The following is a 106,204-nucleotide window of genomic DNA, read 5'->3' as shown; positions in this document are numbered from 1 at the left end:
GAAAAAACCCGGCTTCGGCCTCTACGCTTTCGCGGCTCTGCTCGAGCTGGGCCTTATCTACCCGAACGCCATCATGCGCTACTCCGGCTTTAACGTCTATTATCTGCCTCAGTTCGTCGGCTTCTCCTTCGTGGTCGCTCTGGCGATCCTACTGGGCCCGTACCTGTCGAAGAGGCCGGGCCTCGCCGCCACCCTGCTGGTTCTCGGATCGGCATCACTCTTCGTGAAGCCGGCCGGCCTCATAGGCCTTCCTCTGGCGCTCGCCTCGACAGTGGCGCTCCTTGAAAGCGCGAAGGGCAGCAGGGGCGGCGTCATCGGGGCCGTCTACCTCTTCCTTATGGCCACTCTAGCCCTCGGAGCCTACGTCGGGAGGGACATAGGTCTGGCGTTTATGGAGGACAGGCTTGAAGCCCTAATTCTGGCGGCGTCGGTAGTCTACGCTCTGAGCGCCTATAAAGGGAACGTTGAGGTCGAGCTTCCAAGTGTAAAGGAGATCGCAGGCTCCCTGGCCGGTCTTGTAATAGTGGCCGCCATAGTGCTGGCGCTCTTCAACGCGGGCCCGAGCTACGAGCCGGCAAAGAAGGAAGTTCTAATCTGGACCTACAACGTCCACCAGGGATTCGGGCCGTACGATGGAACCTTCAACGGCTACGAGCTTGTAAACCTCATCAGGGAGCAGAAACCGGACGTCTGGGCCGCCCAGGAGGTCGTTGGTGGGATGATAGGGAACGGCTACCAGGACGTGCCGCTGATGATGTCAGCATACCTCGGCTACGCCTACGAGTATAATCCCGCCGTTGAGGGAACCTATGGCATAGCGGTCTTCTCCCACTGGCACATGAAGACAGAAGGTGAGCTCAACCTTAAGAGCATCGGCCAGGCTAGGCCCGCCCAGAAAGTCTCAATAGAGGAGCTCGGAATTACTCTCGTCAACGTCCACATGGGGCTGAGCGAGGAAGAGCGCGCGATGCAGGCGGAAGAGCTGCTCAGCTTTGCCGAAGCCTCACCGGCCGCCCAGATCATAGCGGGCGACACCAACGCCGAGCCGGACGAGAGGGCCATAGAGATACTCACGCGCGACTACCGCGATGCCTTCGAGGAGAGGCCGCCATACACATTCAACTGGGGAGATGTAGATATCGAGAACATAGACTACATCCTCCTCAAAAAGGACTGGCCCGCGGAAGTGAAGGACTACGGATGCCTCTGTGATGTTGAAGTGTCGGATCACAGGCCAGTGTGGGCGCTGGTGGAGATTCCGTGAGCTTTTTAGCCTTTCTTCTTAATTTTCCACCATGAAGTGGTCAACGAGGACAAGGGTCAGCAAACTGATGGCCTACATTCTGAGGCACTCTCCGGAGGAGTTCGGGCTAAAACCGGACGTGGAGGGCTTCGTTCCCCTAGGAGAGCTTTTAAAGGCATTAAACACGGTCTATCCAGACGTTGACGAAGAGTTCGTGCGCAATATCGTTGCGAACGACCCGAAGGGCCGCTACGAAATCAAGGGAGATAGAATCCGCGCCCGCTACGGGCACAGCTTTCCGGTAAGTCTGAACCACGAGGAAGACACTGAAAGCCGCTTTCTCTACCATGGAACTCCAAGAAGAAACCTACCGTCCATTCTCAGAGAGGGCCTGAAGCCGATGAAACGGCAGTTCGTCCACCTCAGCACGAGCAAAAGCGAGGCCCTCGAAACAGGTAGGAGACATGGAAGGGACGTGGTTCTGCTCATTACAGATGCCGACTGCCTGAGGAGAAATGGGCTGAGGATTTTCAAAGCAGGGAAGAACGTGAGGATAGTAAAGGGGGTTCCCCCGGACTGCATCATTCTTGAAGTTTGAGCGCCAGCAGGAAGGCAAGCCCCAGCGGAACCAGCGTGCTGAGAAAGTTCAGAGTAAAGCTTATCCCCGCTAGATAACCTCCGATTAACGGCCCCACTACCCAGCCAAGGCTCATCATGGCGTTTAGCAGGCCCATTCCCTGGGCCCTCTCGCTAACCTTAACGTTCTGGGCGACGTAGGCTGATGTCGAGTTTATCGTCAGAATCCACTTCACACCGGAGAGGAAAGCCACTCCAAAGACGAGCCAGACGTTTTTAACGAAAGCATAGAGCAGGAAGGCCAGGCCGTAGCCCGCTATGGCCAGCAGGTAGAACCTCTTGGCACCGTACCTGTCTATCAGCCTTCCAAGGAAGTAGCCGGTTAAGGCCGCGGCAAGGCTTTCAACCCCAAAAATAACCCCAACGCTCCACTCGCCGAAGGTCTCCTTGAAGTAAACCGATGAGACGCTGTAGAACTGCCCGCTCGCTATCATGACGAGAAAAACCGTAACGTAGAACAGGCCAAGGTGGCCGCGCATGAGTTCTTTAAAGGCCGAGCCCTTAACGGTCGCGCGCCAGCTTTCCCTGCCCTCCTGGACGAGTATCATGCCAAGGATGGAACGTTTTCCACTCGGTCTCTCTCTTATCAAAAGAACCAAACCCGCGGAGAGAAAGAGCAGAAAGCCAGCGATGACGAAAACGCTTTTTATGCCGAGGTACTCGACGACGAATGACCCCAGAAAGTTGCCCACCATGTAACCGGCGTTCTCTATCGAGTTGAAGAGGCCGAATATCGAGCCAGCCCTCGTTGAAAGCTCCGAAATGAGGGCCGAGTGAGCGGGCGTCATTGCCGAGCCGAAAACGCCCTGGAGGGTCCTCAGAATTAAAACACCGGTTGCAGAGTTGACGAAGGCTATTGCAGTGTAGAAAACTCCAATCGAGGCCGCCCCAAAGGCTATGAAGGCCTTTCTGTTGCCGGTTGAGTCGGAAAGCCAGCCGAAGGGGTACTGAAAAACAGTGGAAGTTAGGTTGAAGGCGACACTGAGAAGGCCAACCATGAACATGCTCGCGCCGAGGAGGCTCATGTAGACGCTCAGATAGGGAAATGCCATGCCGAAGGCGACGTTTGCGATAAACATCGCTATGGCCAGAATCAAAATGTTTCTCCGCTTAACCCTGAGCTTTTTGAGTTTTAGAGTCCTCTCACGCTTTCCCTGGATGACGACCCTTTCACGCTTCGGCATCAGCCGAAAGAACGATGGGGGCTTTATAAAATTTCCGTCGAAAGGATAAGAAAAGAGTTGGAGTCAGCCCATCTGGAGGGCCTGGCCGCGCAGCTCGCCACGCTCGAAGCGGTACGGGTCGTACCACTCAACCGGGAGGTCTGTCTTGCCCTTCGTTATCAAGTCGGCAACCATCTCCGCTACCGCTGGAGCCATCATGAAACCGTGGCCACTGAAGCCAGCCGCTATGTAGTAGTCGCTCAACTCCTCGATTTTGCCTATGGCCGGGTTGCTGTCGGGTGTTTTGGCATAGTAACCGGCCCACGTCCTCAGGATGAGGAGCTCCCTCAGAGCGGGGATTATCTTGGTGAAGTAGTAGCTCACCTGGCGCATGAACTCGTACGTGGGGTTTAAATCGTAGGTCGGCCCCTCCTCGTAGCCAACGCCGCCAACTACGCCGCCATGGGCGGTCTGCGTGAGGTAGGCGTGGCCGTAGCGGAAGGAGATGACCATCGGCTTAACCGCGCCCTTCTTTATCGGTTGTGTAATGACGGCCTGGTGCTTGTAGGGCTCTATCGGGATTTTTGTCCTTATACCCGCCATCGCGTTGACGAGCTTGGCCCAGGCGTTGGTGGCGTTGATGACGATGCCGGTCTTTATCGTTCCCCTGCTCGTTTTCAGGCCCTTTATCTCGCCGTTCTCAACAATGAAGTCCTTCACTTCCGTGTATTCCACGAGCTTCGCCCCGAACTCTTCAGCGTGGAGGGCGAATTTGGCTGTGGAATGGAAGGGGTCAGCCTTTCCATCTGTGGGGTTCCACGAGGCAGCGACAACCTCGCTTATATCCAGGAGGGGCACTATCTCCTTTGCCTCCTCCGGCGTTATGAGCCTCGTGGGAACACCGAACTTGTTCTGTATCGCGATGTTCTTCTTGAACTCTTCCACTTCCTCATCGTCGTAGAGAAGGAAGAGATAACCTGTCTGCTCGAAGGGGAAGCCGTACTCTTCACTATAGCGCTTCCAGAGTTCAACGGAGCGCTTCATAACCTGGACGTTGGCCTCGTCGTTGAACTGCTGTCTTATGCCCGTCCCGCAGCGGAAGGTTGAACCTGAGCCTATAAAGCGCTTCTCTATAACTGTAACCTCTTCCCCGCGCTTAGCTAACTCGTGGGCTATCGTGACTCCGACTATTCCGCCGCCTATGACCGTTATCTCACTCTTTTCTGGGAGAGTTTTCGTCGGCATCTTCACTCCCCCCTCGCGACGACCTTCATCTTGACGTTCTTTATGGGCGGTCTCGCGACCGGGATATCGAGTTTGTCCATGGGCGTTCCAGTCCTCTGGGAGGCGAGCAGAGCCCCGTTGAAGAGGCAGAAGCGTCCCTGGCAGAATCCCATAGCGAGGTGCGTGAGCCTCTTTATGATCTGCAGATCGGTTATGCCGCTTTTTACAACGTCGTCTACCTTCTTGAGGTTAACGTCGCAGCCGCATATCTGCACGTCCTCAAGGTTCATATCCCCCAGGCTGAGGGTGAACCTCGGCATGCTCTCGGGTTCGTACTCCTCAAGCTTCTCCCTGTAAACCGCTGGGCTGGCATCGTAGCCGAACTCCCTGAGGATGTAGGCACCAACGAGCCTGCCCTCAAGGTAGTTGGCGTAGTGGGGCTTTATGCTCACGGCGCTTCCGGCGACGTAGATTCCGTCCCTTATGCGGTTTTGTCCATCGGTGACGGGCACGTAGTAGCCGTACCTGAACTTCAGCTTCGCTCCGGCCTGGGTCACGGGGTTTATGTCCGGAATGCGGTAGTCGCTGACTATGACGGCATCGACCTCGTATACGTTCCCGTTCATGTCTATGAGCCTCTCGACCCTTTCCCCACCCTCGGCGCGCTTGGGATTGGGAACGACCACGTACTCTATGCCCCACTTCTCAAGCTCCGGGATTATCCTCTCTGGTTTTCTACCTACGACCGCCACCCGCTTACCGGGGGCGACGCCCCACTTGTTGATAACCTCGAGGGCAAAGTCCAGCCTGAAGACACCCGGGAACTCGTTGTTCTCGAAGAGGACTATGTTCTCAACGGCACCGGTGGCGAGGACAACCCGCTTGGCCATTATTTCAATCAGCTGGTCACCCTTGACAACTGGAACTAGGAAGTACTCGCCCTCATCAAAGATCCCGAGTGCGGTGGTGCCGGTGAAGACCCTGACGTTTTCGTTGAACTCTGAGGTTAGCTTTTTCACGACCTTCCTCGGCTCCTCATCAAAGCCACCCTGGGGGACGCTCTCAATGAACATGAGGCCCCCGAGCCAGCCTTTTTCCTCTATTAACGCCACGGTGAGGTGCTCCTGCACTTCGAGAGCGGCGCCGATACCTGCTATCCCCCCACCTATGACCGCAACGTCCACCACTTCCCTGAGCGGCTCCTTGCCCCCGTCTACCTCAACGGCCTCCTGGAACTCGCCGTAGTTCTGTCTCTCAACCCTCATGCCGTCCCTAACTTTGAGCTTCCTTCCGTTGACGTTCTTCACCCCGTTTACCGTCACCGGGAGCGGCCCGAAGGTGAATGCTCCCCTCTTTCTCCCCTGAAGGCTCGTTGTGAGCCAGTAAATGCCGTTGGCTAGCATAGCAACAGGAAGTTTTTCACCCTCGTAGGCCTTGTAGGGCTTCCCCTCAAAATAAATCGTGATTTTCTTAGAAGGGTCCTTCTCGGTCAGGTCGAGCGGTCTCATGCTCCCACCTCGAAAATTTTACAATCGGCGCTCTTCCTTATACACCGATGTTTATAAATGTTAAGCTGGCCAAGAATGGTTTTTGGACCTTCGGTTCAGTATCTCGACGACTCAAAACACTAGACAGAAGACGGCCGGGGAAACCAAAAATAAGAAGGGGCAAAAATCAGGCGAGCCCCTTGGCTATGATGAACTCGGCGACGTTCTCGACCTGGCTCTTGGCCCTGGTCTCGGTGATGCTCTTCCTGCCGGTCTCGATGGGCACCTTCCTGAATAATTCCTCGTGGAGCTTGACCACATCTTCCGGCGGCTTGGTGAGGAGGCTGACGATTATGATGATGAAGAGCGTTATGAAGAAGTTGATGAAGAACACCGGGACGTCCTGGAACCAGCCGCCTATGGTGCCCCATATGCCCGGAGCGTCCTTGGTGAATGCCCAGCCGTATATCTTGGCCTCGAAGATGACCTCGCTGACCAGACCGTAGGCCATTCCTACGATTCCACCCTCCTTGGTAACGCGCTTCCACCAGAGGCTCAGTGTGAGTATTGGACCGAAACCGACGGCCAAACCTCCCCACGCGGTTGCGACCATCTGATAGATAACCTTCGGCCCGCTGATGGCGAACCAGAGGCCGACAAGGGCAACGCCAAAGACGACCAGCCTTGATATGTTGACCATCTGCTTCTTGCCGACCTCTTTGCCCAGAACCTTGTGGTAGAAGTCCCTGGCTATGGCCGAAGAAGCCACGAGGAGCTGGGAATCGGCGGTGCTCATGACGGCCGAGATGATACCGGCTATGACGAAACCGGCTATCCAGCTCGGCATGAGCTCAACCGCCATTGCCGGGATAACCCTCTCGGGGTCGCTGACATTGAGCATCCCTGCTTGGTAGAGCGCAAAGCCGAGGAATCCAGCGAAGAAGGCGCCCCACAGAACGATGGTTGTCCAGATACCGCTGATGAAGATACCCGGCCTTCTGAGCTTTCTCGGGTCCTCAACGCTCATGTAACGGGTTACTATGTGCGGCTGTCCGAGGTAGCCGACTACCCACGAAGCATATCCTATTGCGAAGATTATCGCCGCCCAGCCGGTAGCCCCTCCGAAGGGGTGGAGCTTGGTGGGGTCGGCGGAGGCTATTATGTCCGTGGCTTTATCTAGCCCGCCGATCTTCGCGAGGGCGAGGAATGGCACTATTATGAGGGTCAGCAGCATGAAGAGGGCCTGAACGACGTCCGTCCAGACGACGGCAAAGAACCCACCGGTGATAACGTATGCCGTGAGGATGATGACGGTTACGAGTATTCCCGTGTTGACGCTTACGCCAAAGCCCTCCGCAAAGGTCTTTCCTCCCGCTGTAAATTGTGCCGCGACGTAGGCGGTCATGAAGATGATGATTATCAGGGCACTAAGGATTCTTATCAGCTTGGTGTTGTCCTTAAGACGAGCCTCAAGGTAGTCTGGGACGGTGATGGCCCTGAATTTACCTGCATATATTCTAAGCCTTGGACCTATGAGGACGTAATCAGCCAGTGTACCAAATAGACAGCCTATTCCAGCCCAGAACGCCCCTAAACCGGCTTTAAAGGCGCTTCCGGGATAGCCGAGCATCAGCCAGCCGGAGAAGTCGCTCGCCTTGTCCGAGAGGGTAGCGGCTAAGACGTGAACCTTTCTACCCCCAACGAAATACTGGTCCTCGGTCTTGGTGTACTTATTGGCCCACCAGCCGATATAAGCCAGGAGGGCGAGATACACCAGAAAACCAAAGAGCACTCCCGCGTTCATAGCTTACCCTCCTTCTTCAGCTCTTCAACCAGGTCTTCGTCGTATGCGAGAATCTCCTCGTCAACGTAGTACTCCTTCCCCGTTATTCTGTCCCAGTAGCCATAGAGAACCATCGTCAAAAAACCCAAAATCGTTGGAACCAACAGAGTTGCCCAAGCTGCACCGCTAAGCCCCATATTGAAACCCCCTGTATATATATGCTAGCCAATGGTCAGCACTGTATATTGTTGCCAAAAAGTTATAAACATATCGTTTTAAACTAAGAGTGAAAAACCCTAATTGAAGTTAGGAAACCCAATTAAAGCAATTTGTAACGGTGTTTGATATGATCAAGGTTAAAGTAATGCGCCCAATATTCCATCCCTACACAGAGGAGAGGGATTTCGTGCTCTACCCATATCACATCTTTCACCTAAGGTTATTTTACAGGCGCCTTGGAATGAAGGACAAGGTTATGGACTACTTTGCCTATGTTGACCTCTACCGCCTCGGTGCCGAGAGAGGTGACGATTTCATACCCCTTGAAGAGTGGAACGTTGATGAGCGGAAACTCATGGAGCCCCTTGTGGACTACGAGGAGGCAGAGAAGAAGGCCTTTGAGAGCGCAATAACATGGGGTAACTCCCGCGTCGTCTCCTGGTGGCTCCCCAGGATAGAGGTCGTGAGAGAGGAGATGGCCTACAAGGTCTTCTGGATATACGAAAGGAACGGGGAGAAGCTGATCATGGACAGCCTTGACGGGAAGGAGTATTCCCTGAGCGCAATGGTCGGAAAGAACGGGAGAAGCTGTAAGGGGCCGTTCTGCCGCTAGCGCGCATGGATCTCCACTATATCACCGTCTTCCAGCACGTGGTCGGCTCCAACGCGCTGGCCCGGGAACTTGACGCTCTTGCCCCAGACGCGAGCGTAGCGGAAATTCTTGGCGAAGTCCTTGTGGATTCTCTCGGCTAAATCCATAACCGTCGAGCCCTTCTTCAGCGGCACCGGCGGATAAGCCGGCTCTTCGCCGGGGCTCTTCGTGAAAACTCTGATTATTCCAGCCAGCTCGTAGAGCTCGTCCTTCAGCTTGTCGAGCTGTATCTTCCGCTTAGCGGAGACGGGGATTATCTTAAAGCGGTCACCGTAGGCTTTCAACAAGCGCTCGTAGTTCTCCTTGCTGCCGGGGGCATCCCCCTTGTTGGCTATGATTATCGCCCTGCGCCAGACGAGGCTTTCATCGAGAGCGTCGGCTATCTCCTCCAGCGTTACAGGCTCCTTAACGGTTATCTCTGCCGAGTGAATCCTCTCCTCTCGGAGCATCTTCATGACTTCCTGGATATCGCCTTTGATGTTCTCCTGGCCGTTGATGACTATTCCGCCCATCGCGGTCTTCTTTATCTCAACCCTCGGCTTCCTCTTGTTGACCTTTATTCCCGCCCTCTCAAACTCCTTGAGGAGAATTTCCATCTGCTTAACCGGATCCCTGGAGAGGTCAACGACGATCGCTATTGCATCGGCGTTTCTTATGACGCTCAGGAGCTGGGGCCCCATGCCCTTCCCAAGGGCGGCGCCCTCAACCAGCCCAGGAACCTCGACGAGCTGGATCTGAACGTCCTTGTGGTGCATCATGCCTGGAATGGGCTCCACCGTCGTGAAAGCGTAGTCGGCCACGTCGGCATCGACGTTTGTGAGTGCCTTCATGAGGGAGCTCTTCCCCACGTTTGGAAGCCCCGCGAGAACTATCTGCGCCGCACCTTCCTTCCTCACAGCGAGCGACGGCCCGCCACCGCCCTTCTTCATCTGGCGCTGCTTATCAAGCTCCTTCCTGAGCTCCGCCAGCTTCCTTTTTATTTGAAGTCTAAGCTTTTCGGTGCCCTTGTGCTTCGGAACGGTGGCGTACATCTTCTCAAGGGCGCGAATTTTCTCGGGAATAGTTTTCGCGTTCCTGTACTCCTCCTCCGCCGCTAGGTACTCTGCCGTTACGTTCGTTGGCATCGCTGACCCTCCCCTCCCAAAAGTCCTGAATTAGAAGATGGGCGGCGTTTTATAAAAGTATGGTTCTCCAAATCGGCAAAATTTATATAATCCTTCGAAAATTTTTTACAGGCGGTGAAGATCATGCGAACGGGTTTGGACGAGGTGGATAGGAAAATCCTTGTGATACTCCAGAAGAACAGCAGAACGCCCCTCCGCGAGATCTCCAAGGAAGTGGGACTGGCCGAATCGACGGTCTACGAGAGGATAAAGAAGCTCAGGGAGAAGGGAATAATAAAGAAGTTCACCGTGATGCTCGACCCCGAATCACTTGGCTTCAAGATACTGGCGTTCATTCTGATAAAGTCCAAGGCGGGCATGTACTCCCACGTCGCCACCGAGCTCAAGAAGTACCCCCAGATAGTTGAAATCTACGAGACCACCGGCGACTACGACATGCTGGTCAAGATAAGAACCAGCGGCAGTGACGAGCTCAACGAGTTCCTCGACAGAATCGGGGAGATCCAGGGCGTTGAAGCCACCCACACGATGGTGGTTCTCAAGGCACACAAGGAGGTAACGGAGCTCCCCCTCTGACCATTTCTGCCCAGAAAGGGTTATAAGTAACTTTTTTCTATTTTCCTCTGAACGTTATGGGGGTGTTCGACATGAAGGTGCTGTTTCTGAGTGCTGACGGTTTTGAGGATCTGGAGCTGATCTACCCTCTCCACAGGATAAAGGAAGAAGGCCACGAGGTCTACGTGGTGAGCTTCCAGAGGGGCAAGATAACGGGCAAGCACGGCTACTCCGTCAACGTTGACCTTGCGTTTGACGAGGTTGACCCGGACGAGTTCGACGCGCTCGTCCTTCCCGGTGGAAGGGCGCCTGAGATAGTGAGGCTCAACGAGAAGGCTGTCTCAATAGTTAAGAAGATGTTCGAGGACGGAAAGCCCGTCGCCAGCATCTGCCACGGGCCGCAGATACTCATCTCAGCCGGTGTGCTGAAGGGCAGAAAGGGAACCAGCGTTATAACTATCCGCGACGATGTGAAGAACGCCGGCGCGGAGTGGGTCGACGCTGAGGTAGTCGTCGACGGCAACTGGGTCAGCTCGAGGCACCCCGGCGATTTATACGCCTGGATGAGGGAGTTCGTGAAGCTCCTTCGCTGAAGCCCTTCACATTTCTTTTCCTTTCATGTGAGTCCCTTCTACAGCTCCCCGTCACTCCAAGCCCGTCCAGTGCCAGTGCGATGACTAGCTTTGGGCGTAAACTTTATACGGTGAAGCAGGTATAAGGAACGGGTGAAAACATGCTCAGGCGTGGTGGGGTTCTACCGATTATAGCTGGTGTCGTCCTAGCTGTTATCCTCATAGGTGCCGTAGCGGCCGCGGTGATAGTCCACAAGTATCAAACCCACAGGAAAGAGGCCGGCCCGCTGAAGGAGCTAGGGGCCTTTGATGCCGGTGGGGTTGTCATCAGGGATACCGTTGGGGACGTCCGGATCGTCCGAGCAAACGTGAGTGGAGTAGTCCTGAAGAGCAACCTCCCGGTAAAGGCCAACTACTCCGGAGGCCTCCTGACCGTGTACTGTCCGACAGAGCGGAAGAGGGGCCTCCTCCGGTTCGGCGAACACAACGCCTGCAGTGACTACCGCGATGGTAAGGTGGTCATTGAGGTCGGGAGGAAGCTGGCGGACATCTGGGTTAAAGATACTGTCGGCGACGTCGAGGTGGACGTCAACGCAACGAGATTGGTCCTTAAGGATGTGGTGGGGGACGTCCGTGCCAGCGCCCCCGCGGAGTACCTCGTGGAGGACATCGTGGGCGACGTCTCGATAGACGCGGAGGGGGACGTGGAGGTCAGCGACGTGGTGGGCGACGTTTACATCTCCATCCCGGCAAACTTCTCGGTCCAGCTCAGCGTTAAAGATGTCGTGGGGGACGTTGAGAACACCCACTCCGGGGAGGGAATGCCGGTGCTCGTGAGGGTCTCGGACGTCGTTGGAGACGTCAGAATCGGGCAATGATTTTTAAGCCCTTTCTCTTTTCTCCATGCAGGTGAGAAAAATGGCGAAGAAGCTGGTGAGGTCGAAAAGGGAAAGGGTTTTCCTCGGCGTGCTCGGTGGTTTGGCGGAGCACCTTGAGGTGGATCCAACCCTCGTGAGGCTGATATTCATTGTGCTCCTTGTGTTCAACCCGGTGGCGATGACGCTGCTCTACTTCCTTGCGGCCCTGATAATCCCTGAGGAGGGGAGCGAAGGGACAGAGGAACCGCTCTCAGACCGGATCGATGCTGTGGTCAGCGAGACGAGCGACAGGTTGGATGAGATTTTCTCTGGAAACGAGAACACAAAGGCGATAGCACTCGTCCTCGTACTCCTCGGGGCCCTTCTCCTGGCCGGGCCATTCATGCCCCTCTTCATGCCCGCGGTGAACTTCAGAACCCTCGCCGCCCTCGTATTCCTGATCGTGGGTATAATCCTGCTCATGAGGGGGGATTGAGATGAGATGGTTTGGTGTGCTTCTTGTCTTCATAGGGCTCCTCGTTCTGCTGAAGCAGTTCGAGCCGGCGTTTCTCGAGCCCCTGAAGTCCTACGCGCCCTACATCAAGGACGCCTTCTGGGGAGTGACGCTCATAGCGTTCGGCTTCTACATAATGCTCAGGAAAACCGCGAGGCGGGTCGTTCTGGCCATCTACCTGATTTACCTGCTGCTCTACCTGGTGGTGTGAATGGAAAGGTTTAAGATAGTCCGCGCCTTTGTACTCGGCCCCCTGCTTGAGGCGGCTATTCCAAAACCCGGAAACGTGAACCGCTACCGCGACTTCGACGACCTTACCCTCTACAACTTCCTCTTCGCGGATACTGCCGTCATTGGAGTCTACTACGAGGCTATTAAAACGGCTGAGCTCCTTCGGAAGGGAATTCTGGGCTTCAACGAGGCGGGCATAGGGGAACTGATAAAGCGTGCCGTCCAGGCCTCTCGCGAGGCTCAGGATGCGAACCCGAACTTCGGCGTCATAACACTCTCGGTTCCGCTCATCATGGGAATGGTTCTGGGCAGGAACATGCTCGACGCTAGGGAGAAGGCGAGGCTCTTGCTCGAGGAATCGACCGTGAGGGACAGCATGGAGTTCTACAGGGCGATAAGGATAGCGAACCCCAAGGGAATTCCCAGCGGCGTCAAGTACGACGTCTATTCCGACGATTCCTTCAGGGAGCTTTTCCAGGACGGGATCAACCTCGCCAGGCTCGCCGAGATGAGCTGTGAACGGGAGCTTATCTTCTGCGAGTGGCTGAACGGCTACGAGCTGAGCTACGGGACCTTTGGCAGGCTCTACGAGCTGATAAAAGAACTTCCGCTTGAGGACGCCGTTGTCAGGGCATTCCTCGAGCTTCTCGCGGAGAGAGAGGATACCCTAATAGCGAGAAAGGCCGGAAGGGAAGAGGCGGAGCGTGTCAGGGAGAAGGCCCGAGAAGCCCTCGAAGGCCGGCTCTCTCTCGATGAGTTCGACGCCTTCATGCGGGAGAAGGGGGATCTTAGAAACCCTGGGAGCCTGGCCGACGTGATGGCGGTGTCACTAAGTCTGCTCGTTCTGCGGGGATTGAGGATGGAAATCCGAAATGGAAAGGTTTGGGGGGTTATAGGACGACTTTAAACCTCTTGGCCCCTCCGGGCCCCATGCCGAGGGTTTTACTGTCTATGACGACCGCGTCCTTTCCGAGCTCTTCCACGACCCTTACCTTCAGGCCCGAGAGCTCGAAGACCTCTTCCTCACCGCCAAACTCCTCATTGGCCTGCTCTCTTACGAAATCGTAGGCCTCCTTTCCTAGAAGGATCACGTCTGGCTCGTATCCGTCGAGCTTCAGCTCGTTTGCCTTCTCCTCTGCGGTGCTTAGAACCCGTATCAGATCGCCGCGCATCTCCAACACCACCGACACCTAGGGCCGCTGGACTAAAAAATGTGCCGGTTGAAGAACTCCAAGGGGAAAAGGGAGAACGGACGAAAATCCGGGGTGGTTGGACTCTAAAGCCCAAACGCCCCCTTTATGCCGTTGATTATCATCTGCACGGCCATCGAGGTGAGTATCAGACCCATCATCCTCGTCATCACCTTGATGCCGACCCTCCCGAGCTTCTTCTGTATCCTGTTCGAGGAGCAGAGGACTAGCCAGACGGTCAGCCCTATCGCCACGATGCTCGCTATGACGGTGGCCTTCTCGGAGAGGTGGTGGCTTTTGGCCATGTAGAGCATTACCGTTGTTATCGCGCCGGGACCTGAGATGAGCGGTATTGCCAGAGGTATTATAGCTACCTCCTCCAGCGTGACCACTTCCTCGCTGAACTCCTCAGTTTCCTCCGTGCTTATCTTGACCGTCGAAAGCTTTCCTGAGAGCATCTCCATGGCCATCTTGAAGAGCAGTATGCCGCCGGCTATCGCAAAGGCGTCGGTGCTTGAGCCGAAGAACTTGAATATCCACTCACCGATGAGGGCGAAGACGACGAGTGTTACCACGACGGCTATGGCGGTCTTCGTCGCTATCTCGCGCCTTTCACGCCAGCTGAGGTCATGGGTGACGCTCAGGAAAACAGGCACGGCTCCAACCGGGTTCGTTATCGCGAACAGACCACCATAAAGGATAATGAAATACTTCAGATACTCAATCACGGGGCCCACCATATCGGCCAGATAACAAAGAGTTAAAAAGCTAATCCTCCCTCACTATCTCAAAGGAATAGGTCAGCTTTGCCCCACTGAGCTTTATGTGGGCGCTTGCGGAGCAGTACTTGTCCTGGCTCAGCTCTATCGCCCTCTTCGCCTTTTCCTCGCTTACATTGCCATGTATCTTATAGTGCAGGTGAACCTTGCTGTAAATCCTCGGGTGCTCCTCGCGCCTCTCACCGCTTATCTCGACCTCCAAGCCTTTAATCGGCTCGCGCATCTTCTGGAGTATCATGACCACGTCGTAGGCTGTACATCCAGCGACGCTTAAAAGCAGGAGCTTCATCGGACTTATGCCGCCCTCACCGAGGATGACGGAGCATTTGTCACCCTCGATGTGCCCTACGAACTGATAATCCTTAAACCACTCGACCTTTCCCTTCACCGGCTCGGACATTCTCACCACCGTTACCAGTCCGGGAAGGGATTTAAAGGGATTTCCCAAACCTCTGGTGATGTACGTAAGACCCTTCGACCCCTGGAAGGCGAAGCTCTGCACCTGCCCCTTCAAGTACACGCTGAACGTCTACACAGGCTGTGACCACGCCTGCGTCTACTGCTACATAACGAGCTACATCCCGAACGCCTTTCGGGTAAGAACCAAGGAGAACCTTCTGTCAAAGCTGGAGAGGGAGCTGAGGAAGTTCGACAAACGCCACATCATAGCGCTCTCCTACTCCTCCGACCCGTATCCGACCATCGAGCGCGAGCTGGGGGTAACGCGGAAGGTGCTGGAGCTCTTCAAGAGATACGGCGTCCGCTGTCTGCTCCTCACGAAGTCGGATATCTTCGAGCGCGACATCGATATACTGAGCGAGCTGAAGTGCGCCGTCGGGATAACCGTGACGACAGTGGACGAGAGGAAGGCGAGGATGCTGGAGCCTAACGCGCCATCTCCAAGGGCCAGAATCCGGGCGCTTAAGAAGGCGAAGGAAGCGGGGATTCCCGTTTACGCGCGCATAGACCCGATAATCCCTTTCTACACGTGGGAGGACTTCGATGAGACGCTCGACGCCCTAAGCTTTGTGAGTCACATAACGGTTTCCACCCTCAAGCTCAGGGCGGACTCGAAGAAGAGGATGTTTGCCAAGTTCCCGGAGCTTAGGGGGAAGCTGTGGCCGCTCTACGAGAAGGGGGAGAGAATAGGAGGATACCACTACCTCCCGCAAGAGCTCCGCTTCGAAATCCTCCGGGAAGCGGAGAGAAAAATCTTGAAGAGGGGAATCACGTTTGGGTCGTGTCGTGAAGGCTATCGGTCGTTTCCAAGCTGTGATGGCTCTCATCTGGTTCCGCGGTAGGCCCTTCCTCTTCGGGTTCTCTGGGCTCCACCAGCTCCTCTCTGAGCTTGACCTCTATCTTCCTCCTCTCAAGCTCGAACTTCCTGGCCCGGTACTCTGACGCCGCCTCAACGAAGGCCTTGTAGAGCCTCCCCATCTCCGGGAGGTACTCCGGCTGCCACTGGACGCCGATTATGAATGTTTCAGTCTCCTCCGCGCTTTCTATTGCCTCGATGAGCCCATCAACGGAGTAAGCGGCCGGCTTCAGCCCCTCACCGACTCTCTTAACCGCCTGGTGGTGGAAGCTGTTGACATTCACGTAGACCTCGTTGGTGCCCTCTATGTCCAGCCCGTCCTTGAGAATCCCGTAGAGCTTGGAGCTCATCTTTATCCTGACTCCGTGGACACGCTGGCTCGGGCCTATGAGCTTAAGCTCCCAGTCGTGCTTTATGGCCTTGGGAATCTCGCTGATATCCTGGTAGAGCGTCCCTCCGAGGGCCACGTTTATGACCTGCATGCCTCTGCCGATTCCGAAGATGGGGATACCCCTCTCGACGGCCGCCCTAACGAGCTTTATCTCGAACTCGTCGCGGTGGGTGTCGACGAACTTTATCGCGCTCGATGGGTCCTCCCCGTAGAAGTAGGGGTGAACATCGGGCCCTTCGATGAGGAGTATGCCGTCAACGTGCTCCAGAACTTCCTCAGGCGAGGCATCTGTGTTGAATACCGCGGGGATTCCACCAGCCTCGGCTATCTTCTCAATGTGAGTGCGGTCGAGAAAGAGCTCGTTTTTTGAGTGGTTCATCTGGCCTATTATACCTATCAGAGGCTTCATACACACCACCTTGAAAAAAGTTCATGAAAACGCTGTAAAAAGCTTTTTGATGGCGGGGGTCTACATAAAAGAAAGAAGGGTTCAGCCCTTGAGGGCCTTTATCTCCTCGTCAATGACCTCTGCAAGCCTCTTAATGCCCTCGTGGATCTTCTCCTCTGGCACGTAGGTGAAGTTGAGCCTCATGGTGTTCTTGACATCGCGGTGGACGAAGAAGGCCTCACCCGGCACGTAGGCAACTCCCTTTGAGACCGCCTTCTCCATCATGAGTTTGGTGTCTATGCCCTCTGGAAGGGTGACCCAGATGAACATTCCTCCATCGGGCTTCGTCCACTCAACTCCTTCGGGCATGTACTCCTCGAGGGCCTCCAGCATGGCATCCCTGCGCGGCTTGTAGAACTCAATTATCTTCGGTATGTGTTCATCGAGGTAGCCCTCCTCAACGTACTTCCAGGCTATAACCTGAGCGAGGGTGTTGGCGCAGAGGTCGATGCTCTGCTTGGCTATCTCCATCTTCCTTATGAAGTGTGGGTGTGCGGCGACCCAGCCGAGGCGGAAGCCGGGGGCGAGTATCTTCGAGAATGTTCCGAGGTAGATGACGCGTCCCTCGTCGTCGAAGTGCTTTATCGGCGGCACCGGCTCACCGGAGTAGCGGAGCTCGCTGTAGGGGCTGTCCTCAACTATGAGGAAGTCGTACTCCCTGGCAAGCTCGACGAGTCTCTTCCTCCTCTCAACGCTCATGGTGACGCCCATTGGGTTCTGGAAGGTCGAGACGGTGTAGACGAACTTGACGCGCTTGCCCTGCCTTTTCAGCTCCTCAAGCTTTTCCTCGAGGAGGTCAATCCTCATCCCATCATGATCCATTGGTATGCTGATGAACTCGGGGCCGTAGTACTTGAAGGCGTTTATCGCTGCGAGGTAGGTCGGGCCCTCCATGACTACCAGGTCACCCGGGTTGATGAACGTCCTTCCGATGAGGTCGAGGGCCTGCTGGCTTCCGGCGACCATCATTATCTCGACCTTGCTGGTCGGGATGCCGTAGCGCTTCTCCATCCAGTCGGCGAGGGTGAGGCGGAGTGGAGTGAAGCCCTTGGTGGTTCCGTACTGGAGGGCCTTGTCTGCGTGGTGCGTGAGGACCTCCTGGGCTATCTTCTTGATCTTCTCCACGGGGAATGTCTCGGGAGCAGGAAGACCCCCTGCGAGGGAGATAACATCGGAGGTCTCGACGAGCTTGAGAAGCTCCCTAACCTCTGAAGCCTTCATCGCCAGGGCTTTTTCTGAGAAGTAACTCTCAAAATCCAGTGAGCCTGAACCGAGCTTTTGCATGAGTTTTTCCTCCACTTTCTTTCCCCCCATTTGGGTGTACACTTCGGGACACGTAACCAACTATATACATGGTAAGGTTAGCGGCGATTGGTTATAAATCTTTCTGCAATGGTCGTTGGGCCCCTTTACAATTGTAAAGGTTACCACCGGCGTCTTTTTCTGAACATAAACGAACCTAAACTTCCATTAGTGAACACAAAAAGCTCTATAAACCCTCCCTCCATAACCAGAGTTTACCCGACAGAGGTGATGAACATGGCCGTGGTAAAGGAAGTGCTTGAGATAGCCCAGGAGATTAAGGACATGAGGATACGCGGTGCCGGAAAAATAGCCCGCTCCGCAGCCTACGCACTCCAGCTGCAGGCCGAGAAGAGCACCGCGAAGGACGTCGATGAGTTCTGGAACGAGATGAAGCAGGCGGCAAAGATTCTCTACGAGACGAGGCCAACGGCGGTTTCCCTTCCGAACGCGCTCCGTTACGTCATGCACCGCGGGAAAGTGGCCTACTCAAGCGGTGCTGACCTTGAAGAGCTCCGCTACGTTATCATAACTGCCGCCAAGGAGTTCATCCACAACTCGGAGAAAGCGGTCGAGAGAATAGGTGAGATAGGCGCCAAGAGGATAGAGGATGGCGACGTCATAATGACCCACTGCCACAGCAAAGCGGCCCTGAGCGTTATGAAGAAGGCCTGGGATCAGGGCAAGGACATAAAGGTCATCGTGACCGAGACGAGGCCGAAGTGGCAGGGCAAGATAACCGCCAAGGAGCTTGCCGACTACGGAATCCCCGTCATCTACGTCGTTGACAGCGCGGCGAGGCACTACATGAAGATGACCGACAAAGTCGTGATGGGAGCGGACAGCATCACCGTCAACGGGGCCGTGATAAACAAGATCGGAACGGCTTTGATAGCCCTAACCGCCAAGGAGCACCGCGTCTGGACGATGATTGCGGCGGAGACCTACAAGTTCCACCCAGACACCATGCTCGGCCAGCTGGTTGAGATAGAGATGCGCGACCCGACGGAAGTTATCCCAGAGGAGGAGCTTAAAACATGGCCCAAGAACATCGAGGTCTGGAACCCTGCCTTCGACGTTACTCCGCCTGAATACGTCGACGTCATCATAACCGAGCGCGGAATAATCCCGCCAAGCGCGGCGATAGACATACTCAAGGAGGAGTTCGGCTGGGCGCTCAAGTACAGCGAGCCCTGGGAGGACTGAGGCTCTTCTTCCCTTTATTTCCCGTCTTGTCGATGGTGAAAAGTGAAAGGCTTTTAGCCTTCGACATCTCCCGTGCTGAAGGCTTCCGTGTAGGCTTTCACGGGACTTCCTTTTCCTCAGCGAGTATCATGAGAACATGATGCAAAACGAATACACGCAAGGGTTTAAAACGCCTAACCCTTTTATACTTCGGAAACAAAAACTGAGAGGGTGATGATGATGAAAGCTTACATCGCTGAAAACGTCAGGGGTGTCTACGCCTTTGACGAGGACGGTAACCTCATCGCGACCAGATCTTTCGCTGGAAAGCCCGAGATAAGCCTAGACAGGCTTCTAAAGGGTGAGCCGGTTGACGAGCTTACGGAACTGATGGACGAACTGGGCGAGAGAGGGTACACAGAGTTCGTTGTTGAGGATACCGAACTCGCGAGGAACCTCAAGGAGCTCGGCTACAGCGCGACGGCGGAGTTCCCGAACGTGGCTGGAGAAAAGCTCCGCTCGAACCCGGAGGAGTTCCTTGGAGAGAAGTGGTTCGACGAGTACTTCAGCGTCGGAGTGGCTTTAACGAGGCTCCGCATACAGGAGCAGAGTGGTGCAAGGGACAAGATGATAATCCAGGCCATCGAGGCCCTCGACGACATTGACAAGGTCACGAACCTCCTCGTCTCCCGCCTGAGGGAGTGGTACGGTCTCCACTTCCCTGAACTGGACGAGATTCTGCCAAAGCACGAGCAGTACGTCGCCTTCGTGAGCACTGTAGGAGCGAAGGAGAACGCCACGGAGGGGAGGCTCAAGTCGCTCGGCCTCCCAGAGGGCAAGATCGAGAAAATTCTGAAGGCCGCCGAGAAGTCGATGGGCGCACCGCTCGGCAAGTTCGACGAGGACATAATCAAAAAGCTCGCGAGCGAGATAAACGACCTCTACAAACTGAGGAAGCAGATAGAGGACTACCTTGAAACTGCAATGGACGAGGTAGCCCCGAACCTTAAAGCTTTGGTTGGAGCGAAGCTGGCCGCGAGGCTCATGAGCCTTGCCGGCGGGCTTAGAGAGCTGGCCATGATGCCCGCCTCGACAATACAGGTTCTTGGAGCGGAGAAGGCCCTCTTCAGGCACCTCAGGAGCGGGGCCAAGCCACCCAAGCACGGCGTCATCTTCCAGTATCCGGCAATAAACCGCTCGCCCTGGTGGCAGAGGGGTAAGATAGCGAGGGCTTTAGCTGGAAAGCTCGCCATTGCCGCGAGGGTGGACTACTTCTCCGGTGAATACATAGCCGAGGAGCTGAAGCAGGAGCTAGAGCAGCGCATCCAGGAAATAAAGCAGAAGTACCCGAACCCGCCGAAGAGGAAGGCCAAGCCCGAGAAGAAAAAGAAGGAGAAATTCAAGGGCAAGGGCGGAAAGCACGAAAAGGGCAGGAAGTTCGAGAAGAAGGAGAAGGCCAAGGGTAAGAAGGAAAAAGGCGGGAAGGACAAGAAGCCCAAGAAAAAGAAGTCTAAGAACAAGAGGTGATTGAGATGAGGGTTAAGAAGCACAAGTTCCCGGGCGTTTACGTCTTCATCGATGAGGACGGGAGCGAGAAGATAGCCACGAAGAACCTCGTCCCCGGTCAAAAGGTCTACGGGGAGAGGCTGATCAAGGCGGAGGGCGAGGAATACAGGATATGGAACCCGAGCAGGTCGAAGCTCGGCGCGGCGATACTCAACGGCCTCAAGAACTTCCCGATAAGGCCGGGCTCAACGGTGCTCTACCTCGGCGTTGCGAGCGGAACTACCGCTTCACACGTCAGTGACATCGTCGGCTGGGAGGGCAAGGTCTTCGGCGTCGAGTTCTCGCCGAGGGTTCTGAGGGAACTGGTCCCAATCGTCGAGGAGAGGAGGAACATCGTGCCGATACTCGGCGATGCAACCAAGCCAGAGGGCTACCGCGCGCTCGTTCCAAAGGTGGATGTAATCTTCGAGGACGTGGCCCAGCCGACCCAGGCGAAAATCCTCATAGACAACGCCAGGGTTTACCTAAAGAGCGGCGGCTACGGAATGATTTCAGTCAAGAGCAGGAGCATTGACGTGACGAAAGAGCCCGAGCAGGTCTTCAATGAAGTTGAGAAGGAGCTCTCCGAGTACTTCGAGGTCATTGAGAGGCTTTCGCTTGAGCCCTACGAGAAGGACCACGCGCTCTTCGTCGTTAGGAAGCCTTGAGCTTCCGTTTTTATCTCCCTTAAAAGAATAAATGGATTTAGGATCCATCAGTCCCTCTCTGGTAGGTGTGGGATTATCCAGCTCAGGAAGCTGTCGAGGCTCCTCGTCTGGATGTAGAGCGTCCCCGTCCCATAAAACTCGGCGACGAGGCCTTCCCCGCTGAAGAGGGTGCTCTTCAAACCACCAACGCGCCTCACGTTGAAATCAAGTCCCTCGGTGAAGGCAACCATGTGGCCGGTATCGATGACGAAGCGCTCGTTGCGGAGCTCTTTCTTGTATATCGCCCCGAAGCTCGACAGGAAGACCGTCCCCTTTCCGCTCATCTTGAGGAGGAACAGTCCCTCCCTTCCGAAGAAGGTCCTGGCGCCGCCCCACTTGGTGTCTATGTCTATTCCCTCAGTGCTTGCCAGAAAGGCACCGCTCTGGGCGTAAAGCGTTCCGTCCAGTTCAAAGGCCTCTATGTCCCCTGGATATGAGGGTGCAAACCCTACTGTTCCAGGTCCGCCTTCTGCCCTGAACGTGTTGATGAAGAAGCTCTCCCCACCGAGCATGGAGCGCTTCAGGGCACCGAAAACGCCGCCCTTTGCCTTTGTTTCCATCCTTATGTTCGGGCTCATGTGTACCATGGCCCCCGCCTCGGCCTGGACGGCTTCCCCGGAATCGAGCTCTATCTCCACTAGAGAAAAGCTTGGTCTGTGCTCTATGCTGTATCTCATCAAAATTCACCTCATAGTATCTCACACTTCCATGTTAAATACCTGTTTATAGTCGATCGTCGAAAAGCTCTTTTACTTTCACCGAAAGACTTTTATAACTGCCCCCTGAACCTTAGGCGAGGTTATGTTCAACTTTTGCAGGTGATGCCCCATGGGAAAACTCCTGAAGCCAAATCGCGAGGTTGGTATTATCGGCTACGGCGCCTACGTGCCGATGTATAGAATCAAAGCGGAAGAGATAGGAAGGGTTTGGGGAGTTTCGAGCTTCCCCATCCAGGAGAAGTCCGTTCCCGGTCTTGACGAAGACACCATAACCATAGGAATTGAAGCGGCGAGAAACGCCCTCAAGAGAGCTAAAATTGACCCCAAACTTATTAGGGCTGTTTGGTTAGGAACTGAGAGCAAGCCCTACGCGGTCAAGCCGAGCGGAACCGTCATAGCGGCGGCGATTGGGGCAACTCCAGATTTAAATGCAGCCGACTTTGAGTTCGCCTGTAAAGCCGGAACCGAAGCAATACAAGCGGCCATTGGCTTCGTCGGTTCTGAGATGGCCGACTATGCGATGGCGATCGGAGCGGACACCTCCCAGGGGAGACCTGGGGACCACCTTGAGTTTACCGCCGCGGCTGGTGGTGCCGCTTACATCCTCGCCCCCAAGAGTTCCGAGACGGTTGCGTACTTCGAGGCGAGCTATTCCTACGTAACCGACACGCCGGACTTCTGGAGGAGGCAGCACGAGCACTACCCGAGACACGGCAACCGTTTCACCGGCGAGCCGGCCTACTTCCACCAGATAATAAACGCCGCCAAGACCCTTATGGAGGAGCTTGACTACTCCCCGAGCGATTTCGACTACGCCGTCTTCCACCAGCCCAACGTCAAGTTCCCGCTTACCGCCGCCAAGATACTCGGCATCCCAAAGGAGAAGGTTCTCCCTGGACTGCTCAGCGGGATAATAGGAAACACCTACAGCGGGGCAACTCTCGTCGGTGTTTCGGCAGTTCTCGACATAGCCAAGCCCGGCGACAGGATTCTGTGGGTTTCCTTCGGTTCGGGAGCTGGAAGCGACGCCTTCAGCCTCGTTGTGCAGGACGCCATCGAGGAGAAGCGTGACCTCGCCCCGAAGACCATGGACTACGTGAACAGGAAGAAGTACATTGACTACGCACTCTATGCCAAGCACAGGGGCAAGTACATAATGTGAGGTGGTTGAGATGGAGAAACCCGTCATTATTGGAGTTGGTATGGTTCCGGTTGGCGAGCACTGGAGGGTGTCATTGAGGGACATGGCCGTTGAGGCCCTGCTTAATGCAATGGAAGATGCTGGAATAGACAAGGTGGATTCCCTCTACGTCGGAAACATGGCCTCCGGTTCCTTCATCGAGCAGGAGAACCTTGGAGCGTTAATAGCTGACTGGGCTGGCTTAGGGAACATTCCGGCAGTTAAGGTTGAGGCGGCCTGTGGTAGCGGCGGTGCGGCAGTCCAGGAGGGAGCGAAGGCCGTCATGTCGGGCCTTGAGGACGTTGTGGCAGTTGTCGGTGTCGAGAAGATGACCGACGCATGGCCGAGCGACGCGACACGTTTCCTCGGCTACGCCGCCGATGCCGAATGGGAGCTCTTCCATGGGGCGAGCTTCGTCGCCCTTAACGCGCTCATCATGAGGCTCTATATGAAGACCTACGGCTACACCGAGGAGGACCTGGCACATTTCGCGGTCAACGCCCACAGAAACGGTGCCAAGAACCCATACGCGATGTTCAAGAAGGAGATAAAGCTTGAGACGGTTCTCAACAGCCCCTACGTCGCCGACCCGATAAAGCTCTTCGATGCGGCACCGATGTGTGACGGAGCCGCGGCCGTTATAATAACCTCGAAGGAGAAAGCAAAGGAGCTCGGCGTTCCGAAGGAGGGGATGGTTGAACTGGCAGGCTTCTGGAGGGCCATAGACACCATCAACCTCGCCAACAGGGAGGACTTCCTCACGCTCAAGGCAGCAAAGGTTGCCGCTGAAAAGGCCTACAAGATGGCCGGCGTTACTGCTAAGGATATCGACTTCTTCGAGGTTCACGACGCCTTCACCGTGATGGCCGCTTTAAGCCTCGAAGCCCTCGGCGTTGCCGAGAAGGGCAAGGGTGCGATGCTAGCGAAAGAGGGCCAGATAGCCATAGACGGCGACTACCCGATACAGACGATGGGCGGACTGAAAGCGAGGGGACACCCCGTCGGAGCCACCGGTGTTTACCAGACGGTCGAAGCGGTTCTCCAGCTCCGCGGCGAGGCGCCAGAGGGAATACAGGTGCCAGACGCCGAGGTCGGCCTGACCCAGAACATAGGTGGTACCGGCTCGAACATAACGGTTAACATCCTTAGGAGGGTCTGAAATGGGGAAGCCGATGCAGGTTGCCCGGCACTGGAGGCACTTTGAGGAGAAATACGCCCTCATAGGTGGCAAGTGCGAGAACGGTCATCTGATGTTCCCGTACAGAGAGATCTGCCCAGTCTGCGGCAGCAGGAACGTGGAGAAGCACAAGTTCAGCGGGAAGGGCAAGGTCGTGAGCTGGACTATAGTGAGAAACCCTCCGAGCGGCTTCGAGTACTACAAGCCCTACCCGCTGGCTCTCGTTCAGCTCGAGGAGGGGCCGGTCGTTCTGGCCCAGCTCACTGACGTCGAACCGGAAGAGATAGACTTCGGCATGGAGGTCGAGATGGTCACGAGGAAGGTCAGGGAGTTCGACGAGGATGGAATAATCCTCTACGCCTACAAGTTCAGGCCGGTTCTCAAGCCGCAAAAAGAGTGAAGGCCTCAGGCCTTCTCTATTCTCATCTTATCTCCGTTTTCAAACTCAAGCTCGAGCTTTCCGCGCTTCATTCTGAACTTCACGCCGTCGACGACGGTCTCTATCTTCCCTTCTTTTGCTTCAACGCCAAGCATCTCCGCTATCTCATCGACACTCTTCAGAGAACCGCTAATGGTGGTCTCAAGCCTCTCATTCTCGCTTTCGATGACTACTCTGAGCTTGCCTTTGCCCTCGCGTATGAAGCTCTCCTCCTTCAATTCCTTCACCTTCTCCGGCTGAGGTGGCTTTATGCACGGCATTCTTCCACCCCTTTAATCTCTTCCAGATCCCTTATCATCCTTTCGTACGTCTTTTACCATCCGCACCCATATCCCGCTCTGGCCCACCTTTCTGAAGCCGTAGCCCTCGTAGAACCTCATCGCCCCCTCGTTCTTCTCACCGACCCAGAGTTCTATCCTGTTATTGTATTTACTCAGGTAATCAAGGCACTTCTCCATGAGTTTGTGACCTATCCCGTGCCCCTGGAACTTCTTGTCCACCACGAACTCGTGAATGGCTCCAACCGTTCTGCCCTCGTACTTGCTGTACCAGTCGTTGTCGCAGACTATGAAGCCCGCTATCTCGTCGCCGACCTTCGCCACGAAGAAGCCGTCCTTGGCCTTTCCCCAGCACCACCTAAGATAGCGCTTCGCGTAGCTCTCGCCCTCGCCGCCGTACTCGCGCATTCCCTCGTAGCCGCGCATGTAAATCTCTATCAGCCGCTCGAGGATCTCCTGATTGAACTCCTTGAGCTTTTCCACTTTTACCTCCGTCATCGATATAAGCTCATCGTGGGGTTTAAAAAGCCTGACTCCGAGCCTTAAGTGGAGCAAGAAGGTGATAGGAATGGGGAAGGCCAAGCCTAAATATTGCGAGATATGCGGCGCACCGATAAGGGGACCCGGTCACAGGATAAGGCTCGAGGGTGCCGAGGTTCTCGTCTGCGACCGCTGTTACGAGAAGTACGGAGGCAAAAAGCCCGGCACGTTCAGCATAATGCCAACGGGGAGGCAGCCGGCCAGGAGGACTTACTCGCAGCCATCACGGCCGAAGCCTGCTCCGAAGCCTAGAACCGAGAGGCCACTCGTCACCGAGGAAATAGTGGAGGACTACGCTGAGAGGGTTTATCAGGCCATACAGCGCTCGAAGAAGAGCTACCAGGAGCTGGCCCAGGAGATAGGGCTTTCCATGAATGACCTCCGCGCCATAGCCCACGGCCACCGCGAGCCGACCATCAAGGAGGCTAAGAAGCTTGAGAGGTACTTCAAGATAAAGCTCATTGAGAGCGGTGGGGAGGAGCTCTTGGAAAAGAAGACCATCCCAAGGGACTACGAGCCAACCTTGGGGGACATCGCCAACATAAGGATCAAGAAGCGGAAGAAGTGAGTTAAAACTCCTCTAACTCCCACTCCCCGTCTGTCTTTTTCTCCCGTTTCCGCTTGAGCTCCTCCGCCTTCGTCCTCTTTGGCGGGTGGAAGCCCTTAAGCTTCTCGAACGTCTTCCAGAGGCGCATCAGCTCTTCCCAGACTTCAGTATCGGGAGGAATTACAAGAACGTGGGCCGGCGGATGTATGTCCATCAGCCTTCCTATCGCCTTGGCGGGCGGGAGGTCTATCTGGGCAACGACGTGTGCCCTGAACTTCCTCCTGGGCTTCTCACCGCTTATCTGCTCAAAGGCCCAGTCCGAAAGGGCCGGTGGAATTATCCGTGGGTCACCGCGGATCTTCATGCCGCCGTAGCGGACGAGGTCTGCCAGGGCAATGCTGGCCTTCTGAAAGCTGTCGGTTCTCACCAAAACGATCGTGTTTCTCATGGTCTCACCACCTCCACTTTAACGGTTGGGCTTATTAAGGTTTGCAGATTTTAGTTACCGAAATTTTTAAAAACTTAATGTTTTTAAAATGGGGCGGTTGGTTTATTAAGGGAGAAAACCAATACGGGAGGAGGTGTAGGTATGTACCTGAAGAAGAGGCACATCGAGATACTCAGGGAAATGAAGAAGACCGAGAGCCAGGCCGAGATTGAGACCAAACTGCCGGAGGAGTTCCAGATAAGGGCTATAGAGCTCTACATCCTCGGCTTTGCCGAGCTTGAAGGAGGAAAGATCAAGCTAACGGAGGCGGGAAGAAAGCTCCTCGAGATAAGCGACTCGCTCAACCTCGCGGAACTGCCGGACGTTATAGCGGACACCGAGATTATGAAGATGCTCGAGCTCCTTGAGGAAACGGGGAAAATCTCTGAAAGCTGGCTTGAAAAGCTCAAGGAGAGGAAGCTGGCCGATGAGAACGGCCTCACCGAGTTTGGAAAGGCACTTCTCCAGATCTATCGCGAGACTCATCCAGTTGTTTACCTGACCCCGGAGATAGCGTCGTTCCTGAGGGGAATGCCCAAGCTCGGAACGCTCGACGAGCTGGTGACCTTCAAGAACTCAAGGCTCTACGGCGACAACATCGTCAACGCTCTCCAGGCCATGCGTTTGCTCTTGATATCACCGCCGACGGAGAAGGGAAGGGCTTTCACCACCACTCCAGCGGCGAAGCTTGCACTGAGGGCCCTGAACATGATTCCGGTCTTTGCAAGGGCCATAGTCCTGAGGAAGGAGGACTTCGAGGCCCTTAAAGCGGGCAAGACCAACGCCGAGCTTGAGAGCATGGGACTCAGCGACGAGAGGGGAGCCACTGAGTTTGGAAAGGCCATGATGGAAACCTACGAGGCGATGGGAAGGGTTGAAGAGAAGGTTCTCCCGATTTATCTGCTCGAAGACGAGCTGAATGTCCTCAAGGCGATTCAGGAGATCGAGAAGAAGTACGAGACGAACCCTGATATACTCCCGACCGAGAAGGAAATCGCCAAGAGAGTTGATGTTGAAGACCTTGGAGCGGTGCTCCACCTCCTCGAGAGCAAGGAGCTAATCGAGAGAAGGCTCGTCAAGAACAAGGACACCTACTGGCTCACCGAGTGGGGTAAGGAAGCGATAACTTTCGGAACGGTCAGTCCAGACGCCATGAAGGCCGTAACCTACGCGGAGAGCGGTGACGTGCCCATAGCCGAGTGGGTAATAAAGGCCCAGGAAGAGGGAGTCGTCAAGGCGGGCATTACCGACAAGGGACGCTTCTACCTCAAGCTCAGCAGAGAGATAAGGAGGAAGCCCTACCTCACGCGCTACGATGCCGCGATACTCGCGAAACTGCCGAAAAAGAAATACATACACAGGAACGAACTTATTGAGCTCGTCCAGAACTACGTAGGCGGCGACGAGAAGGAGATAGTGAGGGCAATCGGTGAAGCGGAGGCGAAGGGCTTCGTCGTTGAGCTCCAGAACGAAATGGTTAAGCTAACCGAGCTCGGAGAAAAGGTCAAGACGGCACTTGAGAACGCGAAGCTCCAGGAGATCGTAAAGGTCAAGTTCAGCGTCACGCCGACGCTCTACAACGTGCTCAAGGTCATCTACGACAACCTCGAGACATTCAACAGGATCTGGAAGGAGAAGGGAGAGGCAAGAGGCTACAAGATGGAAGAGGTCGACGTCATCAGGAAGCACCTCAGCCTGAGCGACGACGAGATAAAGAAGGCCTTAACGATGCTCCGCGAGCTTGGCTTCCTTGGAAGCAAGAGCCTGACCGAGGCCGGAAAGACTTTGGTGGAGGCGTATATGGCTATCTGACGCTACCGTTCTTTCTTTTTGTTGTCCAAATTGTTTATAAGACACAAAGACAAAAATAAGGAAGGTGAAAACCATGGACCCCCTTAGCGGATTTTTTGGTTCTCTGCTGTGGTGGCTGTTCTTCCTCTACCTGCTGATGTGGCCCCAGCTTCAGTTCAGGGCACTCCAGGCGGCAAGGGCGAGGATCATGGCCCAGCTCGCCAGAAAGAGGAACTCGACGGTAATAGCCATGATACACAGGCAGGAGAGCGTAGGACTCTTCGGCATACCCGTTTACAAGTTCATAAGCATCGAGGACAGCGAGGAGATCCTCAGGGCAATAAGAACGGCACCGAAGGACAAGCCGATCGATCTGATAGTCCACACACCGGGTGGACTCGTTCTTGCTGCAACCCAGATTGCCAAGGCCCTGAAGGAACACCCCGCAGAGACCCGCGTCATAGTTCCCCACTACGCGATGAGCGGAGGAACCCTGATTGCTTTAGCCGCAGACAAGATAATTATGGATCCCAACGCAGTCCTCGGCCCGGTTGACCCACAGCTCGGCCAGTACCCCGCTCCGAGCATACTCAGGGCGGTTGAAAAGAAGGGCCCGGAGAAGGTCGACGACCAGACGCTTATCCTGGCAGACGTCGCGGAAAAGGCGATAAAGCAGGTTAGAGACTTCGTTTACAACCTCCTTAAGGACAAATACGGCGAGGAGAAGGCCAAGGAACTGGCCCAGATACTCACCGAGGGCAGGTGGACCCACGACTATCCAATAACTGTTGACCACGCCAGGGAACTGGGCCTCCACGTTGAGACAGATGTCCCGGAGGAAGTTTACGCACTCATGGAGCTCTACAAGCAGCCGGTCAAACAGAGGGGCACCGTGGAGTTCATGCCTTACCCCGTAAGGCAGGAGAGCAAAAAATGATTCCAGTTCTTTTTTTATTTCACTGCATGCATGTACCTGTTAAGACACTGTGACCTAAACCTTTAAAAAGCAACAGCCCCCATTTATAAAGGGTTTTTAAACCCACCATTTGGAGGTGTAAACCTTGGTGGACATGAGCAATGTAAAGCTCAGGATTGAAAATATAGTCGCTTCTGTTGATTTGTTCGCCCAGCTCAACCTTGAGAAGGTCATTGAAATCTGCCCGAACTCTAAGTACAACCCGGAAGAGTTTCCAGGCATCATATGCCGCTTCGAGGAGCCGAAGGTTGCTCTTCTGATATTCAGCTCCGGAAAGCTGGTCGTCACCGGAGCCAAGAGCGTCGAGGACATCGAGAGGGCCGTCAACAAGCTCATCCAGATGCTCAAGAAGATAGGCGCCAAGTTCGCCCGCGCCCCGCAGATAGACATCCAGAACATGGTCTTCAGCGGAGACATAGGCATGGAGTTCAACCTCGACGCGGTTGCCCTAAGCCTGCCCAACTGTGAGTACGAGCCGGAGCAGTTCCCAGGCGTCATCTACCGCGTCAAGGAGCCGAGGGCCGTGATACTGCTCTTCTCCTCCGGAAAGATAGTCTGCTCGGGTGCAAAAAGCGAGCACGACGCGTGGGAAGCCGTCAGAAAGCTCCTCCGCGAGCTGGAGAAGTACGGCCTCATTGAGGAAGAGGACGAATGGTGAAGGCCTCTGGCCTTTTAGATTCTATATTCTCCCGTTTTCCTGGATGCAGACCCAAAGACCACACCCCTGGCGATCACCTTTGGAGTCAAAGGGATTTAGAGAGAGGTGAAAGCTGCAACTTGCCAGGGATAAGTTAATTTGCGAGGGTAGGTATAAAATAAGGGAGTTAACTGAAGCTCGCGAAGCCTATTTCATAGAGTTGCCTGAGCATGCGGAGAACTTTCCTGGCAGTGTGCTTGAAGCGGAAGTTTGTTTTCTGGTTTTCCCAGTCTCCCAGTATTTCGACGATATCCGCACTTCTAAGCTCGTTAACTTTAAGGCCTGAGTCCTTCGCGAGGCAGAGCTTTAATGCCTCCTTGAGGGGCTTTTCAAGCTTCTTCCTGTTGCCGTGGAACTTGGGCAGGACTTTCATCAGGAGAGCAAGGTCAAAGATCTCATCATCGTTCTCGAATTCAACAATGCCGGCCTCCTCACTTTCCTTTGTGCTCTTGAAGAAGAGGGCAATCTCGTCAACGACACGGTAGCCGAAGTGCATGTCGTAGGGTTCGAGGGCTTTGTTGAGGGTTATTAGAATCTCCCGGTAGTCCAAATGCTTGCCCTTGAATTCCCTTACAGCTTCGTTTAGCTCGTCCTTTGAGCGGGAGAGGAACTTTCCGTTAGGTCCTTTTAAGTCTTTAAGGATCGTGCGTCTAAGGCTTTCTATGGCCTCCAGGGTGGGTTCATCGGTTTCTGGAGGATAGCCTTCAAGATCAACGTCATGGAACTCCACGACAAAAGCCCTGTCAAGGACTTTCGGGCTGAAGGCGTAAGTGGTTTCGTCCATGTTGACCGTCCCAATGATGTAGAGGTTCGGCGGAAGATAGATTTCTTTGGGAATCCCTTCTTCCTCAACCTTGTCCACACCATGAAGCTTAAGCGGTTCTCTCGTGAATCCATCTTCGTCCCTGCCGCTTTCAAGGACGCTCAGGAAGTCGGCAAAGTAGTACTCGACGTGGGCCAAGTTCATCTCATCGAGGAGAACGAAATAGGGCTTTGCATCCCCCCGGTTTTGCTCGTAGTCCCTCTTGGCTTCCAATATGAACTCAAGAAGTTTTGTTTTGTGGTACTTTCCATTCAGCGGATTGTAATAGCCAAGTAGAGCTTTGGAATCGCGCCAGTCCGGGCGGACAGATAGGAAGAGGAAGTTTTTCCCGGAATCATCCAGCAGTTCCGCGAGTTCCTGGGCGATCTTTGTCTTTCCAGTCCCCGTGAGGCCAGAGAGGATAACGAAGCCCTTGGTCTTGAGAGCGGTGTAGAACTGGGCGATTAGGTATGAGGGGTAGAGATAGCCTTTTGAGGTAAAATACTCATCCAACTTAATGACCATTGTATCAACACCTTCCTGGGCTATCCCCAGCTTCTCCAGGACTTTGGGGGATATATCGATCAGATACACTCCCTGAAGTTCCCATGGATCTGGCAAACCTTCGACTTTGGTGTATCCAACAGGCCTATCTAGTTTCTTAAAGCCGCTAAGTTCAACAACATAAAACTTCCCATTTTGGGACTTTTTGAACCAACTTTCTGCAAATTCCCTGTACTTTTCATTCCAAATCCCCGTTTTTTCAAAGAGGTTCATAACTTCCTCTTTTGTTAGCTCTTTAAGGGGCTCTGCTACGACTGAATATCCGATAATCTTGCCATGAACATCATGGAGAATTATATCACCCACCTTTAAGAGACCCATTTTCCCGTAGCGACCATTCCAATATTTTTCATCTGCAGGGGACCAGAGAAAACGGCCAACATGGTTCTCCGTGTAGATTTTGCCAGGGGTTTTTGTTATTTCCATGTAGACATGGGTTTTCCCATTACTGCTGTTGTCTTTTCTATTCTTGAGCCACCAGCCAAAGTGATCTACAATAACAAAGTTAATATCCTGATAAGCGCATTCTTCCTTGAATAACCTTTTTAATTCTCTAAGCCGGGAGAGAACTTCTGAATATTTAGTTGGCTTTCCCCATCCTAGTTCCTGGAAGTACCAGTCAACAGTATTGTTCCACGGGACAAAGTGATTTGGATAATAAAAAGCTATGGCCTCAGATACAAGCCCTTTTCCTACTCCTTTTATTTGGCTCCATCTCTCAAAGCGTTCATCAATGTCTTCTAAAATTTTTTCTGGATTTGTTTCAATAATCTCCTTAAGGAACTTTTCCCAGATGTTCTTCAAATCAGATGAAGTTTTGATGTGGAACCTAAGTGCATTTCTACCAGAATGCAGATAACGGAGGGCATCTTTCAGAAGCTCATAATTGCCTGTATTCTTAATTTCATTGAGGGTTGTCCTGAACTCTTGGATATTCTTGTCAGCCCATTCCTCCGCCTTGTTGAGTTCGGTATGACAATACTCCCTAATTAATTCTCTAAGCTCAGCTTTCTCAATCATTTTTTCACCTCCGGAACAAGCCTCAAATAACCAACGCCGTTCAGTTCCCCGGTCAAAACTTCCTCCAGAGCAAATCCTCCGACCTTGCCCCGGTTCATGTCAAAAAACACACTCCTCTCTCCAGGATAAACCACGACCGCAAACCTACATCCCAAAGCGTCCCGGTAAGTGTGCATCTTGTAAACGTCCTCCAGCTTTGCCCATGTCTCGTAATTCCCCGTTTTTTCTGCGGTTTCAGTTTCCTCATCGAATTCTTCTATCTTCTTTGGCTTATCCACCACGTCGAGCTTGAACTTCGCGTCGAAGACCCCGATGAGCTCCGTGCTTTTCTTTGAGGGGTTTCCGTTAAAGAGCGAAAAATCCGGTCTGAGCGAAACGGAATAGCTCCACCTAGTAGGGGAGAGCGGCTTGTTGTAGTAAAGCCTCCAGCCGTTGTCGAATTCAGCGTAAACGTCTCCCCTCTCGGAAAGCTCACCTGAAGGAAGTATGCGGACTTTGAGCTCTTTCTTTCCAAGAATCTCTCCAAGTTCTTCTACAAGCCCGAAGAAGGCCCAGTACTCGTAGAGCTTGGCGATGTCCTTGTTGTCTGTTGCCCTCTGCAACTCCTCGAAGAACGGCACACGGGCTGTGAATTCCCTGTAAAGCTCCAGAAGGTCGCGGTAGCCGTCACCTTTCAAAAGCGTCTGGGAAGTGTAATGGAAGAGCGTCATCCCACCAACGTCGTCCCAGACTCCATCACTTCCTATAAACTCAAGCTCTCCGCGGAGTTCTTTAATCGGCCCCAGATTTGCCTTCTTTTCACCGAGGGTTTCTATAACCCTCTCGCTCCACTCAATGAGCAGGTTGAGAAAATACTTGGCAAAGCGGTTCTCTAGAGTGTCGAAGCTTTCGTACTTCATATACCCCAAGACCTTGGTTGGGGCATATCCGTTCAGGTAGTCCGCTATCAGAACGCCCTCTCCCGCAGGAGCCAGATATTCTGGGTGCTGAACGATTGAGAGAAGGGCTTCTGGAGTTATCTCATCCACCTCGTCGGGCCTCAGCAATTCTTCTTCAACCACGAGCTTCCTTTTCATTCTGCGGAGTACAGTCTCAAAGGCCTCGATGATTCTTTCACCGTTCGAGCGGAGGAAGCGGTAGGCGAAGAGCTCGTTAATTGGCTCGTCGCTCTCTAGGGTCGAGAATCCAGTAGGAGACTCTAAGTGGAAGGGGATTGCACTTGAATATTGAAGAATTTCACCGGTTAATGTCTCCACAAAGGCGTTCTGGAGGCGTGAGAGTCTTTCAATCCAGTGTCCACTAAAAGAGGAGAAAAGCTCTGGGTACATCCTTGAAACTTTGAGTGAAAGAACCTCAACGGGAACTTTTGTTGTTTTGCCGCTTTCAAACAGAAGAACCAGCTCAGAAAGGCCAACGAAATTTCCGAAGGATACAACAAAGAGCCCGTTTTTGAGTCTTCTCGCGGGTTTGCCGTTGATTAAAACCGTTTTGAGACTGTTATTCGTGCCTTCGACATAATAGTCCGTCCATTCAATTAGATAGAGCTTATCTTTTCCTTTAAATGCTCGACAGCCCGCTTTAGCGGAGAATATTCTCCAACCATCGAGCGGCGTTCCATCAATACACTCCATGGCTGCACCAAAAAGTCATTCTTCTTGGATTCTAATAAGCATTTTGGAAAGAACAAAAGATGCAAAAGGACGAAGGAACAATCAAAGCCCCAGAATCTTCTTGGCGGCCTCGATTCCGAGGTCGAAGGCCTTCATGTTCATGTCGACGGCCTTCGGCGGGACGCTGAGCCTTATGACTTCCCTCACGTGCTCCGCATCGAGCGGGAACTCCGGGACCTGCGTGAGGGCACCGATGAGGACGGTATTGGTCGTGACCACATGGCCGGCCTTCATGGCAAGCTCCTCGGCGTTGAAGCCTATCCACTTGCCCTTGAAGTCCTCCTCGACGATCCTCTTTATCTCCTCCAGCTCGGGGTAGCGGGCCTTGCCCATCGAGACCTGGACCGGAACTATGGGTTTGGTGTTAACAACGACCATCCCGCCCTCCTTGAGGTAGTTGATGTATCTCAAAGCCTCGACAGGCTCGAAGGCGAGGATGACGTCGCCCTTGCCCTCGGGGACCATCGAGCCGTAGACTTCCTCGCCGAAGCGGACGTATGAGACCACACTTCCAAAGCGCTGGCTCATTCCGTGAACCTCACCCATCCTCACCTTGTGGCCGGCGTGAAGCGCGGCCCATCCGAGTATGTTAGCGGCAGTCAGGACACCCTGACCGCCGACACCGGTGATGACTATGTTGTACTCCTTCATTCCTCTCCCTCCTCTACGGGCTTGAAGGCACCGAACGGACAGATCTGCGCACATCCACCGCAGCCCCAGCACATGGTGGGCTCTACCCTCGCCTGCTTCTTCTCCTCGTCCCAGAAGATGGCCGGACAGCCGTAGGCGTTCACACAGAGCCTGCATCCGGTACATGCCTCTTCGTCAACGTAGTATATCGGCCACTTCTCGCCTCTCTTTCTCATCTGGCCTATCCTGTAGAGGGCACAGACCTGCCTTGAGACGACGACGCTTACTCCTTCAACCTCGAGGGCCTTCTTTATGGTCTCGTAGGTTGCCTTTATGTCGTAGGGGTCAACCACCGCTACGAAGTCGGCACCCATCGCTTTGGCGACGTCCTCTATCGGAATCCTCTTACCCATGCCGTGCGGCGTCTGGCCGGTGCTCGGGTTGGGCTGGTCACCGGTCATAGCGGTAACGAGGTTGTCGAGAACGACTACGAGCACGTTGGAGCGGTTGTATATCGCGTTGGCCAGAGCGGGAAGGCCCGTGTGGTAGAAGGTCGAGTCACCGATTGTGGCGACAACTATCTTCTTCTCCTTCTTCCTCTGCTCCTCGCTCAGGGAGCCGTGCTGGGCTATCTCGAGACCGTGGGCGATGCCTATCGAGCCGCCCATCGCAACGGTGGTGTCAACCGCGTTGAGCGGCGGGAGCAGACCGAGGGTGTAACATCCTATGTCGCTCGGGTAGATGCCCTTTGAGTGCGTGGCCTTCTTTATAGCGAAGAAGCTGTTCCTGTGCGGGCAGGCCGGGCAAAGTGAGGGGGGCCTCGGCGGGACTATCTCGAGGGCCTTCTTGTACTTCTCGTCGAGCTTCTCGTAGTTCAGCGGGGTCTCGAGGCCAAGGAACTTGGCTATCGCCGTTACGGCCCTCCTTGTGGTCATCTCGTAAACCCTCGGCACGAGGTCCTTGCCGTGTATTGGTATCCTCAGCCCCCTGTCGTAGGCCCATGTCTTGACCTGCTCCTCGACGACGGGCTCAAGCTCCTCAACTATGAGAACCTTCTCGAGGCCATCCATGAACTTCTCAAGCAGGCCGTAGGGGACAGGGAACGGGGTTCCGAGCTTAAGAATCTTCACGTTCTCAACGCCGAGCCAGTGGAGGGCCTCCTTGACGTAGGCGTAGCTGAGGCCGGGGGCGATTATACCGACCTTGGCGTTCTCGTCTCCTTCAATCCAGTTGAACGGGCACGCGTTGAGCTCCTCGCGTATCTTCTCAATCTTCTCCAGCACTATCGGGTGGAAGCGCCTTGCGTTTGAGGGGACGTCAACGAACCTGCTCGGGTCCTTGTTGAACTTTCCGAACTTTCTCTTTGCCTGCTTTATCTCCTCAGGAAGCTCGCCGAGGATTACATCGCCCCTCGCGTGGGAGGTCCTTGTGGTCGTCCTGAGAATTACGAAGTGCTTGAACTTCTCGCTGAGCTCGAAGGCATACTTGGTCATTTCCTTGGCCTCGTGCGGGTCGCTCGGCTCGAGGACCGGGACGTTGGCGAACTTGGCATAAACGCGCGTGTCCTGCTCGTTCTGGCTGCTCCACATGCTCGGGTCGTCAGCGACCATTATGACGAAGCCGCCCTCGACGCCCATCCCGACGGAGCTGAGGAAGGTATCGGCGGCGACATTAAGACCAACGTGCTTCATCGCCGTCATTGCCCTGAGGCCGCTCCATGCCGCGGCCAAAGCCGTCTCAAAGGCGACCTTCTCGTTGGTCGAGTACTCCATGTAGACACCGGCCCTCTTGGCGACGACGGCCATCGTGTCCGTAAGTTCGGAGCTCGGGGTTCCCGGGTAGGCGGCGTAGACCGCTATGTTCGCCTCGAGTGCACCCCTGGCTATGGCCTGGTTGCCGAGCAGGAGAACCTTCTCCCCCGGCTTGTCCCATAATACCATGTCAGTAACCTTCGCCATCCAAAATCACCTCACTCCTCCTTCAAAACTCCCCTTGCCTTCGCAAACTCAACCAGAGCGTAAGCTCCAGCGGCGACGTCCTCCGGCCTCTCGTAGCTCGGAATTCCGTTCTTCTCCAGGAGTTCTTTGGCCTTCTCGCTGACGTAACCGGCCATGAAGAGGCCGAGGACGGGCTTGCCGTTGTTGACTTCCTTAACCGCCTTAACAACTCCTTCGGCGTGCTCCGTTGGCGTCATGCCAGCAAAGGTCGGGACGACGCAGATGCTTATGAGCATGTCGACGTTCTCGTCCTGGAGAAGTGCTTTGGCCGTGCGGTAGTAGTCCTCTCCCCTCGCTGACGCTATCATGTCAACAGGGTTCTTAACTGCAGCCATCGGTGGAAGGAACGAGCGGAGTTCCTCAATGGTTTTCTCCTCAAGATCCGCCAGCTTAAGGCCGAGCTTGTCTATCGCATCAGCTGTAAGAACTCCCGGGCCACCGGCGTTGGTCATTATGGCCACGCGCTTGCCCTTTGGCAGGGGCTGTGTGAAGGCCCTCGCCATGCTGAGCATGTCGTCTATCGTCTCGGCAACTATGACGCCGCTCTGCTTGAAGGCAGCTTCGTATATCTTGTATGAACCCGCGAGGGAACCTGTGTGGCTTGAAGCGGCTCTGGCACCGCTCTCGCTCTTCCCTGCCTTGAGGACTATGACGGGCTTCTTCTGGGTAACGCGCTTGGCCACTTCCATGAACTTCCTTCCGTCCTTGAGCCCCTCGATGTAGAGCGCTATGGCCTTGTCCTCCTCCGTGTCCGCCAGGTATTCCATGAACTCGGCGAAGTCGACATCTGCCATGTTTCCGATGCTCACGAACTTCGAGAAGCCGATTCCTTCCTTGACGGTCTTGTAGATGATTCCTGCTCCTAAAGCTCCGCTCTGGCTTATGAAGGCTATATCCCCCTTCTTGGCGTCCATGACGAAGGTGGCGTTCATGTCGTTGTGGGTGTTCATTATGCCGACGCAGTTCGGGCCGACTATTCTCATGCCGTACCTGTGGGCTATCTCTACCAGCTCGCGCTCTTCCCTCTTGCCCTCTTCACCGACCTCGCCGAAGCCCGCCGTGATGAGGATTATTCCCTTGACGCCCTTCTCACCGCAGTCTATTATCGTCTGCTTTACGAAGCGCTTTGGAACGACCACCACGGCGAGGTCAACCTCGTCGGGGATGTCCTTCACGTTCTTGTAGGCCTTAACACCCTGCACCTCTTCGTCCTTGACGTTGACGGGATAGACCTTCCCACCGCTGTATTTCTTGAGGTTCTTGAAGACCTCGTAGCCGAGTTTGAGGGGATCGTTCGATGCGCCGATAACCGCTATTGCCTTCGGCTTGAAGAAGTAGTCAAACGTCATCTGTCACTCACCGCTTTAACCTCAGCGGAAACGTATATAAGCTTTCTCAAAACGGACAGTGAGGCAAATAAGGGCATGAGCGAGGATAAGTAAGACTCCGATGGGCCAAAAATGGCATTAATGGATAAAAATAGAAATCAAGCGGTAGAGGCGGCCTCCTTTGGCTTCAGGGCGTAGGTCGATATCACAGCGACTACTGCCGTGACGATGAAGGTCATGAGCCTCGCTGAGACAATCTCCTCGAGTCCCGAGCTGATCCAGAATATCGTGAACAGCAGACCCGTCACGATGGTCGGCGGAACTGCCCTTCCGTGGAACTTCTTCCAGAACAGCGTCAGGATGACTATGACCGAGAAGGTGTCTCCTATTCCCGCCCATGTGTAGCCTACGATGGTGTAGATGAGGTTCGAGGGGACGACGTAGGCGGTGATAAGCGCTATCACTCCAAGGGCCACGGTGCTGATCCTCGAGAGCCTGAGGCTCCTCTTCGGGTCGAAGTCATCCTTGTAGACGAAAGGCTTGAGCAGGTTCTCCGAGAGTTCGGTGGCCGAGAGGATGAGCAACGAGTCGGCCGTTGAGAGCATGGCCGCTATGGCCCCCGTAATGAACACCGCCGCCAGGAAAGGCGGAAAGAGCTTAAGCATCACGGACGGCATGACCTGCTCCTGATCCGAGAGGCCGCCCGGACCGAAGATGGCTATTCCAATCCAGCCGATGAGGAGCGCGCCGATGTAGGCCAGGATGGTCCAGCCGACACCGACGTTCCTCGCGAGCTTGGCGTTCTTCTCGTCCTTTATTGCCATGAACCTTATGCTGAGCTGCGGCATTCCACCGAGGTAGCCGAAGAACCAGGAGAACTCCGCTATGACGAAGACGAGGGCAGCTCCCCCCGCGAGGCCGCCGAGGATCGATGAGTATTCGGGGCCGGACATCTCAAGGGCGCTGGTAACGGAGTGGGCAAAGACGTCCGGATGGCTGGCTATGTAGGCGAGACCGACTATCGGGGCTATGGTGAGGGTAAGTATCATGACTATCGCCTGGACCGTGTCGGTGTATGCGACGCTCTTGAGGCCTCCAAGGACTGTGTACGGCAGGATTATGAGCGCGGTTATCAACATGCCGACCTTCGGGTCAATGCCGAAGAGGGCGTTGAGGGTCTTTCCGCCACCGAGGAACTGGGCTCCGACGTAGAAGAAAAAGAAGAACACCACTGTGAAGCTTCCGAGGATTCGTATCCACTTACCTGAGTCAGCGTGGCGCTTCGCTATGTAGTCGATGAATGTCGTGGCGTCGTACTTCTCCGCCTCCCTCCTGAGTCTGCCTGCAAAAACGGTCCACGCCACTATAATGCCGGCAACACAGCCTATCGCGACCCAGATGGCGGACAAACCTGCGGCGTAAGCAAATCCTGGAAGGCCGAGAAGGGCCCATGCGGATTCACCTGTGGCACGTTCCGAGAGCGCGGCCACCCATCCCGGGAGCTGTCTGCCGGCTATTGAGAAGTCCTTACCGCTCTTTGCCTTCCGTCCCTGGTACACTCCAAAACCTATTAAAAACGAAAGGTACAGAACCAGAACCGTCAGTATTTGGGTTTGGTTCTCCATGATTGAATCACCATTTATGCTTAATGATGTTCATATTTATAAGTTTTGCCATTTCTGTACTTGAATGTCCTTATTTATGCAGACAATGTGCACCATGTTACAAAATACAGAATTCTATTTTCCGGACTTTGATGTGACCTCCCGGCCCCGTAATCCAAGACCCCTTAGAATGGTATGCCATGAGGTAACAGTACTGCTCACCCCGAAAGATTTAAGTTAGTTCGAGTTAGTATAACCACCGAGGTGATGGCGATGGTGAAGGTGAAGTTTCTGGGCCACGCTGCCTTTCTGATCGAGGGGAGCAAGAAAATCCTGGTAGACCCGTTCCTCACCGGCAACCCGAAGGCCGCGGCGAAGCCTGAAGAGCTTGAGGCGGACCTCATCCTGGTCACCCACGCCCACGGCGACCACATAGGCGACGCCGTTGCGATAGCCCAGAGGACGGGGGCCAAGATAGTCGCGATGTACGACGTGGCCAACTACCTCGTTGAGAACAACAGTGGGATAACCACGATAGGCATGAACTACGGCCCGACAAAGGTCGACGGGGTCAAGATAGTCCAGGTTCCGGCCTGGCACTCGAGCAGCGACGGCAAGTACAGCATAGGCAACGCCTGTGGCTACATCATCGAGATCGACGGCGTTAAGATTTACCACGCCGGTGACACCTTCGTGTTCTCGGACATGGCCCTCTTCAACGAGCTCTACGGGCCGATCGACGTTGCCCTGCTCCCGATAGGCGGACACTTCACGATGGGGCCGAGGGAAGCTGCCAAGGCCGTCGAGCTCCTGAAGCCCCGGAAGGTAATCCCGATGCACTACAATACCTGGCCGCCGATTGCTCAGGATCCCGAGGAGTTCAAGAGGCTTGTTGGGGACAAAGCGGAGGTTGTTATCCTCGAACCGGGGGAGAGCCTGGAGCTTTGAAAAACATTTTTAAGGGGCTTCTCTTACCCCTTTCAAGGTGGTGAAATGGTTAAACGGGCCGTTGCTCTGACGCTCGTAGTGGTTGTGTTATCATCTTTCCTGCTTCCCCTCTCCTCAGCTCAGGAGAAGGTGTGGGAACCCCAGTATGACTTGATAATCGTCAGGGACGACGACCTCATAGATTATATAATCGCCATCCCCTATGCGAAGATGCTGGGGGTTCCGATTCTCCCGGTCAACCCCACTGAGCTTGATCCGAGTACTATCGCCCAGCTCCAGAGCTACGCCCAGTTCGGGTGGAACCACGTTCTCATAATAGGCGATTCCCAAGCGGTGAGCGATAAAGTTCAGGACGAGTTGCTCAACATAGGCTTCGTTGTGGAGAGAATCGGCGGTGCGGTCAGAACCGAGACGGCGGCAAAGCTGGCACTCCATTTTTATCCTAGTGGGCATGACACAGTAGTGCTGGCCAGTTCAAGCGATTATGGCTCTGCCCTGGCCGCGGCCAGGTGGGCGAGTATACGTGACCTTCCTATGCTCCTCACGCAGGAGGATGCCCTTTCAGATTCAACGGTCCACGCCCTGGAGGAACTCCATCCCCACTTGGTTATATTGATGGGGGCTGGTATGTCCAAGGACATCCAGAAGAAGCTCGAGGAGATGGGCTACCAGACTTATTGGTTCAAGGAGAACCTCAAGATAGAGGTGCCCGAGCAGCCAAAGGAGACCAATTGGATGACGGTGATACTGGCTGTGGTGGCCTCACTCGCCGTCGCGGTTCCGGTCTCGTTCTACTACGCAAAGAAAAAGTGGGCGGCCAACAAGGTGCCGATAGAGGTGCTCACGGAGAAGGAGCGCATAGTCGTCAAGGCCATCCTTGAAAAAGGGGGAACCGTCAAGCAGGAAGACCTTCCCGAGCTGACGGGATATTCAAGGCCTACTATAAGCAGGATTATTCAGGAGCTCGAGAAGAAGCAGCTCGTCGAGAGGGAAAAGATTGGGAAGACTTTCATAGTGAAGCTCACGAAGGAGATAATTATCAGAGACTGACCTTCTCCGCCCCTAAAGGGGGCTTTCAGAGGAAAACAGTAACGGTCGGAAAGCCCTACCGTTCATCACTTTTTCAGCCCTGACCGTTCTCCTCATCCCGATAACTGTTGGGAGAAGGGACAAAACAAACGAAAACTTCGCAGAATCACTTCCTGAACAGGTGCCCGTGGGACCTGTTCACGTGTCTTGTGTACTCCTTGGAGTCCCTGAAGAGCATTCCACAGCGCGGGCAGCGGTAGTAGCGGACACCGTCGCGGTCATAGAAGACAACCGCCTTCAGTTCCGCCACTTCCACCACCTCCGGCCTTAGCTGAGAAGAGGGATTTTAAAATTTTACGGAAGGGTAAGGGCGGAAAGGGGAATCATACCCATATTCTGTTGCCCTTCACCTTGAGATAGCCCAGCGTCTGAAGCTCCTTCAAGAGGTCCTCTACAGCCTCCTCGTCGAAGTATATGTTCACCCTCTCGCGCTCGCCCTCGATGACTATCGGCTCCCTTTCCATGAGGACTTCCATCAGCTCGTTCTTGCGCCTGTGCTTCTCGGCCAGCTCGAGTATGACGTCCGCCAGGACGGAGCGGGCTATGCCGTCGAACATCGCCTCAACTAAGCTTTCCTCCGTGGCGTACTCCTCCGCTATCTCAAGGGCGGCCTCAACGAGCTCTCTATCAACTTCCATGACCTCGACGTAGTAGTTCTTCTCGAGGATGTACTCCGTGACCATGCTCGGATTGAAGCGCTCCTCCAGCTCTTCAAGGTATTCTTCGAGCTCCTCTATCGGGAAGCGGAGCTCAACCTTCAGGACGTCGAGGGCGGGCTTTTCCTTCAGAATCAGCTTTCCGTTGTCCTCCTTGACTGCCTCCGATTCCATGAGGGCGGTTACTAGTATCAGCTTTCCAGGGTCGGACTCATCAAAAAGGCCCTCAAGAGTCCTCTCCTCGCCAACATTCCAATCAGCGAGCATCTCCTCGTAGGCGGCCCTGAGCTCCTCAAGGTATTCCTCCAGGGGCTCGATGCCCTCAGCTTTTTCGAGAAGCTCCGCGTAGGTTTCTTCGATGACAATGTAGTGGGATATCTGGGGGGAAACCTCCTCCTTCGTCCTGTTCATTATCCCTGCCCTGCTCAGCTCCCTCGACAGGGCGTTCATATCCTCCTTGCTGAGAACCTCCAGCCTCAAGCACATCACCGATTGAAGAACTGCAGGTGGGGTTATAACGTTACCTTTTTCTCCCGAAGGCCTCGCTCTTCAGAAGGGGAGGTCAGTCCCTCTCTTTCTCCAGTAGGCCGGATAGAAGGACCTTCAGGGGCCTGTTGGTGAGCTTTTCGATGGTATCCCTCACCTCGCTTTCCAGCTCTGGCGTGTAGCTGGCGTAGAGGTAGAGGGCGTAGGCGTTGAGCTTTGGGTCGCCCTCGGCCATCCTCTCAACGCCGCTGGCTAAAACGGGGTTGCTAAGGAGCTCATCGGCGAGAGCCCGCATTTTCTCCATATCGTTCTCCTCCACGGCCTCCCTCAGCGGGCGGTAGAAAAGGTTTAGAACCACCCTGGAGAGCCTCTCCCTCTCCTCTAAGTCCTCCATTGGGGTCGGCGGTGACTCCCTCCGGCTCCAGATGAGGTAAACCGCGGGAGCGACGAGGAGGACGAGGGCTATGATGAAGTAGGGCATGAGCGGGACGTTGAAGTAGTACGGGAGGCGGTTCTTCATGAGGAGGAGAGCCAGCATGCCTATGACTATCCAGACCCCCATGAGGATAAGGTAGTAGACGGTGTAATCCTTCCTCTGGAGGGCCCTGTACTTGACAGGCGCCCCTATCTCTTCTAGGTAGCGCATCCTCTCCTCCGCCATCGAGATCTCAGCCTCGAGGCGCTTAATACGCCTGTCTATCTCTACCAGAACCTCGTCCTTACCCATTCACCTCACCCGTTCGCTTCTTGCGAATATTGGATGACCTCCTCATAAGGCTTTCCAGAGTTTCCGGTGGCAGGAGTCCATCAATGAAGGGGGAGAATAGAAAGAGCAGGGAATGGTTCACTCGCCCTGCTCCTCGAGGAGCTTCCTGACGTAGCGTGGCATCTGGAACAGAGTCTCGTGCCTCTCTGGGTCATAGTAGTGGAGCTTGAGCTCCTTTGCCCTCTCAAGGTCGACCTTCGTGAAGTCGATGTCCCCCTTGACGCCAACGAGGAAGCTCCACGGTGAGGCGTAGCCGATGACCGGGAAGCTGAAGTAGTAAACCCTGTCGAAAACCTTCTTCATTCCCCTGTATGCATCTAGCAGCTCGTTGGTGAAGAGGTAGACGCTCCCGGCCTGGGTGATGTACAGCCCTCTGTCGTTGAGCTTCTCGTAAGCGTCCCTGTAGAATCCCTCTGAAAAGAGGAGCTTCGCCGGGCCAACGGGGTCGGTAGAGTCCACTATTATGGCGTCGAACTTCTCCTCGCTCTCGCGCAGGTACTTCACTCCGTCGCCAATTATGAGCTCGGCCCGTGGTTCCTCATTCTTTATGAGCCTGTCGAGCAGGTCTTTGGCAACGTCGAGGTAGAGGTAGGATGCCTCGACAACGGCGTCGTCTATCTCGACCATCGTTGCCTTCTCAACGGTCTTGTGTCTCAGAACCTCCCTGAGCGTCCCTCCGTCACCGCCGCCGATTACGAGCACCCTCTTCGGATTGGGGTGGGCGAGAAGAACCGGGTGCACGAGAACCTCGTGGTAGCTCTCCTCTCCTATCTCCACGAGCTGGACCGTCCCGTCGAGGACGAGCAGTTTGCCGAATCCCTCTGTCTCGTAGATCTCGAGCCTCTGATAATCGGTCTGGGTCTCGAAGAGCCTCCTCGTGACCTTGAAGCCAACCCCATAACCGCGTGGATACCATTCGATGAAAGCCCTTTCCTGCTCGTTGTATCCCATGAGTCTCACCGGGATTAGGTAGGACATTGGGTTTTAAAGCTTGAGGTTTCTGGGAACCGAAGAAATATGGTGCCTCCTGGGCGGTAGGGAGGAGAAAAGTGGTTCCATTGGGCCGGGAACTCGTGTGAGGAAAATCCTCAAGAACTTCCCCCAGAGGAAAGGCTTTGGGATTCTCTGGATGGTGGTCCGTCAGGCTGGAGACCTCGAGTACGTTGAGGTGTGGGTGATCAAGGGAAAGACACGGTACAACCTGCTTTTCCAGAAGATATCCCCGGAGACTACGTGCTCGTAGAAATGGAAAAGGGTGTGAGGAGTCAGTACGGGAACATGACCACGACGGCGAGGGCTGCCGCAGGCTTGTCTTTCACGGTTATGCTCGCGCTCGCGACCCTGAACTCGGCCAGCTTCCAGCCGCGCTGGGCGAAGCCCTCCTCGACCATCTTCCTGACCATCTCCTCGGCCTCTTCTTTCGTGCAGTAGCCGGAGTACTCATAGATAAGACCGCCCTCGTTGTTCTCGCTTATGCCGACTCCAAGGGCCGCGCTGATGGTCATACCGGGCTCGTCGCTCTCGATGTGGGCGTAAACCGTTGGAAGGAGCATTCCTATCGGAACGTCGTGAACCTCGTTCATCCACTCGATGTGGGCCGGGATTACACTGCTGAGCTTGACGAGGTTGACGTTGCCTATTCCGAGCTTGAGGAGCGCGTTGTCAAAGGCGTTAAGCTTGGTGCCGCCCTCAGCGGTGGCGGCTCCCATAAATGCTCTCTTCGGAGTTGTCCAGCTCATATTAGTTCCCTCCTTCTTTTCTCACTTATTAGGCGATTATATGGTGAAGCAACGGTTCGCTTACTCGCTACTCTGCGGGCGGCTTAAAAACGTTTCGCTACATCTGAACGGGCCGGCTAAAAAGCCCTATATGGGAAAACCCTGCATAAAAACCAAAGATGTTCCCTAAGGAGCCCCGCTGGCCTTTTTTGGACTCCAGTAGTTCACGAGCCTCCCAACCGTGGCCGAGGCGAATATGCCGAGGACGCTCGCGAGGGAGGACATGGCGTACATGTGCTCGCTCAGAACCCCTGAGACGAAGCCGATCTCTCCCATCAGAAGGCCGAGCACGCCGAAGCTCGCTATTCCTGCGCCGCGGACGAGGCTCTTGGATAGGCTGTCCCTCCGTACGGCGAGCGCTGAGAGCAGGAGCCTCACCGTGTAGATAACCACGAAGAACTCAACGACGACGAAGGAAAGCTCCGTCTCAAAGTTCAGACCACGCCAGGCGAAGAATATAGGGGCGAAGATGCCGTAGGTGACACCGCTGATGATAGTGGTTAGCCTGTCGTATTGCTTGGTTCCAAGGAGGTCGCTGTGCATGAGAAGACCGGCGAGGAAGCCGCCTATCGTGAAGTGCATCCCTATCTCCTCACTTATGAAAGCGAGGGACGTGGAGAGTATCATGAACAGTCCAAAGACAGCCTCGTCGCTCCTTAGCCTGCGGAGGAAGCGGATGAGCATCACCTTGTGCCTTATTCCTATAAGGTAGTTGACGTAGAGTATCCCGCCGATGAAGGCGGCGTCTTTGAATATGTCCCACAGGATAGGCGCGTAGTTCCCGGGGCTCTCGTGGAACCTGACCACCATGTAGACGATGAAGAGCCCCATGACCTCGCTTATGACCGCGTAGGAGAGGGCGACGTGGAGAAAATCCTCGCCAAAGAAGCGTTTGAGGCGGAGAACTATCGGGGCGGATGCTATAGAGAGTATCGCCGCCGAAATGACGTTGTCCGAACCAGCGCTCCATCCTGTAAAGGGAAGCGTGGTGGCGAACATGACGGCGTAAGTTATCCCGTACAGCGGCAGTGTCGTCTTCCCGGCGTAGTGGAGCTCCTCCGGTGTGACCTCAAGGCCCGCGGATATCATGAGGAAGAACAGGCCCAGCTCGGCCATGAGCTCCAGCTGATCCCTTGGCATCCCGACGAGAACCGCACTCAGGATCATCCCCGCGGTTATCTCGCCCAGGAAACCAGGGTAGCCCAGCCTCTCGAAAACCTCTGCCAGGAGCCTCGCGAAGGCTATAATCACGAAGACGTACCCGATTATTTCCATGTTGGCCCCTACGGTGCACAGCTTAATAACCGTTGTGCCGGGCAAGGCTTTTATCCTTTGGGAGAGAGGTTTCTCCATGAGGCACTACGAGATAGTCAGGATAAAGGAGAACGGGAAGATCGAGATACCCCGCGACTACGCCTACGACCTGGGCCTCGTGGAGGGGGCTTACTTCCTGGTCGAGATCGACACGGACCTCAAGGAGCTTCACGCCGAGAGAGTGGCCCTGCCCGGGAAGCGGCTCGTTGAGGTTGAGCTTGTCGTTGAGGACAGACCCGGGGTTCTTGCGAGGATAAGCGGGCTCATGGGGAAGCACGGGGCAAACATACTTTTCAGCGAGTCCGAGGAGCTCTCCTCCATCGGCATGGCAGGCATAGTAGCGGTTATAGACGTGAGCGGTATGGAAGGAACCGTAGAGGGCCTAATCGAGGAGCTCAAGGCGCTCCCTGAGGTGAGGGAGGTCACGTTCCGCTCACTGGAGTGACAGGAGAAGCACGACTGCGGCCACGAAGACCGCCACAAGGACGTTTATTTCTTTTCCCACGTCGCCGGAGCTTAACCTGACCCTCTTCTCGAGGAGACCCGTCCTCTTAAGAATTGCAAAGCTGATAACGGCTATAGCTATGTTCAGGGCGTCCTTCAGGTTAATCCCGGTTCCAAGGAGGAGGCCTGCCAGGAAAGCCGCGAGGGCCAGGCCGAAGGAGGACAGCTTCCAAGCGGGCAGTAGTGAGGGGCTCTGCCCTCTCATGAGGTAGTAGTTCAGCTTCGTGAAGGAGATGAGCGTCCCGATGGTTCCGAGGAGGACTGCGAGCTTCCATCCGTCGCTTAAACCTGACGAAACGAGCCCCTTCGCGTAGGCGCCGACGAAGGGAGAGACGCCGCCTATGGCGAGGCTGAGCATGAGAACGGAAACCGCTATCACTGACTCGTTTTTGTATCCGAACTCCCCCAGCTCCCTGCTCTTGGTCGAGATTGAACCCACCGCGAGGAAGAGGCCGCCCTTGAAGATGGAGTGGGCCATCGCATAGTAGGCAGCGCCGACGAAGTTGAGGCTCGCTATTCCAAGGAGCACGTAGCCCATCTGGGAGACGGTGTGGTAAGCTAAGAGCCTCTTGGCGTCCCTCTGGAGGAGGGCCATGCCTATGCCGAAGAACACAGAGGCAACCGCGGTACCCATTAGAACCGTTCGTAGAGTCTCCCCTACCGGGAGGGACGAGAACAGGAGTACCATTCCGTAGGCGGGGGCCTTGACCACCGCTCCGCTCAGCAGGGCACTCACGGGGGTTGGTGCGCGGGAGTGCGCATCCGGGAGCCAGCTGTGCAGGGGAAAGATACCCGCCTTCAGAAGGAGGGAGGCAGTAGCTATGGCGATGGCCGCGCCCAGCTCCCTCGACGGGACTGCCGTCCTTGAGGCAAGCTCAGCGTTCAGGTAGCCGGTTTCCATGTAGATTAACCCCAGTGAGAAGATGAACATGTACGAAGCCAGCAGGGAGAGCATTAGGTACTTGAAGGCCGCCCTCTTGGCGCTGGATTCTTTGGAGAGCGCCACAAGCGCGAAGGCCGAGACGGAGGCTATCTCCATGTAGATGTAGAAGTTGAAAAAGTCCCGGGCTATGAACGCCCCGAGGAGCCCTGTGTGGACGAGGAGGAGCAACGCAAGGACTTTGGGCGTCTTCTTGTCGCGGAAGCTGAAGTACTGGAGGGAGTAGATGGAGACGAAGGTGAAGAGTACGAGCTCGCCGACTATAAACGGGGTATTAACTTCAGTTAACGCCACCTCTATCCCCGCTTCCCTCGGCCAGCCGCCGACGATTTCACTCCCGCCTCCAGATAACCATGCCACAGGGATTGGGAGGATTGCTCCCGCAATGAAGAGTGCCTGCACAGCCCGTTTACCCGCGTGGAGGACATCGAGGAGCACGATGAGGAACGCCGTAAGGAGAGGGGAGGCCACCATCAGGGGGAGCACTCACCATCACCCCTCATTCGGATTATTATGGCGAGGGCCAGCGATGTTATGGCAACGTCGACTACGAGCGTGGTGAGCATGAGTGTCGCCGGAAGGGGGTCTACCGGATCCGTCGGCATTATCGGGACGTCCTTCCCAGGGGAGTAGGCCAGCCCGACGAAGAAGAGCACCAGGCCGAGGGAGACAATGTTTATTGAAAGGACTAACTTTACCGGCTCCCTCTTGGTCATCAGGCCGTAGATTCCGACCAGCATTATGATTATTCCTGCCTGCTCTGGACTAATCACTCTCAACCCACCTCAGCAGGATGTAAAAGACGAAGGTGAAAGCGGCGCCGACTTCGAGGCCAACTATGACGTTGAACGGGAGGATTATCCCACCCTCGGTCGGAAGAAAGTTTGCGTAGAAAGCTCCGAAAGCCACCCCGGTCAGCCCGAGGAGCACCAGCAGCACTCCTGCGGAGCTCTCTATAAGGCTCGCCCAGTTGAAATGGAACTTCCTCCTGACCTTCGCGTATCCGTGGGAGGTGATGAGCAGTATAACCGCTACCGCAAGGATGACTCCCCCCTGGAAGCCGCCGCCGGGGCTCATGTGGCCGTAGAGCATCAGATATGCCGCGTAAGTGACAAGGAACGGGCTGACCATCTTCGTAGTCGTCCTCACGACCGTGCTCATCTTCACTTCTTCTTCCCTCCCAGGAGGATGTAAAAGCCGGTGACTGCCGTGAAGAGAAGGCTTGCCTCACCGAGGCTGTCGTACGCCCTCCAGCCGGCGAGTATGGCCGAGACGAGGTTGGGGACGCCTATCTCCTCCCAATGGGAGACGTAGTAGGTGTAGCTCCCCTCGTAAGGTGGGGAGTAGGTTAGTGAGAGGAGCAGGAAGCCGAGGGCAGCGGTCAGGAGTAGTGCCACCTTCTTCACTCCGCCACCTCCTCTATCGTGAATATGAAGACTCCTATGACAACCGCGCCCACAACTATTGCCGAGAGGGCGACGTCGGGGGCGTTCAGCTCGAAGAGTGCGAGGACGAAGAGCAGGCTCAGCAGGGAGTACTTGACGACGGAGCTGACTAGGTTTTTCTCCTCGACCACCGCCAGTGCAAGGAGGGCCATCGCGACGAATATAACGTCAAGGATTGTCCCAAGCATACATGTCCACCACCACTTTCGGTATCACCCCGTACCTGTAGGCCGCCCTCGCGATGGCGTGGCTCACCATGGGGTTCATCATCGCTATCAGGAAGGCCAGCACGAGGAACTTGGCCCTCACCAATGCGGGGGCGTCCATCGTGAGCACAAGGTAGAGGATTATGCTCATGGCGCCGCCGGTGTCGCACTTCGTGGCAGCGTGGAGCCTCGTGTACACATCGGGGAAGCGGATTATTCCCAGGGCCCCGAAGACCATGACAGCTTCGCCAAAGAGCAGGACCAAAACCTCAGGTCCCACTCCGACCCCTCCTCTCCATGTACTTTGCCAGAATGAGCCCCCCGACGGAGTTCACCATGAGGAGCACTATGGCAAGGTCTATCAGGTAGTACTCTTCCCTCATGACGGAGACGAGGGCTATTATCACGACGACCTTCGTCGTTACCGTGTTGAGGCCCACCACCCTGTCCGGGAGGGTCGGTCCCCTAAGAACGCGGTAGGTTATCAGCACCGCGGTGAAGACAAGGAGGTAGAACGCGCTCACCAGAAGACTTTCTTGAGCCATTCCTCGATGTCCCCCTTTATCTTTTCTCCGGCCTTCTCCCTGTTGAGGGTTTCCACGTCTATCCAGTGGACGTAGAGGTAGGTCTCCCCCAGCTTCTTGTTGACGTCCAGGGTGAGTGTCCCCGGGGTAAGTGTGATGGAGTTCGCCAGTATCGTGATGCCAGTATCGGAATGGAGGTCAGTCTTTATCTTGACTATGCCGGGGTTGATGTCCATGAAGATTACGTTCTTGGCAACCTTGAGGTTGCTCTCGAGCAGGCGGAAGGCCATTATAACGACGTACTGGGGGAGGTAGATGAAGGTGAAGTAGAGGAGCTTTTCAGCTATGTGGCCACTCTTCCTTATATCCTCCGTCAGGAGGTCGCGCATGAATGCCGCTATGATCCCCGTAACCGCCGCACCCACGAGGAGGTTATCCAAGCTCAGACTACCAGAGATAACGACCCAGAAGGCGATGAGCACTGCCCATGTGAGGATAATTCGCTCCCACGCGGGAAGTTTTGAAGCCTCGAACTGCCCATGGGTTACCCTCTCTCTGAGGCGCTCAAGCCTCTCCTTGAGGTAGAAGGGGACACGGCTCATACTGTATTTTAGGGTGAGGGGAGTTATAACGCTTTTGCAATTGACAATAAATCCACAGGATTTACGAAATCCTTTCTGGGTTTGAACAAAAATGTCGAAACTTTGGGGGCCTCAATGGAGAAAGGCGAACGTGACCCCTTCGCTCATGGAAAGGTTTAAATCTCTGCGCTTCCTACGAAAATCGGTGATGTTCATGATTGAAGTCGGCGAATACAAGGTTAAGGAAGGGCTTTACTACACGAAGGACCACGAATGGGCCCAGGTTCTTGAGGACGGGACTGTTCTTGTTGGTATAAGCGACTACGCCCAGAAGGAGCTTGGCGATTTGGCCTACGTCGAGCTTCCGGAAGTGGGCAAAGAGGTCAGCAAGGGCGACGTCCTCTGCGAACTTGAGAGCGTTAAGGCCGTCAGCGAGGTCTACGCCCCTGTCAGCGGAGAGGTCGCCGAAGTCAACGAGGCCCTTGAGGACAGCCCGGAGCTGCTCAACGAGGACCCCTACGAGAACTGGATAGCCAAGCTCAAGCCGAGCAACCTCGACGAGGAGCTCAAGGAGCTCATGGACGCCGAGGCTTACGCGGAGTACCTCGAAAGCCTCTGAGGAAAAGTTAAGTAGTCCTTTTCCTTATTCTTCTTGGTGGTTTCCATGGAGGTTCTGAAGGAGTGGGACGTTAAGGTTAAGCTCGTGAAGACCAAGCGGGGAGCGATCCTCCACATGATAGAGCTCGAGCCGGGGCACTTCTACCTCGAGCAGAACCCTCTGAAGGATTCCAAGTATGGGGTTGCCTACAGGAAGATAAAGGAGAACTTCCCTGAGTTCTACATGTTCTGGGAGATAAAGAACAACCACTACACAGGCAAGCTTTTAGCTGGAGCGTTCCTCGAAAAGAGGGAGATAGACGACTTCATCACCCAGCTCGCCAAGAGCGAGGAGTACAAGAAGTTCGAGAACGTCATGGAGAACATCGAGGAGCTGAAGGAGTGAGCTCGGCTCTTTTCTTTCATCATCCCGATGTCAGATACCCTAGAGCTCTTCATCGCTCGTTCTATCCTTTCCAAAAAAGGGTTAAAAGAGTAGCGGCTCGGCCAGTATGCCCCTCATCACGGTACTGTGCGAAGCGCAGTTTCAGATATCGTGAGGCTCGTCATCGCCGTGACTTTTCGGGTGTGCTACTCCAAAGTTGAGAGGACTTCATTATAAGCACTCTCTATCTCCGAGGCAACAACTTTCCAAGAGTATTTCCTTTCGACGGCCTTTCTCCCGGCTCTCCCGAGATCCCCTGCCAGTTTTTCATCGTCTAAGATGGTCTGAACCGCCTCTTTAAGGGCCACTTCGTCACTGGGCGGAACCAAAAGACCGCTTCCGCTCTCCTTGACGACCTCTGGAATCCCACCAACGTTGGAGGCCACAACTGGAATCCCCGAGGCCATGGCTTCGAGGATGACTATGCCGAAGGCCTCTGCCGTTGTGGAAGGAAGTACAAAGACGTCTGCCATCCCGAACAGCTTGGGAAGGGTATTCCCGGGCACGTATCCTGTAAAGACAACCCTGTCTTCAATTCCTAAGAACTTCGCCTGCGCCTTCAGGAAGGGCAGCATCTCGCCTGAGCCAACCATGACGAGGGTCGCATCTTCAAACTCCCTGGAAAGGTTCTGGAAGGCGTTGAGGAGGACGTGAGGCCCTTTCCTGAACGACATCCTACTGACGTACAAAACAACGCGCCCTTCAATCCCGAGCTCTTCCTTCACGCGCTTCTTTTCCTTTTGACTGAGGGGCCTGAAGACCTCGTCGTCAACGCCGTTTGGGATTACTCTGACAGGAACGCTGGTAAAGTGCTCTATGAAGGCCTTGGCGGCATTGCTGACCGCTATTATCCCGTGGGGAAAGCTCAGGTAATGGCTGAACAGGGGAAAGGTTAAGCCCAGTGCCCTCCAGAGGGACGATTCGTGGGAGAAGGAAATGCTGTGGGTCGTCAATAAAGTAGCCTTCCCTAGGTTCCTTCCGGCCTTCACAGCTTTCAGCGACAGAGGCGTGAAGGCGTGGTGGGCATGAACTACCTCAAAGTCCCTGAGGAACTCCCCAAGCTCAAGGTTGGACTTCAGGCCGTAGGTGATGTTTATGCTGATTATCGGACTTACCGTTCCGGGAATCTTAATGAGTTCAATTCCCAGTTCCTCAAGCTCTTCCTCCTTTCCGGTCTTGAGGTCGTTTGTCACTACGGCAACCTCATGACCCCTCTTCCGAAGGTGAGCCGCGAGGTGGTGCATGTGGCTGGCCACTCCACCCACCTTTGGATAGTACCAATCGCTGACGAGGGCTATCCTCATGAACTTCCCCCCGCCAGAAGGAGCGCTACGACCATTGCCGCATCAAAGGCACGGTGTGCAGTTTTGGGCTTAATACCCAGGCCCCTCCTGGCCACCACCAGGGATGAGACAACGGCCATGGGCGGGGTGAGGGTGTAGAGGACGATTCCAATGGCGATGAGCGAGAAGATGTCCACGAGAGCCTCGCTCTTTCCCTTACCGATTACCACGGGCGTTGTCCTGAGTCCGGCTTTTAGGTCGCTCTCGTAGTCCTCAAGGTGGTTTCTCAGCTCAAGTGCGAACGAGTAGAAGGTTATGGCAGCTGCAAGCCATATTTCAGTCTGCGAAAGGCTCCCATCGACCAGTGCACCGTACAGGAATGGCAGTCCGCCGAAGAAAAGCCCGTGGGAGAGGACATCGACCACAGGCCTCGCCTTCAGCCTCGGCGGGGCGGAGTAGATGGTCGCCAGGGTCGTCATGACAGCGTAAACTGCAAAGGCCTCGCGGTTGAGGGTGAAGGCGAGACCCGTTCCAGCCATTGCGAGGAGAGCCGACAGCCCCAGCCCCTCCCTCAACGTCAGCTCTCCGGACGCCACCGGATTCTTTCGTGCCTTAAGGGGGTTCAGCGAGTCCGTATCGACATCAAAGCAGTTGTTTATCGAGAACGCGTACCACACGAAGAGAACACCCGCTATAAGCGCTGTTATCAATTCCTCCGGCCCAGCCTCTTGGAGATTCATCAGCAGGGCCAGTCCTATTAGAGCAACGTAGGCCCTTCCCTCGAAAGGCCTGAGGTTTTTAATCACAGCTGAAACCGATGCCATCGTTTTCACCATCTTCCCTCTTGAGGAAAATGTTATAAACCTTTTCACTAATCAGTGAATAGGTATGAAAGAAAAATTTCAGAGGGAGAGGTATGGAAGACGTCCTCCGGACCCTCGCGAGGAGCTTGAAATTCTTCGAACTTGGAGAAACGGAAATCAGGATTTACTCCCTCCTTCAGCGGGAGTCACTGACGCCGAGGCAGATTGCGAAGGCCCTCGGCCTGTCGGAGAGAATCGTCAGGGAGAAGCTGAAGCACCTCCTCGAGCTGGGCCTGATTGAGAGAACACTCGTGAACAGGGGGTGGCTGGGTTACGTTTACCACGCCAAGGCTCCTCAAAAGGCCCTTAATGAGCTTTTAAGCCGCATTGAGTCCACGCTAAAGGCGCTGGAGAACGAAGTCCAAACGAATCTGAAAGGATGAGCTTTGGATCTCTGGCAAAACCTTAACTACCACCCCAGTAGTTAACTACTGGGGCAGAAGTTAAAGGGAAAAGAGGTAAAATCAGGCGTTCTGTCCTTCCCTCTTCTTCGTGAGGTACTCGTGGATGGCCTTAGCGGCTTTTCTTCCGTCACCCATCGCGAGGATTACGGTTGCCTCGCCCCTTATTGCGTCTCCGCCCGCGAAGACGCCCGGAATGCTCGTCATGAGATTTTCATCGACGACTATCTTTCCGCGCTCAACCTTGAGGCCTGGGGTGTTGACGATGAGCCTGTTCGGGTGCTTTCCAATGGCTATGATGACGGTATCTGCTTCGAGGGTGACGTATTCGCCCGTTCCGACTATCTTCCTCTTGCCTCTGCTGTCCTTCTCTTCCAGGGCCTTCATCTTTTCGAACTTAACCGCCTTCACCTTGCCGTTCTCGTCGCCGATGAACTCAACCGGGTTGATGAAGTACTCGAACTTGATGCCCTCTTCCTTGGCGTGGTGGACCTCCTCAATCCTCGCGCTGACGTCCTCCGGGCCGCGGCGGTAGGTGATGGTGACGTCGGCACCAAAGCGCCTCGCGCTCCTCGCGGCGTCCATCGCGGTGTTTCCGGCACCGATAACGATGACCTTCTTGCCAACGTAAACCGGAGTGTCGTACTCCGGGAACTTGTAGGCCTTCATGAGGTTAACCCTGGTGAGGAACTCGTTGGCCGTGTAGATGCCGTTGAGGTTTACTCCGGGGGCGTTGACGAGCCTTGGGGTTCCAGCGCCGGAGCCGATGAAGACGGCATCGTACTCTTCGAGGAGTTCCTCAATGGTTACCGTCCTCCCGACGACGTGATCGGTGAGTATTTTAACGCCGAGCTTCTTTAGCTTTTCAATCTCACTCTCAACGATGCTCTTGGGAAGCCTGAACTCAGGAATGCCGTACATCAGGACGCCACCGGCCTCATGAAGAGCCTCGTAGATTGTCACGTCATAGCCGAGCTTGGCCAGCTCGCCGGCCGCTGTAAGTCCGGCCGGACCGGCGCCAATGATAGCGACACTCTGGCCCTTCTTCTCGATCTTCGGAATTATCTCAAAGAGAAGCTCCTCGTCTATGCCCTTCTCGCGGGCGTAGTCGGCAACAAAGCGCTCGAGCTTGCCGATGTTTATCTTGTCTCCCACTTTACCCATGACACAGTTCATCTCACACTGGTCCTCCTGCGGGCAGACGCGGCCGGTGGTGGCCGGAAGCGAGTTGCAGGCCCAGATGACGTTGAGGGCCTCCTTGACGGCCTTGTCAGGGTCATCGCGGTACTCCACGAGCTTGCTTATGAAGCCGGGGATGTTGATGTGGACCGGACAGCCCTTGATACAGGGGGCGTAGTCATAGGGGCACTGGAGGCATCTTTCAGCTTCCTTAACGGCCAGCTCAAAAGTGTAGCCGAGGTTGACCTCGGCAAAGTCCTTAACCCTCTCCTCTGCCGGCCTCTCCGGGGTTGGGACGCGCTCCTTGATGAGCTTTCTTCTAACCGCCATCACTGCTCACCTCCCTGGGCCTGGAGCTGCTTTAGATACGTCTCAAGGGCAAGCCTCTCCATCGGGGCGTAGAAGCCGCTCCTGTGGATCAGCTCGTCCCAGTCAACCTTGTAGGCGTCGAAGCCAGGCCCATCAATGCAGGCGAATTTGACCTCACCGCCTACGGTGACACGGCACGCTCCGCACATTCCGGTGGCATCAACCATGATCGGGTGGAGGTCGGCGTGCATCGGGATCCCGAACTCCTTGACGACGTTGAAGACCGCCTTCTGACCGCCGGCCGGGCCAACGGTTAGTATCATGTCAAAGTGCTCGTTCTCAAGGAGCTCCTTGACCTTGGCAACGGCCCTCTTGACGAGCTCCTGGGCTATCTCGTTCATTCCCCAGCCAGGCTGGAGGTCGAAGCCCTCAACGATATGCCTTGAAACCGCGTTCTCAAACTCCTCCTTGAGGATGACCATCGGGTTGGGAGAAACATGGAGCGTTGTAACCTCGTTTCCGGCCTCCTGCCAGGCCTTGGCTATGGGAAATACCTCAACGATTCCCGTTATCATGCCTATCGCGAGGATTTTGCCAAACTTTTTCATGGGAGCAGGGTTTCCGAGCGGACCCGCGACGTTGAGGAGCTCATCGCCAGGCTTAAGCTCGTTGGCCATCCTCATGGTAGTCTTTCCCCTAACGAAGGTTATGAGGGTTATCCATCCCTCATCCCTGTCCCATGTGACCGGAGTCAGGGGGATCCTCTCACCATTGGGGAAAGCCCTGACTATGACGAACTGGCCCGGCTGGACCTTCTTCGCCACGTGAGGGGCGTGTATCTTGTACCAGACCTCGTTCATGGCGAGCTCCTTCTTGTCAAGTATCTTGTAAGGCATGATGAACACCTCCGTACATGAGCCCAAAGCTGGACATCTAAAGGTTCGCAACATTGGGTGCTTATAAATCTGTTGTTAACCAAAGGTTGGAGATTTAGAAGTATCCTCGGACGGTGAGAGAAAGGATTAAAAAACATTCGTGAGGAGAGTTAACGGGGGAAACACAATGAGGAAGCAAATCTACATTGCCTCGGTTGTCCTGACCGCGATCGCGCTCTTCTGGCCGATCCTCTACGGCAATATCACCATCCTGATGAGAATTCCGGGCGACCCCGTCCTCCAGGCGGTTGCAGGGGTGCTGGTCTTCGGGACTCTGGCGTACTTCACTTACGGAGAAGATGAGGGGGCAGAGGGGGAAGAAGCAGAGGAAGAGTTCACAGCTTCCGGATGAAGGTTATGTATCCCGTGTGGGCCAGCATCGTCGTCTTCGGTCTCATGCACTCCTTCTTGATCTCCTGCTCCCTGACGAGAACCTCGACGACCCTCGGCCTGTAGAAGTACTCCCTGTACTCCTGAAACGCCTGGAAGAAGCGGTGGACCTGGTTGGCGCAGGGCGTGTAGGCCACAAAGTATCCTCCCGGGCGGAGAACCTCGACCGCGTGAGGTAGAACGTTCTCGGGCTGGGGTAAGTCGAGCACGATGTGGTCCGCGCGCTCCTCGTCTATGCCCTCGTAGATGTCCTTGAGCTTTATTGTGACTCTATCAGAGAAGCCGGCTAGTTCGACGTTCTTCCGGGCTATCTCGGCGTGGTCTTCCCTGATTTCGTAACTGATTACCCTTCCGCTCGGCCCCACTATGTTCGCCAGGAAAATTGTGAGCGCGCCGCTGCCAACGCCGGCCTCTATAACCGTGTCTCCTGGCGAAATCCCCGCGTAGGCGATTATTATGCCGGCGTCCTTTGGGTGGATGATCTGCGGCCCGCGCCTCATCTTGGCTATGATGTCGTTGATATCAGGCTTAATGACCCTGAACTCTTCCCCTTTGTGGCTGGTTATAGAGGATCCGTAGGGCTTCCCTATAAGCTCCCCGAGCTTGAGTATGCCCAGGTCTGTGTGGAACTCCCTGTCGGAGACCGTTACGAGGTAGCGCTTGCCCCTCCTGTCTATTAGCAGGACCTTATCTCCCTCCCTGATCAATACTCTCACCTTCCTTCTTCACTTTCAGACCTCTCTCTGAGACGTGGAAGACCATTGAGGATATCCCCTCAAGCATGGCTAGATGCTCCCTTCTCATGACGCCCTCGTTTATAAAGTGAACCCCCACCCAGTCCTCCGTTGGTATTGTGCTGACAGCAGTTATCAACGATCTGATGGCGTCGTCATCTCCAAAGTGGATGTAGTGTCCTAGGCCGAAGGTGACGACATACTCCGGTTTGGAGGGCAGCCTGCTCATCTTGCTTATGATAGTGTGGTAGTTCTTCAGGAATGTAGATGGCTCGTAGGTGGGTGTTATCTCTTCGAAGACTCCACCGTAGCTGGCCGAGCCAGGACCTATCTTAACGACCTTAATATTCCTCATAAGCTCGATGGTGCGTGAGTACTCCCTTCCGGAAACCCTGCGTATGTAGTTCCTGAACAGCAGATCACCCACGCCGAAGAAGTCGGCCACTACAACGCCGTTTCTCTCGAGCAGCGCGGGTATCAGGAAGCCCCAGGAGAACCCTTCAACCGGGTAGGTGGACTCGTATTCTATGAGAACGGAATCTCCCCTGTTGGCCTTACCGAGAAGGTACTTCTTGAGGGTGGATGTGTCCATACGTCTCACCAAAAGGGTTTTTAACGGCAGTTCTTTTAAACCTTGTCAGGTGAGAAGATGAGAAAGTTCGTGGTGTGGCCCAACGAGCTCGACGCCAGGCTCAGCAGACGCTACGGCAGGGCCGTGGGCAAGGAATTCGCCGTGGATTCTCCCGGAGTTCAGGAGATAGCGGACGCGGCCGTGGCCCTCGGGATGAAGGTCATCGAGGTGGACGCGGAGAAGATGAATCCGAGGCTGGCTGGTCTCGACGAGGAGTACAGGCTAAAGGGTATGCTTCGGATAGAGAGCAAGCACCCCAAGGGCAAATCGCTGAAGATGCTCGGCCAGAAGATCAGGGAAATCAGAAAAACTCAGGTTAAATCCAAAGGCAAGAAGCACAAATCCGGGAAGAAAAAGAGGTGATCACTCCTCTTCTTCCATTTCCACGACTATAGCCGTGGTAGTGTCGATGACGCCGTCGATGTTGTGTATGTCGTGGAGTATTCTTCTGGTGAGTTCGCCGAGGTCGTTGGCCTCGATGTGGACTATTGCATCGTAGGGGCCGGTAACGGCGTCAGCCTTGGTAACACCCGGTATCTGCTTTAGAGCCTCTATAACGCTCTCGACTTTTCCAATCTCAACGGTCAACAAAACATACGACCTGACCATTTTTCACCACCGCGGAAAGGCTTTACATCTTTATCTTTCCTCTCAACTCATTTAAGCTTTTCGTAGTTTTTTCAAGTTCTTTGGAGTAGTATACCGGTATTTACTGACTTTAAGTAACCCATAGTGCGGTTAAAATGTCCATACTAGACGCAGGGGGGCATCGAAAGGTTTATTACTTTCGCTGCCCTTATGAAACATGCCCTTAATGTACAGGGGTGAGTATTAATGAAGGCAAAGCCTACAATAGCCCTATTGGTCGTGTTTTTGGTAGTTTTCTCGGTTGTTGCCAGCGGCTGTATCAGTGGCGGAGGCGAAACCACCACAATTTCCCAGAGCCAGACTACCACTGAGAGCCAGACAGGTGGCCAGACCACGACATCCTCGGGTGGAACTGCCACGTCCACCCAAACGACCACCCAGACCCCGGCGGAAGTGAAACCTGGAATACTCGAGATGGACAACGTCTACGTTATCGTCACCGATAAGAGCGTCGTAGTCGTTGGCCCTAAGGGGGCCAGCCCCACCGTTGAGGTACCCACCGACAGGAAGGTCATAAAGATTGAGTACGAGGTTGACGAGGCCAACACCCCAGACGTCCAGACCCTCATGGAACAGGGTCAGGGATTCGGTGCCATTAACCCGGCCTTCTTCCGCGATGAGCATGTCGATGCCCTCATCATAGCCGCCAGGCGTGAAACTGACCCGACCATAAGGACGGAGCTCTTTAAGGCCCTCTATATGCTCGGAAACAAGCTCGTGCCCGAGGTTATCCTCGGCCAGAACAGGCAGCTTCGTGTCTACTGGGACTGGGTCAAGGGACGCTACTACCACCCGACCCTTGCTGAGCGCTACGACCTCCTGAGCGAGGACTCCAGCGCCCCGACCGTCAAGATCGGTATCAAGGACTACACCAACGACCCCGAGACTTACACCATAGCCACGATTGGCTGGCCGGAGAGCTTTGACCCCGCCATGACCTACGAGACCTTCGGATGGGAGATCTGGCACGAGATCGGTGACACCCTCGTCACCTACTGGAAGGAGGACACCGAGACCGTCAGCCCGGACCTCGCCGTTGCCTGGGCCCACAACAAGGATGGCACCGAGTGGTACTTCCTAATCCGCGGCGGCGTTAAGGCCTACGACCCGTGGAACGACAAGACCTACCCGATCGACGCCACCGACGTTGCCTTCACCTTCCTCCGTGTTGAGAGACTCGGTCACAGTGTCAGCTGGATGGTCGACGGCTTCATGGATGTCAACAACTCCGCCGCGCTCACCGAGGACGAGTTTGACCAGTACCTCAAGGAGCACCCGCTCGTCGCCGAGTTCGGCGGCAAGAGCACCGAGGTCAAGAGCCTTGACGAGCTCAAGCAGTTCTTCGGTTACAGCGGGGACACCGCCGGAGTCTTCAAGCTTGTCCTGCCGCAGCCCTACGCTCCTGTTCTCGGAATACTAGCCGACCCGTTCCTCAGCGTCGTCCCGATGGAGTACCTCCTCGGCGACAAGTATGAGGAGGCCCTCGCAGCCAGCGACAACGGCCACAACCCGAGCGCTTGGTGGAACTACCTGAGCGAGGGCAAGAGTGATCCGACCCACCAGCTCATGCACAACAACCCTGTTGGAACAGGTCCGTTCTATGTGGCAGACTACCAGAAGGACGCCTATATCGTCCTCGAGTACAACCCGTACTACTGGAACGCTACGGCAACTCCGGGCCACAAGAGGGTCGTCTACATCATCAACAGCGACGCCATGGCGAGGATTAACATCTTCAAGACCGGAACGGCAGACGTCGTCGTCATACCGCCTGAGAAGATGGACACCGTAAAGGGTCTCACCCTCGATGGGTTCAACTCAGTTGTCCAGACCGACATCCTCCAGCCGATATTGACCTTCCTCGTCTTCAACACCCAGAAGGAGCCCTTCAACGATCCACTAGTCAGGGAGGCCCTTGCCTACGCCGTCCCATACGATCAGATAAAGCAGATCGTCTACCAGGGACTCCTCGAGATGAACTACGGACCGATACCGAAGCCGTGGCCTGGCTACACCGAGGAGGGCATCATCAAGTACAACTACAACCTTGCCAAGGCTAAGCAGCTTCTCAACCAGGCCGGCGTCGACCCGACCCAGTACAAGATAGAGCTCATCTACAACGAGGGCAACGCGGCACGTGAGAAAATCATGACCCTCCTCCAGAACGTCTGGAGCCAGCTCGGCTTCCAGGTCACCGTCAACAGCTACAACTGGCCGACCTACCTTGACAAGACCGAGCACGGCGAGTACGACGTTTATATCGTCGGTTGGGTCCCGGATTACCTCGACTCCGACAACTGGGTTGGCCCGTTCCTCTACGGCGCCACGGAATTCAAGAGCCTTGAGATAACCGTCAGCTGATTTTGAGTTTTCTTTTTTCTCTCCGATTTTTGAGACCGTCCATGGAGAAAAGACCAAAAGACGCAGGGGGGATAGAATTGGCGAACCTGAAGAAATTCCTGATAAGGAGGCTCCTCACTTTCATACCGACCCTCATCGGAGTCACTCTCATAGTCTTTTTGATAGCGTACGTCATTCCCGCGGACGTTGCCAGAGCGTGGGCCGGTGGTGAGAAGGCCAGCCAGGCGTACATGGAGCAGATCAGAAAGGAGTACCACCTCGATGAGCCTTGGTACGACCAATACTGGTTCCTAGTAAGCGGTCTGGCAAAGAATGACATAATAGACCCGAGGACATCCAACTACGTGTTCGACGACATAAGCGAGAGGTTTCCAGTAACGTTTGAGCTGGCGTTGATGGCGTTCTTTTTCATACTGATCATAGGGATACCCCTGGGTATAATCTCGGCCCTTAAGAGGAACACCTGGGTGGATACCGTCATCAGGTTCTTCGCCCTCACCGGCGTTTCCATGCCGGTGTTCTGGTTGGGCTACCTCCTCATCTTCGTGTTCTTCGTTAAGGTCCACTGGATAACCCTCGCGGGCTTCCCGGCCCCGCCGGAGCACCAGATAACCCACATCCCGATAATAGACGCCCTGATCACGGGCGATTTCCAGACCCTCGGCCAGCACCTCCACAGGCTCTGGCTTCCGGGCTTCACGCTCGGCTTCATGGGAGCCGGCGTCCTGGCGAGGTTCGTCAGGAACAGCTTCCTCGAGGCCATAAGCAGCGACTACGTCGCGTTCCTTAAGGCGAAGGGCGTCCCCAAGAGGGCCATCTACCGTCACGCTCTCAAGAACGCCATGGTTCCAATAGTCACAGTCCTCGGACTCCAGTTCGGTGGCCTCCTCGGTGGAACCCCGATCACGGAGACCGTCTTCGGCCTCCCTGGAATGGGTTCCTACGTCATAGAGTCCATCAGGAACCTCGACTTCCCGGCGGTGGTGGCGATAACCATGGTCTTCGCCCTGATATTCCTCATAACCAACCTCGTCGTGGACATACTCTACGCTCTAATAGACCCGAGGGTGAGGTACTGAGACGTGAGTGAGGTGATAAAATGGGAAGGGAAGAGTATAAGACCAACGTGCTTGACAGGCTTTCTGATGCGCTGGTTGAGGCACTCGGATCATTCTTCAGCCTATTCAGGAAGGACTGGAAAAAGAAGAACCGCTCAAAGATGGAAGAATGGAAGCTCATGCTCTACGCACTGAACCGCTCTCCGCCCGGCCTTATAGGCCTCCTCCTCGTCCTGATGTTCGTATTCCTCGGCCTCTTCGGCCCGAGTCTCGCCACGTGGAGCTACAGGTTCTTCCCGACCAACTACAACTTTGACACATACCTCGCCCCACCTGGATCGACCTACACCCTGAACGTTACTGAGATCCAGGGCGACAACGTCATCCAGTACATAACTACCATCCACTACCCCCTCGGTGCGGACCACTACGGAAGGGACCTCCTCAGCCTCATCCTCTACGGCGCCAGGGTCTCTTTCGTGATCTCGATAATAGTCATCGCCCTTGGAGTGCCCCTTGGAATCATCCTTGGTCTCGTAGCGGGCTACTATGGCGGAAAGGTTGACGAGCTTGTCATGCGCATAACCGACGTCTTCCTGGCTTTTCCAGCGCTTATCCTGGCCATAGCTTTCTCCGCCGTCCTTCCGCAGAGGCTTCAGAACTTCATCTCGGCTCACGAGTCGATACAGAGGTTCGTGCTGTGGCTCTTTGCCCTTGAACAGCAGGACGCGGGGAACCTCGGAAAACTGCTCGCTGTCATACTGGCAATGATCATCGTCTGGTGGCCGGCCTACGCGAGGATCACCAGGGGTTCGACGCTGACTGAGAGGGAGAGCCTGTACGTCGAGGCGGCAAGGGCAATAGGCCTCAGCTCAAGGACGATAATGTTCAGACACATCCTGCCCAACATCATAGGGCCGATACTGGTTTACATAACCCTTGACTTCGGCGGTGTTATCCTCATGGAGGCCGGCCTGAGCTTCCTCGGCCTCGGTGCAACGCCGCCGATAGCGGACTGGGGTAGGATAGTCTACGACGGCTCCCAGTACTTCCCGGAGAAGTGGTGGCTGGTCACGTTCTCGGGCTTCATGATTATGCTTGTGGCCCTCGGCTGGAACCTCCTCGGAGACACCATGAGAGACATCCTCGACCCGAAGACGAGGAGGAGCATAGAGTTCAAGGTCAAGAAGGCCAAGAAGGAGGGTGAGAGCAATGCCTGAGCCGATCCTTGAGGTTAGGGACCTTACCGTCCACTTTTACACCTACGCCGGTATAGTCAAGGCCATTGAGAGGGTCTCATTCGATGTCTACCGCGGTGAAACCTTTGCCCTCGTCGGAGAGACCGGCTGCGGTAAGAGCGTTACCTCCAGGGCGCTCACTCAGCTCATAGAGAGCCCGGGAAGGATCGTTGAGGGAAGCGTAATCTACCACCGTGATGACGGCTCCACCGTCGACCTGCTCAAGCTTGACCCTGAGGAGATAAGGAAGATTCGCGGCAAAGAAATCGCCTACATCTTCCAGGACCCGCACGCGTCCCTCGACCCGCTCTACACCGTTGGCTACCAGATAGCCGAGGCCATGGTCGTTCATGAGACCGTTAAGGACTGGAAAGAGGGCTTTAGGAAGGCTGTAGATATACTCAGGCGCGTCCTCATCCCGGATCCGGAGAACAGGGTGAAGAACTACCCGCATGAGATGAGCGGGGGAATGAAGCAGCGTGTTGTCATTGGAATAGGCGTTTCAAACAACCCGAAGATACTCATAGCCGACGAGCCAACAACGGCCCTCGACGTCACCGTTCAGGCTCAGATACTCGATCTCATAAACAAGCTCAAGAGGGAATACAACACCACTGTGATCCTCATCACACACAACATGGGTGTCGTCGCTGAGATGGCCGACCGCGTTGCCGTCATGTACGCGGGTAAAATCGTTGAGATCGGCTCCGTCGAGCAGATATTCGAGAACCCGCTCCACCCGTACACCCAGGGACTCCTCAGGGCGGTTCCAAATCCGCTCGGAAAAATAGACAGGCTCGAGACAATTCCTGGAACCGTTCCGAACCTCATCGAGCCCCCCAGCGGCTGCCGCTTCCACCCGAGGTGCCCGAGGGTTATGGGCGCCTGCAAGGAGAAGGTTCCCGAGCTGAAGGAGATAGAACCCGGCCACTTCGTGGCCTGCCACCTGTACTGAGGTGATAGCATGAGCGAGCCGATACTCGAGGTTAAGAACCTCAAAAAGTACTTCCCCATCAGGGGTTTAATAAGGACGGAGGGCTACGTCAAGGCCGTTGACGACATAAGCTTCACGATAAACCGTGGGGAGACCTTCGGCCTCGTGGGTGAGAGCGGCTGCGGAAAGACGACGACAGGAAGGACGATACTCCGTCTAATAGAGCCAACCGCAGGCCAGATCATCTTTCAGGGCAAGGACGTCACGCAGCTCAAAGGGGAAGAGATGAAGTGGTTCCGCAGGAAGGCCCAGATAATGTTCCAGGACCCCTACTCCTCCCTTAACCCACGCCAGACCGTCTTTGAGATAATCATGGAGCCCGTCCGCTTCCACAAGATACCCGTGGACGACCCAGAGGAGTTCGTGATAAAGCTCCTCGAGAGCGTTGGCCTCAATGAGATGCACCTCTACCGTTATCCGCATGAGTTCTCCGGCGGCCAGAGACAGCGCATAGCCCTCGCGAGGCTCCTCGCTCTCAAGCCAGAGTTCATTGTCCTCGACGAGCCCACCTCGGCGCTCGACGTTTCGGTGCAGGCCAACATCCTCAACACCCTCAAGGATCTCCAGAAGGAGTTCGGGTTCACCTACCTCTTCATCAGCCACGACCTCGGAGTCGTCAAGTACATGAGCCACAGGATGGGCGTGATGTACCTTGGAAAACTCGTCGAGGTCGGCCCGGCGGAGGAGATATTCGAGAACCCGCTCCACCCGTACACCAAGTTCCTCCTGTCGGCGATACCTGTTCCGGACCCGGAGCTCGCCAAGGAGCTCAAAGCCAAGCGCATGAAAGTGGAAGGGGAGCCGCCGAGCCCGATAAACCCGCCCCAGGGATGCCGCTTCCACCCGAGGTGTCCCTTCGCCAAGGCGGGTCTCTGCGACAGGAAGGAGCCGCCCCTCATTGAGGTCGAAAACGGCCACTACGTTGCCTGCTGGCTCTACGGAAAGGAGTGACTTTACCTTTCTTCCCTCTCAGTTTTCAACCTGAGCCACTGAATGGCCATCCCTGCGTTGGAGTCTATTTTGAAAAGCTCCCGGTAAACGGGGTCGCTCACGGTTTCCCCGCTTATTTCAAGCCTCAACACCGCGTAGCCCTTGGGAATGATACGCACTTTCTCCAGCTCGGTCGGTGCCTTTACCCCAAGCACCTTCCTCACTATCGCGAGGGCAAGAAGTGCTTCCCTGCTCTTCTCCGCCAGCTCCTCGTCTCTGTCCACGTGCCTCTGATGGCCGGTGGGTATTCCTATTAACCTCCAGAGGCTCCAGCGCCTCATGTGGTGGGCCCTCTCGTTGAACCTCTCCCCGCTGAGGTCGTAGAGCGCCATGAACAGTGACGTCAGATACCCATCCACTGAACCTGCATCGAGAAGGGTTCCCGGCGGCTTTGCGTTTACCCTTTCGAGTGCATCCGTCCTCCGTATGAGCGTGGCCCTTCGCTCCGGCTTTTCAACCCTGAGAGAGAAGTACGCGTCGACTCCGTATTCTCCGGTTCCGGTTTTAAAGACGATGTAGGGAATTCTCAGCTCCATGCCCCTCCCCTGGAATAGTGAGTGGGATAAGCATATAAAACCGCCGCCCCCAATTGGGTGGGATGTGAGGGGCATGAAGGTCGATGAACTTCCTGTCGACGAGCGCATAAAGAAAATCATCCGCGAGAGGGGCATAGAGGAGCTCTATCCTCCTCAGGCAGAAGCGTTGAAGAGCGGCGTTTTAGAGGGCAAAAACCTCGTTCTGGCCATCCCCACGGCGAGCGGGAAGACCCTGGTGAGCGAGATAGTCATGATAAACAAGCTCCTCCGCGAGGGGGGCAAAGCCGTCTACCTCGTCCCGCTCAAGGCCCTTGCCGAGGAGAAGTACCGCGAGTTCAAAGAGTGGGAGAGCCTGGGAGTAAGGGTCGCAGCAACGACAGGTGACTATGACTCAACAGACGAGTGGCTTGGAAGGTACGACATCATAGTGGCGACGGCAGAGAAGTTCGACTCCCTTCTGAGGCACTCTCCAGGATGGATTAAGGACGTCAAGCTCATTGTTGCGGATGAGGTTCACCTCATAGGCTCCTACGACAGAGGGGCAACTCTGGAGATGATACTCAGCCACATGCTCGGAAGGGCGCAGATTCTCGCTTTGAGCGCGACGGTAGGAAACGCGGAGGAGCTGGCGGAGTGGCTCGATGCAGCTTTAGTCATGAGCGACTGGCGCCCGGTCGAGCTGAGGAAGGGGGTTTTTCACCTCGGCCAGCTCTTCTGGGAGGACGGTAAAATCGACCGCTACCCTGAGAACTGGGAAAGCTTAGCAATCGACGCCGTGAAGAAGGGCAAACAGGCGCTCGTCTTTGTAAACACGAGGCGTTCCGCGGAAAAGGAGGCCGTTTCGCTCTCATCGAAGGTTTCCAGACTGCTCACCAAGCCGGAGACGAGGCAGCTGGAGGAGCTGACCTCCCAGATAGAGGACAACCCGACAACGGAAAAGCTGAAGAGGGCATTGAGGGGCGGCGTCGCCTTCCACCACGCGGGATTGAGCAGGGCCGAGAGAACGCTGATAGAGGATGCGTTCAGAGATGGTTTGATCAAGGTGATAACGGCGACGCCGACGTTGGCGGTTGGAGTCAATACCCCCGCCTTCCGCGTCATAATCCGCGACACCAAGCGCTACGCCGGCTTCGGCTGGACCGACATTCCAGTCCTCGAAATTCAGCAGATGATGGGAAGGGCAGGAAGGCCAAAGTACGACAGGTATGGCGAAGCGATAATAGTGGCCAGAACCGACGACCCCAAGAATCTTATGGAGCGCTACGTCCACGGGAAGCCTGAGAAGCTTTTCTCGATGCTCGCCAACGAGCAGGCCTTCAGAAGTCAGATTCTCGCTTTAATAACCAACTTCGGCATCTTGAACTTCCGCGAGCTCGTTTCCTTCCTTGAAAGGACGTTCTACGCCCACCAGAGGGGGGACATTGCTTCGCTGGAGTACAAGGCCAAGAACGTCGTCTACTTCCTCATCGAGAACGAGTTCATCGACATGGACGTGGAAGACCGCTTCATGGCCCTGCCCTTCGGCAGGAGAACGTCCCAGCTCTACATCGACCCGGTAACGGCAAAGAAGTTCAGAGACGCTTTTCCAATGTTAGAGAAGAACCCAAATCCCTTTGGAATCTTCCAGCTGATAGCATCGACTCCAGATATGGCGACGCTCACTGCAAGAAAGCGCGAGCTGGAGGATTACCTTGATTTAGCCTACGAGTTCGAGGAGAAGCTCTACACAAACATCCCCTACTACGAGGACTCGCGCTTCCAGGGCTTCCTGAGCCAGGTGAAGACCGCTAAAGTCCTCCTCGACTGGATAAACGAGGTTCCTGAGACAAGGATATACGAGACCTACAACATAGACCCCGGCGACCTCTACAGGATTTTAGAGTTGGCGGACTGGCTTATGTACGCGCTCATCGAGCTCTACCGCCTTTTCGAGCCGAAGGAAGACGTCCTGAACTATCTGAGGGATCTGCACCTACGCCTGAGGCACGGAGTCAGGGAAGAGCTCCTCGAGCTCGTCAGACTGCCCAACATCGGAAGAAAGAGGGCGAGAGCACTTTACAACGCCGGCTTCAGAACCCCGGAGGACATAATGCGCGCGAAGGTCAAGGACCTGCTTGAGGTGGAGGGCATAGGTATTAAGGTCGTGGAAGGCTTGTTCAAGCACTTTGGCGTCGAGATGCCCGGAAAGGTCAAGGACGCTGGAAAGAAGGCTGAGCGCAAAAAGAAGGGAACACTGGACGCGTTCCTTAAGTAGGGACTAACTTTTTAAATCCCCATATTTTATTCGGGCGTGGGCACTATGATCATCATCGTGACTGGAATGCCCGGTTCTGGAAAGAGCAAAATCGTAAAGGAGTTCGAAAGAAGGGGCTTTCCCAGCGTTTCTATGGGCGATATCGTAAGGGAGGAGACCGTAAAGAGGGGTCTCGAGCTGACCAAAGAGAACGTGGCCAAGGTAAGCATTCGCCTGAGACAGGAGCTCGGCCAAAACGCCGTTGCAAAGCTGGCTGTGGAGAAAGTCAGAGCCTTACTAAAAAACAGTGGTGTGGCGGTCATAGACGGCGTCCGATCGCTCGACGAGGTGGGGACTTTCAGAGGGGCCTTTCCTGATGAGCGAATAGTGATTGTAGCGGTTCACACCCCACCAAAACAGCGCTTCGAGAGGCTGAGAGCCAGGGGAAGACATGACGATCCAAAAACCTGGGAAGACTTCGAGGAAAGGGACTGGAAAGAGCTGCGCTTCGGAATTGGTGGTGTTATAGCGATGGCAGACTACATGATCATCAACGACGGCTCACGGGAAGAGTACGAGAAAAAAGTGGGAGAAATCGTCGAACTCATCCTAACATCGAATCCAGGAAGAGCATGACGTAGAAGCCGGCGAAGAAGCCGAGTGTTACGAGGGTCTCGTTCTTTTCTCCCCTGTATATCTCAGGTATCATCTCCTTGACGGTGACGTAGAGCATTGCCCCTCCTGCCATCCCGAGGCCGTACGGCAGGAGCCAGCTGAAGAGCGTGAAGAAGTAGGCTCCAACGAGAACCATCACCATCTCAGCGACACCACTGAGAACGCCCATCAAAATCGGCTGGAGGCGCTTCTTCTGAATGGCCGCCAGCGGTAGGGAAACTACCGTTCCCTCTGGAAAGTCCTGTATGCCAATCGCTATCGTCGTGACGAGGCCGACCTCCAGGTTGTAGACGAGAGACGTGCCAACGGCTAGCCCCTCCGGGAGGTTGTGAATTATGACCGCTATCACCAAAAGCCAGACCTTTCTGAGGCGCTCCGTCATCGACTTCGGCCCCTCGTAGCCCCTGACGAGGTGCTCGTGGGGCAAAAGGCGATCTATTGCATAGATAAGGAGAACACCGAGGGCTATCCCTATTCCAGCCGGAGAGAAAGAACCAGTATCCTCTATCGCGGGGAGGATGAGCGAGGTGAAAGAGGCGACTATCATAACCCCCGCGGCGAAGCTCAGCGAAAAGTCAACGCCATCCTCCGGGAGGCTTTTGGCGAAGATGGCAACCAGAGCGCCGAGAGAGGTCATCATGGCAACGAATAGACCGGCGTAGAAGGCTACCCACATGGTACTGCCGTTTGAGAGGTTGAGTATCCACTCAGCGAGGTTCGTGATGAAGTTCTCTAACACTGTTAGGCCACCCTAATTATGTGGGCGGTTGAGTTTATAAGGTTTCTTCCGACCTTAGTCCGGTGGGAAAGATGGAGCTCTTCGAGGAAGTTGAAGTTGAGGCTTACGTTTACCCGACCGAGGACATCGAGAAGGTAAAGAAGGCCATGCTGAACCTGATTCCAGATTTGGAGTTCGAGGCCTTTGATGAGGGGGACTACATAATCCTAACCGGGAAGACGAGGAGCAGGAAGGCCTTAAGCAGGCTCTACGAGCTTTTCAGAGGGCAGGCCATACTCGACACGGCGAGGAGCTTCCTTGAGGAAGGCTACTTCGGAGAGGAGATAATAATCAAGGTTAACAAGCAGGCCGCCTACGCTGGCGTCGTGAACTTCAACGAGGAGAGCCCACTCGGGCCCATAACCATCATCATCAGAACAAAAAACCCAAAGAAGCTCATGAAGTGGCTCGCCCCGAGGACGAAGGACGGGGTTCCGATAGAATAAGGGAAAGAAGGGCTAGCCCCTCTTCTTCCCCCAGCTTATTTTGGCGGTTAATATCCTCTCCCCTGAGAAGACGCGGGCGGTCAGGTAGAGTGTCACTGCCGCTATGACGGCCAGGTACGCGATGCTATGGCCGAGGGAGGTGTAGTCTCCCCCGAGCACGTAGCGGTAGCTCAGTATGGGGTGGGTGAATGGAACGGCCATCAGGGCGTAGCGGGCGAACGTCGGGAGCTCGGATATGTCCGTGAACATCAGTATGAAAGCTGGGAAGGCGAGGGGCAGTATTACCGAGCTGACGACCGTATTCGCACTCTGCACGTCCTCTGCAAAGACCGCCAGGAGCATCGCAAGGGAAAGGGCGAAGACTATGGTGAGGAACACCACGACCGCAAATAGCACCATCCCGGTCGGGGTCGTCTGAAGGCCCAGGTCCTGGAGAGTGACCCCCGTTTCCACCATGAAGGTCCCCATGTAACTCCTGAGGCCGACCATGTAGGCCAAGGCTGCTATCAGGCCCATCACAGCAGTCCCGCTTATCTTTGAAGCCACTATGGTCGTTCTTTTTACCGGGAGCGTGAGGAGCGTCTCAAGGGTTTTGTTTTCCTTTTCGGCCGCAACAGCTCCTGCAGCCATCTGGGCCGTTATCGTGACCATCAGGAAAATTATCAGGGGCAGGCTGTATGCCTGGGAAGCCAGGACCCCGGAAACGAGCGAAGGGGACACAGGGACTATCCTTCCCTTTATCACGGACATGCTGGTGACCGATATCGGGTGAAGCACCGCCTCAGGATTCTTGACACCCAGGGCCTCTATCTTTATTCTGGCTATCTGCTCCGAGAGCACTCCGACCACGGCGTTTATCCTGCTTTCGCTCACGCTCTCCCTTATCCCAGTCCCTACTGACCGGAAGATGCCGTAGATCTGGAGGGTGGCAATGGTGTTGCCCTCTATGCTCTGGCTGAAGTTGCGCGGTATAACCACCAGGACGTTCTGCCCTTCTTCCGAGGCCTTTTCAAGCGCCTCTTCAATAGACCCGGCCTCCAAAACCGTAACGGACACGTTTGGAGTCACTTCCAATGCCTTTATGAGAACTTCCCCATAATTGCCCTCATCGAGGTTAATAACGGCCACCTGCGTCTCTTCCTGGGCCTGCTGGAGGCCGGTCTGAATCATCTTGCCCATTGCAGGGTAGATTATCAGGGGAACGATCACAAGCCCAAAGAGAAGCTTCTTGTCCCTTATCAGGTTCATTATTTCCTTCCTCGCGAGAACCCAGAAGTCACTCATAGGGCACCACCCCTCTTTTCAAAACCCACCACCCTCATGAAGACTTCCTCCAGGTTTTCGGCGTCGTACTTCTCCTTGAGCTCCCTCGGAGTCCCGCTCTCAACGATGAGGCCTTCGTTGATGAGGGCAACGCGATCGCAGAGGAACTCGACCTCAAGCATGTTGTGGCTCGAAACAAGAAACGTGACGCCCTCCTCCCTGGAAAAGTGCTTTATAGTTTTTCTTATCTCGTAGGCGTTGACTATGTCAAGGCCGCTTGCCGGCTCATCCAGAATGGCCAGCTTCGGCCTCACCATGAGCGCCCTCGCGAGGAGAAGCTTTCTCGTCATTCCCTTCGAGTAGGTTGCGACCTTGTCCCTCAGCCTCTCCCCGAGCCCGCTCAGTTCGATCCCGAGTTTTAGCATATCCTCCGCCTTCTCCTCGTCCTTGGCGTAGAGCCTGGCCATGAAGCTCAGATACTCAAGCCCTGTGAGGTTTTTGTACGCCCCAGCCTCTTCCGGCAGGTAGCTTATCAGCTTCCTGACCTCCTCGGCATCTTCCACGACATCGTATCCGGAGACCTCCGCCTTTCCTCCTGTGGGCCTTAGTAGTGTTGCGAGAATCTTCAGCGTCGTGCTCTTTCCGGCCCCGTTCGGCCCAATTAACCCGAAGATTTCGCCCTCGTTGATGGAGAAACTTATCCCCTTGAGGGCCTTCACCTTTCCGTAGTCTTTCTCAAGGTTCTGGACTTCAACCATCGGCATCTCTCATACCCCCGACCTTGTAAAGGACCAATCCAAAGGTGGCGAGCATAACTCCAAAAAGGAGAACCGCGCGAAGACCGGAGTATCCTCCGATAAATGCTACTCCAAGACCACTTGCAACGCTTATCCGGCCGTTTTTAGCGTGGCTGTTTTTGAAGTCGTGCTTTAGAGCGAGGAGCACCGATCCGACCATCACCAAACCGAACTCAAGGGCCAGGAAAAAGGGGTTGATGCCACTGGTTACTTTTCCCCCGGGAACAGTTATGCAAGCTATTCTGTCCACAGGCGGGCGAAGAAACGCGAGCACGATGCCGCCAGTGTAGAGAAGTGCCCCGGGAATCCGCTCATCGGCATTCATCGTTCTCACCTTCATAGATGAATATGTCTTCTATTCTAACATTGAAAAACCTTGCCATCTTAAAGGCCAGCCTGAGGGAAGGGTCATAGCGCCCCTTCTCTATCGCTATTATCGTCTGCCTTGTAACACCCAGTGCTTTTGCAAGCTCCTCCTGAGTGAGGCCCCTCTCTTCTCTCAGCTCGCGGAGACGGTTCTTCATGGCGACACCTCACATCTTCCTTGCATAATAAGCTCCAAAGTTCTCAAAGCTGTCAATTTGTCTAGCTCCAATGCTCTTTCGTCGGGAGGAATGCCTATGTCCTTTAGGATAGTCTTTGCAATGAATATACCCAAAAGGAGGCCACATACTAGGAACAATGCTGAGATAATTAGAATCTCGTTCATTCACATCACCCGGGAGTAGTAATACCTCAAGGAGGCATGACCAAAAATTGCGACTACATAAATTAGTGCAAGAATTTTGGATGCGTCAAGAGTTTCGAATTTCTCTGAGGCAAGGAGGCCCACAAGCAGCATCATCTGGACGATTATGAGAATCTTCTCGGAGGCAATTTGGTTTATTCTCCTTCCACGCTCATCCTTCATTTGGCCTGTTTCCTTCATAAAGCGCCAAAACATAAACCAGTAGATTCCTGTAACAGCTGCTATAAACAGGAAAAGAAGTCCACTCCCCATCTAAATCACCCTCTCGTAGTGAGCCTTTGCAAAGATTGGAAGCAGTGCATAGACAAACATAAACAGGCCACTCACGATGGAGGCGCTTTTCCAGAAGGGATTGCTCTGGGAGATTATGCTCGTCGAGACGAAGGTGAGCGCTATCGTGAAGCCAAGGACGCGCATCGTCAGTGCGTAGCTCTTCTCCTCTATCAGTCGAAGCCTCTCGTCAGTGATCATCTCCCCAATACTCTCGAGATATCTCTGGTATGCCGTCGCGACTATAGCACCAAGGAGCAGGCTGGAGACGCCAAGGAGCACACTCCCGGCGTTTGAAGCGAAAATGAAGAGGCCTATAAGGGCCACGAACATTATCCCCCACCCGAACCAGTACTTTGCTTTCATTCACATCACCCTCGAATAGTGGCGTTTTAATGAAACCTTCAGGGCTGAGATTAAAACCATCAAGCCAAGGGAGAGATAATAGGCACTCCTTAACCCCGGATCCCTCTCGGAAAATATGGAGAGCCCAACCACGAGGAAAGCTATGACGAGTATCAAGACCTGCAGCGTCCTCTTTGAGGCCATTTCCTCTATACGGAGAGTCCTCTCATCACTCAGAACCTCCCCACGTCCCCTGAGCCACTCCGAATAAAGGAGCATTACACCTATCGCCCCGGCCAGAACTCCGAAGGCAAGTGGTGCATTCCCCATCCAGAGGGCCACGGCCAGCAGTGAGGCAGTCGTGGCCGGAATCACGTATCCAATGAGTTTCCACCTTTCCACAGCTACCACCATGTAAGGTTTCCTTTACGTAAAGCTTCCTTTACATCCTTATAAACTTTGCTCCTCAAAGTTTTTAAAGCGGGGGTGACAACTCAAAACCGCGCGGGGGTAGCCGAGCCTGGTCAAAGGCGCGGGATTTAGGGTCCCGTCCCGTAGGGGTTCCGGGGTTCAAATCCCCGCCCCCGCACCATTCTAACAAACTTCGCCTGCGCGACGTTGAAGCGAAGCTCCAACGCACGGGACGACAGTCCCGTTGAGTTTGATCAAGGTTGGTGGTTCTTTTTGACAGCGCTAACCGCAAGGGGATTCCTTTTTACGAGCTGTTTTAGATTTGAATTCCCTAATTATAGCCCTTTCTCAGGGAGTTCTCCTCCCTTGACGCCCTTTGGGCGTCGGTTATGATTGAACTCGTAATTAAAAAGCAGGTTAATATGTGGAATTCAAGATTCACTCCAGCTCTTTTCACTGGAATTCTTCTCAAATTGCCGGTTTGAGAGGAACCACGAACTTTTGGTGAAGCTTTTTCCAAAAGCTTCAGCGCTGGCGGAAGATGAGGTGCTTCTTCTAAAGATTCAAATTCTGAAAGGGTTTTTACTCGCTTGCTCCCTTGGTGAGTGTTTCACTCCCTAAAGCGCGCCCTTAGGGCGCTGATTAAAGTTGAAACTGCTTAAAGAGTGTGGTTTAATGTTAAACCCCTTAAAACTTGCTCTTGGACAGGGCACGACTGGTCTTTTGCTCTTTTCTTCAGAAGGGCACTCTTTGATCAAACTTTACTCTGCAAAGTTTGTTTGCCGAGCAAAAGTTTCATCAAAGTTCGTAGCTCTTTCTAGGAAGTCAAATTCTTAGTGGTTTTCCTCTTGAATAGCTGTTTTGGATGAGGAGACTTTTTTGAATTGCTTCACGAGAGGGGTTTTAACTTTAAAATCGACGCCCGCAGGGCGTCAAAGGAAATAAACCCTTGCCAATGGCTCACTTGAATGTTCCCTCATTTTGGGAGTGAACTGTGAGAGGATAAAACCTACAGCACGCCTTCTCAAAGAGGAGCTACGAACTTTTGGTGAAGCTTTTTCAAAAAGCTTCAGCGCTGCTTTCACTGTCGTTCAAGCGTCCTTACGGATGGCGGAAAGATTGCGTGCTTTTTCTGAGAATGCTGATTTCCATGGGGGTTGTTCATCAATTACTAGCTCTTAAGGGCTTGCTTTCTTCACAGCGTCCTTTGAATGCCAGAATAAAGCGCAAACCTGCCTGAAAGGCCACCTTTAGGATTAAACCCCTTTCCAGTGAGTTACGAAAAGAGTGCACGCTCGGTTTTCGGTGTTCTTACGAGAAAGGAACCCTTTGATCAAACTTTGTGTTGCAAAGTTTGCTTGGTCAAGCTTTTTCTAAAAGATTCCTCCCAACCTGCCGGGGGCATACTTCCCCCACAATCCAGATAATCAGCCGCCCATCTTCAGCTCCGTTCTGACGTCTTCGTCCATGAGGGCTACCAGTATGAGCGCCGAGAGGAGGGTCAGTGTGAACGCGGGCAGAGAGAGCCCCACCATGATCCAGAGGAGCCCGAAGAGCATGTCCAGAAGCGCTATATACGGGGAGATGTCCACGATTGTCTCGTGCCCTCTGTAAATGCTGGCCGCAAAGATGAGGTGGATGGTTCCGATAACCCCGTATCCGGCGATGTCCGAGAGGTCACCGCCGAGTAGCCCGATGCCGTAGAAGAAGAGGGAGAGTAGTAAGAAAAAGGAAACAATGGCGGGTTTAGGCCGCATCTCCAAGCTCCTCCACGGGGAGCTTCATCCTCGACGACGCCAGCAGGAGAACTATGCCGAGCAGGGCCATGCCAAGGTATATGGTTACTCCCGTGGAGACACCGTGGACGAGGACGAACATGACGTTCGGAGCGACTGCGTTGGCTGAGTTCGAGATTAAACCAAGGGCAAAGCTTGCCTCTGGGTAAATTTCCTTTGGATAGGCCGCTGGAGCCGTCGTCCAGAATGCCGGGCCAGTTCCCTGTACTATTCCGGTTATCGCGAGGCCGAGGAGGGCAAGGGTGTAGTCGTTGGCCGATATGCCCTTCCAGAGGATGAAGAGACCCAGGAATGTGAGGGCGTAGGAGGTCGTCATGACGCTGACTATCGCCTTGAAGAGGCCCCTGTTGCTGGTGTTCTTGAGGGAGAGGCGGTAGCCGAGGTAGCCCATGATTATCGACCAGACACCCATCGAGACCTCGAGGGTCATGACGAGGTTGGCGAGCTGAGCGTCGCTGAAGTCCACGTTGTGGAGTGTGAAGGAGCCAAGGGTAAATACTATCCAGAGGGCCGGGAAGAACGTGAAGCCGAAGACCCACGTGAAGGGCATCTTCCAGACGTTGGCCCCCTTAGCAGAGTGCTTCTCCTTGGGTATCTCGAAGTCCTCAACGAAGAACCACCAGAGGGCGAGCATTATGAACATGACGATCGCCGAGAGGAGGAAAGCAACTTCAACGGCCTTCCAGCCTGCGTAAGAGTGGGAAGCCCACTTGGCAAGGTTTATACCGTAGATCCCGCCCCAGAAAATTCCGGAGAGGACTATACCCTTGGCAAAGGGCCTCTCGGCCAGGAAGAGTCTTGCAATCTGGTTGCTGAAGACCGCGACTAGCGCGACTATGAAGCCCTGGAAGAACCTCAGGGCGACGATTCCCCACCAGTTGGGCATGAAGGGAATCAGGAACTGCGGTATAGCTGCGAAGCTGACTATTAAAGCTACGCTCCTCTTAAAGGAGCCTTTGAAAAGGCTCGTCCCGCCGAGGAGGAATGCCACGAAGAGACCGACGACGTAGGCGGTCTGCTGGTAGCTCATCATGGCCTCCGTTATGCCGTAGTGCGCTATAACAACGTCCTTGAACTTTTCGAGCATGTGCATGGTTCCAAAACCAGAGGCGACAACAAGGGTGTTCATTATAACCGTCAGCCATTTCCTGTCCATTTAACCCCCTCCTGTCTAAATCTTTCCAAGCAGCATCAGGACTCCGAAGAGTATGAAGAGGACCCCCGCCCCCTTGTGGACCAGATCAATGGGGAGGACGTCCCCAAGCTTGTCTCCAAGGATGGCCCCTAACAGGTTAACCGCCGCGAGGCCGAGAACAGCCCCGGTAAAGGCAGTCTTCCAGCCGTACTTTGAGGCAAAGGCTATGGTCGCGAGCTGGGTCTTGTCCCCGAGCTCTGCCAAGAAAATGGCAAAAAAGATGGCGAGGATGCCGTCCATCGTGTTTCCACCTTTAGAGCTTTGAAAGGGCCTCGTTCATCCTCTCCATGGCCTCGATGAGCTTCTCCTTCTCGGTCGCGTAGCTTATCCTGACCCAGCCCTCTCCCTGCTTTCCAAAGGCCGTTCCCGGGATTACAACGACCCCTGCATTTTCGAGGAGCCAGTTGGCGAAATCTTCACTCGTCATGTCAAGTTCGGGGTCAATCTTGGCCCAGATGTAGAATGCACCCTTGGGCTTGAAGGGCGTTATGTGCGGCATCTTGTGGAGGTGGTGCAGGACGAGCTTTCTCCTCTCCGCATACGTCTGGCGCATGGTTTCGAGGGCGTCCCAGCTGCGCTTGTCCCTGAGGGCGGTGATTCCGGCTATCTGGATAAATGAGGTGACGTTTCCGATGACGTAGGCATGGAGCTTTATCATGTCCTTAATAACCTGCGTTGGGGCTATGGTGAAGCCGAGACGCCAGCCGGTCATTGCGAAGGTCTTTGAGAAGGAGTTCGCCAGAATCGTGTTGTCCGGGGCGTACTTTATCATCGGGTAGTGCTTGGCCCCCTCGTAGAGGAAGTGCTCGTAGGGCTCGTCGCTCAGGATGTAGAGGTTGTAGTCCTCCGCTATGTCGGCTATCGCCTTCACGGTCTTCTTCTTGAGGACGGCTCCGGTGGGGTTGTTTGGATAGTTTATGACGAGCATTCTGGTCCTCTTGGTTATCGCCTCGACCAGCTCGTCCGGGTCGATCTGGAACTCGTTCTCCTCGCGGAGGGGGATCCTGATTATGCCTGCCTCGGCTATCTTCGCGTCCTCAACGTAGCAGACGAACGCTGGATCGGGGATGATAACATCATCGTCCTGCTCGAGAAGGGTCTGGAAAGCCAGATAAGTTGCCTCGTAAGCGCCGGCAGTGACGATTATGTCATTGGGAGAGACGTCAACCTTGTAGTGGGTCTTGTAGTATTCTGCTATAGCTTCGCGGAACTCGGGAATGCCCGCGTTGGGCGTGTAGTGGGTGTAGCCCTCATCTATCGCCCTCTTGGCGGCCTCCTTTATCACCTCGGGGGTGTCAAAATCTGGCTCGCCAATTCCGAGGGAGATAACGTCATCCATCTTTTTTGCCTTTTCGAAGAGCTCCCTTATCTTCGAGCGCTGGATGAGGTTTATCCTGCCTGCGAGGAAGTATTTGCGTTTTTTATATTTCATGAGGGCATCACCTCAAGCAATCCGAGAATGATAGGGGGATTTTATAAATCTATCCACCATAAAGGGCATAAATGGGCATTAAGGGCCTACAAAACTTCGACCAAGGCCGCTTTTTCAAAAAAAGTTTTCAGCTTATCCCTTTCGCAGCCGGTCAGCGGCAGTTCCTCAAACCCGAGTTCCTGAAGGAGCGCTTCCGCTTTCCCGCGATCTCCGAAGACCACCAGGTAGTTCTCTCCGTTCCTGATCCCCCTTTCGGCTATCGCGTCCTTGATCTGGAGGGTTCCAGCCAGCCTGAGAAGTAATTCGCCCCCGAGAGTTCTCGCATGGTTGGTCCCTCTCTCAAACGAGCGGAGGGCTAAAATCGCCGCAAAGGCCACTTCCTCCCAGCATTCTGCTCGAACTATCTGGAAATCTCCCTTTATCCTTGGTATAATTGTTTCGGCGTTTTTTATAGATACCTTTGCAATGTGGAGATTTGGGGTTATCTCTTCCATCCGGCCACCCTGGAAAGGGTGGAATTTCTGGCGTTAAAACTCTTTCTGAGCCGTTCGGCCGGCCAAATTTTTATATTTTTTGTGAATTCAAAATTTTTCAAAAAATTTTTGGAAATCATAATATGTTAATAATATTAAGCGAGCGCAAAGTATTTAACTAATTAAATCACTATCTATTCCAGCGGCTTGCTGAACTGGGTGGTGCAGGAATGGCCAAGATGCGTATCATCAGTGTACAGCTCCCCCAGGGGCTTATTAACGCCATGGATCAGCTCGTTAGGAAGGGTGTTTACCCCAACAGGAGCGAGATAATCAGGGAAGCAATACGCGAGCTTTTGAAGAAGGAGCTCTACCAGCTCGAGACCGAGGAGCGTTCCACTCCCGATTACGTACTGAAATAAGCCGCTTGAATCAGCCGCTTTAATCACAATCATGACCTGATAGACTGAGGGGGTTGGGGCAGATGGTGTTTAAACTGCTCGAACAGGCGGGAATCAAACTCGACCTAGACGACGATGCTAAGACCAAGAACTTTGAAGGGTTTTCGGACGAGAACCTCGAGGATTTGATAAGGATCGTTATAGTTGGCGTTGGTGGTTCTGGAAACAACACCATAACCAGGCTCTTTGAGCTTGGCGTTCAGGGTGCCGAGCTTATAGCCATGAACACCGATGCTCAGCACCTTGCCAGGACGAAGGCGCACAAGAAGCTCCTCCTTGGAAAGGAGATAACCCAGGGTAAGGGTTCAGGTGGAAACCCTGAAGTGGGTTACCGCGCCGCCGAGGCGAGCGCCCACGAGATCGCTGAGACAATAGGTGACGCCGATCTTGTTTTCATCACCGCTGGTATGGGCAACGGCACCGGTACGGGCGCCGCGCCGGTTGTGGCGAAGGTGATAAAGGAGCGCGCCAGGCACAACGGCCGCTTTAGGGAGCCGCTCGTCGTTAGCGTCGTGACCTACCCGTTCAAGAACGAGGGTAAGGTAAGGATTGAGAAGGCCAAGGCGGGCATAAAGGCCCTCATGTACTACTCGGACACCGTCATAATAATTGAGAACGACAAGCTCCTCAAGCTCGTTCCAAAGCTTCCGATAAACGCCGCCTTCCGCTTCGCCGACGAGATAATAGCCAGGATGGTTAAGGGCATAACTGAGACCATAAAGCTCCCGTCGATGGTCAACATCGACTTCGCAGACGTTTACAGCGTCATGCACAACGGTGGGGCTGCACTCATCGGAATCGGTGAGAGCGATTCCAGCAACAGGGCCGTCGATGCCGTCAAGAACGCCCTTGAGAACAAGATGCTTGAAGTCGAGTATGGTAGTGGTGATAAAGCCCTCGTTCACTTCACCGTCGGACCGGACGTCAGCATTGGAGAGATAAACGATGCCATGAACATCGTCTACGAGAAGCTCGGTGAGAAGAGCGAGATCAAGTGGGGAGCGAGGATCGACGAGGACATGGGTAAGGTCGTCCGCGCTATGGTCATCATGACCGGCGTCAAGAGCCCGCACATCCTCGGCGGGGAGCACGCCCTCCAGGTCGGCTCGTCAATAAAGGACAACATAATAACGGCCGAGCCTGTGAGGCCCTTCAAGTCAGCGAACGACGATTACGACAGGATATTCAACACGATATCCGGTAGGTCAGAGAAGAAGGGCAAGGAGCTCCCGCCCTACGCTAAGAGAGTTCTGGACGACTTCCTGGACATAGCCTGACCCTTTCGTTTATCATTTAGTTAGGTGATTCTATGGCAGTGGTCATTAGCGTGGCCAATCAGAAGGGTGGCGTCGGGAAGACCACCCTGACAATGAACCTCGCCTACGCGCTCGCGGATATGGGCAGGAAGGTTCTCTTGGTGGACATAGACCCGCAGTTCAACCTGACCTTTGGGCTCGTAGGCATGGACGTCCTCCAGTACGGCGACAGGAACGTCGGAACGCTCATGACGAGGGACAGCGACATAGAGGAGACGATAGTTAAGGTGCGCGAGAACATCGACCTCATACCGAGCCACCTAAACCTCTCCGCCAAGGAAATCGAGATAATCAACACCTACAACCGCGAGAGAAGGCTTGAGAAGGCCCTCACCCCAATCCTGCCGGACTACGACTACGTTTTCATAGACAACCCGCCCAGCATGGGCATCTTCCTGGTCAACTCTCTGACCGCTTCCGACTACGTCCTCATTCCACTCGAACTCAGCTACTTCGGCGTCATCGGAATGCAGCTCATGTTCAACCTCATGCGCATGATCCGCGAGGAGACCAACGAGAACCTCAAGCTCCTCGGACTGGTCCCCAACAAGTTCACCCGCCAGACAAAGGTTCCGAAGATGCGTCTCAAGGAGCTGAAGGAGACCTACCCGGACGCGCCGATACTGACGACGATTCCGAAGGCGATAGCCCTTGAGAAGGCCCAGAGTCAGGGCGTTAGCATATTCGAGTTCGAGGGTGACGGCAGGGCCGCCAAGGCCTTTGCAAAGCTCGCGAGAGAGGTGGTCGAAATTGTCGAAGGATAAAATTCCCAAGCTTTTTGAAGGTTCCGTTAATGAGCTCACGAAGCCCTCAAAGCCCAAGAAGGAAGAAAAAGCTCTCAAATCGAAGGATCTGAAGAAGGAGAAGATGCAGAAGACCCTCTACATAAGCAGGGACATGAACAAGAAGCTCATTGAGCTATATGCGGATGAAGGCAGGAGACAGAGCGCTATAGTTGAGGACGCCGTCAACCTCTACTACTACCTGAAGCTTGCACTCGGCGAGAAGAAGTTCAATGAGCTCCTGAGTGCCGTCAAACGGGAAGACCCCGACTTCCTGAGGGATTACATGGAGAAGTTCAAGCTCTGACGCTGATGGTGGTCAAATCAGACCTTCAAATCCGAGATTAAATAAGCGCTCAAATAACGCCCCAACCCCCGATTATTGGGCATTTGCCCTCCAATAAGCCGGAGTAATAAGGGCTGCAATCAGGCTTTCAAATCACTCGCAGTACGTCTCGACTATCCTCTGTATTATCTTGCTCGTCTTGGCCCTGTCGCTCCTGTAGAGGTACGGTATGCGTATCACCTCTGCGTTTATCCCGTGCTTTCTCAGGTCTTCCTTGAGCCTCTCGCAGTTGAAGGACTGATCCGGCCCGACCGCGATTATGTCCGGATCGATCCTCTTCACGAGTTCGTAGTCTATCGCCCCGGGACTGCCGATGTAGACCTCGTCCACCATCTTGAGGGCCTTCAGCAGCTCGGCCCTGTCCTCCGCGGTGTTCACGGGCTCTCTGCGCTTCCTCTTTCTGACGGTCTCGTCGTGGGCGACTATCACCACCAGCTCGTCTCCCAGAGCCTTCGCCTGGCTCAAAAAGTGGACGTGGCCGACGTGGAGGAGGTCAAAAACACCTCCCGTGAGGACGCGGACCTTTCTCTTCCCCTCGTTTTCATCTCCCATCTCAGCCCACCGTGAGCTCCCATATCTTGTCCTTGGCGTGGTGGATGTTCTTCACTGCCTTGCCCTTGGGCTTCTCCTTCATAGTCTTGCCGTCCATGAGTGCTATTCCTATTGCGAGGGGCCTCCCGTAGTCCTCCTCGACTACAAATACGAAGTCCCCCTCTCTGATGTTCTCGTCGGCGTCGGTTATCCCTGCCGCCATGACGTCGGCGCCCTTGATGATGAATGGGACGGCACCGGCATCGACCACAACCCTCCTCGGCCACTTCCTTAAATCATCCTCGTTGGACAGCTCGTAGAGCGCTATGACCAGCGGGAAGACGAGTTCCTTCCGCCTGATGAAGAAAGGCCTCCCGTTGACGAGGATTACCTCCGTCGTCTTATCGAACTCCGCCAGTTCAACGCGGTCCTTCTTGTTCAGCATCTTCTTGGCTATCTCCTCGCCGAAGATCTCGGTCATCTCGCGGATTATCTCCTTAACTTCTTTCTTGCTGAGGGGGTGCTTGACCTTCAGCTCCATGCTTCCACCTCCTCGAAAATCCTCCTCGCGCTCTCCCTCGGGTTTTCACTCTGGTAGATGGCCCTTCCCACGATGATGTAGTCGGCTCCGGCCTTTAAAACCTCGCTCGCCGTCCCGCCCTGGGCGCCAACGCCGGGGGTTATCACCTTAATCCCTGGCTTGAGCTTCGAGCGGATGTAACTCACGCGCTCCGGCCTCGTTGCCGGCGCAATAACCCCAAACGGCCCAAGCTCGTTGGCCATCTCGATGAGCTTATCCGTTACGGGCTGAATGAACTCCTTCGCCCCGGGATGGCTCATCTCGACGACGATTATCGTCTTCCCGAGTTCCATCACCGCTTTAACGCTGTCCCTCCCGACGAAGCCGTGGGCTATGACGTAGTCCGCCCCTGCCTCAAAAACCTTCTTTGCTATCAGCCTGTTCGTGTTCGGTATATCAGCGAGCTTCAAATCGGCTATGATTGGCAGTCCGGTCACCTGCTTAAGCTCGGTGATTATCTTAAGGCCCGAGCCGATTATCAGTGGCCAGTTGACCTTGATGGCCCAGAGGTAGTCAGCTGTGCACTCCGCTATCTCAAGGGCCCTCTCGCGTTCGTAGACGTCCAAAGCTAGAATAAGCCTGCTCACGCTTTCACCTCACGAGGGAGATTATCTCCTCCGGAATGCACTCCCCTTTCAGGGTCAACGCCACGTGGTAGGCGCTCTTCATGGCGTCCGCTTCCTTCTCCGCCCAGGTCACCACAACCATATCCCCATCTTCCGGCTTGGACCTCTCCTCCAGCTCCTCCGCGATTTCTGGCATGGTCTCCCGCAGGGGCCTGCCGTCCTCCGGGAAGACTATCTCCCCGTTTCTGACCACGAGTATCATAGCTCCCTTCGCGTGGAACCTTATCGCCTCATCGCGGAGCTCTATGCTCTTGAACTCGGGGGGATTTCTAACCACCAGGGCGTACGCTGGATAGCCATCGATTTTGCCGGCAGGCTTTGCTCCTGAGAAGCAGGACTCAATCCTCTCCACGAGTTCCTGTCCGTTTTCGTTGAGCGAGTGACCGCGCTGGGTTGATGATATAGCTCCGAGCTGGGACAGCTTCCTCAGAAGGGTCCTGACGCTCCCCTCGCCGAGTTCAAGAACCTCGGAGACCGTCTTCCTCCCAACCGGTTCTTGGAGCATGAAAAGAACCGCGACCGCATCTTCAAGCGTGAATTCCGGATAGGCTCCCCTCTTCCAGCTCATCGGCTTCCCTCCGGGAAAAGTTGGGAAAAGGGATTAAAAGGTTTGTTGGAAAAGAAGAGTCAGAGCCACCTTGGCTTGAGGCCGGCCCAGGTGCGCATCTTCTCGTGGGCTATGATGCGCGGTATGTTGCCCCTCTCCTTCGGTCCGGGGTTCTTCATGTAGAAGGCGTTGACCTCGTAAACGGTTCCGAACTCCTTCTTGTCAACGGCTATCTTTCCGAGCCTGACGAGGTCGACGAGGAGACCAGCCAGAGCCGGGCTGTCGTTTATCCTACCGGTGATGACAAGCTCATCGTGGGCGCCGTTGAAGCTGACGTACTCGATGTGCATCGCTATAAACTTCTTGTCGCCGAGGGGCTCAAGGAAGCCGGTCGGCTTGATGTAGTGCGGGGCGTCGTAGCCGAGGAGGTCCTTAACGACCGAGCTCTTGGTGAACTCCTTGCTCTTGTTGCGCTCTTTGTCGGTTAGCGCTAGGAAGTCGTTGTTTCCACCTATGTTGAACTGCGCTATATCCAGAACGTACCTGTTCCTCTGGGCGAGGTGGCTGAGAACGTCGGCGGTGAGCGGTGTTGCACCGGTTGCTCCATCGTCACCGAAGATAACGAGGTTGCTCTCCTTGGCGAGCTCGACGAACGCCGGGTCGTTGGCTATGAGGGTCGGGATGGCGTTTACAAAGGCCGCTCCTCCAGCCTCCTTGGCGTACTTGGCAGCCGCGTAGACGTAGACCTGTGTGGCAGTGAGCCTGTCCTTGTTGTTCTCCTCGATTGCCTTCTCAAGCTCCTCCCTGCTCTCGAAGGGGACAAAAGCCTCAGTGGTGCAGACGTTGACGAAGACGTCGGGCTTGAGCTCCTTCCACTCGCTCACGAGGTGGTCAACGGCCTCCTTGAGGGTCATCTCGTCGTCGAGGCCAGTAGCTTCAATCGGGAGGTTTCTGAGGCTTCCAAGGTGGACGCCCTTCCTGACGGTTATCCCCTTGAGGCTCTCCGGAGCCTCCGGGTCGTAGGATCTGACGACCTCGTAGAGGTCCTTTCCAACCTTGCTCGCGTCGACGTCGTAGGAGCCGACTATCTCTATGTCCTTGATTTTAATTGGCAACTCGTCGGCAAGCGGAACACCGTAGGGCTCCATCTTCCCTGCCTTTATCTTCTCAAGTCCGCTCGCAAAAATGCTGGCAACGTAGCCCTGGCCGAGTATGACAACCCTAACCATTTTCCTCCACCTCCTTTGTTGGTGTAGGATATTTTACAGCAGTTAAATAGTTTTCGCTCACGAAACTTTTCTGGAGACGAAATAGAGGGTCAGGGCAACCCTCAGGTTCGTCAGAATTGCAAGTATGGCAAACAGTGCTTTTATTGAAACGGGAATGGGATACAGCAGGAAGAGCATCGTGAGGAAGACCCTTTCATCCCTCTTACCGGGCAGTTTTCTGAGGGAGGGCACTTCAGCGTAGGCGTCCCTGCAGAAGGCCCCCTTGAAGCGCTCAGTCGAGTAGCTGACCATCACCGCGCCGAGGAGAGCGAAGAGGGCGATGAGGTACCATAAAGGCTCACTAAGCGTCGAGTAAGCCAGAAGCGCCAGGAAGGTCCCGTCAACGTAGCGGTCGAGGATTGAGTCTATATAACCGCCCAGTCTGCTCGTCCTCAGCTGGGCCCTTGCTATCTCCCCGTCAACGCCATCTAAGATAGAGCTAAGCTGGTAGAGTATTCCTGCCAGCGGAAGGCTCACCAGGGTTAACAGGGCAGAGAAGATTCCGAGGGCAAATGTAAAAGCAGTCATCTGATTCGGCGTGACTTTATCCACGAGCAGAGCACTGATCTCGGTGGATATTTTTCTGTTCAGATGTCTGCTGACGAATCCATCCCCGGTTCCTTTCACCGCGGTCTTCACAAGCATTTTTCTGGCCTGTTTTATGTCTTCCGGCGTGTCAACATCAGTCCAGCCGAGGCCGTCAACGAAAGTTACCGGAAGCGTCGCCCGTTCCACGACCTCGCTGAGGGAATAATCACCGTTCCTCTCGCGCTCCAGCTCTTCGGTAACCTCAAAGATGCCCTCATCAAGGACGAAGAAGCCCGTATCCACTGCGTCCCACTCTTTGAGGCCCTTTCCTATTTTCTCAACGCGGCCGTTTTTCACTTTAACCTTCGTTGCCTCGCCAACGTCAACCCATCCCGGCCTTCTGTCCGCTATGAGACCGTCTCCGCGGATTGCTTTCTCAAGAAAAACCCCGCTGTAGACATGGTCACTCATCACAAGGACAAACTTCCCCGAAACCCTTCCCTTCGCCAGGTGGAGGGAGTGTCCGTTGCCCTTCTCAGGCTCGGGATTGATGATGACCTCCGCTGGAAAACCGTATTTCTCAATGAACTCCCTGTAAAGCGGTGCGTAGCGGTCGTTGGTGACGAGAACGAAGCGTTTGACTCCGACCCTCTGGAGAATGGCCATGGTACGGTACAGAATTTCCCTTCCGGCGACTTTGACGAGTCCCTTTGGCTTCCCGCCCATCCTGGTTCCGAGGCCAGCTGCTAGTATTACTGCCATCTCTGGCATCGGCATCACCTTTTTAATCCCCTGTCACTCAAGGAGCTTAGAAGCGTCCGGACTTAAAATAACTTAAAGTTTTTAAAAATTTTTCGGGTGGAAAAAATGAGGGTTGCGGTACTCTACTCGGGCGGAAAGGACTCGAACTACGCCCTCTACTGGGCGCTGAAGCAGGGGTTTGAGGTTAAGTACCTTGTAAGCATGGTGAGCGAGAGCGACGAGAGCTACATGTACCATGTCCCGAACATTCACCTCACCGAGCTTCAGGCCAAAGCCATCGGGATTCCCCTCGTCAAGGGCTTCACGAGCGGTGAGAAGGAGAAAGAAGTTGAGGACATGAAGGCTGTCCTCGAGGGGCTTAAGATAGACGGCGTCGTCGCCGGCGCTTTGGCGAGCGAGTACCAGAAGCGAAGAGTTGACAGAGTTGTTGAGGAACTTGGCTTGAAGAGCTTCGCCCCGGCCTGGCACCGTGATCCCGTTGAGTATATGCGCGAGCTGGTTGAAATTTTTGATATTGTAATGGTCGGCACCGCCGCCTACGGCCTCGATGAGAGCTGGCTCGGCAGGAAAATAGACGAGAAGACTTTAGAGGAGCTGGTTAAACTCAACGAGAAGTACAGGGTCCACGTAGCCGGGGAAGGCGGCGAGTTCGAGACCTTCGTGAGGGACGCGCCGTTCTTTAAGGCAAGGATAGTGTTCGACGAGGTCGAGAAGAAGTGGAACGAATGCAACTACTCGGGGATTCTGGAAGTTCGGAGGGCGCATTTGGAGCGGAAAGACTAGACGGGGCTGGTCTTTTCCTAACGCCGCTCTAGACGGGAAAGTTTATTAAGCCTCAAAATTATTATGCTCGGTGGTAGGATGATCGAGGTTGAAAACCTCGTCAAGAGGTTCGGCTCTACTGTGGCCGTTAACGGGATAACCTTCACCGTGAACGACGGCGAGATATACGGCCTCTTGGGGCCTAACGGGAGCGGGAAGAGCACCACGATGAAAATCCTCGCCGGAATCCTTGCCCCTACCTCTGGGAAGGTTCTTGTGGACGGTGTGGACGTCTCACAGGACCCCCTGCGCGTTAAGGAGATGACCGGCTACGTGCCGGAAACGCCGGTTCTCTACGAGAGCCTCACCCCGATTGAGTTCTTCAACTTCGTGGGCAGCGTGAGAAGAATCCCTGAAGAAAAGCTCCAGGAGAGGGTTGATGCCCTCGTGAAGGCCTTCGGTATCGAAGAGTACCTCGGTGAGATGATAGGATCGCTCAGCTTCGGAACCAGGCAGAAGGTCTCGCTCATAAGCGCGATGCTCCACGATCCGGCCGTTCTCATCCTGGACGAGGCTATGAACGGCCTCGACCCAAAGAGCGCGAGGATTCTGCGGGAGCTTCTGATGGACTTCCGGGAGGATGGAAAGAGCGTAGTCTTCTCGACGCACGTTTTGGCGTTGGCTGAGATGATATGCGACCGGATCGGCGTCATCTACAACGGCAGGCTGATAGCCGAGGGGACTGTTGAGCAGCTCAAGGAGTTCGCCCACGAGGAGAGCCTGGAGGACGTCTTTCTCAAGCTCACCGAGAGCAGGGACGAGGTTTTGGGCATAGTTCAGGCTCTGAGGGAGACCCTTTAGGTGAGAGCATGCTGGGGATAGTTAGAATCCTCTACCGGGAGCTTCACTATAGGCGGTTGAAGAACAACCCCCAGATAGCTGCTGATCCAAAGAAGTTCAGGAAGCAGTTGCGGAATGCCGGAGATATAAAGCGTGGGGTAGCCCTTCAGTCAGTGGCCTTCCTCTTCTTCGGCCTCATGATGGCGGGCGCGATAGTTGGGGCCGAGGACGATACGAGGGCCGCCGTTCTGCTCGCCACCTACGCACTCCTTCCATTCGTCATGGCCCTTTACACGACGACGGTCAACGCCTCCTACGCCGTCTCCATGGGGATATTCGAGCCCCTCAAACCCCTGCCAATAAAAACCGGAGCCAAGTACCTCAGCGTCCTCTTGGCGATAGACAACGTTCCGGCCATAGTGGCCCTCATTCCGGCGGTCCTGGCGATGGCATACAGATCGCCGGTGTCAGGATTGATGGGATTTCTCTGGATACTGCTAGGGGCCTTTCTCGGGCACGTCCTTGGATTGGTCGTCTTCACCCTCTTCGGCTCCTCCAGCGTCGGCGGCAGGTTCTCCAAGCTCAGAACGATGGCGAGGGTTCTGGGGGCCATCCTGTTTATTGGAATGTTCTACGCCATCAACTACGTCCAGATGTACGTGAGCGAGCACTACGAGGAACTCCTGCCGTTTTTCTCAAGGTACTCGGTAGCCTATCCATTCTCCATCGCCTCGATACTCGAGCCTCTCCACTCTTTCCTTCTCGTCCTCGGCTACCTTGCGGTTCTCGTCCCCACCTACCGTTTCATCCTCGGAAAACTCTGGGGCAGGATGGAAGAGGGCGCCGCCGTATCCCACGTGGGGACGGTATCTTTCAAAGCCCGGACGCATCACCCGGTCATCGCCATTGCCCTGAAGGATCTCAGGATAGCCGTCAGGAAGAGCGCCCTCCTCGTGGGCCTCATATTCCCCCTCTTCGTGGTCCTGCCGAGCGCCTTGGGCGTCCTAACCTCAGGGGAGATGGGGGAATGGAGCGTTGCCTCGGTTCTCCTGATGATAGCGTGGATGGCATCGGTGGGCGTGGACACGGTTCTTAAAATCGACGGCAGGGAGTTTGAGTTCCTGCGGAGCCTCCCTCTGACCCTGGGACAGTTCCTCAGAGCCAAACTCCTCGTGATGAACGCGGTGCCGGTAACGGCCGGCGCAGGCCTTGTCCTGGCCGCTGCCTACATCGATCCAGGAGCGCTCAAACTGCTCCCCGCGGCTTTAATACTCCCGTTCCTGACATCGTCGATAGCCCTGGCCTTCTTTTACCACGGGGAGAAGGAGCTCTCGGTGCCGGAAACAAACACCGGGCACGTGCTGATTCTCATAATCCTGAACGGGATTACCTTGGGTGCTGTAGCTGGCCTGTGGTATGCCCTCGGCTACCCCTACGCGATGCTCCTCGCGGGACTTGGCATCGCTGTGGTTCTCAGGGTGCTCAGCAGGTAACGTGGAACACCGCTAGGACCCTCTTCTTTTTGGCCATCTCGTTTAACCTCTCAACCGCCTTTCCCGTTGGGAGTTCGATGACCTCTTTCCCTTTAACGAGCTCTCTGCTCTCCGGTAGCAGAGAGAGCATCCCATAGGCCCCTGTCCCGATGAGGAGAACGTCGAAGTCTTCTTTCAGGTACTCCCTCAGCTCATCCGGATCAAGCTTGTGGCTCGTGCCGTGCTTGTCCTTGCTGAGCCACTTCTTTCTTTTTTCAATCTTCCCGCTGGGATAAACAACGACGTCGTGGTCGTAGACTTTACCGTCGATGATTATTTTCCCGAAGCCGGGATACTTGGCCTTCATACCCTCACCTCAGCGTCAGCGCATCGCGTAGTATTTTTTCGTGGTCAAAGGCCAGTGGCAGCTTGAGGGCCTCCTCTAAGGGCACGACGTGGACTTCTTTGGCATCGTCCCCTGCCTTGAGCTCGCCGGTTCCCAGAGCGAGGAAAGCAGTCGTCACGGTGTGCCCCCTCGGGTCCCTGCCGGGATCGGAGTAAACCCCGACGAGCCTCAGCAGCCTTACGTCGAGGCCCGTCTCTTCCTTGGCCTCCCGGACTGCGGCCTCTTCGACCCTCTCGCCGTACTCAACAAAGCCTCCTGGAAGGGCGTAGTGGTCTTTGAACGGCTCGTGCTTCCGCTTTATGAGGACAACGCCGCCGTTGTAGAGGATGACCACGTCGGCGGTGAGGCCTATGCACCTGTGGAGCTCGGCCCGTATCTCCGGGTGTCTCTCTGTGAGAAACTCCTTTAGCTCCTCTCTAAGGGGGGAAACATCGTAGTCCTTCGGAGTCTTGAGCAGAAGGACGTACCTGTCCATGCTACCACCTCAGTTCCCGTTCCTCATCACGCGTCAGCATGCTGACGTCTCATCATCGGCGGAAGAAGTTGGGGAGTTTTCCCTTATATCCCTTTATACGGACTACACGGGTCTGGCCCCGACCATAATCGCGAGTTCGTTAACCTCGTCCATCGAGAAGGTGAAGTTCCGGTGCTTGAGGAAAAGCGCCGTGAAAGCGGCGGCGCGTTTGAGGGCCTGTATGAAGGGGCACTGGGTGTAAAAGTAGGAGAACGCCGCCAAGAACACGTCTCCGGCGCCGGTTGATTCCTCCACAGGAACTTTCACAGGGAGGTAGCTGTACTCCCTTCCCCGCAGGTAGGCCCTCCCCTCTTCACTCCCGTTCGAGACGAGGAGAACCTCAACCTCCCCAGGGTCAAACCTGCTTATGAGGTTTATCTCGGAAACGTCCGCGTGGAGAACCTTCAGCCCTTCGAAAAGGTCGCCGTTGATGCCCCTGAGCCTGAGCTTCCCAATCTCGGGGCTCCTTATGAATCCCTGGGCGTCGGCGGCAACGAAGGAGCTTTTCCTTTTGGCCTCCTCAACGGTCTCGGGCGGTATCTCCCCCGCCACCGGGTTGAGGACTACCATATCGTAGTCTCCCTCAGGCATGCTGGCTATCTCCTCTGCAACCGATAGCAGGCTGAGCTCACGGGTATTCGCGTCGAGATAGTGGAGCCTGTAGGAAGTGCTCTTCTCCGATGGGATGATGTGGAGTTCAATACCTCTTTCCCTGAGTTCTTTGAGCCAGCCCTCCGGAAAGTCCTTCCCGACACTCGTTAAGACCTCGACATCGCAGAAGCGTGAGAGCGCGATGGCAGAATAGTACGCCCCTCCCCCAATGCGGGATTCGGCCTTCGAACCCCTGAGGATGACGTCCCTGACGAGGTGACCGACAACGAGGCATTTCATTTTGGCCTTCCCAATCTCTAATGATCGAAGGCTATTAAATAAAAATCTTTTGGAAAATTTCCGAAAACTTTATAAAGGACAAAGCGAAAAGCTTAAAAGGATATGTCCTTTTGGGGTGGGGCTATGAAGCGCCTTGGCAAAGTTTCTCACTACGCAAAGCAGGGGTTCCTTATCCTGAGGTCTGACTGGGTTCCCGCGCTCAATTCGCCCGTGGTCGACAAGGGACTTACCCTCGTGGGAACCGTTAAAGACGTTTTTGGGCCGGTGAAGAGGCCTTATGTGGCGGTTAAGCCAAGGGTCAGAGATCCCGAGAGTTACGTCGGTGCGCTGCTCTACGTTGATTCCTCCAGGAAGTCAAAGCCCGGAAAGTCCAAGTCCGGGAAGGCCGGCAGGTCCGGCGGAAAGCGCTCGAAGGGCGGAAAGGCGAGACGCCCTGCCCCCAGAAAGAGGGGGTGAGAGCTTTTGGCTGATAAGAGGGTGTGTCCGGTTTGCGGCTCGACCGAGTTTATCTATGACCCGAGGAGGGGCGAAATCGTCTGCGCCAAGTGCGGCTACGTTCTTGAGGAGAATGTTATTGATGAAGGCCCGGAGTGGCGTGCCTTCGATCCCGATCAGAGGGCCAAGCGCGCCAGAACCGGTGCGCCCATGACACTGATGATCCATGATAAAGGCCTTTCCACCGATATCGACTGGCGTGATAAGGACATACACGGCAACCAGATAAGCGGTATGTACAGAAACAAGCTGAGAAGGCTCCGCATGTGGCAGAGGAGGATGCGCATAAACGACGCCGCCGAGAGGAACCTCGCCTTTGCATTAAGCGAGCTCGACAGGATGGCGGCCCAGATGCGCCTTCCGAGGCGTGTTAAGGAGGCAGCCGCTTCACTCTACAGGAAGGCTGTCATGAAGAAGCTCATCCGCGGAAGGTCGATAGAGGGGATGGTTTCTGCCGCTCTTTACGCCGCCTGCAGGATGGAGGGCATTCCGAGGACCCTCGACGAGATAGCGGCCGTTTCAAAGGTCTCGAAGAAGGAGATAGGAAGGAGCTACCGCTTCATGGCGAGGGGCCTGAACCTCAACCTCCGCCCCACAAGCCCGATAGAGTACGTTGACCGCTTCGGCGATGCACTCAACGTGAGCGCGAGGACGAAGAAAAGGGCAAAGGAGATACTGAGGGAGGCCATAGAGAAGGGCATAACGAGTGGGAAAGGTCCGACTGGACTTGCTGCGGCCGCTCTGTACGTTGCATCGCTCCTTGAGGGCGAGAAGAAGACCCAGCGAGAAGTTGCGGAGGTTGCACACGTTACTGAGGTGACCGTTAGAAACCGCTACAAGGAGCTTGTTGAGAAGCTCGGCATAAACGTCCCGATATGAGGGATTCCCGTGATCATAGCGGTTACCAGTGATACCCATCACGGCGATAAAACGAACAACCTTCCTTCACTTCTTTTGAAGGAGCTTGAAAAGCAAAGGCCAGACTTGATACTCCACGCTGGGGATGTTACTTCCGCGGAGCTTCTTGAGACTCTCGAAGAGTTCGCCCCGACGATAGCCGTGAGAGGCAACGCTGACCACCTTCAACTTCCCGAGGAACAGGTTCTGGACGCTGAAGGCGTCAGGATAGGCCTCCTGCATGGTCACCGGTTCTTCTCCCTGAATGCTCAGTTCCTAACGCTCAAAGCCCTCGACATGGGGGTTGACGTCCTGATTTTCGGCCATACTCACCGCTTCTACCATGATACTTACTCTGTTCACGGTCAGAGGGTTATTCTCCTGAATCCCGGCTCGCCGACGTTCCCTAGGATGGACTCGGCCGGCTTTGCACTCCTGAAAATCAACGGAGAAAGCGTCAGGGTTGAGAGGGTTACCTTCTGGTGAGGGGCATTAGAACAGCAGAGAAAAGCTAATGAAGGAAAAGAAAGAACATCAGCTCTTAATAGCAAGCTTGATGTCCTCGGCCTTGACGGTCTTCCTGCCGGCGTGGTGGGCAAGGTCAACCGCCTTCTTGGCGATCTCCATGGCCTTCTCCTCAAGGTGCTCGGCCAGGAGCTTGGCGGCGTCCTCGCTGACGCGGGCAGCGCCGGCCTTCCTTATAAGCCTGTCAACTGGGGCAATCGGCAACTCAGCCATTTTCCCAACCTCCTAAACGTTGTTTTGCAGGTATCTGCGTTCTATTTTAGGAGCGAAGGCCTATATAAACTTTTCGGAAAAACAGCCCTCTGAGGGCGATAATTGGCCTTTTTTGGGTAGGCAGTCGAGAAATCTAGTATCCTTGGGCTTTCAACTTGCGACACCTCCAATACTAACTCGAGGGCGAAGTTCTGAGAAGACCTTCTGGCCTTTCAAATCGTATTTGGAAGCCGTTTAGCCCCCCAATTTCTTAAAGGGGGGCGGGAGTTTGGGGCTTCGTGGGATAGAAAACGTCCTCAATGCCGATTAAAAGGCTCTAATGTCCCACTATTGCACCGCAGGTTTTTTATAGTGGTTGATTCAACCTAAGAGTTACCTAGGGGGTGTGAGCATGGTGGAGAAGTTCGACAAGATATACGACTACTACGTGGACAAGGGCTACGAGCCGAACAAGAAGAGGGACATAATAGCCGTTTTCCGCGTTACTCCGGCGGAGGGATACACGATCGAGCAGGCAGCCGGTGCAGTCGCTGCCGAGAGCTCGACCGGAACCTGGACGACCCTTTATCCCTGGTACGAGCATGAGAGATGGGCCGACATGTCGGCAAAAGCTTACCACTTCACAGACATGGGTGACGGTAGCTGGATTGTCAGGATCGCTTACCCGGAGCACATCTTCGAGGAGGGCAACATGCCTGGCTTTTTAGCCAGCGTCGCTGGCAACGTCTTCGGAATGAAGCGCGTCGAGTGGCTCCGCCTTGAGGATATCTACCTTCCGGAGAGGTTCCTCAGGAACTACCCGGGACCCAACTTCGGCATTGAGGGTGTCAGGAAGAAGCTCGAAATCTATGACAGGCCGCTCTACGGTGTCGTCCCCAAGCCGAAGGTAGGTTACTCCCCGGAAGAGCTCTACAAGCTTGCCCTCGACCTCTACACAGGTGGAGCCGACTACCTCAAGGACGACGAGAACCTCACCAGCCCGTGGTACAACCGCTTCGAGGAGCGCGTTAAGGTCGTCACCAAGGCCATGGAAAAGGCCGAAAATGAGACGGGAGAAAAGAAGACCTGGTTCGCCAACATTACCTCGCCAATACTCGAGATGGAGCAGAGGCTTGAGATACTCGCCGACTACGGCGTTCCCCACGCGATGGTTGACGTCGTCGTCCTCGGCTGGGGCGTCCTCGACTACATCCGCGAGCTTGCCGAGGACTACGGCATAGCTTTGCACGCCCACAGGGCAATGCACACCGCCTTCGCCCGCTACAAGTATCACGGCATCTCGATGTTCGTCCTGGCCAAACTCTACCGCGTCATCGGCGTTGACCAGCTCCACATTGGTACAGCCGGGGCCGGTAAGATGGAGGGCGAGAAGTGGGAGGTCATCCAGTACAAGAGGATAATCACCGAGGACCACTACGTTCCGGACGAAAACGATGTCTATCACCTTGAGCAGAAATTCTATCACATTAAGCCCGTCTTCCCGACCAGCTCCGGCGGACTTCACCCCGGCAACATCCAGCCCGTCATAGACGCCCTCGGAAAGGACATAGTCCTCCAGCTCGGCGGTGGAACGATGGGACACCCGGACGGGCCAGCTGCGGGAGCCAGGGCTGTCAGGCAGGCAATAGACGCTATCATGCAGGGAATCCCGCTCGACGAGTACGCCAAGACCCACAAGGAGCTCGCCAGGGCCCTGGAGAAGTGGGGCCACGTCACCCCGGTTTGAGGCTCTGACGGTTTTTCTTTCCCCTTTTCGTCTACCGTCCAACTTTTGGGCCGGAGGGGATTTAACTCCCTGCCGCGTTTCTCCAATGGTGATAGTGATGGTTCATCCAGGCGGGTTTCTTGAGGTCATAACCGGTCCGATGTTCGCGGGTAAAACCACCGAACTGATAAAACGCATAGAGAGGCAGATGTTCGCGAAGAGAAAGGCAGCCTTCTTCAAACCTGCAATGGACAGCAGGTATTCCAAGGACGAGGTTGTTGCCCACAACGGCCTTCGCTACGAGGCCTTCGTTATCCCGACCGACGAGAAGGGCGTTGAGAGGATAGTTGAAATAACTAAAAGGGACGGATACGAAGTCATAGGTGTCGATGAGGTCCAGTTCTTCCATATCTCTGTTGTCGAAGCCTTGAACCGCCTCGCGGACGAGGGCGTTTATGTTATAGCAAGCGGGTTGAACCTTGACTTCAAAGGGGACCCGTTTCCGGTTATGAGGGAACTCCTCGTGAGGGCGGACAACATAGTCTACCTCACCGCCGTCTGCACCGTCTGCGGCAGGCCCGCAACAAGGAGCCAGCGCCTCATCGACGGAAAACCTGCTCCGAGGAATTCCCCGGTAATCCTTGTGGGGGGAAGGGAGAGCTACGAGGCCCGCTGCAGGGAGCACCACCTCGTTCCGTGAAGCTTTCCCCGTTTTTCTTTTGACCGAAAAACTTAAAACCGACTTTTCTTACGTCAGGTTAGGGAAAGGGGGTGAGACCATGGAGTCAAATAAGAACCTTGGAAGACTGCTTGACATCCTCGGGAACGAGACAAGGCGACGGATACTCATACTGCTCACAAAGAGGCCTTACTTCGTGAGCGAGCTGAGCCAGGAACTCGGCGTCGGCCAGAAGGCCATCCTGGAACACCTCCGGATACTCGAGAGCGCGGGCCTCATAGAGGGCAGGACCGAGAAGATACCGCGTGGCAGGCCGAGGAAGTACTACACCATAAAGCGCGGCTTCCGCCTTGAGGTTCTCCTGACGCCCTACGCGTTCGGCACCGAGATGTACGAGCCGAAGGCCCCGAGGCAGACCAAGGAGTACGACCAGGCCAGGAGCCTCATAAAGTCCACGGAGCCGGCTGAGGCCAAGATAGACGAACTCCTTGCGTTCCTGGAAGAGATACAGAACCGAATAAGTGAGATAATCCAGACTAAGCAGGAGTTAGAGGAGGTTCGTCTCCTGACCGAGACCTACATCGAGAACCTCTTCAGGAGGATAGCGCAGGAAAACGAGCGCGAGTTTGAGAGGCTCCTCAAGGAGTTCGCTCCGAGGCTCCCCAGGAAAATACTCGAAGATTTGGATGGCTTTTAGGAAGTCGCTGAAGAAGAAAGCCTGAAAAAAGGGCTCAGAGCATCTTGCCCTCTTCCTTCATCCTAACGAGCCTGGTGAGGTAGCCCGCTATCCTGTTCCTTATGGTCTTGCTCTGGACAGTGGTGAGTTCCTCGACCTTCTTCTTGTTGTGCTCAAAGTCCCTGGTGAACTCGTTCGGATAGCGGTCAAACAGCTCGCGGGCAACCCTCTTGATGAACGTCTGCTTGATGTTTCCCATCATCAATCACCCCGTTAGCTTGATTCTGACAACCGTAACTCACAATCATGAGAGGCCTTTTAAAAGTTTTCCCAGGGTGGAAACTAATTCAGTTTTTCCTTTTGACTTTTTTGATTGCGACGTCCAGCAGATCCACGCGGGTGTTCTTTGGGTATCTTATCCCCAAGGAGTTTATTCTCACCACTGAGAATCCAGCATGAATCCTAACGAGACCCCTAATAAGATGCTCCCATCTCACAGTATCACCTACCGTAGTATTTCTCGTTCATGCTTAAAAAGTTTTTCATTGATTTGCTGTGGTCCTGAGGTTTATAAACTCACATTTCAACTCAGAACCATGCTGAGGGAAGTCATCCACTGCAGGGGCCATGAGAACGTTAAAGCCACGCACAAATCGACGCTGGAGTTCACGAAGGAGGACTACCTGACCCCGCGCGGAGACTGCATAATCTGCATCGGGGCTGATAAAGGGATAAACGACCTGAGCGAGGAGTTTAAAGCTGCGTTAAAGGCTGGAAAAAGGCTCCTCATCAGGATTAGGGTAAGCGGCATTGTGGATGAAGTCCTGGCTGAGGGAAGCCCAGACCTGATACTCGACCACGATTACTCGATGGTGGTCCGTAAGAGCACTTACATAGACGGAAGAACGCTCGCGGTGAGGGCCAACAAAGCAGCCAGGGACATAGACAGGCGCATTGTTGAACTTTTGAAGAACCCTGGAACTGTGGCAGAGGTCGAACTCATAATCGATGAAAACCTTTAAAAGCTCTTGCCTTTTTAATAACTTTTAGTGATGAAAATGCTCGACGGCTACTACATAGTCGAGAACACCGGAGTTGTCCCCGCCGAGAGGAGGTTCAAGTTCAAAGACCTGAAGGCCTGGGGCTATGATCTCCACTTAGGGACGATTGATGGCACGGAGGCCTACTTTGTCTCAAAGGCCGGAACCAGGGAGGAAGGCGAAACCTACACGCGGGACGGTAAGGAATACCATATCAGCGAAACCCAGAGGGAAATACCAAAGAACGCCAGGCTTTTGGCGAGGATAGTCATAGAGGGAGGTCAACCCTACCTCGAGTTCTGGCTCGACACCGAGGAGGGCAACTTCCCGCTGGCGAAGGAAGACCCGAGACTAATTCTCCACCGCTTCTGGACGGAGAAGAAGTTCAACCAGCTGGAGAAGCATGTCGGGAGCGTTGGCCTTACCACGGACTTCTTCAAGGACAGGGTTTTCGTGAAGGGCCTGCCCCTGCCCTACGAGGAGTATCCGCCGAAGGTGAGGCGCGTTCTCAGGGAGGTAAGGGACATACACCGCGACATGACGGGCTTTGGAAGGTTCGTCTTCCAGTACTTCGGCGAGGAGGACAAGGCCCACCAGTACCGCCTCTGGTGGCTTCTGCCGACGATACACCTCTTCGACGTCGAGGTTTCCAACGAGGTCGATAAAGTTTTGGCCATGCTCGACTGATTTTTAAGGTCTTGTTCCAATTTTTTGTCATGAACCCCTTGAAAGATGCTCTTGCGATACTCGACGCCGCGCTGAAGGCCGCTGACCCCCATCTCGCGGTGAGGAATGCGATTGAGATTGGAGGAAATGTTCTCAGGGTTTTAGGTAAGACGTTCGAGATCAGAGGCAGGGTCTACCTCCTCGCCTTCGGCAAGGCCGCCTGCGCCATGGCCCGGGCAGCGATAGATGTCCTCGGCGGTGCAATCGATGAAGGAGTCGTCGTCACCAAATACGGCTACGCGGAGAACTGCCCCCGAATGCAGGGAATCAAGGTTATCGAGGCCGGCCACCCTGTTCCAGATGAGAACTCCCTCCTCGGTGCCAAACTTGGCCTTGAGCTGGCGGAGAAAGTCGGTCCCGAAGACATTCTCCTCGTCCTCATCTCCGGTGGCGGTTCAGCGCTATTCCTCCTTCCGGAGAAGGGAATAAGTCTCGACGATAAAATCCGGACGAACGAGCTCCTGCTAAAGAGCGGCGCAAAGATATACGAGATAAACACGGTGAGAAAGCACATCTCCGCGGTGAAGGGTGGAAAGCTTGCAAAGCACGTTAGAGGGACGGTAATAAGCTTAATCCTCTCCGACGTCGTCGGCGACCCGCTCGAGGCGATAGCGTCGGGCCCCACCGTGAAGGACCCCACGACGTTCCAGGATGCCTACAGGATTCTAAACCTCTACGGCGTCTGGAAGAAACTGCCGGAGAGCGTTAAGAAGCACATCGAGCGCGGTTTGAGGGGAGAAGCCGAGGAGACGCTGAAAGAGGACTTGCCAAACGTCCACAACTTCATCGGGGGGAGCGGAACGATGGCCTGCGAGGCAGCTAAGAAGAAGGCGGAAGAACTGGGATACAATGCGGCGGTGCTCACCACCACCTTGGAGGGCGAGGCCCGTGAGGTGCGCTCGCAATAGGCTCGATAGTCCAGGAGGTAGCACGGAACGACAGGCCGCTCAAGAAGCCCGCCGTCCTGATAGCGGGCGGCGAGTGGACGGTGACGATAACGGGAGGGGCCGGCCTCGGCGGTCCGAACCAGGAGTTCGCCCTGAGCGTTGCCCGGAAGATAGCGGGCCTTAACGCGGCCGTCCTGGCGGTGGACACCGACGGGACTGACGGGCCGACTGATGCGGCTGGCGGAATAGTTGACGGAGAAACCCTCGAAAAGCTGAAAGAAGCTGGAGTCGATGTCGAAGAAGTCCTCAGGAGGCACAACGCCTATCACGCCCTTGAGAGGGTCGGGGCCCTCCTCAGAACGGGGCCAACGGGGACGAACGTTAACTCGCTGGTGATTGCGGTGATTTCCGGGGATGGGAAAGGTGCCTAGATTTCCACGAACTCCCAGCCCCTCTGGTGGGTCTCTATTCCATCGGCCTTTATCCCAAGGCCTTTTATCTCCTCCTTCAGCCTCCGTATGAACTCCCCGAACTTCCCGAGGTCAGTCAGAGCCCCATAGCTTTCCGGGTACTCCTCTTTGAGCAGGGCCTGAAACTCCTTTCCCGCCGCCCGGAGGTTCAGAACCTCGAAAAAGTAGTAGTCCGCGAAGTCTCTCGTGTCCCCGAGTATAGCCGAGACGTCCGTTATTTCAGGAATTATCGGGCTAACGAAGACGTACGTTCTCAGCCCGGCTTCCTTCAACTCCTTTAGTGCGCTCACTCTCGCCTCATGAACAGGTGTCAGCGGTTCGAAGAGCCTCTTCTCCCTCCCCGTGAATCCGTTTATGGTTAAACCCACCTCTATCGAGCGGAAGAGTTTAAAGATGTCAATGTCCCGCGTCACGAGTGGCGACTTCGTCAGGATGGAGAGCTCGTTCCTCTTGTCCATGTACTGGAGAACCCGCCTCGTTAGTTTTAGCCCCGATTCTATCGGCTGGTACGGGTCGCTCACCGTGGACATGACAACGCTCCCTTTAACGCGCTTTCTGGCAAGATCGGGCGCGTTGGTCTTAACTTCCACCCAGCTGCCCCACTCGCCGTAGTCTCTCCATTTCGCCATGAACTTGGCGTAGCAGTATTTGCAGGCGAAGGCACAGCCGACGTACTGGTTCACTGTCCAGTCGACGCCGGGAATCTTCGAGCGGGTGTATATGCTTTTGGCCTTTTTCTCGATAACCCGAAGGTTCATAAGTTCAAGTTGCCAGATTCCCTTAAAAGGTGATGGGATGGATTTGGAAATCAGAAGAAGACCCGTCAGGTACGCGCGGATTGAGGTGAAGCCTGACGGCAGGGTAGTCGTTACCGCACCCAAAGGCTTTGACGTTGAGTCCTTTGTGGAGCGCCATAAGGGGTGGCTTGAGGCCAAGCTGGCCGAGATTAAAAACCTCCGCGAGAGAACCGGGTCGGGGTTTCCCATAGACGGGGAGCTGTACCAGGTCATCCGCGGGAGAAAGACCAAGGTGCACGAGAAGTTCAGGACAGTCGTCTTCTCAGCCTATCCAGACGAGGCCATAGCCGAGCTTAAGTCATATCTCAGACCCAGGATACTGGCCTTAGTCGATGAATACTCCAGAGAGATGGGCGTTTCCCCAAAGAAGGTATTCATCAGGCACCAACGAAGCAGGTGGGGAAGCTGCTCCCCCAGAGGGAACCTTAACTTCAACGTCCGCCTCGTTTCCGTCCCGCCTAAGCTCAGGGAGTATGTGGTGGTTCATGAGCTGGCCCACCTGAAGTACATGAACCACTCAAAGGCGTTCTGGAACCTCGTCGGGCGCTTTTATCCTGACTACAGGAAAGCCAGGAAAGAGCTCAAGAAGTGGTGGAGCATCATCGAGCTGAATCCATACTGGAGATGGCTCGGTGGTGGGGAATGAGGAACTTCATCACGCTCCTCGCGCTGGCGGCGGACGAAATCGCTGTGGGCCTCTTCCTTCTCATTGTGCTTCCGAGATTCGGGGTTGAGGTTCCCCTCTGGGCGGTGGCGGTCATCATAGGTATCCTCCTGGTCAAGGACTTTCTCATCGCTCCATTCGTCCTACGTGGTGGCCTCAGCGTCAGACCTCAGACGGGCCCCGAGAGCCTGATCGGGAAAACCGCTGTGGTGGTTGAGGATTTGGCTCCAGAGGGCCTTGTGAAGATTGACGGTGAGCTTTGGAGCGCCGAGTGTATAAAAGGAACCGCAAAAAGGGGAGAGAAGGTAGTGATAGTAGGAGTGAAGGGGACTAGGGTGCTCGTGGAACGCCGAGCATCGCCAGAACTCGGGCAACTTCCTCGGGATTGTTCGTCGTGAAGGAAACCGTCCAGCCCTTTTTCTGCCTCAGCATTATGCAGCCCTTGGCTGGGAGATTGAAGTGGATTGCTCCAGAACAGCTCATCCAGCCCTCCGCAACGGAGAAGCTCTCGATGTTCTCTATCTTGACAGTTTTCTTGATGAGAAGTCCGATTGGCCCCCGTATCCTTACCTCGCGCTCGTCTATCTCGATCCTCAGCTCCATAGCATCTACCAACACGAGCACGACGAGAAGCGCTGTGATGAGCATGAACTCAAAGCCCTCACCGGCCATATAGGTCGCATAGAGGCCGAAGAGCATCGGCAGCGCTGCGAGGATCAGAAAAATCCTGAAGCCCCTGCTCGAAACATTCTCCTCGTAGAGGGCCATTGCACCACCGGAGATTCTTGAAGGGTTACTCCTTTAAACCTTGAGGTGGAAAGCAGGCTGGTGGTAAGATGGTAAGGATAATGCCTGTTGACAGGCTTAGCGATGAGGAAATCATGGAGATCCTAACAAAGTACAGGAAGATAGCCCTCGTGGGAGCTTCGCCAAAGCCAGAGCGCGACGCCAACAGGGTGATGAGATATCTTCTTGAGAAGGGCTACGAGGTCTACCCCGTGAACCCCCGCTATGAAGAAGTCCTCGGAAGGAAGTGTTACCCCAGCGTCCTCGATATCCCGGACGAAGTTGATATAGTAGACCTCTTCGTCCGCCCAGAGTTCACGATGGAGTACGTGGAGCAGGCGATAGAGAAGGGCGCCAAGGTCGTGTGGTTCCAGTTCAACACCTATAACCGGGATGCCTTTAAGAAAGCCAAAGAGGCCGGACTCACAGCTGTTGCCCACAGGTGCATAAAGCAGGAGCACGAGAGGCTTATTGGGTAACAGCTCCAAACGTTTAAAAGCGGATCCTCTAATTTTTAATCATGCCTGAGGAGATAGTTGCCATCTACCGCGGTGATGTGATAATCCCCCTCAAAAAACTGAACATACCCCCTGGTTCACGGATTAAGCTGCTGATTGAGAAGGTTGAAGTTAGGGACGCGATGAAAGAGCTTGGCTACCTCAAGCTCCTGCAGGAGGGAGAGGATGCCGAGGAGCTCTTCGAATTTTAGGCAGGGTGAGATACTCCTCCTGGAGCTTCCCTTTACAGACTACCTGGGAAAAAAGCTCCGTCCCGTGCTGGTTGTCAGCTCCGATGAGCTAAACAAGGTAAGCGACGATTTGATAGTGCTCAAAATAACCGGAAGCCCACACTTTGAGGAATTCCCGGTTGAACTTGAGCAGAAAGACCTCCTTCGGGGTAAGCTCAAGAAGAAGAGCTTCATAGACTGTTCTTCTGTTTTTACGGTCGAAAAATCGCTCATTATCAAGAGCATTGGGGAGATTGGCCCCGAGAAGATGGATGAAGTTAAGGAGATCCTGAAACGGACGTTCAGCATTGGCTAACCCCTGTACCTCAGCACGTGAATGTCCCTAACTAAGCGGTGCCTCTCCTCGTAGTCCGTGTATCTTCCAAGAACCTCGAAGCCGAGCTTTCCGAGCCACTTCCTCTCTTTTCTGTATATCCCCCCGTCGCTCAGCTTGTAGGCCGGGAACACGAAGACGACCTTTCCATTTCTCTTCAAAACATCCGCAAAGCTCTCGAAGACCGAATAGTAGAACCGGTCAAGCTCGTTGGCGAGTTTAATTGCCTCACCCCTGCTCGGGTTTCTCCGTAGGGGCTTCCCAAGATAGGGTTCCGTCACTATGGCGTCGAACCTCTGTCTAAAACAGCGTTTTAACTTCCTTGCGTCGCAAACCTCTAAATGGGCCGAGTTTTTAAGCCTGAACTCTTTTCTGAGCCAGGCGAGGTTCTTCTTTGCGGCCTTTATCTGTTCTGGATCGCGGTCACTCCCGTAGGCGTTCAAACCCTGAAGGACGAACTCCTGGACTACAGTTCCTATGCCGCAGAAGGGGTCCAGGAAGCTGCCTTTTCTCACTTCCGTCAGGTTCACCATTATCCTCGCGAGCCTCGGCGGGATCGAGAGGATTGGCTTCTGAACCGGCCTCTCAACGTCGAGCTTCTTCAGCTCGAATGGGTCAGTTACTTTAACGGTCTCGCCGACGAGAAAGCTCCCATCTTCTCTAAAGAGGAAGACGAAGTCCTTAACTTCTGGAAAGCCCTTCAGGATGAGCTCCGCCGGCATCGAATAAACCTTAGCGGGCTTGAAAAACTTAGCCGGCGCTTCTTCCTTGAAGTGCCTCTTTATCTCACTTCCCAGCTTCCTCCAGAGCTTCCAGTCGCTCCTCCCGTAAAGGCTGACCGTGAAGAGTTTGGAGTATTCAAGGTCTCTGATGGCTTCTTCACCCTCACCGATTATTCTTACGAGCTTGAGGGAGCCGCCGAGCCAGTAGAATTGCCTTTCAACGTCCGGTGAGGAATCGAATAACAACCAGTAACGACTGGACTCGATTGGTCGAACTTTAAGGCCGAATCTCCTGCTGAATGAATAAAATTCGGCCTCGCTGAGGGCTGGATTTTTACCAAATAGTACCGCGTACATGGTTATGCCCTCAACGGAGCCATTTAAAAACGTTCCGAGGGTTAGGTTAATAAGCTCCGGCTTCAAATAACTAGTGAGAGTGTTGTGTAAAATCAACAATGGTGCGGGGGATATGTGGTATGATTGTCAAGGAAATCCTCGCTTCCGTTGACGTGATTCCCGACCCGTATGTAAAATCAGTAACGTACGCTAAAATAGGTGAGAGACTTGCCAAGGCCAGGGACAGTAACTACCGGACGGCTTTTTTAATGGCCCTCGAGACCGCCAACGAGATAGATGACCCCGTAAAGATGTTCCGGGCGCTTCTATCGGTAGGTTACTCCCTCGGAAGGGCCGGCCTCAAGTCCTCCAAGAAGATATACCAGGGAGTCCTCGAGGACTCGAGGATTCTTCCACCGCCCCAGAGAGACAAGATTATGAAGACTGCCGCCAGTTACATGCTCACCCTTGGTGAGATAGGTGAGGCCATAACCTATGCCCTTGAGATAGATAACTCAAAGCTCAGAAACGAGGTTCTCCTCGAGATCATCCGAGCCAACACGAGGATGATAGGGAAGGGCCAGCTGAAGGCCGCGTACCGCATAAGGAAGAGTAAACTCGCCCTCGAGTATATCGAGGAGGAACCCTACCGCTCCAGGGCCCTGCTTGAGCTCATCAAGGCCTACATCACCCTCGGGAGCTACGAGAACGGCATCTCCCTCCTCAGGACTATCGGCTCCAGGGAGTGGGCGAAGCAGGCCTTCAAGGAGGTCTCCTTTTACCTGAAGGAGAAAGAAGTTCTCGGCCACTACATCGACTCCCTCGAGACCATCGCGGGCGAGTTCATCCAGAAGTTCGGGAAGGAGTTCACTGAGGAGCTTGCACTGGCGTTCGCCCTGAGCGGTGAGGGCGTTTCCGCAGTCGAGCTGATAAGGAAGCTCGAGAACAGCGACGAGGTGTTCGTGAAGATAGCCTTGGAGCTGCTGGAGAGGGACCACGACGTCCTCCCGGCGTTCATAGCCGCACTCGACGAGGGCGAGGCCGAGCTCGTTGGGAGGGTCGTGATGAACAGGATCCTCGAGAGGCCCGAGCTGGGCGACTGGGAGGTAATAAAGGCCATAGGGAAGAGCACACCCAGCGAGGAGATATGGGCCAAGATAGCCCGCTACTATGTCCTCGTTGGGGAGCTCGAGGGAGCCATGAAGATAGGCTCCACCCTCAGGGATTCGAGGCTCCGCTCGATAGTGATGGCGGACGTTGCCCACCATCTCGTCAAGGATGGTGACGTTGAGCGGGCGATAGATGCCGCCCTCGAGGTTCGCGACCCTAGGTTCTCCTCCATCCTCGTCTCCGAGATACTCATAAAGGCCCTCGAGCAAGAACTTCCGAGGAGGGTTAAGCAGTGGAACGGCTCAAGGCACTGATGGGAAAGAAGGGCAACCGCCTGGAGTTCACAGCGGACTTGGTGGATCTTCTCCTGACCGACAGGGAGCTCTACTCTGATGAAGTCCTCTTCAGGGACGCCGTAGAGGAGATATACTCAACGCTCCGCTCCGAAGCTCTGGAGAACGGCAGGAAAGACCTCGTGGAGGCCTACGAGAACGCCGTGCTGCTGAGGGCGTCGTGACCGCAGG

At 54.8% G+C, this 106,204-nt stretch carries 131 protein-coding genes, 1 tRNA gene and 1 pseudogene (1 of these 133 cut by a window edge); 61 read left to right on the top strand and 72 right to left on the bottom strand.

Going from position 1 to position 106,204, the window contains the following annotated elements:
- Positions 1-1,264, top strand: the 3' portion of a protein-coding gene (locus A3L08_RS00660; RefSeq protein WP_088853212.1) for an endonuclease/exonuclease/phosphatase family protein. It extends 473 nt beyond the left edge of the window; 1,264 of the gene's 1,737 nt are visible here — the last part of the coding sequence; its start codon lies beyond the left edge, outside the window; its stop codon occupies positions 1,262-1,264.
- 31 nt (positions 1,265-1,295) lie between these two features.
- Positions 1,296-1,841 (top strand): RNA 2'-phosphotransferase, encoded by a 546-nt coding sequence (locus A3L08_RS00655; RefSeq protein ID WP_088853211.1) that lies wholly within the window; start codon positions 1,296-1,298, stop codon positions 1,839-1,841.
- Here A3L08_RS00655 and A3L08_RS00650 read toward each other — a convergent pair.
- From A3L08_RS00650 to A3L08_RS00630, 5 genes are all read right to left on the bottom strand, one after another.
- Complete coding sequence (locus tag A3L08_RS00650; protein WP_088853210.1) at positions 1,825-3,063, bottom strand: MFS transporter; 1,239 nt, start codon at positions 3,061-3,063, stop codon at positions 1,825-1,827. The genes A3L08_RS00655 and A3L08_RS00650 overlap by 17 nt on opposite strands.
- Positions 3,064-3,126: 63 nt before the next feature.
- The gene (locus A3L08_RS00645; RefSeq protein ID WP_088853209.1) at positions 3,127-4,287 is read right to left on the bottom strand and encodes an NAD(P)/FAD-dependent oxidoreductase; all 1,161 of its coding nucleotides are present in this window, start codon (positions 4,285-4,287) and stop codon (positions 3,127-3,129) included.
- 2 nt (positions 4,288-4,289) lie between these two features.
- Positions 4,290-5,774 (bottom strand): FAD-dependent oxidoreductase, encoded by a 1,485-nt coding sequence (locus A3L08_RS00640; RefSeq protein ID WP_088853208.1) that lies wholly within the window; start codon positions 5,772-5,774, stop codon positions 4,290-4,292.
- A gap of 166 nt (positions 5,775-5,940) precedes the next feature.
- On the bottom strand, positions 5,941-7,557 hold the full coding sequence (locus A3L08_RS00635) for a sodium/proline symporter (protein WP_088853207.1): 1,617 nt from the start codon (positions 7,555-7,557) through the stop codon (positions 5,941-5,943).
- A complete protein-coding gene (locus A3L08_RS00630; protein WP_088853206.1) occupies positions 7,554-7,733 on the bottom strand; it encodes a hypothetical protein in 180 nt (59 codons plus the stop codon). Before A3L08_RS00630 ends, A3L08_RS00635 begins: the two co-directional genes overlap by 4 nt.
- A gap of 149 nt (positions 7,734-7,882) precedes the next feature.
- On the opposite strand from A3L08_RS00630, the gene A3L08_RS00625 reads away from it, so the two are divergent.
- The gene (locus A3L08_RS00625; protein ID WP_088853205.1) at positions 7,883-8,368 is read left to right on the top strand and encodes a hypothetical protein; all 486 of its coding nucleotides are present in this window, start codon (positions 7,883-7,885) and stop codon (positions 8,366-8,368) included.
- Here the strand turns inward: A3L08_RS00625 and A3L08_RS00620 are convergent.
- Positions 8,365-9,531, bottom strand: a complete 1,167-nt coding sequence (locus A3L08_RS00620) for an OBG GTPase family GTP-binding protein (RefSeq protein WP_088853204.1) — start codon at positions 9,529-9,531, stop codon at positions 8,365-8,367. The genes A3L08_RS00625 and A3L08_RS00620 overlap by 4 nt on opposite strands.
- A gap of 123 nt (positions 9,532-9,654) precedes the next feature.
- Between A3L08_RS00620 and A3L08_RS00615 the strand changes: the two genes are divergently transcribed.
- From A3L08_RS00615 to A3L08_RS00590, 6 genes are all read left to right on the top strand, one after another.
- Complete coding sequence (locus tag A3L08_RS00615) at positions 9,655-10,107, top strand: Lrp/AsnC family transcriptional regulator (protein WP_088853203.1); 453 nt, start codon at positions 9,655-9,657, stop codon at positions 10,105-10,107.
- 71 nt (positions 10,108-10,178) lie between these two features.
- Positions 10,179-10,679, top strand: a complete 501-nt coding sequence (gene pfpI / locus A3L08_RS00610) for a deglycase PfpI (RefSeq protein ID WP_088853202.1) — start codon at positions 10,179-10,181, stop codon at positions 10,677-10,679.
- Between the two features lie 140 nt (positions 10,680-10,819).
- Positions 10,820-11,536, top strand: a complete 717-nt coding sequence (locus A3L08_RS00605; protein ID WP_088853201.1) for a DUF4097 family beta strand repeat-containing protein — start codon at positions 10,820-10,822, stop codon at positions 11,534-11,536.
- Between the two features lie 40 nt (positions 11,537-11,576).
- A complete protein-coding gene (locus A3L08_RS00600; protein ID WP_198362125.1) occupies positions 11,577-12,011 on the top strand; it encodes a PspC domain-containing protein in 435 nt (144 codons plus the stop codon).
- Between the two features lies 1 nt (position 12,012).
- On the top strand, positions 12,013-12,240 hold the full coding sequence (locus tag A3L08_RS00595; RefSeq protein WP_088853200.1) for a hypothetical protein: 228 nt from the start codon (positions 12,013-12,015) through the stop codon (positions 12,238-12,240).
- Positions 12,241-13,167 carry a triphosphoribosyl-dephospho-CoA synthase gene (locus A3L08_RS00590; protein WP_088853199.1) on the top strand — a complete coding sequence of 309 codons (927 nt, stop codon included), beginning with the start codon at positions 12,241-12,243 and terminating at the stop codon, positions 13,165-13,167.
- On the opposite strand, the gene A3L08_RS00585 is transcribed toward A3L08_RS00590, so the two are convergent.
- The 3 genes from A3L08_RS00585 to A3L08_RS00575 form a co-directional block, all read right to left on the bottom strand.
- Positions 13,151-13,432 (bottom strand): family 4A encapsulin nanocompartment shell protein, encoded by a 282-nt coding sequence (locus A3L08_RS00585; RefSeq protein ID WP_088853198.1) that lies wholly within the window; start codon positions 13,430-13,432, stop codon positions 13,151-13,153. The two genes, A3L08_RS00590 and A3L08_RS00585, sit on opposite strands and share 17 nt — an antisense overlap.
- Before the next feature lie 104 nt (positions 13,433-13,536).
- On the bottom strand, positions 13,537-14,190 hold the full coding sequence (gene snatA, locus A3L08_RS00580; RefSeq protein WP_394335132.1) for a neutral amino acid NAAT transporter SnatA: 654 nt from the start codon (positions 14,188-14,190) through the stop codon (positions 13,537-13,539).
- A gap of 28 nt (positions 14,191-14,218) precedes the next feature.
- Positions 14,219-14,629 carry an OsmC family protein gene (locus A3L08_RS00575; RefSeq protein ID WP_088853196.1) on the bottom strand — a complete coding sequence of 137 codons (411 nt, stop codon included), beginning with the start codon at positions 14,627-14,629 and terminating at the stop codon, positions 14,219-14,221.
- A 58-nt stretch (positions 14,630-14,687) separates the two neighbouring features.
- Between A3L08_RS00575 and A3L08_RS00570 the strand changes: the two genes are divergently transcribed.
- Positions 14,688-15,530 carry an SPL family radical SAM protein gene (locus tag A3L08_RS00570; protein WP_088853195.1) on the top strand — a complete coding sequence of 281 codons (843 nt, stop codon included), beginning with the start codon at positions 14,688-14,690 and terminating at the stop codon, positions 15,528-15,530.
- Here the strand turns inward: A3L08_RS00570 and A3L08_RS00565 are convergent.
- A complete protein-coding gene (locus tag A3L08_RS00565) occupies positions 15,457-16,344 on the bottom strand; it encodes a gamma-glutamyl-gamma-aminobutyrate hydrolase family protein (RefSeq protein ID WP_088853194.1) in 888 nt (295 codons plus the stop codon). The two genes, A3L08_RS00570 and A3L08_RS00565, sit on opposite strands and share 74 nt — an antisense overlap.
- Positions 16,345-16,425: 81 nt before the next feature.
- Entirely contained in the window at positions 16,426-17,682 is a 1,257-nt protein-coding gene (locus tag A3L08_RS00560) for an aminotransferase-like domain-containing protein (RefSeq protein ID WP_088854846.1), read from the bottom strand.
- 240 nt (positions 17,683-17,922) lie between these two features.
- On the opposite strand from A3L08_RS00560, the gene A3L08_RS00555 reads away from it, so the two are divergent.
- From A3L08_RS00555 to A3L08_RS00545, 3 genes are all read left to right on the top strand, one after another.
- Entirely contained in the window at positions 17,923-18,891 is a 969-nt protein-coding gene (locus A3L08_RS00555) for a ribose 1,5-bisphosphate isomerase (RefSeq protein WP_088853193.1), read from the top strand.
- A gap of 219 nt (positions 18,892-19,110) precedes the next feature.
- Positions 19,111-20,397, top strand: a complete 1,287-nt coding sequence (locus A3L08_RS00550) for a C/D box methylation guide ribonucleoprotein complex aNOP56 subunit (RefSeq protein WP_088853192.1) — start codon at positions 19,111-19,113, stop codon at positions 20,395-20,397.
- A gap of 5 nt (positions 20,398-20,402) precedes the next feature.
- Complete coding sequence (locus A3L08_RS00545) at positions 20,403-21,083, top strand: fibrillarin-like rRNA/tRNA 2'-O-methyltransferase (RefSeq protein WP_088853191.1); 681 nt, start codon at positions 20,403-20,405, stop codon at positions 21,081-21,083.
- A gap of 47 nt (positions 21,084-21,130) precedes the next feature.
- On the opposite strand, the gene A3L08_RS00540 is transcribed toward A3L08_RS00545, so the two are convergent.
- Positions 21,131-21,799 (bottom strand): TIGR00266 family protein, encoded by a 669-nt coding sequence (locus A3L08_RS00540; RefSeq protein ID WP_088853190.1) that lies wholly within the window; start codon positions 21,797-21,799, stop codon positions 21,131-21,133.
- Between the two features lie 151 nt (positions 21,800-21,950).
- On the opposite strand from A3L08_RS00540, the gene A3L08_RS00535 reads away from it, so the two are divergent.
- Genes A3L08_RS00535 through A3L08_RS00525 form a run of 3 tightly spaced genes read left to right on the top strand, consistent with a single transcriptional unit; the run spans position 21,951 to position 24,598 of the window.
- Positions 21,951-23,003 carry a hydroxymethylglutaryl-CoA synthase gene (locus tag A3L08_RS00535; protein ID WP_088853189.1) on the top strand — a complete coding sequence of 351 codons (1,053 nt, stop codon included), beginning with the start codon at positions 21,951-21,953 and terminating at the stop codon, positions 23,001-23,003.
- Positions 23,004-23,013: 10 nt separating this feature from the next.
- Positions 23,014-24,180 (top strand): thiolase domain-containing protein, encoded by a 1,167-nt coding sequence (locus A3L08_RS00530; protein ID WP_088853188.1) that lies wholly within the window; start codon positions 23,014-23,016, stop codon positions 24,178-24,180.
- Position 24,181: 1 nt separating this feature from the next.
- Positions 24,182-24,598, top strand: coding sequence for a Zn-ribbon domain-containing OB-fold protein (locus A3L08_RS00525; RefSeq protein WP_088853187.1), 417 nt, complete (start codon positions 24,182-24,184; stop codon positions 24,596-24,598).
- Between the two features lie 5 nt (positions 24,599-24,603).
- On the opposite strand, the gene A3L08_RS00520 is transcribed toward A3L08_RS00525, so the two are convergent.
- Positions 24,604-24,897: a hypothetical protein gene (locus A3L08_RS00520; RefSeq protein ID WP_088853186.1), complete on the bottom strand. Its 294-nt coding sequence runs from the start codon at positions 24,895-24,897 to the stop codon at positions 24,604-24,606.
- Positions 24,898-24,909: 12 nt separating this feature from the next.
- A complete protein-coding gene (locus tag A3L08_RS00515; RefSeq protein ID WP_088853185.1) occupies positions 24,910-25,413 on the bottom strand; it encodes a GNAT family N-acetyltransferase in 504 nt (167 codons plus the stop codon).
- Positions 25,414-25,483: 70 nt separating this feature from the next.
- On the opposite strand from A3L08_RS00515, the gene A3L08_RS00510 reads away from it, so the two are divergent.
- The gene (locus A3L08_RS00510) at positions 25,484-26,023 is read left to right on the top strand and encodes a multiprotein bridging factor aMBF1 (protein ID WP_088853184.1); all 540 of its coding nucleotides are present in this window, start codon (positions 25,484-25,486) and stop codon (positions 26,021-26,023) included.
- Position 26,024: 1 nt separating this feature from the next.
- On the opposite strand, the gene A3L08_RS00505 is transcribed toward A3L08_RS00510, so the two are convergent.
- Positions 26,025-26,450, bottom strand: coding sequence for a DUF356 domain-containing protein (locus A3L08_RS00505; RefSeq protein ID WP_088853183.1), 426 nt, complete (start codon positions 26,448-26,450; stop codon positions 26,025-26,027).
- 141 nt (positions 26,451-26,591) lie between these two features.
- Here A3L08_RS00505 and A3L08_RS00500 point away from each other — a divergent pair, with 141 nt between their 5' ends.
- The 3 genes from A3L08_RS00500 to A3L08_RS00490 all read left to right on the top strand — a co-directional run bounded on the left by A3L08_RS00500 (position 26,592) and on the right by A3L08_RS00490 (position 29,914).
- Positions 26,592-28,301: a DUF505 family protein gene (locus A3L08_RS00500; RefSeq protein ID WP_088853182.1), complete on the top strand. Its 1,710-nt coding sequence runs from the start codon at positions 26,592-26,594 to the stop codon at positions 28,299-28,301.
- Between the two features lie 73 nt (positions 28,302-28,374).
- On the top strand, positions 28,375-29,217 hold the full coding sequence (locus A3L08_RS00495) for an SDH family Clp fold serine proteinase (protein ID WP_088853181.1): 843 nt from the start codon (positions 28,375-28,377) through the stop codon (positions 29,215-29,217).
- A gap of 124 nt (positions 29,218-29,341) precedes the next feature.
- Positions 29,342-29,914, top strand: coding sequence for a TATA-box-binding protein (locus A3L08_RS00490; RefSeq protein ID WP_088853180.1), 573 nt, complete (start codon positions 29,342-29,344; stop codon positions 29,912-29,914).
- A gap of 166 nt (positions 29,915-30,080) precedes the next feature.
- Here A3L08_RS00490 and A3L08_RS10045 read toward each other — a convergent pair whose 3' ends face one another.
- From A3L08_RS10045 to A3L08_RS00460, 6 genes are all read right to left on the bottom strand, one after another.
- Positions 30,081-32,339, bottom strand: coding sequence for an McrB family protein (locus A3L08_RS10045; protein WP_232461737.1), 2,259 nt, complete (start codon positions 32,337-32,339; stop codon positions 30,081-30,083).
- A complete protein-coding gene (locus A3L08_RS00480) occupies positions 32,336-33,970 on the bottom strand; it encodes a DUF2357 domain-containing protein (RefSeq protein ID WP_088853179.1) in 1,635 nt (544 codons plus the stop codon). Before A3L08_RS00480 ends, A3L08_RS10045 begins: the two co-directional genes overlap by 4 nt.
- An 81-nt stretch (positions 33,971-34,051) precedes the next feature.
- On the bottom strand, positions 34,052-34,660 hold the full coding sequence (locus tag A3L08_RS00475; protein ID WP_088853178.1) for an indolepyruvate oxidoreductase subunit beta: 609 nt from the start codon (positions 34,658-34,660) through the stop codon (positions 34,052-34,054).
- Positions 34,657-36,597, bottom strand: a complete 1,941-nt coding sequence (gene iorA, locus A3L08_RS00470; RefSeq protein ID WP_088853177.1) for an indolepyruvate ferredoxin oxidoreductase subunit alpha — start codon at positions 36,595-36,597, stop codon at positions 34,657-34,659. Before iorA ends, A3L08_RS00475 begins: the two co-directional genes overlap by 4 nt.
- A gap of 11 nt (positions 36,598-36,608) precedes the next feature.
- Positions 36,609-37,985, bottom strand: coding sequence for an acetate--CoA ligase family protein (locus tag A3L08_RS00465; RefSeq protein ID WP_088853176.1), 1,377 nt, complete (start codon positions 37,983-37,985; stop codon positions 36,609-36,611).
- 137 nt (positions 37,986-38,122) lie between these two features.
- Complete coding sequence (locus tag A3L08_RS00460) at positions 38,123-39,589, bottom strand: sodium/proline symporter (protein ID WP_088853175.1); 1,467 nt, start codon at positions 39,587-39,589, stop codon at positions 38,123-38,125.
- Between the two features lie 252 nt (positions 39,590-39,841).
- Between A3L08_RS00460 and A3L08_RS00455 the strand changes: the two genes are divergently transcribed.
- Together A3L08_RS00455 and A3L08_RS00450 are read left to right on the top strand one after the other, a co-directional pair.
- Positions 39,842-40,516 carry a metal-dependent hydrolase gene (locus A3L08_RS00455; protein WP_088853174.1) on the top strand — a complete coding sequence of 225 codons (675 nt, stop codon included), beginning with the start codon at positions 39,842-39,844 and terminating at the stop codon, positions 40,514-40,516.
- 45 nt (positions 40,517-40,561) lie between these two features.
- On the top strand, positions 40,562-41,566 hold the full coding sequence (locus tag A3L08_RS00450) for a cell wall-binding repeat-containing protein (RefSeq protein WP_088853173.1): 1,005 nt from the start codon (positions 40,562-40,564) through the stop codon (positions 41,564-41,566).
- 145 nt (positions 41,567-41,711) lie between these two features.
- Here A3L08_RS00450 and A3L08_RS00445 read toward each other — a convergent pair whose 3' ends face one another.
- The 4 genes from A3L08_RS00445 to speE all read right to left on the bottom strand — a co-directional run bounded on the left by A3L08_RS00445 (position 41,712) and on the right by speE (position 44,464).
- Positions 41,712-41,855 carry a DUF7128 family protein gene (locus tag A3L08_RS00445; RefSeq protein ID WP_088853172.1) on the bottom strand — a complete coding sequence of 48 codons (144 nt, stop codon included), beginning with the start codon at positions 41,853-41,855 and terminating at the stop codon, positions 41,712-41,714.
- Positions 41,856-41,928: 73 nt separating this feature from the next.
- The gene (locus A3L08_RS00440) at positions 41,929-42,741 is read right to left on the bottom strand and encodes a hypothetical protein (RefSeq protein WP_088853171.1); all 813 of its coding nucleotides are present in this window, start codon (positions 42,739-42,741) and stop codon (positions 41,929-41,931) included.
- Positions 42,742-42,823: 82 nt separating this feature from the next.
- Complete coding sequence (locus A3L08_RS00435) at positions 42,824-43,474, bottom strand: hypothetical protein (protein ID WP_088853170.1); 651 nt, start codon at positions 43,472-43,474, stop codon at positions 42,824-42,826.
- A gap of 117 nt (positions 43,475-43,591) precedes the next feature.
- A complete protein-coding gene (gene speE, locus A3L08_RS00430; RefSeq protein WP_088853169.1) occupies positions 43,592-44,464 on the bottom strand; it encodes a polyamine aminopropyltransferase in 873 nt (290 codons plus the stop codon).
- Positions 44,465-44,588: 124 nt separating this feature from the next.
- Between speE and A3L08_RS00425 the strand changes: the two genes are divergently transcribed.
- Positions 44,589-44,756 (top strand): hypothetical protein, encoded by a 168-nt coding sequence (locus tag A3L08_RS00425; RefSeq protein WP_157721564.1) that lies wholly within the window; start codon positions 44,589-44,591, stop codon positions 44,754-44,756.
- Between the two features lie 22 nt (positions 44,757-44,778).
- On the opposite strand, the gene A3L08_RS00420 is transcribed toward A3L08_RS00425, so the two are convergent.
- Positions 44,779-45,252, bottom strand: coding sequence for a pyruvoyl-dependent arginine decarboxylase (locus A3L08_RS00420; protein WP_088853167.1), 474 nt, complete (start codon positions 45,250-45,252; stop codon positions 44,779-44,781).
- 165 nt (positions 45,253-45,417) lie between these two features.
- Positions 45,418-46,566: a cation:proton antiporter gene (locus tag A3L08_RS00415; protein ID WP_088854844.1), complete on the bottom strand. Its 1,149-nt coding sequence runs from the start codon at positions 46,564-46,566 to the stop codon at positions 45,418-45,420.
- Between the two features lie 76 nt (positions 46,567-46,642).
- Here A3L08_RS00415 and A3L08_RS00410 point away from each other — a divergent pair, with 76 nt between their 5' ends.
- The gene (locus A3L08_RS00410) at positions 46,643-47,050 is read left to right on the top strand and encodes an ACT domain-containing protein (RefSeq protein ID WP_088853166.1); all 408 of its coding nucleotides are present in this window, start codon (positions 46,643-46,645) and stop codon (positions 47,048-47,050) included.
- Here A3L08_RS00410 and A3L08_RS00405 read toward each other — a convergent pair.
- The 8 genes from A3L08_RS00405 to A3L08_RS00370 are packed head-to-tail and all read right to left on the bottom strand — an operon-like array spanning position 47,039 to position 50,826.
- Complete coding sequence (locus A3L08_RS00405; protein WP_088853165.1) at positions 47,039-48,535, bottom strand: proton-conducting transporter transmembrane domain-containing protein; 1,497 nt, start codon at positions 48,533-48,535, stop codon at positions 47,039-47,041. The two genes, A3L08_RS00410 and A3L08_RS00405, sit on opposite strands and share 12 nt — an antisense overlap.
- Positions 48,523-48,822: a cation:proton antiporter subunit C gene (locus tag A3L08_RS00400; protein WP_088853164.1), complete on the bottom strand. Its 300-nt coding sequence runs from the start codon at positions 48,820-48,822 to the stop codon at positions 48,523-48,525. The genes A3L08_RS00405 and A3L08_RS00400 overlap by 13 nt, the downstream gene beginning before the upstream one ends.
- Positions 48,815-49,216 (bottom strand): Na(+)/H(+) antiporter subunit B, encoded by a 402-nt coding sequence (locus A3L08_RS00395; protein WP_088853163.1) that lies wholly within the window; start codon positions 49,214-49,216, stop codon positions 48,815-48,817. The genes A3L08_RS00400 and A3L08_RS00395 overlap by 8 nt, the downstream gene beginning before the upstream one ends.
- Positions 49,213-49,455 carry a hypothetical protein gene (locus tag A3L08_RS00390; protein ID WP_088853162.1) on the bottom strand — a complete coding sequence of 81 codons (243 nt, stop codon included), beginning with the start codon at positions 49,453-49,455 and terminating at the stop codon, positions 49,213-49,215. The genes A3L08_RS00395 and A3L08_RS00390 overlap by 4 nt, the downstream gene beginning before the upstream one ends.
- A complete protein-coding gene (locus A3L08_RS00385) occupies positions 49,452-49,682 on the bottom strand; it encodes a hydrogenase subunit MbhD domain-containing protein (RefSeq protein ID WP_088853161.1) in 231 nt (76 codons plus the stop codon). Before A3L08_RS00385 ends, A3L08_RS00390 begins: the two co-directional genes overlap by 4 nt.
- Complete coding sequence (gene mnhG, locus A3L08_RS00380; RefSeq protein ID WP_394335131.1) at positions 49,663-49,980, bottom strand: monovalent cation/H(+) antiporter subunit G; 318 nt, start codon at positions 49,978-49,980, stop codon at positions 49,663-49,665. The genes A3L08_RS00385 and mnhG overlap by 20 nt, the downstream gene beginning before the upstream one ends.
- Complete coding sequence (locus A3L08_RS00375; protein ID WP_088853160.1) at positions 49,970-50,245, bottom strand: monovalent cation/H+ antiporter complex subunit F; 276 nt, start codon at positions 50,243-50,245, stop codon at positions 49,970-49,972. Before A3L08_RS00375 ends, mnhG begins: the two co-directional genes overlap by 11 nt.
- The gene (locus tag A3L08_RS00370) at positions 50,221-50,826 is read right to left on the bottom strand and encodes a Na+/H+ antiporter subunit E (RefSeq protein WP_088853159.1); all 606 of its coding nucleotides are present in this window, start codon (positions 50,824-50,826) and stop codon (positions 50,221-50,223) included. The genes A3L08_RS00375 and A3L08_RS00370 overlap by 25 nt, the downstream gene beginning before the upstream one ends.
- A 193-nt stretch (positions 50,827-51,019) precedes the next feature.
- On the opposite strand from A3L08_RS00370, the gene gcvH reads away from it, so the two are divergent.
- Positions 51,020-51,424: a glycine cleavage system protein GcvH gene (gene gcvH, locus A3L08_RS00365; protein WP_088853158.1), complete on the top strand. Its 405-nt coding sequence runs from the start codon at positions 51,020-51,022 to the stop codon at positions 51,422-51,424.
- Between the two features lie 45 nt (positions 51,425-51,469).
- Entirely contained in the window at positions 51,470-51,808 is a 339-nt protein-coding gene (locus A3L08_RS00360; RefSeq protein WP_088853157.1) for a DUF7132 family protein, read from the top strand.
- A 185-nt stretch (positions 51,809-51,993) separates the two neighbouring features.
- Here the strand turns inward: A3L08_RS00360 and A3L08_RS00355 are convergent, their stop codons facing one another.
- Both A3L08_RS00355 and A3L08_RS00350 read right to left on the bottom strand, forming a co-directional pair.
- Entirely contained in the window at positions 51,994-53,151 is a 1,158-nt protein-coding gene (locus A3L08_RS00355) for a glycosyltransferase family 4 protein (RefSeq protein ID WP_088853156.1), read from the bottom strand.
- On the bottom strand, positions 53,148-53,966 hold the full coding sequence (locus tag A3L08_RS00350) for a UbiA prenyltransferase family protein (RefSeq protein WP_335755211.1): 819 nt from the start codon (positions 53,964-53,966) through the stop codon (positions 53,148-53,150). Before A3L08_RS00350 ends, A3L08_RS00355 begins: the two co-directional genes overlap by 4 nt.
- Before the next feature lie 80 nt (positions 53,967-54,046).
- Between A3L08_RS00350 and A3L08_RS00345 the strand changes: the two genes are divergently transcribed.
- Complete coding sequence (locus A3L08_RS00345; RefSeq protein ID WP_088853154.1) at positions 54,047-54,376, top strand: helix-turn-helix domain-containing protein; 330 nt, start codon at positions 54,047-54,049, stop codon at positions 54,374-54,376.
- An 81-nt stretch (positions 54,377-54,457) separates the two neighbouring features.
- On the opposite strand, the gene gltA is transcribed toward A3L08_RS00345, so the two are convergent.
- Both gltA and A3L08_RS00335 read right to left on the bottom strand, forming a co-directional pair.
- Complete coding sequence (gene gltA / locus A3L08_RS00340; protein ID WP_088853153.1) at positions 54,458-55,903, bottom strand: NADPH-dependent glutamate synthase; 1,446 nt, start codon at positions 55,901-55,903, stop codon at positions 54,458-54,460.
- The gene (locus A3L08_RS00335; protein ID WP_088853152.1) at positions 55,903-56,778 is read right to left on the bottom strand and encodes a sulfide/dihydroorotate dehydrogenase-like FAD/NAD-binding protein; all 876 of its coding nucleotides are present in this window, start codon (positions 56,776-56,778) and stop codon (positions 55,903-55,905) included. The genes gltA and A3L08_RS00335 overlap by 1 nt, the downstream gene beginning before the upstream one ends.
- Positions 56,779-56,944: 166 nt before the next feature.
- On the opposite strand from A3L08_RS00335, the gene A3L08_RS00330 reads away from it, so the two are divergent.
- Positions 56,945-57,169 (top strand): hypothetical protein, encoded by a 225-nt coding sequence (locus tag A3L08_RS00330; RefSeq protein WP_088853151.1) that lies wholly within the window; start codon positions 56,945-56,947, stop codon positions 57,167-57,169.
- Here A3L08_RS00330 and A3L08_RS00325 read toward each other — a convergent pair.
- A complete protein-coding gene (locus tag A3L08_RS00325) occupies positions 57,153-57,914 on the bottom strand; it encodes a tRNA (adenine-N1)-methyltransferase (RefSeq protein ID WP_088853150.1) in 762 nt (253 codons plus the stop codon). The genes A3L08_RS00330 and A3L08_RS00325 overlap by 17 nt on opposite strands.
- The gene (locus A3L08_RS00320) at positions 57,895-58,533 is read right to left on the bottom strand and encodes a DUF257 family protein (RefSeq protein ID WP_088853149.1); all 639 of its coding nucleotides are present in this window, start codon (positions 58,531-58,533) and stop codon (positions 57,895-57,897) included. Before A3L08_RS00320 ends, A3L08_RS00325 begins: the two co-directional genes overlap by 20 nt.
- Positions 58,534-58,590: 57 nt before the next feature.
- Here A3L08_RS00320 and A3L08_RS00315 point away from each other — a divergent pair, with 57 nt between their 5' ends.
- Positions 58,591-58,935: a signal recognition particle protein Srp19 gene (locus tag A3L08_RS00315; protein WP_088853148.1), complete on the top strand. Its 345-nt coding sequence runs from the start codon at positions 58,591-58,593 to the stop codon at positions 58,933-58,935.
- Here the strand turns inward: A3L08_RS00315 and A3L08_RS00310 are convergent, their stop codons facing one another.
- Positions 58,936-59,181: an Lrp/AsnC family transcriptional regulator gene (locus tag A3L08_RS00310; RefSeq protein ID WP_088853147.1), complete on the bottom strand. Its 246-nt coding sequence runs from the start codon at positions 59,179-59,181 to the stop codon at positions 58,936-58,938. It abuts the gene before it with no gap.
- A gap of 225 nt (positions 59,182-59,406) precedes the next feature.
- Here A3L08_RS00310 and A3L08_RS00305 point away from each other — a divergent pair, with 225 nt between their 5' ends.
- The 5 genes from A3L08_RS00305 (at position 59,407) to A3L08_RS00285 (ending at position 65,822) form a co-directional block, all read left to right on the top strand.
- The gene (locus A3L08_RS00305; protein ID WP_088853146.1) at positions 59,407-61,581 is read left to right on the top strand and encodes an ABC transporter substrate-binding protein; all 2,175 of its coding nucleotides are present in this window, start codon (positions 59,407-59,409) and stop codon (positions 61,579-61,581) included.
- A 77-nt stretch (positions 61,582-61,658) separates the two neighbouring features.
- On the top strand, positions 61,659-62,660 hold the full coding sequence (locus A3L08_RS00300) for an ABC transporter permease (RefSeq protein WP_088853145.1): 1,002 nt from the start codon (positions 61,659-61,661) through the stop codon (positions 62,658-62,660).
- 20 nt (positions 62,661-62,680) lie between these two features.
- The gene (locus tag A3L08_RS00295; RefSeq protein ID WP_088853144.1) at positions 62,681-63,859 is read left to right on the top strand and encodes an ABC transporter permease; all 1,179 of its coding nucleotides are present in this window, start codon (positions 62,681-62,683) and stop codon (positions 63,857-63,859) included.
- Positions 63,852-64,832 carry an ABC transporter ATP-binding protein gene (locus A3L08_RS00290; RefSeq protein ID WP_088853143.1) on the top strand — a complete coding sequence of 327 codons (981 nt, stop codon included), beginning with the start codon at positions 63,852-63,854 and terminating at the stop codon, positions 64,830-64,832. Before A3L08_RS00295 ends, A3L08_RS00290 begins: the two co-directional genes overlap by 8 nt.
- Positions 64,833-64,841: 9 nt before the next feature.
- A complete protein-coding gene (locus A3L08_RS00285; protein ID WP_088853142.1) occupies positions 64,842-65,822 on the top strand; it encodes an ABC transporter ATP-binding protein in 981 nt (326 codons plus the stop codon).
- Positions 65,823-65,824: 2 nt separating this feature from the next.
- Here the strand turns inward: A3L08_RS00285 and A3L08_RS00280 are convergent, their stop codons facing one another.
- Positions 65,825-66,397 carry a hypothetical protein gene (locus tag A3L08_RS00280; RefSeq protein WP_088853141.1) on the bottom strand — a complete coding sequence of 191 codons (573 nt, stop codon included), beginning with the start codon at positions 66,395-66,397 and terminating at the stop codon, positions 65,825-65,827.
- Positions 66,398-66,470: 73 nt separating this feature from the next.
- Between A3L08_RS00280 and A3L08_RS00275 the strand changes: the two genes are divergently transcribed.
- A complete protein-coding gene (locus A3L08_RS00275) occupies positions 66,471-68,651 on the top strand; it encodes an ATP-dependent DNA helicase (RefSeq protein ID WP_088854842.1) in 2,181 nt (726 codons plus the stop codon).
- Positions 68,652-68,696: 45 nt separating this feature from the next.
- A complete protein-coding gene (locus tag A3L08_RS00270; RefSeq protein WP_088853140.1) occupies positions 68,697-69,266 on the top strand; it encodes a dephospho-CoA kinase in 570 nt (189 codons plus the stop codon).
- Here the strand turns inward: A3L08_RS00270 and A3L08_RS00265 are convergent.
- Entirely contained in the window at positions 69,235-70,044 is an 810-nt protein-coding gene (locus tag A3L08_RS00265) for a ZIP family metal transporter (protein ID WP_088853139.1), read from the bottom strand. The two genes, A3L08_RS00270 and A3L08_RS00265, sit on opposite strands and share 32 nt — an antisense overlap.
- Positions 70,045-70,115: 71 nt before the next feature.
- On the opposite strand from A3L08_RS00265, the gene A3L08_RS00260 reads away from it, so the two are divergent.
- Positions 70,116-70,529, top strand: coding sequence for an RNA-binding domain-containing protein (locus A3L08_RS00260; RefSeq protein WP_088853138.1), 414 nt, complete (start codon positions 70,116-70,118; stop codon positions 70,527-70,529).
- A 12-nt stretch (positions 70,530-70,541) separates the two neighbouring features.
- Here A3L08_RS00260 and A3L08_RS00255 read toward each other — a convergent pair whose 3' ends face one another.
- Genes A3L08_RS00255 through A3L08_RS00220 form a run of 8 tightly spaced genes read right to left on the bottom strand, consistent with a single transcriptional unit; the run spans position 70,542 to position 74,354 of the window.
- Positions 70,542-71,813 carry an ABC transporter permease gene (locus tag A3L08_RS00255; RefSeq protein WP_088853137.1) on the bottom strand — a complete coding sequence of 424 codons (1,272 nt, stop codon included), beginning with the start codon at positions 71,811-71,813 and terminating at the stop codon, positions 70,542-70,544.
- On the bottom strand, positions 71,810-72,556 hold the full coding sequence (locus A3L08_RS00250) for an ABC transporter ATP-binding protein (RefSeq protein WP_088853136.1): 747 nt from the start codon (positions 72,554-72,556) through the stop codon (positions 71,810-71,812). Before A3L08_RS00250 ends, A3L08_RS00255 begins: the two co-directional genes overlap by 4 nt.
- Positions 72,543-72,914: a hypothetical protein gene (locus tag A3L08_RS00245; protein WP_088853135.1), complete on the bottom strand. Its 372-nt coding sequence runs from the start codon at positions 72,912-72,914 to the stop codon at positions 72,543-72,545. Before A3L08_RS00245 ends, A3L08_RS00250 begins: the two co-directional genes overlap by 14 nt.
- The gene (locus A3L08_RS00240; protein ID WP_088853134.1) at positions 72,901-73,113 is read right to left on the bottom strand and encodes a helix-turn-helix transcriptional regulator; all 213 of its coding nucleotides are present in this window, start codon (positions 73,111-73,113) and stop codon (positions 72,901-72,903) included. The genes A3L08_RS00245 and A3L08_RS00240 overlap by 14 nt, the downstream gene beginning before the upstream one ends.
- On the bottom strand, positions 73,110-73,298 hold the full coding sequence (locus tag A3L08_RS00235; protein WP_088853133.1) for a hypothetical protein: 189 nt from the start codon (positions 73,296-73,298) through the stop codon (positions 73,110-73,112). The genes A3L08_RS00240 and A3L08_RS00235 overlap by 4 nt, the downstream gene beginning before the upstream one ends.
- Positions 73,299-73,589, bottom strand: coding sequence for a DUF2178 domain-containing protein (locus tag A3L08_RS00230; protein ID WP_088853132.1), 291 nt, complete (start codon positions 73,587-73,589; stop codon positions 73,299-73,301).
- Positions 73,590-73,973 carry a DUF2178 domain-containing protein gene (locus A3L08_RS00225; protein ID WP_088853131.1) on the bottom strand — a complete coding sequence of 128 codons (384 nt, stop codon included), beginning with the start codon at positions 73,971-73,973 and terminating at the stop codon, positions 73,590-73,592. It abuts the gene before it with no gap.
- Entirely contained in the window at positions 73,974-74,354 is a 381-nt protein-coding gene (locus tag A3L08_RS00220) for a DUF2178 domain-containing protein (protein WP_157721563.1), read from the bottom strand.
- Positions 74,355-74,456: 102 nt separating this feature from the next.
- On the opposite strand from A3L08_RS00220, the gene A3L08_RS00215 reads away from it, so the two are divergent.
- Positions 74,457-74,544 (top strand) — tRNA-Leu (locus A3L08_RS00215).
- A 1,246-nt stretch (positions 74,545-75,790) separates the two neighbouring features.
- Here the strand turns inward: A3L08_RS00215 and A3L08_RS00210 are convergent.
- From A3L08_RS00210 to cgi121, 5 genes are all read right to left on the bottom strand, one after another.
- Entirely contained in the window at positions 75,791-76,120 is a 330-nt protein-coding gene (locus tag A3L08_RS00210; protein WP_088853129.1) for a hypothetical protein, read from the bottom strand.
- Entirely contained in the window at positions 76,110-77,315 is a 1,206-nt protein-coding gene (locus tag A3L08_RS00205) for an MFS transporter (protein WP_088853128.1), read from the bottom strand. The genes A3L08_RS00210 and A3L08_RS00205 overlap by 11 nt, the downstream gene beginning before the upstream one ends.
- Before the next feature lie 15 nt (positions 77,316-77,330).
- Entirely contained in the window at positions 77,331-77,594 is a 264-nt protein-coding gene (locus A3L08_RS00200; protein WP_088853127.1) for a TMEM165/GDT1 family protein, read from the bottom strand.
- A gap of 13 nt (positions 77,595-77,607) precedes the next feature.
- Positions 77,608-78,786, bottom strand: coding sequence for a pyridoxal phosphate-dependent aminotransferase (locus A3L08_RS00195; protein WP_088853126.1), 1,179 nt, complete (start codon positions 78,784-78,786; stop codon positions 77,608-77,610).
- An 86-nt stretch (positions 78,787-78,872) separates the two neighbouring features.
- Entirely contained in the window at positions 78,873-79,280 is a 408-nt protein-coding gene (gene cgi121, locus A3L08_RS00190; protein WP_088853125.1) for a KEOPS complex subunit Cgi121, read from the bottom strand.
- Between the two features lie 209 nt (positions 79,281-79,489).
- Between cgi121 and A3L08_RS00185 the strand changes: the two genes are divergently transcribed.
- From A3L08_RS00185 to A3L08_RS00170, 4 genes are all read left to right on the top strand, one after another.
- Positions 79,490-79,681, top strand: a complete 192-nt coding sequence (locus tag A3L08_RS00185; protein WP_088853124.1) for a ribbon-helix-helix domain-containing protein — start codon at positions 79,490-79,492, stop codon at positions 79,679-79,681.
- Positions 79,682-79,743: 62 nt separating this feature from the next.
- A complete protein-coding gene (gene ftsZ / locus A3L08_RS00180; RefSeq protein ID WP_088853123.1) occupies positions 79,744-80,997 on the top strand; it encodes a cell division protein FtsZ in 1,254 nt (417 codons plus the stop codon).
- A 32-nt stretch (positions 80,998-81,029) separates the two neighbouring features.
- Positions 81,030-81,800 carry a ParA family protein gene (locus A3L08_RS00175; protein ID WP_088853122.1) on the top strand — a complete coding sequence of 257 codons (771 nt, stop codon included), beginning with the start codon at positions 81,030-81,032 and terminating at the stop codon, positions 81,798-81,800.
- Positions 81,787-82,125: a CopG family transcriptional regulator gene (locus tag A3L08_RS00170; RefSeq protein WP_088853121.1), complete on the top strand. Its 339-nt coding sequence runs from the start codon at positions 81,787-81,789 to the stop codon at positions 82,123-82,125. The genes A3L08_RS00175 and A3L08_RS00170 overlap by 14 nt, the downstream gene beginning before the upstream one ends.
- A 132-nt stretch (positions 82,126-82,257) precedes the next feature.
- Here A3L08_RS00170 and A3L08_RS00165 read toward each other — a convergent pair whose 3' ends face one another.
- From A3L08_RS00165 to A3L08_RS00140, 6 genes are read right to left on the bottom strand one after another with little or no spacing between them, the layout of a single operon-like run.
- Positions 82,258-82,716, bottom strand: a complete 459-nt coding sequence (locus A3L08_RS00165) for an adenylyltransferase/cytidyltransferase family protein (RefSeq protein ID WP_088853120.1) — start codon at positions 82,714-82,716, stop codon at positions 82,258-82,260.
- Position 82,717: 1 nt separating this feature from the next.
- Positions 82,718-83,236 carry an RNA-binding protein gene (locus A3L08_RS00160; protein WP_088853119.1) on the bottom strand — a complete coding sequence of 173 codons (519 nt, stop codon included), beginning with the start codon at positions 83,234-83,236 and terminating at the stop codon, positions 82,718-82,720.
- A complete protein-coding gene (pyrF, locus tag A3L08_RS00155; RefSeq protein WP_088853118.1) occupies positions 83,227-83,862 on the bottom strand; it encodes an orotidine-5'-phosphate decarboxylase in 636 nt (211 codons plus the stop codon). Before pyrF ends, A3L08_RS00160 begins: the two co-directional genes overlap by 10 nt.
- A 4-nt stretch (positions 83,863-83,866) precedes the next feature.
- A complete protein-coding gene (locus A3L08_RS00150; protein ID WP_088853117.1) occupies positions 83,867-84,469 on the bottom strand; it encodes a DUF4443 domain-containing protein in 603 nt (200 codons plus the stop codon).
- 59 nt (positions 84,470-84,528) lie between these two features.
- Positions 84,529-85,677, bottom strand: coding sequence for an inositol-3-phosphate synthase (locus A3L08_RS00145; protein WP_088853116.1), 1,149 nt, complete (start codon positions 85,675-85,677; stop codon positions 84,529-84,531).
- 57 nt (positions 85,678-85,734) lie between these two features.
- Positions 85,735-87,021: a bifunctional L-myo-inositol-1-phosphate cytidylyltransferase/CDP-L-myo-inositol myo-inositolphosphotransferase gene (locus A3L08_RS00140; RefSeq protein ID WP_232461736.1), complete on the bottom strand. Its 1,287-nt coding sequence runs from the start codon at positions 87,019-87,021 to the stop codon at positions 85,735-85,737.
- Between the two features lie 90 nt (positions 87,022-87,111).
- Between A3L08_RS00140 and A3L08_RS00135 the strand changes: the two genes are divergently transcribed.
- The 3 genes from A3L08_RS00135 to A3L08_RS00125 all read left to right on the top strand — a co-directional run bounded on the left by A3L08_RS00135 (position 87,112) and on the right by A3L08_RS00125 (position 90,101).
- Positions 87,112-87,789 carry a diphthine--ammonia ligase gene (locus tag A3L08_RS00135; RefSeq protein WP_088853114.1) on the top strand — a complete coding sequence of 226 codons (678 nt, stop codon included), beginning with the start codon at positions 87,112-87,114 and terminating at the stop codon, positions 87,787-87,789.
- A 78-nt stretch (positions 87,790-87,867) separates the two neighbouring features.
- Positions 87,868-88,629: an ABC transporter ATP-binding protein gene (locus A3L08_RS00130; RefSeq protein ID WP_088853113.1), complete on the top strand. Its 762-nt coding sequence runs from the start codon at positions 87,868-87,870 to the stop codon at positions 88,627-88,629.
- 8 nt (positions 88,630-88,637) lie between these two features.
- A complete protein-coding gene (locus A3L08_RS00125; RefSeq protein ID WP_088853112.1) occupies positions 88,638-90,101 on the top strand; it encodes a hypothetical protein in 1,464 nt (487 codons plus the stop codon).
- On the opposite strand, the gene A3L08_RS00120 is transcribed toward A3L08_RS00125, so the two are convergent.
- The 3 genes from A3L08_RS00120 to A3L08_RS00110 form a co-directional block, all read right to left on the bottom strand.
- Positions 90,091-90,447 carry an Mth938-like domain-containing protein gene (locus A3L08_RS00120; protein ID WP_088853111.1) on the bottom strand — a complete coding sequence of 119 codons (357 nt, stop codon included), beginning with the start codon at positions 90,445-90,447 and terminating at the stop codon, positions 90,091-90,093. The two genes, A3L08_RS00125 and A3L08_RS00120, sit on opposite strands and share 11 nt — an antisense overlap.
- 4 nt (positions 90,448-90,451) lie before the next feature.
- Positions 90,452-90,961: an NUDIX domain-containing protein gene (locus A3L08_RS00115; RefSeq protein ID WP_088853110.1), complete on the bottom strand. Its 510-nt coding sequence runs from the start codon at positions 90,959-90,961 to the stop codon at positions 90,452-90,454.
- A 102-nt stretch (positions 90,962-91,063) separates the two neighbouring features.
- The gene (locus tag A3L08_RS00110) at positions 91,064-91,891 is read right to left on the bottom strand and encodes a carbohydrate kinase family protein (protein ID WP_088853109.1); all 828 of its coding nucleotides are present in this window, start codon (positions 91,889-91,891) and stop codon (positions 91,064-91,066) included.
- 123 nt (positions 91,892-92,014) lie between these two features.
- Here A3L08_RS00110 and A3L08_RS00105 point away from each other — a divergent pair, with 123 nt between their 5' ends.
- Genes A3L08_RS00105 through A3L08_RS00095 form a run of 3 tightly spaced genes read left to right on the top strand, consistent with a single transcriptional unit; the run spans position 92,015 to position 93,769 of the window.
- Entirely contained in the window at positions 92,015-92,347 is a 333-nt protein-coding gene (locus tag A3L08_RS00105) for a Gar1/Naf1 family protein (protein ID WP_088853108.1), read from the top strand.
- 6 nt (positions 92,348-92,353) lie between these two features.
- Positions 92,354-93,265: a transcription initiation factor IIB gene (locus A3L08_RS00100; protein WP_088853107.1), complete on the top strand. Its 912-nt coding sequence runs from the start codon at positions 92,354-92,356 to the stop codon at positions 93,263-93,265.
- Positions 93,266-93,274: 9 nt separating this feature from the next.
- Complete coding sequence (locus A3L08_RS00095) at positions 93,275-93,769, top strand: metallophosphoesterase family protein (RefSeq protein ID WP_088853106.1); 495 nt, start codon at positions 93,275-93,277, stop codon at positions 93,767-93,769.
- A 48-nt stretch (positions 93,770-93,817) separates the two neighbouring features.
- Here the strand turns inward: A3L08_RS00095 and hpkB are convergent, their stop codons facing one another.
- Complete coding sequence (hpkB, locus tag A3L08_RS00090) at positions 93,818-94,021, bottom strand: archaeal histone HpkB (RefSeq protein WP_088853105.1); 204 nt, start codon at positions 94,019-94,021, stop codon at positions 93,818-93,820.
- A gap of 391 nt (positions 94,022-94,412) precedes the next feature.
- Between hpkB and rbcL the strand changes: the two genes are divergently transcribed.
- The 3 genes from rbcL to A3L08_RS00075 all read left to right on the top strand — a co-directional run bounded on the left by rbcL (position 94,413) and on the right by A3L08_RS00075 (position 97,102).
- A complete protein-coding gene (gene rbcL, locus A3L08_RS00085; RefSeq protein ID WP_088853104.1) occupies positions 94,413-95,747 on the top strand; it encodes a type III ribulose-bisphosphate carboxylase in 1,335 nt (444 codons plus the stop codon).
- 85 nt (positions 95,748-95,832) lie between these two features.
- Positions 95,833-96,426 (top strand): thymidine kinase, encoded by a 594-nt coding sequence (locus A3L08_RS00080; RefSeq protein WP_232461735.1) that lies wholly within the window; start codon positions 95,833-95,835, stop codon positions 96,424-96,426.
- Positions 96,427-96,505: 79 nt separating this feature from the next.
- Positions 96,506-97,102, top strand: a complete 597-nt coding sequence (locus A3L08_RS00075; protein ID WP_088853102.1) for an ArsR/SmtB family transcription factor — start codon at positions 96,506-96,508, stop codon at positions 97,100-97,102.
- Positions 97,103-97,136: 34 nt separating this feature from the next.
- Here the strand turns inward: A3L08_RS00075 and A3L08_RS00070 are convergent, their stop codons facing one another.
- On the bottom strand, positions 97,137-97,340 hold the full coding sequence (locus A3L08_RS00070) for a 30S ribosomal protein S17e (protein ID WP_088853101.1): 204 nt from the start codon (positions 97,338-97,340) through the stop codon (positions 97,137-97,139).
- A gap of 88 nt (positions 97,341-97,428) precedes the next feature.
- Entirely contained in the window at positions 97,429-97,578 is a 150-nt protein-coding gene (locus A3L08_RS09845) for a hypothetical protein (RefSeq protein WP_157721562.1), read from the bottom strand.
- Between the two features lie 99 nt (positions 97,579-97,677).
- Here A3L08_RS09845 and A3L08_RS00065 point away from each other — a divergent pair, with 99 nt between their 5' ends.
- The 3 genes and pseudogenes from A3L08_RS00065 to A3L08_RS00055 all read left to right on the top strand — a co-directional run bounded on the left by A3L08_RS00065 (position 97,678) and on the right by A3L08_RS00055 (position 100,165).
- A complete protein-coding gene (locus A3L08_RS00065) occupies positions 97,678-98,103 on the top strand; it encodes a DUF371 domain-containing protein (RefSeq protein ID WP_088853100.1) in 426 nt (141 codons plus the stop codon).
- A gap of 36 nt (positions 98,104-98,139) precedes the next feature.
- A complete protein-coding gene (locus tag A3L08_RS00060) occupies positions 98,140-98,808 on the top strand; it encodes a TIGR00703 family protein (RefSeq protein WP_088853099.1) in 669 nt (222 codons plus the stop codon).
- Positions 98,809-98,837: 29 nt separating this feature from the next.
- Positions 98,838-100,165: pseudogene (locus A3L08_RS00055) on the top strand (glycerate kinase type-2 family protein).
- Here A3L08_RS00055 and A3L08_RS00050 read toward each other — a convergent pair.
- Positions 100,162-100,962, bottom strand: a complete 801-nt coding sequence (locus A3L08_RS00050) for an SPL family radical SAM protein (protein WP_088853098.1) — start codon at positions 100,960-100,962, stop codon at positions 100,162-100,164. The pseudogene A3L08_RS00055 and the gene A3L08_RS00050 overlap by 4 nt on opposite strands.
- Before the next feature lie 37 nt (positions 100,963-100,999).
- Between A3L08_RS00050 and A3L08_RS00045 the strand changes: the two genes are divergently transcribed.
- Both A3L08_RS00045 and A3L08_RS00040 read left to right on the top strand, forming a co-directional pair.
- Positions 101,000-101,647, top strand: coding sequence for a M48 family metallopeptidase (locus A3L08_RS00045; RefSeq protein WP_088853097.1), 648 nt, complete (start codon positions 101,000-101,002; stop codon positions 101,645-101,647).
- Entirely contained in the window at positions 101,644-102,063 is a 420-nt protein-coding gene (locus A3L08_RS00040) for an NfeD family protein (protein ID WP_232461734.1), read from the top strand. The genes A3L08_RS00045 and A3L08_RS00040 overlap by 4 nt, the downstream gene beginning before the upstream one ends.
- On the opposite strand, the gene A3L08_RS00035 is transcribed toward A3L08_RS00040, so the two are convergent.
- A complete protein-coding gene (locus tag A3L08_RS00035; protein ID WP_088853095.1) occupies positions 101,996-102,433 on the bottom strand; it encodes a hypothetical protein in 438 nt (145 codons plus the stop codon). The genes A3L08_RS00040 and A3L08_RS00035 overlap by 68 nt on opposite strands.
- 68 nt (positions 102,434-102,501) lie before the next feature.
- On the opposite strand from A3L08_RS00035, the gene A3L08_RS00030 reads away from it, so the two are divergent.
- From A3L08_RS00030 to A3L08_RS00020, 3 genes are read left to right on the top strand one after another with little or no spacing between them, the layout of a single operon-like run.
- Positions 102,502-102,930, top strand: a complete 429-nt coding sequence (locus A3L08_RS00030; RefSeq protein ID WP_088853094.1) for a CoA-binding protein — start codon at positions 102,502-102,504, stop codon at positions 102,928-102,930.
- Between the two features lie 41 nt (positions 102,931-102,971).
- Positions 102,972-103,160: an antitoxin family protein gene (locus A3L08_RS00025; RefSeq protein ID WP_088853093.1), complete on the top strand. Its 189-nt coding sequence runs from the start codon at positions 102,972-102,974 to the stop codon at positions 103,158-103,160.
- Complete coding sequence (locus tag A3L08_RS00020; protein WP_088853092.1) at positions 103,135-103,494, top strand: type II toxin-antitoxin system PemK/MazF family toxin; 360 nt, start codon at positions 103,135-103,137, stop codon at positions 103,492-103,494. Before A3L08_RS00025 ends, A3L08_RS00020 begins: the two co-directional genes overlap by 26 nt.
- Here the strand turns inward: A3L08_RS00020 and A3L08_RS00015 are convergent.
- Positions 103,491-104,591, bottom strand: a complete 1,101-nt coding sequence (locus A3L08_RS00015; RefSeq protein WP_088854841.1) for a TRM11 family SAM-dependent methyltransferase — start codon at positions 104,589-104,591, stop codon at positions 103,491-103,493. The genes A3L08_RS00020 and A3L08_RS00015 overlap by 4 nt on opposite strands.
- A gap of 119 nt (positions 104,592-104,710) precedes the next feature.
- Between A3L08_RS00015 and A3L08_RS00010 the strand changes: the two genes are divergently transcribed.
- Together A3L08_RS00010 and A3L08_RS00005 are read left to right on the top strand one after the other, a co-directional pair.
- Positions 104,711-105,994, top strand: coding sequence for a prenyltransferase (locus A3L08_RS00010; RefSeq protein ID WP_088853091.1), 1,284 nt, complete (start codon positions 104,711-104,713; stop codon positions 105,992-105,994).
- Positions 105,973-106,197: a hypothetical protein gene (locus A3L08_RS00005; protein WP_157721561.1), complete on the top strand. Its 225-nt coding sequence runs from the start codon at positions 105,973-105,975 to the stop codon at positions 106,195-106,197. Before A3L08_RS00010 ends, A3L08_RS00005 begins: the two co-directional genes overlap by 22 nt.
- The last annotated feature ends 7 nt before the right edge of the window (positions 106,198-106,204 follow it).

Origin of the sequence: Thermococcus pacificus (assembly GCF_002214485.1) — an archaeon.
Classification (GTDB): Archaea; Methanobacteriota_B; Thermococci; order Thermococcales; family Thermococcaceae; genus Thermococcus; species Thermococcus pacificus.
The sequence above is the reverse complement of the archived record's forward strand: the minus strand, read 5'-3'. Positions and strand labels throughout refer to the sequence as shown.

Bases quoted from the DNA above. Each gene is read 5' to 3' on its own strand.
- A3L08_RS00655 (WP_088853211.1), top strand. From the start codon at position 1,296: ATGAAGTGGTCAACGAGGACAAGGGTCAGCAAACTGATGGCCTACATT.
- A3L08_RS00650 (WP_088853210.1), bottom strand. From the start codon at position 3,063: ATGCCGAAGCGTGAAAGGGTCGTCATCCAGGGAAAGCGTGAGAGGACT.
- A3L08_RS00645 (WP_088853209.1), bottom strand. From the start codon at position 4,287: ATGCCGACGAAAACTCTCCCAGAAAAGAGTGAGATAACGGTCATAGGC.
- A3L08_RS00640 (WP_088853208.1), bottom strand. From the start codon at position 5,774: ATGAGACCGCTCGACCTGACCGAGAAGGACCCTTCTAAGAAAATCACG.
- A3L08_RS00635 (WP_088853207.1), bottom strand. From the start codon at position 7,557: ATGAACGCGGGAGTGCTCTTTGGTTTTCTGGTGTATCTCGCCCTCCTG.
- A3L08_RS00630 (WP_088853206.1), bottom strand. From the start codon at position 7,733: ATGGGGCTTAGCGGTGCAGCTTGGGCAACTCTGTTGGTTCCAACGATT.
- A3L08_RS00625 (WP_088853205.1), top strand. From the start codon at position 7,883: ATGATCAAGGTTAAAGTAATGCGCCCAATATTCCATCCCTACACAGAG.
- A3L08_RS00620 (WP_088853204.1), bottom strand. From the start codon at position 9,531: ATGCCAACGAACGTAACGGCAGAGTACCTAGCGGCGGAGGAGGAGTAC.
- A3L08_RS00615 (WP_088853203.1), top strand. From the start codon at position 9,655: ATGCGAACGGGTTTGGACGAGGTGGATAGGAAAATCCTTGTGATACTC.
- pfpI (WP_088853202.1), top strand. From the start codon at position 10,179: ATGAAGGTGCTGTTTCTGAGTGCTGACGGTTTTGAGGATCTGGAGCTG.
- A3L08_RS00605 (WP_088853201.1), top strand. From the start codon at position 10,820: ATGCTCAGGCGTGGTGGGGTTCTACCGATTATAGCTGGTGTCGTCCTA.
- A3L08_RS00600 (WP_198362125.1), top strand. From the start codon at position 11,577: ATGGCGAAGAAGCTGGTGAGGTCGAAAAGGGAAAGGGTTTTCCTCGGC.
- A3L08_RS00595 (WP_088853200.1), top strand. From the start codon at position 12,013: ATGAGATGGTTTGGTGTGCTTCTTGTCTTCATAGGGCTCCTCGTTCTG.
- A3L08_RS00590 (WP_088853199.1), top strand. From the start codon at position 12,241: ATGGAAAGGTTTAAGATAGTCCGCGCCTTTGTACTCGGCCCCCTGCTT.
- A3L08_RS00585 (WP_088853198.1), bottom strand. From the start codon at position 13,432: ATGCGCGGCGATCTGATACGGGTTCTAAGCACCGCAGAGGAGAAGGCA.
- snatA (WP_394335132.1), bottom strand. From the start codon at position 14,190: ATGGTGGGCCCCGTGATTGAGTATCTGAAGTATTTCATTATCCTTTAT.
- A3L08_RS00575 (WP_088853196.1), bottom strand. From the start codon at position 14,629: ATGTCCGAGCCGGTGAAGGGAAAGGTCGAGTGGTTTAAGGATTATCAG.
- A3L08_RS00570 (WP_088853195.1), top strand. From the start codon at position 14,688: ATGTACGTAAGACCCTTCGACCCCTGGAAGGCGAAGCTCTGCACCTGC.
- A3L08_RS00565 (WP_088853194.1), bottom strand. From the start codon at position 16,344: ATGAAGCCTCTGATAGGTATAATAGGCCAGATGAACCACTCAAAAAAC.
- A3L08_RS00555 (WP_088853193.1), top strand. From the start codon at position 17,923: ATGGCCGTGGTAAAGGAAGTGCTTGAGATAGCCCAGGAGATTAAGGAC.
- A3L08_RS00550 (WP_088853192.1), top strand. From the start codon at position 19,111: ATGAAAGCTTACATCGCTGAAAACGTCAGGGGTGTCTACGCCTTTGAC.
- A3L08_RS00545 (WP_088853191.1), top strand. From the start codon at position 20,403: ATGAGGGTTAAGAAGCACAAGTTCCCGGGCGTTTACGTCTTCATCGAT.
- A3L08_RS00540 (WP_088853190.1), bottom strand. From the start codon at position 21,799: ATGAGATACAGCATAGAGCACAGACCAAGCTTTTCTCTAGTGGAGATA.
- A3L08_RS00535 (WP_088853189.1), top strand. From the start codon at position 21,951: ATGGGAAAACTCCTGAAGCCAAATCGCGAGGTTGGTATTATCGGCTAC.
- A3L08_RS00530 (WP_088853188.1), top strand. From the start codon at position 23,014: ATGGAGAAACCCGTCATTATTGGAGTTGGTATGGTTCCGGTTGGCGAG.
- A3L08_RS00525 (WP_088853187.1), top strand. From the start codon at position 24,182: ATGGGGAAGCCGATGCAGGTTGCCCGGCACTGGAGGCACTTTGAGGAG.
- A3L08_RS00520 (WP_088853186.1), bottom strand. From the start codon at position 24,897: ATGCCGTGCATAAAGCCACCTCAGCCGGAGAAGGTGAAGGAATTGAAG.
- A3L08_RS00515 (WP_088853185.1), bottom strand. From the start codon at position 25,413: ATGACGGAGGTAAAAGTGGAAAAGCTCAAGGAGTTCAATCAGGAGATC.
- A3L08_RS00510 (WP_088853184.1), top strand. From the start codon at position 25,484: ATGGGGAAGGCCAAGCCTAAATATTGCGAGATATGCGGCGCACCGATA.
- A3L08_RS00505 (WP_088853183.1), bottom strand. From the start codon at position 26,450: ATGAGAAACACGATCGTTTTGGTGAGAACCGACAGCTTTCAGAAGGCC.
- A3L08_RS00500 (WP_088853182.1), top strand. From the start codon at position 26,592: ATGTACCTGAAGAAGAGGCACATCGAGATACTCAGGGAAATGAAGAAG.
- A3L08_RS00495 (WP_088853181.1), top strand. From the start codon at position 28,375: ATGGACCCCCTTAGCGGATTTTTTGGTTCTCTGCTGTGGTGGCTGTTC.
- A3L08_RS10045 (WP_232461737.1), bottom strand. From the start codon at position 32,339: ATGATTGAGAAAGCTGAGCTTAGAGAATTAATTAGGGAGTATTGTCAT.
- A3L08_RS00480 (WP_088853179.1), bottom strand. From the start codon at position 33,970: ATGGAGTGTATTGATGGAACGCCGCTCGATGGTTGGAGAATATTCTCC.
- A3L08_RS00475 (WP_088853178.1), bottom strand. From the start codon at position 34,660: ATGAAGGAGTACAACATAGTCATCACCGGTGTCGGCGGTCAGGGTGTC.
- iorA (WP_088853177.1), bottom strand. From the start codon at position 36,597: ATGGCGAAGGTTACTGACATGGTATTATGGGACAAGCCGGGGGAGAAG.
- A3L08_RS00465 (WP_088853176.1), bottom strand. From the start codon at position 37,985: ATGACGTTTGACTACTTCTTCAAGCCGAAGGCAATAGCGGTTATCGGC.
- A3L08_RS00460 (WP_088853175.1), bottom strand. From the start codon at position 39,589: ATGGAGAACCAAACCCAAATACTGACGGTTCTGGTTCTGTACCTTTCG.
- A3L08_RS00455 (WP_088853174.1), top strand. From the start codon at position 39,842: ATGGTGAAGGTGAAGTTTCTGGGCCACGCTGCCTTTCTGATCGAGGGG.
- A3L08_RS00450 (WP_088853173.1), top strand. From the start codon at position 40,562: ATGGTTAAACGGGCCGTTGCTCTGACGCTCGTAGTGGTTGTGTTATCA.
- A3L08_RS00435 (WP_088853170.1), bottom strand. From the start codon at position 43,474: ATGGGTAAGGACGAGGTTCTGGTAGAGATAGACAGGCGTATTAAGCGC.
- speE (WP_088853169.1), bottom strand. From the start codon at position 44,464: ATGGGATACAACGAGCAGGAAAGGGCTTTCATCGAATGGTATCCACGC.
- A3L08_RS00420 (WP_088853167.1), bottom strand. From the start codon at position 45,252: ATGAGCTGGACAACTCCGAAGAGAGCATTTATGGGAGCCGCCACCGCT.
- A3L08_RS00415 (WP_088854844.1), bottom strand. From the start codon at position 46,566: ATGGAAATAATCGGGTACGTCTTCGTGATTATAGCCTTCGCGAGGCTC.
- A3L08_RS00410 (WP_088853166.1), top strand. From the start codon at position 46,643: ATGAGGCACTACGAGATAGTCAGGATAAAGGAGAACGGGAAGATCGAG.
- A3L08_RS00385 (WP_088853161.1), bottom strand. From the start codon at position 49,682: ATGCTTGGGACAATCCTTGACGTTATATTCGTCGCGATGGCCCTCCTT.
- A3L08_RS00375 (WP_088853160.1), bottom strand. From the start codon at position 50,245: ATGGCTCAAGAAAGTCTTCTGGTGAGCGCGTTCTACCTCCTTGTCTTC.
- A3L08_RS00370 (WP_088853159.1), bottom strand. From the start codon at position 50,826: ATGAGCCGTGTCCCCTTCTACCTCAAGGAGAGGCTTGAGCGCCTCAGA.
- gcvH (WP_088853158.1), top strand. From the start codon at position 51,020: ATGATTGAAGTCGGCGAATACAAGGTTAAGGAAGGGCTTTACTACACG.
- A3L08_RS00360 (WP_088853157.1), top strand. From the start codon at position 51,470: ATGGAGGTTCTGAAGGAGTGGGACGTTAAGGTTAAGCTCGTGAAGACC.
- A3L08_RS00355 (WP_088853156.1), bottom strand. From the start codon at position 53,151: ATGAGGATAGCCCTCGTCAGCGATTGGTACTATCCAAAGGTGGGTGGA.
- A3L08_RS00350 (WP_335755211.1), bottom strand. From the start codon at position 53,966: ATGGTGAAAACGATGGCATCGGTTTCAGCTGTGATTAAAAACCTCAGG.
- A3L08_RS00345 (WP_088853154.1), top strand. From the start codon at position 54,047: ATGGAAGACGTCCTCCGGACCCTCGCGAGGAGCTTGAAATTCTTCGAA.
- gltA (WP_088853153.1), bottom strand. From the start codon at position 55,903: ATGGCGGTTAGAAGAAAGCTCATCAAGGAGCGCGTCCCAACCCCGGAG.
- A3L08_RS00335 (WP_088853152.1), bottom strand. From the start codon at position 56,778: ATGCCTTACAAGATACTTGACAAGAAGGAGCTCGCCATGAACGAGGTC.
- A3L08_RS00330 (WP_088853151.1), top strand. From the start codon at position 56,945: ATGAGGAAGCAAATCTACATTGCCTCGGTTGTCCTGACCGCGATCGCG.
- A3L08_RS00320 (WP_088853149.1), bottom strand. From the start codon at position 58,533: ATGGACACATCCACCCTCAAGAAGTACCTTCTCGGTAAGGCCAACAGG.
- A3L08_RS00315 (WP_088853148.1), top strand. From the start codon at position 58,591: ATGAGAAAGTTCGTGGTGTGGCCCAACGAGCTCGACGCCAGGCTCAGC.
- A3L08_RS00310 (WP_088853147.1), bottom strand. From the start codon at position 59,181: ATGGTCAGGTCGTATGTTTTGTTGACCGTTGAGATTGGAAAAGTCGAG.
- A3L08_RS00305 (WP_088853146.1), top strand. From the start codon at position 59,407: ATGAAGGCAAAGCCTACAATAGCCCTATTGGTCGTGTTTTTGGTAGTT.
- A3L08_RS00295 (WP_088853144.1), top strand. From the start codon at position 62,681: ATGGGAAGGGAAGAGTATAAGACCAACGTGCTTGACAGGCTTTCTGAT.
- A3L08_RS00290 (WP_088853143.1), top strand. From the start codon at position 63,852: ATGCCTGAGCCGATCCTTGAGGTTAGGGACCTTACCGTCCACTTTTAC.
- A3L08_RS00285 (WP_088853142.1), top strand. From the start codon at position 64,842: ATGAGCGAGCCGATACTCGAGGTTAAGAACCTCAAAAAGTACTTCCCC.
- A3L08_RS00280 (WP_088853141.1), bottom strand. From the start codon at position 66,397: ATGGAGCTGAGAATTCCCTACATCGTCTTTAAAACCGGAACCGGAGAA.
- A3L08_RS00275 (WP_088854842.1), top strand. From the start codon at position 66,471: ATGAAGGTCGATGAACTTCCTGTCGACGAGCGCATAAAGAAAATCATC.
- A3L08_RS00270 (WP_088853140.1), top strand. From the start codon at position 68,697: ATGATCATCATCGTGACTGGAATGCCCGGTTCTGGAAAGAGCAAAATC.
- A3L08_RS00260 (WP_088853138.1), top strand. From the start codon at position 70,116: ATGGAGCTCTTCGAGGAAGTTGAAGTTGAGGCTTACGTTTACCCGACC.
- A3L08_RS00255 (WP_088853137.1), bottom strand. From the start codon at position 71,813: ATGAGTGACTTCTGGGTTCTCGCGAGGAAGGAAATAATGAACCTGATA.
- A3L08_RS00250 (WP_088853136.1), bottom strand. From the start codon at position 72,556: ATGCCGATGGTTGAAGTCCAGAACCTTGAGAAAGACTACGGAAAGGTG.
- A3L08_RS00245 (WP_088853135.1), bottom strand. From the start codon at position 72,914: ATGAATGCCGATGAGCGGATTCCCGGGGCACTTCTCTACACTGGCGGC.
- A3L08_RS00240 (WP_088853134.1), bottom strand. From the start codon at position 73,113: ATGAAGAACCGTCTCCGCGAGCTGAGAGAAGAGAGGGGCCTCACTCAG.
- A3L08_RS00235 (WP_088853133.1), bottom strand. From the start codon at position 73,298: ATGAACGAGATTCTAATTATCTCAGCATTGTTCCTAGTATGTGGCCTC.
- A3L08_RS00230 (WP_088853132.1), bottom strand. From the start codon at position 73,589: ATGGGGAGTGGACTTCTTTTCCTGTTTATAGCAGCTGTTACAGGAATC.
- A3L08_RS00225 (WP_088853131.1), bottom strand. From the start codon at position 73,973: ATGAAAGCAAAGTACTGGTTCGGGTGGGGGATAATGTTCGTGGCCCTT.
- A3L08_RS00210 (WP_088853129.1), bottom strand. From the start codon at position 76,120: ATGCGGCCTAAACCCGCCATTGTTTCCTTTTTCTTACTACTCTCCCTC.
- A3L08_RS00205 (WP_088853128.1), bottom strand. From the start codon at position 77,315: ATGGACAGGAAATGGCTGACGGTTATAATGAACACCCTTGTTGTCGCC.
- A3L08_RS00200 (WP_088853127.1), bottom strand. From the start codon at position 77,594: ATGGACGGCATCCTCGCCATCTTTTTTGCCATTTTCTTGGCAGAGCTC.
- A3L08_RS00195 (WP_088853126.1), bottom strand. From the start codon at position 78,786: ATGAAATATAAAAAACGCAAATACTTCCTCGCAGGCAGGATAAACCTC.
- cgi121 (WP_088853125.1), bottom strand. From the start codon at position 79,280: ATGGAAGAGATAACCCCAAATCTCCACATTGCAAAGGTATCTATAAAA.
- A3L08_RS00185 (WP_088853124.1), top strand. From the start codon at position 79,490: ATGGCCAAGATGCGTATCATCAGTGTACAGCTCCCCCAGGGGCTTATT.
- ftsZ (WP_088853123.1), top strand. From the start codon at position 79,744: ATGGTGTTTAAACTGCTCGAACAGGCGGGAATCAAACTCGACCTAGAC.
- A3L08_RS00175 (WP_088853122.1), top strand. From the start codon at position 81,030: ATGGCAGTGGTCATTAGCGTGGCCAATCAGAAGGGTGGCGTCGGGAAG.
- A3L08_RS00165 (WP_088853120.1), bottom strand. From the start codon at position 82,716: ATGGGAGATGAAAACGAGGGGAAGAGAAAGGTCCGCGTCCTCACGGGA.
- A3L08_RS00160 (WP_088853119.1), bottom strand. From the start codon at position 83,236: ATGGAGCTGAAGGTCAAGCACCCCCTCAGCAAGAAAGAAGTTAAGGAG.
- A3L08_RS00150 (WP_088853117.1), bottom strand. From the start codon at position 84,469: ATGAGCTGGAAGAGGGGAGCCTATCCGGAATTCACGCTTGAAGATGCG.
- A3L08_RS00145 (WP_088853116.1), bottom strand. From the start codon at position 85,677: ATGGTTAGGGTTGTCATACTCGGCCAGGGCTACGTTGCCAGCATTTTT.
- A3L08_RS00140 (WP_232461736.1), bottom strand. From the start codon at position 87,021: ATGCCGATGCCAGAGATGGCAGTAATACTAGCAGCTGGCCTCGGAACC.
- A3L08_RS00135 (WP_088853114.1), top strand. From the start codon at position 87,112: ATGAGGGTTGCGGTACTCTACTCGGGCGGAAAGGACTCGAACTACGCC.
- A3L08_RS00130 (WP_088853113.1), top strand. From the start codon at position 87,868: ATGATCGAGGTTGAAAACCTCGTCAAGAGGTTCGGCTCTACTGTGGCC.
- A3L08_RS00125 (WP_088853112.1), top strand. From the start codon at position 88,638: ATGCTGGGGATAGTTAGAATCCTCTACCGGGAGCTTCACTATAGGCGG.
- A3L08_RS00120 (WP_088853111.1), bottom strand. From the start codon at position 90,447: ATGAAGGCCAAGTATCCCGGCTTCGGGAAAATAATCATCGACGGTAAA.
- A3L08_RS00115 (WP_088853110.1), bottom strand. From the start codon at position 90,961: ATGGACAGGTACGTCCTTCTGCTCAAGACTCCGAAGGACTACGATGTT.
- A3L08_RS00110 (WP_088853109.1), bottom strand. From the start codon at position 91,891: ATGAAATGCCTCGTTGTCGGTCACCTCGTCAGGGACGTCATCCTCAGG.
- A3L08_RS00105 (WP_088853108.1), top strand. From the start codon at position 92,015: ATGAAGCGCCTTGGCAAAGTTTCTCACTACGCAAAGCAGGGGTTCCTT.
- hpkB (WP_088853105.1), bottom strand. From the start codon at position 94,021: ATGGCTGAGTTGCCGATTGCCCCAGTTGACAGGCTTATAAGGAAGGCC.
- rbcL (WP_088853104.1), top strand. From the start codon at position 94,413: ATGGTGGAGAAGTTCGACAAGATATACGACTACTACGTGGACAAGGGC.
- A3L08_RS00080 (WP_232461735.1), top strand. From the start codon at position 95,833: ATGGTGATAGTGATGGTTCATCCAGGCGGGTTTCTTGAGGTCATAACC.
- A3L08_RS00075 (WP_088853102.1), top strand. From the start codon at position 96,506: ATGGAGTCAAATAAGAACCTTGGAAGACTGCTTGACATCCTCGGGAAC.
- A3L08_RS00070 (WP_088853101.1), bottom strand. From the start codon at position 97,340: ATGGGAAACATCAAGCAGACGTTCATCAAGAGGGTTGCCCGCGAGCTG.
- A3L08_RS00065 (WP_088853100.1), top strand. From the start codon at position 97,678: ATGCTGAGGGAAGTCATCCACTGCAGGGGCCATGAGAACGTTAAAGCC.
- A3L08_RS00060 (WP_088853099.1), top strand. From the start codon at position 98,140: ATGCTCGACGGCTACTACATAGTCGAGAACACCGGAGTTGTCCCCGCC.
- A3L08_RS00050 (WP_088853098.1), bottom strand. From the start codon at position 100,962: ATGAACCTTCGGGTTATCGAGAAAAAGGCCAAAAGCATATACACCCGC.
- A3L08_RS00045 (WP_088853097.1), top strand. From the start codon at position 101,000: ATGGATTTGGAAATCAGAAGAAGACCCGTCAGGTACGCGCGGATTGAG.
- A3L08_RS00040 (WP_232461734.1), top strand. From the start codon at position 101,644: ATGAGGAACTTCATCACGCTCCTCGCGCTGGCGGCGGACGAAATCGCT.
- A3L08_RS00035 (WP_088853095.1), bottom strand. From the start codon at position 102,433: ATGGCCCTCTACGAGGAGAATGTTTCGAGCAGGGGCTTCAGGATTTTT.
- A3L08_RS00030 (WP_088853094.1), top strand. From the start codon at position 102,502: ATGGTAAGGATAATGCCTGTTGACAGGCTTAGCGATGAGGAAATCATG.
- A3L08_RS00025 (WP_088853093.1), top strand. From the start codon at position 102,972: ATGCCTGAGGAGATAGTTGCCATCTACCGCGGTGATGTGATAATCCCC.
- A3L08_RS00020 (WP_088853092.1), top strand. From the start codon at position 103,135: ATGCCGAGGAGCTCTTCGAATTTTAGGCAGGGTGAGATACTCCTCCTG.
- A3L08_RS00015 (WP_088854841.1), bottom strand. From the start codon at position 104,591: ATGTACGCGGTACTATTTGGTAAAAATCCAGCCCTCAGCGAGGCCGAA.
- A3L08_RS00010 (WP_088853091.1), top strand. From the start codon at position 104,711: ATGATTGTCAAGGAAATCCTCGCTTCCGTTGACGTGATTCCCGACCCG.